Annotated in this window: 100 protein-coding genes (2 of these 100 cut by a window edge); 45 read left to right on the top strand and 55 right to left on the bottom strand. The window is 63.6% G+C overall.

Features of this window, described 5'->3' with window-relative positions; genetic code table 11:
* From AC07VU_RS06715 to betI, 8 genes are all read right to left on the bottom strand, one after another.
* On the bottom strand, positions 1-98 hold the 5' portion of the coding sequence (locus AC07VU_RS06715) for a BaiN/RdsA family NAD(P)/FAD-dependent oxidoreductase (RefSeq protein WP_007922295.1). It extends 1,081 nt beyond the left edge of the window; only the first 98 of its 1,179 coding nucleotides appear in the window; it begins with the start codon at positions 96-98; the stop codon falls past the left edge of the window.
* 161 nt (positions 99-259) lie between these two features.
* Complete coding sequence (gene dbpA / locus AC07VU_RS06720; protein WP_238437657.1) at positions 260-1,597, bottom strand: ATP-dependent RNA helicase DbpA; 1,338 nt, start codon at positions 1,595-1,597, stop codon at positions 260-262.
* A gap of 188 nt (positions 1,598-1,785) precedes the next feature.
* The gene (gene mdtD, locus AC07VU_RS06725; RefSeq protein ID WP_277590045.1) at positions 1,786-3,306 is read right to left on the bottom strand and encodes a multidrug transporter subunit MdtD; all 1,521 of its coding nucleotides are present in this window, start codon (positions 3,304-3,306) and stop codon (positions 1,786-1,788) included.
* Positions 3,307-3,322: 16 nt separating this feature from the next.
* Positions 3,323-4,660: a TldD/PmbA family protein gene (locus AC07VU_RS06730; RefSeq protein WP_277589758.1), complete on the bottom strand. Its 1,338-nt coding sequence runs from the start codon at positions 4,658-4,660 to the stop codon at positions 3,323-3,325.
* Entirely contained in the window at positions 4,660-6,102 is a 1,443-nt protein-coding gene (locus AC07VU_RS06735) for a TldD/PmbA family protein (RefSeq protein ID WP_277589757.1), read from the bottom strand. Before AC07VU_RS06735 ends, AC07VU_RS06730 begins: the two co-directional genes overlap by 1 nt.
* 397 nt (positions 6,103-6,499) lie before the next feature.
* Entirely contained in the window at positions 6,500-8,203 is a 1,704-nt protein-coding gene (betA, locus tag AC07VU_RS06740) for a choline dehydrogenase (RefSeq protein ID WP_053262939.1), read from the bottom strand.
* A gap of 179 nt (positions 8,204-8,382) precedes the next feature.
* Complete coding sequence (gene betB, locus AC07VU_RS06745; RefSeq protein ID WP_016704222.1) at positions 8,383-9,855, bottom strand: betaine-aldehyde dehydrogenase; 1,473 nt, start codon at positions 9,853-9,855, stop codon at positions 8,383-8,385.
* 110 nt (positions 9,856-9,965) lie between these two features.
* Entirely contained in the window at positions 9,966-10,559 is a 594-nt protein-coding gene (gene betI, locus AC07VU_RS06750; protein WP_007925978.1) for a transcriptional regulator BetI, read from the bottom strand.
* Between the two features lie 424 nt (positions 10,560-10,983).
* Here betI and betT point away from each other — a divergent pair, with 424 nt between their 5' ends.
* Positions 10,984-12,981 carry a choline BCCT transporter BetT gene (gene betT / locus AC07VU_RS06755; protein WP_007925980.1) on the top strand — a complete coding sequence of 666 codons (1,998 nt, stop codon included), beginning with the start codon at positions 10,984-10,986 and terminating at the stop codon, positions 12,979-12,981.
* Between the two features lie 230 nt (positions 12,982-13,211).
* On the opposite strand, the gene choV is transcribed toward betT, so the two are convergent.
* The 3 genes from choV to AC07VU_RS06770 all read right to left on the bottom strand — a co-directional run bounded on the left by choV (position 13,212) and on the right by AC07VU_RS06770 (position 16,246).
* On the bottom strand, positions 13,212-14,390 hold the full coding sequence (choV, locus tag AC07VU_RS06760) for a choline ABC transporter ATP-binding protein (RefSeq protein WP_007925983.1): 1,179 nt from the start codon (positions 14,388-14,390) through the stop codon (positions 13,212-13,214).
* A complete protein-coding gene (choW, locus tag AC07VU_RS06765) occupies positions 14,387-15,232 on the bottom strand; it encodes a choline ABC transporter permease subunit (RefSeq protein WP_007925985.1) in 846 nt (281 codons plus the stop codon). Before choW ends, choV begins: the two co-directional genes overlap by 4 nt.
* 66 nt (positions 15,233-15,298) lie before the next feature.
* Positions 15,299-16,246, bottom strand: a complete 948-nt coding sequence (locus tag AC07VU_RS06770; protein ID WP_053262938.1) for a choline ABC transporter substrate-binding protein — start codon at positions 16,244-16,246, stop codon at positions 15,299-15,301.
* Between the two features lie 426 nt (positions 16,247-16,672).
* Between AC07VU_RS06770 and AC07VU_RS06775 the strand changes: the two genes are divergently transcribed.
* Positions 16,673-18,049: an L-serine ammonia-lyase gene (locus AC07VU_RS06775; RefSeq protein WP_274304889.1), complete on the top strand. Its 1,377-nt coding sequence runs from the start codon at positions 16,673-16,675 to the stop codon at positions 18,047-18,049.
* A 466-nt stretch (positions 18,050-18,515) separates the two neighbouring features.
* The gene (gbdR, locus tag AC07VU_RS06780) at positions 18,516-19,610 is read left to right on the top strand and encodes a choline metabolism transcriptional regulator GbdR (RefSeq protein WP_007925992.1); all 1,095 of its coding nucleotides are present in this window, start codon (positions 18,516-18,518) and stop codon (positions 19,608-19,610) included.
* Here the strand turns inward: gbdR and aac(6') are convergent, their stop codons facing one another.
* The 7 genes from aac(6') to AC07VU_RS06815 all read right to left on the bottom strand — a co-directional run bounded on the left by aac(6') (position 19,611) and on the right by AC07VU_RS06815 (position 25,644).
* Entirely contained in the window at positions 19,611-20,057 is a 447-nt protein-coding gene (aac(6'), locus tag AC07VU_RS06785; RefSeq protein WP_495029635.1) for an aminoglycoside 6'-N-acetyltransferase, read from the bottom strand. It lies immediately after the preceding gene.
* 62 nt (positions 20,058-20,119) lie between these two features.
* Entirely contained in the window at positions 20,120-20,380 is a 261-nt protein-coding gene (locus AC07VU_RS06790; RefSeq protein WP_007925996.1) for a hypothetical protein, read from the bottom strand.
* Between the two features lie 383 nt (positions 20,381-20,763).
* Positions 20,764-21,927: a gamma-butyrobetaine dioxygenase gene (locus tag AC07VU_RS06795; RefSeq protein WP_277589755.1), complete on the bottom strand. Its 1,164-nt coding sequence runs from the start codon at positions 21,925-21,927 to the stop codon at positions 20,764-20,766.
* Between the two features lie 23 nt (positions 21,928-21,950).
* Positions 21,951-22,427 (bottom strand): thioesterase family protein, encoded by a 477-nt coding sequence (locus AC07VU_RS06800; RefSeq protein ID WP_495029636.1) that lies wholly within the window; start codon positions 22,425-22,427, stop codon positions 21,951-21,953.
* A 147-nt stretch (positions 22,428-22,574) separates the two neighbouring features.
* Positions 22,575-23,540, bottom strand: coding sequence for an L-carnitine dehydrogenase (locus tag AC07VU_RS06805; RefSeq protein ID WP_007926344.1), 966 nt, complete (start codon positions 23,538-23,540; stop codon positions 22,575-22,577).
* A gap of 198 nt (positions 23,541-23,738) precedes the next feature.
* On the bottom strand, positions 23,739-24,626 hold the full coding sequence (gene cdhC, locus AC07VU_RS06810) for a 3-dehydrocarnitine:acetyl-CoA trimethylamine transferase CdhC (protein WP_053262932.1): 888 nt from the start codon (positions 24,624-24,626) through the stop codon (positions 23,739-23,741).
* Between the two features lie 73 nt (positions 24,627-24,699).
* Positions 24,700-25,644 carry a choline ABC transporter substrate-binding protein gene (locus AC07VU_RS06815; RefSeq protein ID WP_495029637.1) on the bottom strand — a complete coding sequence of 315 codons (945 nt, stop codon included), beginning with the start codon at positions 25,642-25,644 and terminating at the stop codon, positions 24,700-24,702.
* Positions 25,645-25,837: 193 nt separating this feature from the next.
* On the opposite strand from AC07VU_RS06815, the gene AC07VU_RS06820 reads away from it, so the two are divergent.
* Positions 25,838-26,785 (top strand): GlxA family transcriptional regulator, encoded by a 948-nt coding sequence (locus tag AC07VU_RS06820; protein ID WP_007926347.1) that lies wholly within the window; start codon positions 25,838-25,840, stop codon positions 26,783-26,785.
* A 102-nt stretch (positions 26,786-26,887) separates the two neighbouring features.
* Here the strand turns inward: AC07VU_RS06820 and AC07VU_RS06825 are convergent, their stop codons facing one another.
* The 4 genes from AC07VU_RS06825 to AC07VU_RS06840 all read right to left on the bottom strand — a co-directional run bounded on the left by AC07VU_RS06825 (position 26,888) and on the right by AC07VU_RS06840 (position 28,473).
* Positions 26,888-27,304 carry a DUF3010 family protein gene (locus AC07VU_RS06825; RefSeq protein WP_274304884.1) on the bottom strand — a complete coding sequence of 139 codons (417 nt, stop codon included), beginning with the start codon at positions 27,302-27,304 and terminating at the stop codon, positions 26,888-26,890.
* Between the two features lie 33 nt (positions 27,305-27,337).
* Positions 27,338-27,706, bottom strand: coding sequence for a helix-turn-helix domain-containing protein (locus AC07VU_RS06830; protein ID WP_087089476.1), 369 nt, complete (start codon positions 27,704-27,706; stop codon positions 27,338-27,340).
* Complete coding sequence (locus AC07VU_RS06835; RefSeq protein WP_457275117.1) at positions 27,645-27,899, bottom strand: type II toxin-antitoxin system RelE family toxin; 255 nt, start codon at positions 27,897-27,899, stop codon at positions 27,645-27,647. Before AC07VU_RS06835 ends, AC07VU_RS06830 begins: the two co-directional genes overlap by 62 nt.
* 172 nt (positions 27,900-28,071) lie before the next feature.
* The gene (locus AC07VU_RS06840; RefSeq protein ID WP_009045953.1) at positions 28,072-28,473 is read right to left on the bottom strand and encodes a lysozyme inhibitor LprI family protein; all 402 of its coding nucleotides are present in this window, start codon (positions 28,471-28,473) and stop codon (positions 28,072-28,074) included.
* 228 nt (positions 28,474-28,701) lie between these two features.
* Between AC07VU_RS06840 and AC07VU_RS06845 the strand changes: the two genes are divergently transcribed.
* From AC07VU_RS06845 to etfB, 6 genes are all read left to right on the top strand, one after another.
* Positions 28,702-29,679 (top strand): dipeptidase, encoded by a 978-nt coding sequence (locus AC07VU_RS06845; protein WP_007926352.1) that lies wholly within the window; start codon positions 28,702-28,704, stop codon positions 29,677-29,679.
* A gap of 144 nt (positions 29,680-29,823) precedes the next feature.
* Complete coding sequence (locus AC07VU_RS06850) at positions 29,824-30,354, top strand: DUF5943 domain-containing protein (RefSeq protein WP_007926354.1); 531 nt, start codon at positions 29,824-29,826, stop codon at positions 30,352-30,354.
* A 15-nt stretch (positions 30,355-30,369) separates the two neighbouring features.
* Entirely contained in the window at positions 30,370-32,430 is a 2,061-nt protein-coding gene (gene dgcA / locus AC07VU_RS06855; protein ID WP_009045952.1) for a dimethylglycine demethylation protein DgcA, read from the top strand.
* 140 nt (positions 32,431-32,570) lie between these two features.
* Positions 32,571-34,520, top strand: a complete 1,950-nt coding sequence (gene dgcB, locus AC07VU_RS06860) for a dimethylglycine demethylation protein DgcB (RefSeq protein ID WP_101339321.1) — start codon at positions 32,571-32,573, stop codon at positions 34,518-34,520.
* Entirely contained in the window at positions 34,520-35,740 is a 1,221-nt protein-coding gene (etfA, locus tag AC07VU_RS06865) for an electron transfer flavoprotein subunit alpha (RefSeq protein WP_495029638.1), read from the top strand. Before dgcB ends, etfA begins: the two co-directional genes overlap by 1 nt.
* 16 nt (positions 35,741-35,756) lie before the next feature.
* A complete protein-coding gene (gene etfB / locus AC07VU_RS06870) occupies positions 35,757-36,527 on the top strand; it encodes an electron transfer flavoprotein subunit beta (protein ID WP_009051233.1) in 771 nt (256 codons plus the stop codon).
* Between the two features lie 324 nt (positions 36,528-36,851).
* On the opposite strand, the gene AC07VU_RS06875 is transcribed toward etfB, so the two are convergent.
* Positions 36,852-37,034 (bottom strand): hypothetical protein, encoded by a 183-nt coding sequence (locus AC07VU_RS06875; RefSeq protein ID WP_274304881.1) that lies wholly within the window; start codon positions 37,032-37,034, stop codon positions 36,852-36,854.
* Positions 37,035-37,737: 703 nt separating this feature from the next.
* Here AC07VU_RS06875 and AC07VU_RS06880 point away from each other — a divergent pair.
* Positions 37,738-38,358: a hypothetical protein gene (locus AC07VU_RS06880; protein WP_274304880.1), complete on the top strand. Its 621-nt coding sequence runs from the start codon at positions 37,738-37,740 to the stop codon at positions 38,356-38,358.
* 23 nt (positions 38,359-38,381) lie between these two features.
* Entirely contained in the window at positions 38,382-38,660 is a 279-nt protein-coding gene (locus AC07VU_RS06885; protein ID WP_495029639.1) for a hypothetical protein, read from the top strand.
* Between the two features lie 65 nt (positions 38,661-38,725).
* Here the strand turns inward: AC07VU_RS06885 and gbca are convergent, their stop codons facing one another.
* On the bottom strand, positions 38,726-40,021 hold the full coding sequence (gene gbca / locus AC07VU_RS06890) for a glycine betaine monooxygenase oxygenase subunit (protein WP_007926366.1): 1,296 nt from the start codon (positions 40,019-40,021) through the stop codon (positions 38,726-38,728).
* A 330-nt stretch (positions 40,022-40,351) separates the two neighbouring features.
* On the opposite strand from gbca, the gene gbcB reads away from it, so the two are divergent.
* The gene (gene gbcB, locus AC07VU_RS06895; RefSeq protein WP_007926368.1) at positions 40,352-41,452 is read left to right on the top strand and encodes a glycine betaine monooxygenase reductase subunit; all 1,101 of its coding nucleotides are present in this window, start codon (positions 40,352-40,354) and stop codon (positions 41,450-41,452) included.
* A 176-nt stretch (positions 41,453-41,628) separates the two neighbouring features.
* On the opposite strand, the gene AC07VU_RS06900 is transcribed toward gbcB, so the two are convergent.
* The 4 genes from AC07VU_RS06900 to AC07VU_RS06915 all read right to left on the bottom strand — a co-directional run bounded on the left by AC07VU_RS06900 (position 41,629) and on the right by AC07VU_RS06915 (position 46,065).
* Positions 41,629-42,453 (bottom strand): SDR family oxidoreductase, encoded by an 825-nt coding sequence (locus tag AC07VU_RS06900; RefSeq protein ID WP_495029640.1) that lies wholly within the window; start codon positions 42,451-42,453, stop codon positions 41,629-41,631.
* 137 nt (positions 42,454-42,590) lie between these two features.
* Complete coding sequence (locus AC07VU_RS06905) at positions 42,591-43,415, bottom strand: nitrilase-related carbon-nitrogen hydrolase (RefSeq protein ID WP_457275112.1); 825 nt, start codon at positions 43,413-43,415, stop codon at positions 42,591-42,593.
* Positions 43,412-44,857: a purine-cytosine permease family protein gene (locus AC07VU_RS06910; RefSeq protein ID WP_457275111.1), complete on the bottom strand. Its 1,446-nt coding sequence runs from the start codon at positions 44,855-44,857 to the stop codon at positions 43,412-43,414. Before AC07VU_RS06910 ends, AC07VU_RS06905 begins: the two co-directional genes overlap by 4 nt.
* A gap of 167 nt (positions 44,858-45,024) precedes the next feature.
* Positions 45,025-46,065, bottom strand: coding sequence for a threonine aldolase family protein (locus AC07VU_RS06915; protein WP_495029641.1), 1,041 nt, complete (start codon positions 46,063-46,065; stop codon positions 45,025-45,027).
* Between the two features lie 224 nt (positions 46,066-46,289).
* On the opposite strand from AC07VU_RS06915, the gene AC07VU_RS06920 reads away from it, so the two are divergent.
* The 8 genes from AC07VU_RS06920 to fdhA all read left to right on the top strand — a co-directional run bounded on the left by AC07VU_RS06920 (position 46,290) and on the right by fdhA (position 56,581).
* Positions 46,290-47,033 carry a TraX family protein gene (locus AC07VU_RS06920; RefSeq protein WP_492570647.1) on the top strand — a complete coding sequence of 248 codons (744 nt, stop codon included), beginning with the start codon at positions 46,290-46,292 and terminating at the stop codon, positions 47,031-47,033.
* 447 nt (positions 47,034-47,480) lie between these two features.
* Positions 47,481-48,734, top strand: coding sequence for a serine hydroxymethyltransferase (gene glyA / locus AC07VU_RS06925; RefSeq protein WP_007926375.1), 1,254 nt, complete (start codon positions 47,481-47,483; stop codon positions 48,732-48,734).
* 23 nt (positions 48,735-48,757) lie between these two features.
* Entirely contained in the window at positions 48,758-50,008 is a 1,251-nt protein-coding gene (locus AC07VU_RS06930) for a sarcosine oxidase subunit beta family protein (RefSeq protein ID WP_007926378.1), read from the top strand.
* Between the two features lie 14 nt (positions 50,009-50,022).
* On the top strand, positions 50,023-50,352 hold the full coding sequence (locus AC07VU_RS06935; RefSeq protein WP_007926380.1) for a sarcosine oxidase subunit delta: 330 nt from the start codon (positions 50,023-50,025) through the stop codon (positions 50,350-50,352).
* A complete protein-coding gene (locus tag AC07VU_RS06940; protein ID WP_101339315.1) occupies positions 50,349-53,366 on the top strand; it encodes a sarcosine oxidase subunit alpha in 3,018 nt (1,005 codons plus the stop codon). The genes AC07VU_RS06935 and AC07VU_RS06940 overlap by 4 nt, the downstream gene beginning before the upstream one ends.
* Before the next feature lie 156 nt (positions 53,367-53,522).
* Positions 53,523-54,155 (top strand): sarcosine oxidase subunit gamma, encoded by a 633-nt coding sequence (locus AC07VU_RS06945; RefSeq protein WP_062824389.1) that lies wholly within the window; start codon positions 53,523-53,525, stop codon positions 54,153-54,155.
* Between the two features lie 157 nt (positions 54,156-54,312).
* Complete coding sequence (purU, locus tag AC07VU_RS06950) at positions 54,313-55,170, top strand: formyltetrahydrofolate deformylase (RefSeq protein ID WP_007926386.1); 858 nt, start codon at positions 54,313-54,315, stop codon at positions 55,168-55,170.
* A gap of 211 nt (positions 55,171-55,381) precedes the next feature.
* The gene (fdhA, locus tag AC07VU_RS06955; protein WP_009045939.1) at positions 55,382-56,581 is read left to right on the top strand and encodes a formaldehyde dehydrogenase, glutathione-independent; all 1,200 of its coding nucleotides are present in this window, start codon (positions 55,382-55,384) and stop codon (positions 56,579-56,581) included.
* A gap of 62 nt (positions 56,582-56,643) precedes the next feature.
* Here the strand turns inward: fdhA and AC07VU_RS06960 are convergent, their stop codons facing one another.
* The gene (locus AC07VU_RS06960; RefSeq protein ID WP_274304872.1) at positions 56,644-57,210 is read right to left on the bottom strand and encodes a hypothetical protein; all 567 of its coding nucleotides are present in this window, start codon (positions 57,208-57,210) and stop codon (positions 56,644-56,646) included.
* A gap of 344 nt (positions 57,211-57,554) precedes the next feature.
* Between AC07VU_RS06960 and AC07VU_RS06965 the strand changes: the two genes are divergently transcribed.
* Positions 57,555-58,127, top strand: coding sequence for a DUF2780 domain-containing protein (locus tag AC07VU_RS06965; RefSeq protein ID WP_097135183.1), 573 nt, complete (start codon positions 57,555-57,557; stop codon positions 58,125-58,127).
* Here the strand turns inward: AC07VU_RS06965 and yihG are convergent, their stop codons facing one another.
* Positions 58,128-59,015: a 1-acylglycerol-3-phosphate O-acyltransferase, YihG family gene (gene yihG, locus AC07VU_RS06970; RefSeq protein ID WP_495029642.1), complete on the bottom strand. Its 888-nt coding sequence runs from the start codon at positions 59,013-59,015 to the stop codon at positions 58,128-58,130. It lies immediately after the preceding gene.
* A 212-nt stretch (positions 59,016-59,227) separates the two neighbouring features.
* Here yihG and rloA2 point away from each other — a divergent pair, with 212 nt between their 5' ends.
* The 4 genes from rloA2 (at position 59,228) to creD (ending at position 63,550) form a co-directional block, all read left to right on the top strand.
* Positions 59,228-59,728, top strand: a complete 501-nt coding sequence (gene rloA2 / locus AC07VU_RS06975; RefSeq protein ID WP_007926027.1) for a retropepsin-like aspartic peptidase RloA2 — start codon at positions 59,228-59,230, stop codon at positions 59,726-59,728.
* 69 nt (positions 59,729-59,797) lie between these two features.
* On the top strand, positions 59,798-60,478 hold the full coding sequence (gene creB / locus AC07VU_RS06980) for a two-component system response regulator CreB (protein WP_009045935.1): 681 nt from the start codon (positions 59,798-59,800) through the stop codon (positions 60,476-60,478).
* Positions 60,478-61,899 (top strand): two-component system sensor histidine kinase CreC, encoded by a 1,422-nt coding sequence (gene creC, locus AC07VU_RS06985; protein WP_087089451.1) that lies wholly within the window; start codon positions 60,478-60,480, stop codon positions 61,897-61,899. Before creB ends, creC begins: the two co-directional genes overlap by 1 nt.
* Positions 61,900-62,173: 274 nt before the next feature.
* Positions 62,174-63,550 carry a cell envelope integrity protein CreD gene (creD, locus tag AC07VU_RS06990; RefSeq protein ID WP_053262913.1) on the top strand — a complete coding sequence of 459 codons (1,377 nt, stop codon included), beginning with the start codon at positions 62,174-62,176 and terminating at the stop codon, positions 63,548-63,550.
* A gap of 206 nt (positions 63,551-63,756) precedes the next feature.
* On the opposite strand, the gene AC07VU_RS06995 is transcribed toward creD, so the two are convergent.
* A complete protein-coding gene (locus AC07VU_RS06995; RefSeq protein ID WP_495029643.1) occupies positions 63,757-64,386 on the bottom strand; it encodes a glutathione S-transferase in 630 nt (209 codons plus the stop codon).
* Between the two features lie 111 nt (positions 64,387-64,497).
* Between AC07VU_RS06995 and AC07VU_RS07000 the strand changes: the two genes are divergently transcribed.
* Positions 64,498-64,920, top strand: coding sequence for a hypothetical protein (locus tag AC07VU_RS07000; protein ID WP_053262912.1), 423 nt, complete (start codon positions 64,498-64,500; stop codon positions 64,918-64,920).
* Here AC07VU_RS07000 and AC07VU_RS07005 read toward each other — a convergent pair.
* From AC07VU_RS07005 to AC07VU_RS07035, 7 genes are all read right to left on the bottom strand, one after another.
* Positions 64,898-65,086 (bottom strand): hypothetical protein, encoded by a 189-nt coding sequence (locus tag AC07VU_RS07005; protein WP_495029644.1) that lies wholly within the window; start codon positions 65,084-65,086, stop codon positions 64,898-64,900. The two genes, AC07VU_RS07000 and AC07VU_RS07005, sit on opposite strands and share 23 nt — an antisense overlap.
* Positions 65,083-66,216 (bottom strand): PepSY-associated TM helix domain-containing protein, encoded by a 1,134-nt coding sequence (locus tag AC07VU_RS07010; protein ID WP_495029645.1) that lies wholly within the window; start codon positions 66,214-66,216, stop codon positions 65,083-65,085. Before AC07VU_RS07010 ends, AC07VU_RS07005 begins: the two co-directional genes overlap by 4 nt.
* A 63-nt stretch (positions 66,217-66,279) precedes the next feature.
* The gene (locus AC07VU_RS07015) at positions 66,280-68,709 is read right to left on the bottom strand and encodes a TonB-dependent siderophore receptor (RefSeq protein WP_495029646.1); all 2,430 of its coding nucleotides are present in this window, start codon (positions 68,707-68,709) and stop codon (positions 66,280-66,282) included.
* 178 nt (positions 68,710-68,887) lie between these two features.
* Complete coding sequence (locus tag AC07VU_RS07020; protein ID WP_495029647.1) at positions 68,888-69,874, bottom strand: FecR domain-containing protein; 987 nt, start codon at positions 69,872-69,874, stop codon at positions 68,888-68,890.
* Positions 69,871-70,389, bottom strand: coding sequence for an RNA polymerase sigma factor (locus AC07VU_RS07025; protein ID WP_007926037.1), 519 nt, complete (start codon positions 70,387-70,389; stop codon positions 69,871-69,873). The genes AC07VU_RS07020 and AC07VU_RS07025 overlap by 4 nt, the downstream gene beginning before the upstream one ends.
* A 275-nt stretch (positions 70,390-70,664) precedes the next feature.
* On the bottom strand, positions 70,665-71,372 hold the full coding sequence (locus AC07VU_RS07030; protein WP_495029648.1) for a 3'-5' exonuclease: 708 nt from the start codon (positions 71,370-71,372) through the stop codon (positions 70,665-70,667).
* Positions 71,369-73,309: a putative nucleotidyltransferase substrate binding domain-containing protein gene (locus AC07VU_RS07035; RefSeq protein WP_495029649.1), complete on the bottom strand. Its 1,941-nt coding sequence runs from the start codon at positions 73,307-73,309 to the stop codon at positions 71,369-71,371. The genes AC07VU_RS07030 and AC07VU_RS07035 overlap by 4 nt, the downstream gene beginning before the upstream one ends.
* Before the next feature lie 253 nt (positions 73,310-73,562).
* Here AC07VU_RS07035 and AC07VU_RS07040 point away from each other — a divergent pair, with 253 nt between their 5' ends.
* The gene (locus AC07VU_RS07040) at positions 73,563-74,009 is read left to right on the top strand and encodes a response regulator (RefSeq protein ID WP_274304862.1); all 447 of its coding nucleotides are present in this window, start codon (positions 73,563-73,565) and stop codon (positions 74,007-74,009) included.
* 112 nt (positions 74,010-74,121) lie between these two features.
* Here AC07VU_RS07040 and AC07VU_RS07045 read toward each other — a convergent pair whose 3' ends face one another.
* Positions 74,122-76,299 (bottom strand): malate synthase G, encoded by a 2,178-nt coding sequence (locus AC07VU_RS07045; RefSeq protein ID WP_495029650.1) that lies wholly within the window; start codon positions 76,297-76,299, stop codon positions 74,122-74,124.
* A 550-nt stretch (positions 76,300-76,849) separates the two neighbouring features.
* On the opposite strand from AC07VU_RS07045, the gene AC07VU_RS07050 reads away from it, so the two are divergent.
* Entirely contained in the window at positions 76,850-77,368 is a 519-nt protein-coding gene (locus tag AC07VU_RS07050) for a glycine cleavage system transcriptional repressor (RefSeq protein ID WP_007926052.1), read from the top strand.
* A gap of 225 nt (positions 77,369-77,593) precedes the next feature.
* Here AC07VU_RS07050 and rarD read toward each other — a convergent pair whose 3' ends face one another.
* The 5 genes from rarD to AC07VU_RS07075 all read right to left on the bottom strand — a co-directional run bounded on the left by rarD (position 77,594) and on the right by AC07VU_RS07075 (position 83,409).
* Entirely contained in the window at positions 77,594-78,481 is an 888-nt protein-coding gene (gene rarD / locus AC07VU_RS07055; protein ID WP_025807310.1) for an EamA family transporter RarD, read from the bottom strand.
* A 131-nt stretch (positions 78,482-78,612) separates the two neighbouring features.
* On the bottom strand, positions 78,613-79,587 hold the full coding sequence (locus tag AC07VU_RS07060) for a serine/threonine protein kinase (protein WP_007926057.1): 975 nt from the start codon (positions 79,585-79,587) through the stop codon (positions 78,613-78,615).
* Between the two features lie 147 nt (positions 79,588-79,734).
* On the bottom strand, positions 79,735-81,636 hold the full coding sequence (locus tag AC07VU_RS07065) for a PhoX family protein (protein WP_085533098.1): 1,902 nt from the start codon (positions 81,634-81,636) through the stop codon (positions 79,735-79,737).
* A 203-nt stretch (positions 81,637-81,839) separates the two neighbouring features.
* Entirely contained in the window at positions 81,840-82,604 is a 765-nt protein-coding gene (locus AC07VU_RS07070; protein ID WP_277589734.1) for a TOBE domain-containing protein, read from the bottom strand.
* A 64-nt stretch (positions 82,605-82,668) separates the two neighbouring features.
* Entirely contained in the window at positions 82,669-83,409 is a 741-nt protein-coding gene (locus AC07VU_RS07075; protein ID WP_274304857.1) for a ComFC family protein, read from the bottom strand.
* Between the two features lie 91 nt (positions 83,410-83,500).
* Between AC07VU_RS07075 and bioB the strand changes: the two genes are divergently transcribed.
* From bioB to AC07VU_RS07125, 10 genes are all read left to right on the top strand, one after another.
* Positions 83,501-84,556 (top strand): biotin synthase BioB, encoded by a 1,056-nt coding sequence (bioB, locus tag AC07VU_RS07080; RefSeq protein ID WP_007926062.1) that lies wholly within the window; start codon positions 83,501-83,503, stop codon positions 84,554-84,556.
* A gap of 134 nt (positions 84,557-84,690) precedes the next feature.
* Positions 84,691-85,869, top strand: a complete 1,179-nt coding sequence (bioF, locus tag AC07VU_RS07085) for an 8-amino-7-oxononanoate synthase (RefSeq protein WP_495029651.1) — start codon at positions 84,691-84,693, stop codon at positions 85,867-85,869.
* Positions 85,862-86,593, top strand: coding sequence for an alpha/beta fold hydrolase (locus AC07VU_RS07090; RefSeq protein ID WP_493185981.1), 732 nt, complete (start codon positions 85,862-85,864; stop codon positions 86,591-86,593). The genes bioF and AC07VU_RS07090 overlap by 8 nt, the downstream gene beginning before the upstream one ends.
* A complete protein-coding gene (gene bioC, locus AC07VU_RS07095) occupies positions 86,586-87,398 on the top strand; it encodes a malonyl-ACP O-methyltransferase BioC (RefSeq protein WP_087089422.1) in 813 nt (270 codons plus the stop codon). Before AC07VU_RS07090 ends, bioC begins: the two co-directional genes overlap by 8 nt.
* On the top strand, positions 87,395-88,075 hold the full coding sequence (bioD, locus tag AC07VU_RS07100) for a dethiobiotin synthase (protein ID WP_493185982.1): 681 nt from the start codon (positions 87,395-87,397) through the stop codon (positions 88,073-88,075). The genes bioC and bioD overlap by 4 nt, the downstream gene beginning before the upstream one ends.
* Before the next feature lie 107 nt (positions 88,076-88,182).
* A complete protein-coding gene (locus AC07VU_RS07105) occupies positions 88,183-88,479 on the top strand; it encodes a hypothetical protein (RefSeq protein ID WP_007926068.1) in 297 nt (98 codons plus the stop codon).
* 302 nt (positions 88,480-88,781) lie between these two features.
* On the top strand, positions 88,782-90,587 hold the full coding sequence (locus AC07VU_RS07110) for a phenylacyl-CoA dehydrogenase (protein ID WP_053262896.1): 1,806 nt from the start codon (positions 88,782-88,784) through the stop codon (positions 90,585-90,587).
* A gap of 218 nt (positions 90,588-90,805) precedes the next feature.
* Positions 90,806-92,098: a GGDEF domain-containing protein gene (locus AC07VU_RS07115; RefSeq protein ID WP_009045908.1), complete on the top strand. Its 1,293-nt coding sequence runs from the start codon at positions 90,806-90,808 to the stop codon at positions 92,096-92,098.
* A 90-nt stretch (positions 92,099-92,188) separates the two neighbouring features.
* Positions 92,189-93,985, top strand: a complete 1,797-nt coding sequence (locus AC07VU_RS07120; protein WP_495029652.1) for an acyl-CoA dehydrogenase C-terminal domain-containing protein — start codon at positions 92,189-92,191, stop codon at positions 93,983-93,985.
* Positions 93,986-94,186: 201 nt separating this feature from the next.
* Positions 94,187-95,965, top strand: coding sequence for an acyl-CoA dehydrogenase C-terminal domain-containing protein (locus AC07VU_RS07125; RefSeq protein WP_274304852.1), 1,779 nt, complete (start codon positions 94,187-94,189; stop codon positions 95,963-95,965).
* A 237-nt stretch (positions 95,966-96,202) separates the two neighbouring features.
* On the opposite strand, the gene AC07VU_RS07130 is transcribed toward AC07VU_RS07125, so the two are convergent.
* Complete coding sequence (locus AC07VU_RS07130; protein ID WP_274304851.1) at positions 96,203-97,132, bottom strand: LysR family transcriptional regulator; 930 nt, start codon at positions 97,130-97,132, stop codon at positions 96,203-96,205.
* A 102-nt stretch (positions 97,133-97,234) separates the two neighbouring features.
* Between AC07VU_RS07130 and AC07VU_RS07135 the strand changes: the two genes are divergently transcribed.
* From AC07VU_RS07135 to AC07VU_RS07155, 5 genes are all read left to right on the top strand, one after another.
* A complete protein-coding gene (locus AC07VU_RS07135) occupies positions 97,235-97,933 on the top strand; it encodes an MOSC domain-containing protein (protein ID WP_277589728.1) in 699 nt (232 codons plus the stop codon).
* The gene (locus AC07VU_RS07140) at positions 97,930-99,213 is read left to right on the top strand and encodes an aspartate aminotransferase family protein (RefSeq protein WP_101339292.1); all 1,284 of its coding nucleotides are present in this window, start codon (positions 97,930-97,932) and stop codon (positions 99,211-99,213) included. The genes AC07VU_RS07135 and AC07VU_RS07140 overlap by 4 nt, the downstream gene beginning before the upstream one ends.
* Before the next feature lie 278 nt (positions 99,214-99,491).
* A complete protein-coding gene (locus AC07VU_RS07145) occupies positions 99,492-99,863 on the top strand; it encodes a type II toxin-antitoxin system RelE/ParE family toxin (RefSeq protein ID WP_053262890.1) in 372 nt (123 codons plus the stop codon).
* Positions 99,841-100,161, top strand: coding sequence for a helix-turn-helix domain-containing protein (locus AC07VU_RS07150; RefSeq protein WP_016704074.1), 321 nt, complete (start codon positions 99,841-99,843; stop codon positions 100,159-100,161). Before AC07VU_RS07145 ends, AC07VU_RS07150 begins: the two co-directional genes overlap by 23 nt.
* A gap of 132 nt (positions 100,162-100,293) precedes the next feature.
* Positions 100,294-100,452, top strand: a complete 159-nt coding sequence (locus AC07VU_RS07155) for a YqaE/Pmp3 family membrane protein (protein WP_003228885.1) — start codon at positions 100,294-100,296, stop codon at positions 100,450-100,452.
* Positions 100,453-100,502: 50 nt separating this feature from the next.
* On the opposite strand, the gene AC07VU_RS07160 is transcribed toward AC07VU_RS07155, so the two are convergent.
* From AC07VU_RS07160 to AC07VU_RS07205, 10 genes are all read right to left on the bottom strand, one after another.
* Positions 100,503-102,344 (bottom strand): S9 family peptidase, encoded by a 1,842-nt coding sequence (locus tag AC07VU_RS07160; RefSeq protein ID WP_277589726.1) that lies wholly within the window; start codon positions 102,342-102,344, stop codon positions 100,503-100,505.
* Positions 102,310-103,482, bottom strand: a complete 1,173-nt coding sequence (gene pqqE, locus AC07VU_RS07165) for a pyrroloquinoline quinone biosynthesis protein PqqE (RefSeq protein WP_009045901.1) — start codon at positions 103,480-103,482, stop codon at positions 102,310-102,312. The genes AC07VU_RS07160 and pqqE overlap by 35 nt, the downstream gene beginning before the upstream one ends.
* Positions 103,454-103,729: a pyrroloquinoline quinone biosynthesis peptide chaperone PqqD gene (gene pqqD / locus AC07VU_RS07170; RefSeq protein ID WP_274304847.1), complete on the bottom strand. Its 276-nt coding sequence runs from the start codon at positions 103,727-103,729 to the stop codon at positions 103,454-103,456. The genes pqqE and pqqD overlap by 29 nt, the downstream gene beginning before the upstream one ends.
* Positions 103,726-104,478 carry a pyrroloquinoline-quinone synthase PqqC gene (gene pqqC / locus AC07VU_RS07175; RefSeq protein WP_495029653.1) on the bottom strand — a complete coding sequence of 251 codons (753 nt, stop codon included), beginning with the start codon at positions 104,476-104,478 and terminating at the stop codon, positions 103,726-103,728. The genes pqqD and pqqC overlap by 4 nt, the downstream gene beginning before the upstream one ends.
* 132 nt (positions 104,479-104,610) lie before the next feature.
* The gene (gene pqqB, locus AC07VU_RS07180) at positions 104,611-105,522 is read right to left on the bottom strand and encodes a pyrroloquinoline quinone biosynthesis protein PqqB (RefSeq protein ID WP_277589725.1); all 912 of its coding nucleotides are present in this window, start codon (positions 105,520-105,522) and stop codon (positions 104,611-104,613) included.
* Between the two features lie 71 nt (positions 105,523-105,593).
* Positions 105,594-105,668 (bottom strand): pyrroloquinoline quinone precursor peptide PqqA, encoded by a 75-nt coding sequence (gene pqqA, locus AC07VU_RS07185; RefSeq protein WP_009045898.1) that lies wholly within the window; start codon positions 105,666-105,668, stop codon positions 105,594-105,596.
* 156 nt (positions 105,669-105,824) lie between these two features.
* Positions 105,825-108,287, bottom strand: coding sequence for a pyrroloquinoline quinone biosynthesis protein PqqF (gene pqqF, locus AC07VU_RS07190; RefSeq protein WP_495029654.1), 2,463 nt, complete (start codon positions 108,285-108,287; stop codon positions 105,825-105,827).
* A gap of 48 nt (positions 108,288-108,335) precedes the next feature.
* Entirely contained in the window at positions 108,336-109,130 is a 795-nt protein-coding gene (locus tag AC07VU_RS07195) for a carbon-nitrogen hydrolase family protein (RefSeq protein WP_274304845.1), read from the bottom strand.
* Positions 109,131-109,237: 107 nt separating this feature from the next.
* Entirely contained in the window at positions 109,238-110,920 is a 1,683-nt protein-coding gene (locus tag AC07VU_RS07200; protein WP_277589723.1) for a flavin monoamine oxidase family protein, read from the bottom strand.
* Positions 110,921-111,156: 236 nt separating this feature from the next.
* Positions 111,157-111,618 (bottom strand): Lrp/AsnC family transcriptional regulator, encoded by a 462-nt coding sequence (locus tag AC07VU_RS07205; protein WP_007926099.1) that lies wholly within the window; start codon positions 111,616-111,618, stop codon positions 111,157-111,159.
* 221 nt (positions 111,619-111,839) lie between these two features.
* On the opposite strand from AC07VU_RS07205, the gene AC07VU_RS07210 reads away from it, so the two are divergent.
* A protein-coding gene (locus AC07VU_RS07210; protein ID WP_277589722.1) for a glucose/quinate/shikimate family membrane-bound PQQ-dependent dehydrogenase crosses the window boundary here: on the top strand, positions 111,840-113,928 show its 5' portion. 278 nt of this gene lie beyond the right edge of the window; the window shows 2,089 of its 2,367 coding nt (coding positions 1-2,089); its start codon is at positions 111,840-111,842; its stop codon lies beyond the right edge, outside the window.

Genomic DNA, 113,928 nt, shown 5'->3' on the forward strand with positions numbered 1-113,928 from the left:
TCCAGCAGCAGCACCTGGCGGCCACGACCGGCCGCGGTCAGCGCGCACATCAACCCTGCGGCGCCAGCGCCAATGATCACGACTTCGGTAGAGCGCAAAACGGTGTCCTCAATAGGGGGCAAACAACCCTGTAGCCGCTGCCGCAGGCTGCGATAAGGCCGAAGGCCTTCAGCGATCTCAAGATCCCGCGCCCCTTCGTACGGAGTGCCGCCCAGATCGATCGCAGCCTATGGCAGTGGCTACAGGTCAAGCGGTGGTATTACAGGATGCGCACGCGCAGCGAGCGGCCCTTGATCTTGCCGCTGTTCAGGCGTTGCAGGGCCTGCTTGGCGATGCCGCGGTCCACGGCGACATAGGCCTGGAAGTCGAAAATCGCAATCTTGCCAACCTGGGTGCCGGGGATGCCGGCTTCACCGGTCAGGGCGCCGAGGATGTCGCCCGGACGCACTTTGTCCTTGCGCCCGGCGCCGATGCACAGGGTGCTCATGGCCGGCAGCAGCGGGCCGCCGCCCTGGGATTTCAGGCTGTCGATCTGTTCCCAGTTCAAGGGCGACTTCTGCAATTGCTCGATGGCCTGGGCACGGTGCGCCTCGGACGGCGCCACCAGGCTGACGGCAAGCCCCTTTTCGCCGGCGCGACCGGTGCGGCCGACGCGGTGGATGTGGATCTCCGAATCCCGCGCCAGCTCGACGTTGATCACCATGTCCAGGGCATCGATGTCCAGGCCGCGGGCGGCCACGTCGGTGGCCACCAGCACCGAGGTGCTGCGGTTGGCGAACATCGCCAATACCTGGTCGCGGTCGCGCTGTTCCAGGTCGCCGTGCAGGCCCACTGCGGACATGCCCTTGGCGGTCAGGTGGTCGACGGTTTCCTGGACCTGCTGCTTGGTGAAGCAGAAGGCCACGCAGGACTCTGGACGGAAGTGGTTCAGCACCTTGACCACCGCGTCGATGCGTTCTTCCGGCGAGATCTCGTAGAAACGCTGTTCGATCTGGCTGTCGGCGTGCAGGGCTTCGGCCTTCACCTGCTGCGGGTCGCGCATGAACTTCGAGGCCAACTGCTTGATGCCCACCGGGTAGGTGGCGGAGAACAGCAGGGTCTGCCGGCGCTCGGGGGTGTAGGCGATGATTTCTTCGATCGGGTCGTAGAAGCCCATGTCCAGCATGCGGTCGGCTTCGTCGAGGACCAGGGTGTTGAGGCCGTCGAGTTTCAGCGAGCCCTTGCGCAGGTGCTGGGACAGGCGGCCCGGGGTGCCGACGATGATGTGCGCGCCGTGTTCCAGCGAGGCGATCTGCGGGCCGAAGGACACGCCGCCGCACAGGGTCAGGACCTTGATGTTGTCTTCGGCGCGGGCCAGGCGGCGGATTTCCTTGGCCACCTGGTCGGCCAGCTCGCGGGTCGGGCAGATCACCAGGGCCTGGCAACCGAAGTAGCGCGGATTGATCGGGTTCAGCAGGCCGATGCCGAACGCGGCGGTCTTGCCGCTGCCGGTCTTGGCCTGGGCGATCAGGTCCATCCCCTTGAGGATCACCGGCAAGCTTTGCGCCTGGACCGGCGTCATCTGGGCATAACCGAGTGAGTCGAGGTTAGCCAGCATGGCGGCGGACAGCGGCAAAGTATTAAAAGCGGTGGCAATGGTGGTCACGGGACGGGCCTGCAAAACAAAATGTCGCGCAGTGTATCAGTCCCGCTCCCTTTACCTGCAATTTCTGGACGAGCGAGCCATCGCTCGCTCCTGTAGCCGCAGCCGACGTCAATCGAGCTGCATGTTTTATCCGATGCGCCTCAGTGCTCGATATGCTCCTGGACCTTCTTCGCCCGCCGGCCGTCCCTGGGCGACAGCTGCAGGAAGATCGCCGCCGCCAGCATCGCCATGATCCCCACCGTGAGGAAGGTCAGCTGGAAGGCGCCGAGCACGGTGTTCACGCCATCGTTGCCGACTTCGGCGGTGAAGCCGCCGAGCAGCGCGCCGGCGCAGGCCACCCCCAGGCTCAGGGACAGTTGCGCCACCACCGACAGCAGGCTGTTGCCGCTGCTGGCGGAAGCGTCGTCGAGGTCGATCAGGGTCACGGTGTTCATCGCCGTGAACTGCAGCGAGTTGATCGCCCCCAGCACCGCCAGCATGCCCAGCAGCAGCGGGTAGGGCGTCTGTTCCGTCACTAGACCCATGCTGGCGAGCATGATCCCCAGCGCCAGGGTATTGCCGGTGAGGACGATGCGGTAGCCCAGGCGTTCGATCAGCGGACGGGCGATGGACTTGGCGAGCATCGCCGCGGCGGCCAGCGGCAGCATGCTCATCCCGGCCTGTGACGGTGAATAACCGAGGGCCACTTGCAGCAGCAGCGGCACCAGGAACGGCAGGGCGCCGCTGCCGAGGCGGGCGAACAGGTTGCCGAGGATGCCTACGGCAAAGGTCCGCACCTTGAACAGCGAAGGCGCGAACAGCGGGTTGTCGATATGCCCGGCCCGCAGCCAGTAGGCCGCGAGGCAGGCCAGGCCGCCGAACAGCAGCAACATCACCCGCAGGTGCGGCAGGTGCAGTTCGCCCAAGCCCTCCATGGCGATGGTGATCAGCACCATCGCCGCGCCGAACAGCAAAAAGCCCAGACCGTCGAAACGCGTGCGCTCGCTGCCGCGCAGGTCGGGAATGAAGCGCCAGACGGCATAACAGCCGATCGCGCCCACCGGCAGGTTGATCAGGAAGATCCAGTGCCAGGTCAGGTACTGCACCATCCAGCCGCCCATGGTCGGGCCGATCAGCGGGCCGAGCAGCCCGGGAATGGTGATGAAACCCATGATCCGTACCAGTTCCGAGCGCGGGTAGGCGCGCAGCACCACCAGTCGGCCGACGGGCAGCATCAGGGCGCCGCCCAGGCCCTGGATCACCCGGGCGCCGACCAGCATGCTCAGGGAGTTGGACAGGGCACAGAGCAACGAGCCGATGCTGAACAGCAGGATGGCGCCGAAGAAGATCTTCTTGGTGCCGAAACGGTCGGCGATCCAGCCCGAGGCCGGGATCAGCAGCGCCACTGTGAGCATGTAGGCGATGACCACGCCCTGCATGCGCAACGGATCTTCCGCCAGGTCGCGGGCCATGGCCGGCAGGGCGGTATTGAGGATGGTCCCGTCGAGGGATTGCATGAAAAAGGCGATGGCCACCACCCACGGCAGCCAGCGGGCGGTGGTGGCGTCAAGTTCGGCACGGTTGGGCATGGGACCTCTTTCTTGTGGTGAACACCTATCCCCCCTGCAACCGCATCGCGGGCAAGCCTCGCTCCTACAGACGCCATCCCGTAGGAGCGAGATTTGCGTGCGACAGCGGTTACAAGGTCAACGTCAGCCGGCTCACCAGCGCGCCCGGCAATTGCGCCGAGGCAGTCTGGCGCTGGCTGTAGGTACTGGCCGACAGCAGCAGCTCGCGCTCCCGGGTCAGGCCTTCCAGGTGCGAACCCAGCAGGCTGTAGACGCTGTCATCGAAACGCATGGTGCTGACCGGAGCCTGGATCTCGCCGTTCTCCACCCAGAAGGTAGCGAAGCGGGTCATGCCGGTCAGGCGCGCCGCCGGCTGGTCCGAGTAGTTCAGGTACCACAGGTTGCTGATGTACAGGCCGGTGCCCAGTTGCTTGAGAATCTCCTGCTGCGACAACTGCCCGGGCGCCATGTTCAGTGCGCTGGGGTATTCGCCGCTGCTGGCGCCATTGGCGGCCAGGCGGTATTCGGCGGCGCTGCGCGAGTTGATCAGTTGCCCTTGGGCGAGGCCGTCGGCGATCAGCGACAGGTCGCTGCGCGGGTAGCCTTCATCGGAAAACGCCGGGCTCAACGAGCCGGTCACCCGCTCGTCCAGCGACACCAGGGGGCTCAGGCTGGCATCGCCGGCATAGAGCTTCTGCAGCGGGCTGTGCTTGCTGGCGATGGACTGCGCGGAAAACCCGCCCCAGCACAGCATGCCCATGATTTCCTCTAGGGCCGCCGGTGCCAGGTAGGCGCGATACTGCCCGGGCGCCAGGGTGCGCAGCGGCCGCCCGAGAAATTCCAGTTGTTCCCGGGCCTGCTGGAAGCGCTGGGCGAAGCCTTGGCTGCTCCATTCGTGCCCGGCGTAGCTGGCTTTGACGGCCTGGCCGTTTTCGTGGAACAGGCTGAAGTCGAAGTTGAAGCTGTTGGCCTGGTGCCAGCCAAAGGCCCCCGAGGAACTGGCAAAACCACGGCTGATGGGACCTGCCGCATAGAACCCCACCAGGTCCAGCCCGGCGGCGGCCTGGCCGATTTCGGCCACCACCTGCTCGCTGCTGGGCAGCGGCTGCTGCTGCACGTTGTGGGTGTTCCAGGCGTCGGGGTTGAGCAGCAGATACGGGTCCCGGGGCAGCAGCGGCAGGGTTTCGCGCAACTGTTGCAGGCCTTCGGCCAGGCGCTGGATGTCGACCTGCGGATCGCCGGCAAGGGTGATGTCGAGGTCGGCGTGGCGCCCGTTGTCGATCAGCTTGAAGCCGAGGCTGGCCTGCTGCACTTGCCCGGCCTGGCGCACCTTGGCGTGGTTGAAACGGATGAACTGCGAAGACTCGGCGGCGTAGCTCAGGGTGAACTGCTCGGGCCCGCGCACGGCATCGCGCAGCCATTGCACCAACGCCTGGAACTGCTCGGCCTGGTTCAGGGACGTACTCATCAGGCGTCTCCTCCAAATACATCGACATTGCTGAACACGCAGGCCGGCGAGGCATGGCCGACGCGGATCACCTGGTTCGGTTCGCCCTTGCCACAGTTCGGCGTGCCCAGGACCTTGAAGGTGCTGGCGTCGCCGACGGCGCTGAGGTTTTTCCAGAAGTGCGCGGAAATCGCCCGGTAGTTGGGGTTTTTCACCACGCCCTTGAGTTCGCCGTTCTCGATCAACTGGCCCCATTCACAGCCGAACTGGAACTTGTTGCGCGCATCGTCGATGGACCAGGAGCGGTTGGTAGCCATCAGGATGCCGTTTTCGATGCCGCCGATCAGTTGTTCCAGCGGCTGGTCGCCGGGCTCGATATTGAGGTTGGCCATGCGGTCGATGGGCGGGCGGTTCCAGCTGCAGGCGCGGCTGTTGGCGACGCCGTCGAGGCCGGCGCGAAACTGCGAGAGCGCGCCGCCCAGCGGGCGCAGCAGCAAGCCTTGCTTGATCAGGAACTGCTTGCTGGCGGCTGTGCCGTCGTCGTCATGGCCATAGCTGGCCAGTTGCTCGGGAATCTCCGGGTCGAAGGTCACGTTGAGCAGGCTGGAGCCATATTGCAGGCTGCCGAAGTCGCTGGCTTTCACAAAACTGGTGCCGGCGTAGTTGCGCTCGTCGCCGAGGATACGGTCCAGTTCCAGCGGGTGGCCGATGGATTCGTGGATCTGCAGGATCATCTGGTCCGGCATCAGCAACAGGTCGCGCGGGCCCTGTGGCGTATTGGGCGCCAGCAGCAGTTGCAGCGCCTGGTCGGCGACCTTGGGCCCGGCGCCGATCAGCCCGCAGCGGCCGATCACGTCGGTGCCGCCCTGCTGGCCGAAGTTCTCGCGGCCCAGGCTGCGGGTCTGGCTGTCATGGCCGTCGTAGGCGGTGACATCCATGCCCGGGTAGACGAAGCGCTGGGCCTGGCGCAGTTCGGCGCCGGCGCTGTTGAGGTAGATCTGCTCGACCTGGGTGATGCCCAGGCTGACCTGCCAGTTCACCAGGCGTTCGTCCCTGGGCACGGCCGCGGACTCGTCGCCCAGCAGTTGGTAGCAGTCGCTCAGCGAGGCAAAGGGCTGGTCGAGGTCTGGCGAGAAGTAATCGGCGCGGTCGCTGGATACCGCGTGCTCGCGCAGATCGAGCAGGGCGTGGGCGGCGATCAGCCGGGCTTGCTGTTCGGCGCGTTGCAGCGCGGCCTGCAAGCCGTTTTGCGACAGGTCGTTGGTGGCGGCGTAAGCCTCGACGCCATTGACCCGCACGGTGAGCATCGCGCCTTCATCGCGGCTCAGGCTCGGCGGCTCCGCGACGTTCTTGCGCACCGACAGGTACTGGCCGGATTCGCGCACGTAGCGCAGGGAAAAGAATTCGGCGCCCGTGCGCAAGGCAGCGAAGCGCTGCTTGAGCTGGGGGTGGAAATCGAACATCTGAGGAACCTCCATGTGAACAGTCTGGCTGTTGCAGGCCTTATCGAGAGCAAGCGGGCGTTGGGCCAGGGTTTTTCTGTAAGGAGCAGCCGGTCGACGCTCGATTGCTCGCGATAAAGCCCGAAGGGCTTTGAAGCCAGGTCGGAAAAGGTGCTGGGGAATGCTGCGAGCGCCTAGATTAGGCCCGTGCGGTGGGCGGTATCAAGCAGGGAGGCGCAGGGAAATGTTGGAGAACTGTAGTTGTGGCCAAGGGCTGTGATTCGGCAATCGGGTTCTTGCCTGGTGAATCGTGGTGGCTGGTTTACGTCGGCTGCGCCGCCGATCGCAGCCTGCGGCAGCGGCTACAGGCCGGATACAGCAAAAGGGCGCCGATCGTTGCGATCGGCGCCGTTCGAAGTTACTGCGCGGTAGCGCTCACTTCACGTACCGGCTTGCCACGTACCGGGGCATCGCCCGCCACGTAGTAGGCGGCCTTGCTGCGTGGCAGAGGCTGACGGCCACGGATCTTGTCGGCGATTTTCTCGGCCATCATGATCGTCGGCGCGTTCAGGTTGCCGGTGGTGATGATCGGCATGATCGAGGCATCGACCACGCGCAGACCCTGCATGCCATGTACGCGACCCTGGCCATCGACCACGGCCATTTCGTCGGTGCCCATCTTGCACGAGCAGGATGGGTGGAACGCGGTTTCGGCGTGCTCGCGGATGAATTTATCCAGCTGCTCGTCGGTCTGCACCTCGATGCCCGGGCTGATTTCGCGGCCGCGGAAGGCGTCCAGCGCCGGCTGTTGCATGATTTCCCGGGTCAGGCGGATGCCGTCGCGGAATTCCTGCCAGTCCTGCTCGGTGGCCATGTAGTTGAAGAGAATGCTCGGGTAATCGCGCGGGTTCTTCGACTTGAGCTGGATCCGGCCGCGGCTTGGCGAACGCATGGAGCCCATGTGCGCCTGGAAACCGTGCTCCTGCACACCGTTGCTGCCGTTGTAGTTAATCGCCACCGGCAGGAAGTGGTACTGGATGTTCGGCCATTCGAACTCTTCGCGAGTGCGGATGAAGCCGCCGGCTTCGAACTGGTTGCTGGCGCCGATACCGGTGCCGTTGAACAGCCATTCGGCACCGATGGCCGGCTGGTTGTACCAGAGCAGCGACGGGTACAGCGAGACCGGCTGGGTGCAGGCGTACTGCAGGTACAGTTCCAGGTGGTCTTGCAGGTTCTCGCCGACGCCCGGCAGGTCGTGGACCACCGGGATGTCCAGGCTTTCCAGGAGCTTGGCCGGGCCGACGCCGGAACGTTGCAGGATCTGTGGCGAGGCGATGGCGCCGGAGCACAGCAGCACTTCCTTGCGGGCACGGGCTTCGACGCGCTCTTCGGCGGAGCCGACCAGGTAACGCACGCCAACGGCACGCTTGCCTTCGAACAGGATCTTGTCGGTCAGGGCGTGGGTGACGATGCTCAGGGTCGAACGCTTTTTCGCCACGTCGAGGTAACCGCGGGCGGTACTGGCGCGACGGCCTTTAGGCGTCACGGTACGGTCCATCGGGCCGAAACCTTCCTGCTGGTAGCCGTTGAGGTCTTCGGTGCGCGGGTAACCGGCCTGCACGCCGGCTTCGACCATGGCGTGGAACAGCGGGTTGTTGCCGGCTTTCGGCGTGGTCACGCTGACCGGGCCTTCGCCGCCGTGGTAGTCGTTCGGGCCGATGTCGCGGGTTTCGGCTTTACGGAAGTACGGCAGGCAGTCCAGGTAGGTCCAGTCTTCCAGGCCTGGCAGTTTTGCCCAGCCGTCGTAGTCCATGGCGTTGCCGCGGATGTAGCACATGCCGTTGATCAGCGACGAGCCGCCCAGGCCCTTGCCGCGGCCGCACTCCATCCGGCGACCGTTCATGTGTGGCTCTGGATCGGTCTCGTAGGCCCAGTTGTAGCGACGGCCTTGCAGCGGGAACGCCAGCGCGGCCGGCATCTGCGTGCGGAAGTCGAAACGGTAGTCCGGGCCGCCGGCTTCGAGCAGCAGCACGGTGACGCCTTCGTCTTCGGTCAGACGGGTCGCCAGGGTGTTACCGGCGGAGCCGGCACCGATGATGATGTAATCGTATTCTTGGGACATTGAATGCACCCTCTTTGAGATGGGGTCAGATCGGACGAGCAATAGGCCTGTAGCCGTTGCCGAAGGCTGCGATCGGCCCGGAACGGGACGCGCTCTTGAGGCCCTCGAAGGCCCTGCGGGCCTTGTCGCAGCCTCGCAAGCTCGGCAGCGGCTACAGGTTGTCGTTCAGGCTGGGTGTCTTAGAACACCGAGGCGTAGTCGCCCAGCTCGACCTGTACCGATTTGATGCGGGTGAAGTTGTTCAGCGAGCTGATCCCGTTCTCACGGCCAACACCCGACTGCTTGTAGCCGCCGACCGGCATCTTGGCGTCGGATTCGCCCCAGGCGTTGATCCAGCAGATACCGGCTTCGAGCTGATGAATCACGCGGTGCGCGCGGTTCAGGTCACGGGTTACCACACCGGCGGCCAGGCCGAAGTCGGTGTCGTTGGCGCGACGGATCACTTCTTCTTCGGTTTCGTAGGTCAGGATGCTCATCACCGGGCCGAAGATTTCTTCGCGAACGATGGTCATCTCGTCGGTGCAGTCGGTGAACACGGTCGGCGCCACGAATGCGCCTTTGGCGAATGCGCCGTCGGTCAGGCGTTCGCCGCCGCACAGCAGGCGGGCGCCTTCTTCCTTGCCCTTGGCGATGTAGCCCAGCACGCTTTCCATGTGGGCGAAGCTGACCAGCGGGCCGAAGTTGGTGTTTTCGTCTTCCGGGTTGCCAACGCGAATGCGTGCGACGCGCTCGACGATCTTGGCTTCGAAAGCGGCTTTCAGGTGGCTCGGTACGAAGACGCGGGTACCGTTGGTGCAGACCTGGCCGGAGCTGTAGAAGTTGGCCATCATCGCGGTGTCGGCGGCGCGATCCAGGTCGGCGTCGTCGAAGATGATCAGCGGCGACTTGCCGCCCAGTTCCATGGTCACGTCTTTCAGCGAGGAGCTGGAAGCGCTGGCCATGACCTTCTTGCCGGTGTCGGTGCCGCCGGTGAAGGAGACTTTCTCGATGCGCGGGTGTTCGGTCAGCCAGGTGCCGACTTCGCGGCCGCTACCGGTCAGGACGTTGAACACGCCAGCCGGAACGCCGGCTTCGGTGTAGATCTCGGCCAGTTTCAGGGTGGTCAGCGAAGTGACTTCGCTTGGCTTGAAGATCATCGCGTTACCGGCCGCCAGGGCTGGCGCGGATTTCCACAGGGCGATCTGGATCGGGTAGTTCCATGCGCCGATACCGGCCACGACGCCCAGCGGCTCGCGACGGGTGTAGACGAACGAAGTGGTGCGCAGCGGGATCTGCTCGCCTTCGATGGCCGGTACCAGGCCCGCGTAGTATTCCAGCACGTCGGCGCCGGTGACGATGTCGACATACTTGGTTTCGGAGTAGGCCTTGCCGGTGTCCAGGGTTTCCAGGGCGGCCAGTTCATCGTTGCGCTCGCGCAGGATGTCCACGGCGCGACGCAGGATGCGTGAACGCTCCATGGCGGTCATCGCGGCCCAGATCTTCTGGCCTTTTTCGGCGCTGACTACTGCACGCTCGACGTCATCAAAGGTCGCACGTTGCACTTGAGCGAGAACTTCACCGTTGGCCGGGTTGATGGCGTCGAAGGTGGCGTCGCTGCCGGCGTCGGTGTAGCCGCCGTCAATGTAGAGTTTTTGCAGTTCGAAACGGGCCATGATAGTCCTCGCAAGTGCATGAGTGGTTGGCGTTGACCACTGGGCGCGCCGTGTAGCCTGGGCGCGCTGGTCAGTGGCGGTTCAGGGGGCCGAGCGTCTTGTAATGTGCTCTAGCGCTCCTGCTTAGCCAGTTGGAAATCCATGTATTCGTAAGCGATCCGGTGCGCCTGCTCGGTGTCGAAAGCGTCTCCCGACAGCGCGCCGCGCAACCACAAACCGTCGATCAGGGCTGCCAGGCCTCGCGCCGCGCTGCGTGCATCATCCAGCGGCAGGACGCGGCGGAACTGACAGCACAGGTTGGAATACAGGCGGTGATCGTTGATCCGCTGCAACCTGTGCAAAGACGGGTGGTGCATGCTGGTGGCCCAGAAGGCCAGCCAGGTTTTCATTGCCGGGCCATTGACCTGGCTGGCGTCGAAGTTGCCTTCGATGATCACCTGGAGGTGCGCCCGCGGGCTGCTGTCCTCCAGCGCCTGACGGCGCGCGGTGACGTTCTCGCTGAGGACACTCATCAGATACTGCGCCGTGGCGGCGATCAGGCCGTTCTTGTCCTGAAAGTAGTGACTGATGATGCCGTTCGAGACACCGGCCAAACGGGCGATCAGCGCAATGCTGGCGTCCCCCATCCCGACCTGATCGACCGCCAGCAACGTGGCTTCGATCAACTGCTGGCGGCGTATGGGTTGCATACCGACCTTGGGCATCTTGCACATCTCCTTAGGCCTGCTGGCAGTCGTGAAACGGCTACCGGCGTGAGGGCCAGTCTATTTTGTTTTGATTGAACGTTCAATCAACAAAGAATAAGATCTGCGACAAATCGTCGCTGCCTCCAGGTCCTTCCTGCGTGTAGATGGCGGAAAAGTGACCTCCGAAAAAGTCTGAAACCCAAGCAGGGCACAGCGTGAGCCAGCGAGGACGGATGTGTTGAATGGGCAAGACGCTTAAGGCCAGGTGACGAACTGCACGTTTGCACAAGGCCTTCGACGCTGGTTCTCAACGCAACCCCTGCGGGTTCGGCTTTTTTCGGGGTGTCTTTATATCACCCGTCGGTCGGCTGCCAACTAACCGATTGGTCGGGTGCCGTGTTGCCTTGTGTTCTTCTCTCGCACTGCCTGGAGCATCTGTGCCATGAGTTCTGCCTCTCTTATAAAGACCCCACCGGAAAAGGTGCGGGTCAACGGTTGGGTGTTCTACACCTCCACCGCGCTGATCCTGCTGCTGACCGCCATTCTGATCATCGCCCCGCAAGAGGCCGGCAGACTGCTCGGCATTGCCCAGGCCTGGTTGTCCCGCAGCTTCGGCTGGTACTACATGGTGGTGATCGCCGCCTACCTGGTCTTCGTCGTCGGCCTGGCGTTTTCCTCCTACGGCAAGCTCAAGCTGGGGACCAAGCAAGACACCCCGGATTTCAGCTATGGCGCCTGGGCCGGCATGCTGTTCTCGTCCGGTATCGGCATTTCGCTGCTGTACTTCGGCGCTTCCGAACCGCTGGACCACTACTTCAACCCGCCTGAAGGCGTACCGGGCAGCAACCAGGCCGCGCGTTCGGCGCTGCAACTGACGTTCCTGCACTGGGGCCTGCACGGCTGGGCGATCTACGCCCTGGTCGGCCTGGCCGTGGCCTACTTCGCCTACCGCCACAACCAGCCGCTGGCGCTGCGTTCGGCGTTGTACCCGCTGGTGGGCGAGCGCTGGGTCAAGGGCGCGGCCGGCCATGCGGTGGACGGTTTCGGCATGTTCGTGACCCTGCTGGGCCTGGTGACCAACCTGGGCATCGGCTCGATGCAGGTGTCTTCCGGCCTGGAAAACCTGTTCGGCATGGAACACAGCAACACCAACCTGCTGATCGTGATCATCGTCATGAGCACTGTGGCCACCATCGCTGCGGTATCCGGTGTGGAAAACGGCATCCGCCGCCTGTCCAACCTGAACATCGTGCTGTTCAGCGGCCTGCTGATCTTCGTGCTGCTGTTTGGTCCGACCCTGCACCTGCTCAACGGTTTCGTGCAAAACGTCGGCGATTACCTCAACGGTGTGGTGCTCAAGACCTTCGACCTCTATGTGTACGAAGGCGACAGTGCCAAGTCCGACCGCTGGCTGGGCCTGTGGACCCTGTTCTACTGGGCCTGGTGGATTTCCTGGGCGCCATTCGTCGGTATGTTCATCGCGCGTATTTCCCGCGGCCGTACCGTGCGCGAACTGGTGGCGGGCGTGCTGCTGATTCCGCTGGGCTTCACCCTGGCCTGGCTGTCGGTGTTCGGTAACTCGGCCCTGGACCTGGTGATGAACCATGGCGCGGTGGAGCTCGGCAAGACGGCGCTGGAACAGCCGTCCATGGCGATCTACCAGCTGCTGGATCATTACCCGGCGTCGAAGATTGTCATCGGCGTGTCGATTTTCGTCGGCTTCGTGCTGTTCCTGACCCCGGCCGACTCCGGCGCGGTGATGATGGCCAACCTGTCCTGCAAGGGCGGCAACGTCGACGAAGACGCCCCGCACTGGCTGCGGATCTTCTGGTCGGTGGTGATCACCCTGGTGACCGTCGGCCTGCTGTTCGCCGGTAACTTCGAAGCCATGCAGACCATGGTGGTGCTGGCCGGCCTGCCGTTCTCGGTGGTGCTGGTGTGCTTCATGTTCGGCCTGCACAAGGCCATGCGCCAGGACACGCAGATCGAACAGGAACAGGCGGAATTGGCGGCCCGTGGCCGTCGTGGTTTCAGCGAGCGCCTGACCCAGCTGGACCTGCAGCCGACCCAGGCGGTGGTCCAGCGTTTCATGGACAAGCACGTGACGCCGGCACTGGAAGAAGCCGCGACCCAGCTGCGCAACCAGGGCCTGGATGTGCAAACCCTGCTGGGCAAGTCCAAGCGTTGCATGGGCGTGCGGATCGAGATGGAAGAGGGCAACCCTTTTGTCTATGAAGTGAGCCTGGACGGCTATCTGGCGGCGCCGAGCGAATCGGCCGATGCGCCCGAAGAGCGTGCGCGCTACTACCGCGCCGAGGTCTACCTGCACAACGGCAGTCAGGAATACGACTTGATGGGCTTCACGCAGGAGCAGATCACCCGTGACGTGCTCGATCAGTTCGAAAGCCATCGGCAGCTCCTTGGCCGGGTCTACAGCTAAGACGTGAGAGGCGCGGTGTAGCCCTGTTACACCGCGCCGCCTGTATCGCGAGCAAGCTCGCTCCTACAAGGATTGCATTTGACCTGTAGGAGCGAGCTTGCTCGCGAAGCGCCATCCCTGATCCAGCGCAACACCCGCTCCCGCAACAGGGAGCAAACCTGCACCCTTTATTTCCGATAAAACAAATACGCCGCGATCGATGTCGCGGCGTTTTTGTTTGCGTGTCGCTATTACCCCAGGTTCTTGCCGAGCAGCGCGTGGTAGAGCTCGCTGTCGCCGAGGATCCCCACCACCTTGTTGTTGTCATGCAGCACCAGCTTGTTGCCGGTCTGGTAGCGGATCTGCAGGGCGTCGCGCATGCCGATGTTGGAGTCCACCAGGGTCGGCTTGCGGCCCAGGCCTTCCACCGCCTGGCCCGGGATCCAGTTCTGCAGGTCGAGGCTGGCGCCGTTCTGGCGTGCGCCCTTGATGGTGTTGCCCTCGGCCAGGTCGAGCCAGGAGTCGCCACCCGGGTCCAGGCACACCGAGCCGTTGATGCGCTTGCAGTTGTCCAGGGTGCGCATCAGGCTGCGGCCGCAGAGCACGTTGAGCGGGTTGGTATGGGCGACGAAGGTACGCACATAGTCGTCCGCCGGGTTCAGCACGATTTCTTCCGGCTTGCTGTACTGGATGATCCGCCCGTCTTTCATGATGGCGATGCGGCTGCCCAGTTTCAGGGCCTCGTCGAGGTCATGGCTGACGAACACGATGGTCTTGCTCAGCTTGCGTTGCAGTTCCAGCAGTTCGTCCTGCAGGCCCTGGCGGATCAGCGGGTCGAGGGCGGAGAAGGGTTCGTCCATCAGCAGGATGTCGGCGTCCATCGCCAGGGCGCGGGCCAGGCCGACACGTTGCTGCATACCGCCGGACAGCTCGTCGGGCTTCTTGTTGCGCCACTGGGTCAGGCCCACCAGCTCGAGTTTCTCGTCCACCAGCTTGCGCCGTTCCTTTTCCGGCCGGCCCTGCATTTCCAGGCCGAAGCTGATGTTCTCGCGAACGGTCAGCCAGGGCATCAGGGCGAACTTCTGGAACACCATGGCGATGCGCTTGGTGCGCATCATCTTCAGTTCCGCCGGGGTACAGGAAGCGATGTCGATCTGCTTGCCCTCATGCTCGACGAACAGCTTGCCGCGGCTGACGGTGTTGAGGCCGTTGATGCAGCGCAGCAGGCTCGACTTGCCGGAACCGGAGAGGCCCATCAGCACGCAGATTTCGCCTTTCTCGATGTCCAGGCTGGCCTTTTCCACACCGACGATCAGGCCGGTCTTTTTCAGGATCTCGTTGCGGGTCATGCCCTGATCCAGGAGCTTGAGCGCCTCGCGTGGATCCTTGGAGAAGATAACGTCGACGTTATCGAAGCGGATTATGCTCATGCGTCACCCCCTACTTTGGCTTCGGGTTGTTTGCAGATACGGTCGAGCATGATCGCCAGCAGTACGATTGCCAGGCCTGCTTCGAAGCCCAGGGCGATATCGGCGGTGTTCAGTGCGTTGACCACGGGTTTGCCCAGGCCGTCGGCGCCCACCAGGGCCGCGATCACCACCATCGACAACGACAGCATGATGCACTGGGTGATGCCGGCGGCGATGCTCGGCATGGCATGGGGCAGCTCGATACGCGACAACAGTTGACGGCGGGAGCAGCCAAAGGCCTTGCCGGCGTCCATCAACTCTTGTGGTACATCGCGGATGCCCAGGTAGGTCAGGCGGATCGGCGCGGCAATGGCGAACACCACCGTGGAAATCAGGCCTGGTACCACGCCCAGACCGAACAGGGTCAGGGTAGGAATGAGGTAAACGAAGGTCGGTACGGTCTGCATCAGATCGAGCACCGGACGCATCATGGTGTAGAACATCGGCTTATGCGCGGCGACGATGCCCAACGGCACGCCAATGAGCACGCAGACCAGGGTGGCGAACAGCACCTGGGCCAGGGTTTCCATGGTTTCCTGCCAGTAACCCAGATTGAGGATCAGCAGGAAGGACAGCACGACGAAGGCGGTCAGGCCCCATTTGCGTTGAATGATGTGCGCCAGCAAGGCAATCAGGCCGATCAAGGCCAGTGGGTTGAACCAGGTCAGCGCAAACGTCACGCCGTGGATCATCGTTTCCAGGGTCGATGCGATCGCATCGAATGTGTTGGCGCCGTGTTGCGTCAACCATTCGACGAAGGCAGCGATGTACTGGCCTAAAGGGATTTTCTGATCAATGAGCATGGTATTGAACGTCCGCATGCAAGGAATAAACAGCCCGGGCGGGCGACCCCGCCCGGCATAAGCGACTTACTGTGCAAGCTTGGCTTTCACGGCCTCCAGGCCAGGTTTTCCGTCAATGGTGGTCACGCCAGCGAGCCAGGTATCGAGTACCTCGGGGTTTTTCTTCAGCCAGGCCTTGGCGGCCGCCTCGGGCTTCATCTTGTCGTCCAGGACGTTACCCATCAGGGTGCTTTCCATGTTCAGGGTGAACGACAGATTCTTCAGCAACTGACCGACGTTGCTGCATTCCTCGGCGTAGCCCTTGCGGGTGTTGGTGTAGATGGTCGCCTGGCCGTAGTTGGGGCCGAAGAAGTCGTCGCCGCCGGTCAGGTACTTCATCTTGAAACGGGTGTTCATCGGATGCGGTTCCCAGCCCAGGAACACCACCGCGGTGCTGCGCCGTTGCGCGCGCTCGACCTGGGACAGCATGCCCGCCTCGCTGGACTCGACCACCTTGAAGCCAGCGTCCTTGAGGCCAAAGGCGTTCTTGTCGATCATGCTCTGGATCATGCGGTTGCCGTCGTTGCCCGGCTCGATGCCGTAGATCTTGCCGTCCAGTTCTTTCTTGAACTTGGCGATGTCGGCGAAATCCTTCAGGCCCTTGTTGTACAGCTCTTCCGGGACCGCCAGGGTGTACTTGGCGTTCTCCAGGTTGGCGCGGATGGTTTCCACGGTGCCGGCATCGCGGTAGGGCTTGATGTCGTTTTCCATGGTCGGCATCCAGTTGCCGAGGAACACGTCCATGTTCTTGCCGTCGGCCAGGGACTTGTAGGTCACCGGTACGGAAATCATCGTGGTCTTGGTCTTGTAGCCAAGGGCATCGAGCACGACGCTGGTGGTCGCGGTGGTGACGGTGATGTCGGTCCAGCCGACATCGGAGAAGTTTACGGTGCTGCATTGCGCCGGTTCTGCGGCGTGCGCCAGAAGCGGCAGACTCAGCATGGCGGCCAACAACAACGACGGGGAACCTTTCATAGGGTGGACTCCTGGGTGTTTTCTGGCGGTGTGTCTGACCGCACTTATAAGTGTTGCGGTTGGGGCGAGTGGGACAGCTCTACCACAGTGCCTTGCAATCGAGTCGAGACTGATCATGTACCAGTGAAAATCTGACGCCTACAGGGTGCGTCGTATCCAGTACAGGGAGGGTCGCATCCAGTGTCGGTGAGGTCGCTTACAGCTTTTTTCAGCACTTTTTGCCCATCTGAACCGCAAAAAAACGGCCAGAACCGCAGGTCCGCGGGCCACGGCGTTGGTGAGCATGAGTGAGTCGGTGTGAGACGTCGAACGACACTGCAAAAGCCTGATGATGCGCGTATCTCGGCGGATTACTGCTTGAGCGTAGCAGCTTCGCCACCGGGCGTTTTGGCGCCCGGCGTGTGCTCATCGAGGAGTTTCGCAGTCATGGCTATCAGTGTTTTCGACCTGTTCAAAATCGGCATCGGCCCCTCCAGTTCCCACACCGTCGGACCCATGCGCGCCGCGGCGCTGTTCGTCCAGGCCCTGCGCGAGAAAGACCTGCTGGGCCAGGTGCGCCGCATCGAGGTACGGCTCTACGGTTCGCTGTCGGCCACCGGCATCGGCCATGGCAGCGACAACGCGGTGATCATGGGGCTGATGGGCGAATGGCCGGATGCGATCGATCCGTCGCAGATCGGCTGTCGCATCGAGACCCTGCGCGAAACCAATACCCTGCTGCTCGACAACCGCCTGCCGATTCCCTTCGTCTGGGCGCGCGACATGCTGCTGCTCGACGAAAACCTGCCGTTCCATCCCAACGCCATGACCCTGGTGGCCGAAGGCGACTCCGGGGAGCTGCACCGCGATACCTATTATTCCGTGGGCGGCGGTTTTGTCGTCGACCAGGCCCAGGCCAGCAGCGGCGTGGTGGACCTGGATCGCACCGAATTGCCTTATGACTTCTCCAGCGCCGTGGAGCTGCTGAGCCTGTGCCAGAAGCACAACCTGCGGGTGGCCGAACTGATGATGGCCAACGAGAAGGTCTGGCGTTCGGAGGAGGAGATCCGCGCGGGCCTGATGAAGCTCTGGCAGGCCATGCAGGATTGCGTCGAGCAGGGTCTGAAACACGAAGGCATCCTGCCTGGCGGGCTCAATGTGCGGCGCCGCGCGGCCAAGCTGCATCGCAGCCTGCAGGAATTGAACAAACCCAATGTGATCGGCTCGACCCTGAGCGCCATGGAGTGGGTCAACCTGTTCGCCCTGGCGGTGAACGAGGAAAACGCCGCCGGCGGACGCATGGTGACGGCGCCGACCAACGGCGCGGCGGGGATCATCCCGGCGGTGCTGCATTACTTCATGCGCTTCAGCGAGGACGTCACCGACGCCAACGTGGTGGACTTTTTCCTCGGTGCGGCGGCGGTGGGCATCCTCTGCAAGAAAAACGCCTCGATCTCCGGCGCCGAAGTCGGCTGCCAGGGCGAGGTGGGCTCGGCCTGCGCCATGGCCGCCGCCGGCCTGGCGGAGATTCTCGGGGCGTCGCCGGAGCAGCTGTGCAACGCCGCGGAAATCGGCCTGGAGCATAACCTCGGCCTGACCTGCGACCCGGTCGGCGGCCTGGTACAGGTGCCGTGCATCGAGCGCAACGCGATTGCCGCGGTGAAGGCCATCAACGCCGCGCAAATGGCCCTGCGCGGCGACGGCCAGCACTTCATTTCCCTGGACCGGGTGATCCGCACCATGCGCGATACCGGCGCCGACATGCACGACAAATACAAGGAGACATCCCGCGGCGGGCTGGCGGTCAGCGCTGTGGAGTGTTGATGCTTTAACAGCGGGACTGTTGCGCAGTCCACCGCCTGTTTCCAATCCATTGCTCATAAATTGAACACCCCGCGACGCCCTCGCCACCTTTTGGAGCGTCGCAAACAGGTAAGTCCAAGGGCTCATCGGTCAGGTTTTTCACTGACCTCGGCTGAGCGCCCACCTGTGCTTGCGGTGACACTCTTTTCCCGGGACGTTTCTCGCCGTTCCCACAAGTGCTACCGATTTGCTCACAGCCACCGGGCCAGGGCCCTTCCAGGCCGATTCGACACTGATAACCCGCACATTGCGCACGGCTTATATAGACGCATCGCGACGTCGTTTTCAGGAGTTATTGAATGGCCATTCAATTTTAGGCATGGCAATTGCTCTGTCCTCACAAAGCCCGTCTCCCACGTGAGAACGATGGCAATAACAAGAGCCTCCGCCTGAGGCCATCACCTGCTTTGTGTGAGGAGATACCGCGATGACGTCGTTCAACTCCGGGGCTCAACCCCAGAACCGTGCGCCTCAATCCATCGGCTTTTTGCTGCTGGACAATTTCACGCTGATTTCCCTGGCGTCCGCGGTCGAGCCGCTGCGCATGGCCAACCAGTTGTCCGGCCGCGAGCTGTATCGCTGGACCACCCTCAGCGTCGACGGCGGCCAGGTCTGGGCCAGTGATGGCCTGCAGATCACCCCCGACGCCTCCATGCACAAAGCCCCCGCCCTGGACACCGTGATCGTCTGCGGCGGCATCGGCATCCAGCGCACCGTGACCCGCGAACATGTGTCGTGGCTGCAAAGCCAGGCGCGCCAGTCCCGTCGCCTCGGCGCGGTCTGCACCGGCAGTTGGGCCCTGGCCTGCGCCGGCCTGCTCGACGGTTTCGATTGCAGCGTGCACTGGGAATGCCTGGCCTCGATGCAGGAAGCCTTCCCGCGGGTGGCCATGAGCACCCGCCTGTTCACCCTCGACCGCAACCGCTTCACCAGTTCTGGCGGCACCGCGCCGCTGGACATGATGCTGCACCTGATCAGCCGCGATCACGGCCGTGAACTGTCGGCGGCGATCTCGGAAATGTTCGTCTACGAACGTATCCGCAACGAGCAGGATCACCAGCGCGTGCCGCTCAAGCACATGCTCGGCACCAACCAGCCGAAACTGCAGGAAATCGTTGCGCTGATGGAAGCCAACCTGGAAGAGCCGATCGACCTCGACGAGCTGGCGGTCTACGTTTCGGTATCCCGTCGCCAGCTGGAGCGGCTGTTCCAGAAGTACCTGCACTGCTCGCCATCGCGCTACTACCTGAAGCTGCGGCTGATCCGCGCCCGGCAACTGCTCAAGCAGACGCCGATGTCGATCATCGAAGTGGCTTCGGTCTGCGGTTTTGTCTCCACGCCGCACTTCTCCAAGTGCTACCGCGAGTACTTCGGCATTCCTCCGCGTGACGAACGCGTGGGCTCCAACACCGCCCAACAGGTGGCGATGATGCCAATTCCGCAGGCGCTGGTGCTGGCTGGCCCGATGTCCTCGCTGAGCCAGGCACGCAACGAGTCGACCTTCGCCAGCGTCAGGCTGTAATCACAGGCTTTTCCTGAAGTACACGACGCGCTCGGTTTCCTCGAAACCGAGCGCCTTGTGCACGGTCTGGCTCACCAGGTTTTCCAGGCCGGTATCCGCAGCCATTTCCACGCAGCCCTGATCCCGTCCCCATTGGGCGACGGCATCGATCAGTCGTTCGGCAATGCCCTGGCGCCGCTGTTCGGCGCTGACATACAAACCCTCCAGAAACACCACCGGCGAATGCTCGGTGCCGTTCACGTAGTCGTGGCGCAACGAAGCCTCGGCCAACCCTACTGGCCGCCCATCGGCGGTATAAGCGAGCAGGTTGATATAGCGCCGCGGGTCGTCCAGCAAGCTGGTGATTTCGTCCCGGTGTTCCTCGGCCGGACAGTCGGGCCACAGCGCCTGGCGCAACGGCAGCCAGTCCGCTTGATGGGCTGACTGGCAGGGTTCGATTCGAATCATGGGGGCGGCTCCTTGGTGTGCAGGCACCGCACTCTACTCCGCGACCCGCTCCCGGCGAAGGCTCAGGCGCGGCTGTTCTGGAATTGGGCCAGAGCCGGCAACAGTTGTTTGTCGATGGCCTGGCGCACGGCCGGCAGGATGGTGGCATTGCCGGTGAGCATCTGCTCGACCATGCCCTTGAGGGCCTTGGCCCGGGCATCGCTCAAACCGCGCACCGCACACTCGCAGGCCTGGTCGGCCGTGGCGCCGGCCGGCATTTCAAAACCCAGGGCCCTCAGTTGGCCGAGCAGGTCGTCCTGGTCAATCAGATCCGCGTGCATCATGACTCTTATCCTTGTTCAGGGAGCGTGGTCGTGAGCCGATTCTGGTAGCCACCCGGACAGTCGGCAAGGGCGAATTGTCGCAATGGCCGGGATGCCTATGAACAGGTCGTTTTCGGCTAACTTGGCTTGAAGGCGACTGGGCACACTGGATTCCAGCTCGGTCATCGAAGGTTTGGTCACCCTCGTGTCGGCTCCTCAGAAAACCTCCTCTGCCCCGATCCTGTCACGGCTTGATCGGGGTCTTTTTTTGTCTGGGAAAAAGGTGCTGCCTGGGAGATTTTTTCGCGAGCAAGCTCGCTCCTACAGGTTCGCGTCGTAGCACGATGCTGGGTACGACATCGCCTCTGTAGGAGCGAGCTTGCTCGCGATTGACGCGACGCGGTCTAGCGCTGCAACACCAGGATCCGCGACAGCAACTCGTCGCGGTCGATGTAGCAACCCTGGAAATGCCGCGCGCCGGTGGCGGGGTCGAAGGCGTTGCGGGCGTGCAGGGTGCGGCGGTTGTCGAAGCACCACAGCTCGCCCGGGTTGAGGCGCTGGATCAGGCGAAAGCGCGGCTCGCGGGTCATGGCGATAAAACGTCGATAAGCGCGGTAGAGCCGGGGCATGTCGTCCACCGAGGCCTCGAATGGCCCGCGCAGGAAGTTGGCCATGCGGATCTCCGTGACCTCACCCAGCGCATCCAGGGCGATCACCGGCGCCAGGCAGCGGTAGTCGCTGTGGCGGTCCTTGTTGCGAAACTCCACGGGGATCTCGCACAGCGCGCGAAACGCCTCGGGGTCTTCGCGGCGCAAGGCGTCGGCGATGGCAAAACCGTCGACAAAGATGCTTTCGCCGCCTTCGGCGTCGTTCACCAGGCAATGCAGGAACTGCAGGCCCGGTTGCAGCTCGCGGGTTGGCAGGTCGGTGTGCAGCGGCAGGTTGAAAGCGGTGTAGGCGTTGCTGTCGGCGTCGGCCTTGGATTGCACGTTGAACAACACGCCGAAATTGCTCTCGCGGATAAAGGCGATGCGCTTGGCGACCTGGGCCAGCGACCCCGGTTCGGTGGGCACGCCGCGGACCTGCGTCAGGCCGATATCGCGCACCGCCAGCAGCCATTGCAACAGCGCCTGCGGGTCCTCCATCAGCACCTGGTACTCGAACACCGGCAGTTGCAGCCGGCTGTCCCACAACTGGCTGTGCGGGCGACGCGCGCGACGCTCGGCGCGGCTTTCATCGTCGTAGGCGTGGGCCCGCAGCCAGCCCGGATCGAAGCGGCTGAGGTGGCCGTCCTGCCAGTCGATGCTCAGGCAGCCCTGGGCGTCGATCCGGCTGACGGTCGGGGCCAGGTCTTCGGCGACGTCGACGATCTCCAGCACCTGCTCGCGGGTCACGCTGTAGACGCAGTGCGCGCAGGGGCAGTTGTCGCGCAGCCACTGATGATGAAAGGGGCTCGAGCGACCGTCGGCCCACTGCACCTGAACACGGTCCGCCTGGGCTTGTACGGCGGTCAACGCGCTGATCAACGGGTAACTGCGGAAGTCGGCAAAAGCGGTGGAGGTATTCACGGTGCGCTCCTGTTTATGGGCGGTTACTTTTCCGGAGGCAGGGCAATCACCCGACCGATCCAGGCGGGGGCGGGCAGGTCGGCCTGCTCGGCGGCGATGGCTCGCAGCCTGTTCAGCACCGGCTCGCTGAACGGCGCCGAGCGCGGGCCGGCGAGGTCGACGTGGAGCAGCATCTGCTCGTTGCCGGCCAGTTCCAGGTCGTCACCGACCTTGTGCAGGCTGTGGTACAGGTGCAGGCGCTTGCGGTCGTGGCCGATGATTTGGGTGTGTACTTCGACCTCGGTATCGAGCTTCACTTCATGCAGGTAATTGAGGTGCAGCTCCAGGGTGAACAGCGAGTTGCCGCTGGCTTCGCGGTGGTTGCTGTCCATGCCCAGCTGGTCCATCAGGGCGTCGGTGGCGTAGCTGAAAATCAGCAGGTAGAAAGCGTCCCGCAGGTGGCCGTTGTAATCGACCCAGTCGGGGCTGATGCGGGTGGTGTAGGTGGTGAGTGCTGGCATGTCATGGGCTCACGAAAATGGCGGGCTGAACCTGTAGCCGCTGCCGCAGGCTGCGATCGGCTCCGCAGGAGACGCGCTCTTGCGGCCCCTGGAAGGCTCTTCGAGCCTTATCGCAGCCTGCGGCAGCGGCTACAGGGGGCGTCAGGGTTACTCGCTGAAGCTCATGCCGTGTTTGGCCTTGGTGGTTTTAACCGCTTCGAGCACGGCGAGCAGGCAGTCATCACGATAGCGTTCCAGCGCCGAAATGCTGTGGGTGCCGAGCTGCTCGGCGGTGCCTTCGACGACGTCGTCGATCAGCTTGTCGGTCAGTTCCGGGGCTGGCAGGTAGGTCCACGGCAGCTGCAGGGCCGGGCCGAACTGGGCCATGAAGTGGCGCATGCCGGCATCGCCCCCGGCCAGGGTGTAGGTTAGGAAAGTGCCCATGAACGACCAGCGCAGGCCGGCGCCGAAACGGATCGCGTCGTCGATTTCGCCGGTGGTGGCGACGCCGTCGTTGACCAGGTGCAGGGCCTCGCGCCACAGCGCCTCCAAAAGACGGTCGGCGATAAAGCCCGGGACTTCCTTGCGTACATGCAGCGGGCGCATGCCGAGGGATTCATAGACCTTGATCGCGGCCTGCACGGCTTCTGGCGCGGTGTTCTTGCCGCCTACCACTTCCACCAGCGGCAGCAGGTACACCGGGTTGAACGGGTGGCCGACCACGCAGCGCTCCGGGTGGGTGGAACTCTCGTAGAACTCGCTCGGCAGCAGGCCGGAGGTGCTGGAGCCGATCAGCGCATTGGGCTTGGCCGCGGCGCTGATCCTGGCGTGCAGCTCGAGCTTCAGCTCCAGGCGTTCCGGGGCGCTTTCCTGGATGAAGTCGGCGTCTTTCACGCACTCCTCGATGGTCGCGACAAAGCGCAGGCGATCCTGGGACGCGCCCGGTGCCAGGCCCTGTTTCTCCAGGGCGCCCCAGGCATTGGCCACGCGCTTGCGCAGGGCCGCCTCGGCGCCGGGCGCCGGGTCCCAGGCCACCACGTCCAGGCCGTGGGCGAGGGCGCGCGATACCCAGCCGCTGCCGATGACACCGCTGCCCAGGGCGGCGAAGGTTTTGATTTCGGTGATAAAGCTCATGGTCATTTCCTGAAAGTCAAAAGTGAACATATCTGTAGCCGCTGCCGGGCAACGCGAGGCTGCGTGCGGCTGCGCAGCAGTCGTAAGGCCAGACGGCGCGGTAAATCAGGTCATTCGTGGTGGCCCTTGTGGCGGCTGTGTTGCAACCGTGCGCAGCCTCGCGGGCTCGGCAGCGGCTACAGGCAACCGCCTTCGGGGTCAGCCGCGCTTGCGCAGGCCCATCTTGGCCCGGCCCTCGGCCGGGGTCAGGACGCGGGCGCCGAGGCGGCTGAGGATCTCGCCGGCGCGCTCCACCAACTGGCCGTTGGTCGCCAGTACGCCCTTGTCCAGCCACAGGTTGTCCTCCAGGCCGACCCGCACGTTGCCGCCCAGCAGCACCGCCTGCGCGGCCATCGGCATCTGCATGCGGCCGATACCGAAGCCGGCCCAGACCGCGCCGGCCGGCAGGTTGTCGACCATGGCCTTCATGGTGGTGGTGTCGGCCGGCGCGCCCCAGGGAATGCCCAGGCACAGCTGGAACAGCGGGTCGTCCAGCAGGCCTTCCTTGATCATCTGTTTGGCGAACCACAGGTGGCCGGTGTCGAAGATTTCCAGCTCGGCCTTCACCCCCAGCTCCTGGATGCGCTTGGCGCCGGCGCGCAGTTGCGCCGGGGTGGACACGTAAATGGTGTCGCCGTCGCCGAAGTTCAGGGTGCCGCAGTCCAGGGTGCAGATTTCCGGCAGCAGTTCCTCGACGTGGGCCAGGCGGGTCAACGGGCCGACCAGGTCGGTATTGGGGCCGAACTCCATCGGGTTTTCGCCGCCGCCGATCTCCAGGTCGCCGCCCATCCCGGCGGTGAGGTTGACGATGATGTCGACGTCCGCCTCGCGGATACGCTCCATCACTTCGCGGTACAGCGCGACATCGCGGCTGAACTTGCCGGTGTCCGGGTTGCGCACGTGGCAGTGGACCACGGTGGCGCCGGCCTTGGCCGCTTCCACCGCGGCGGCGGCAATCTGTTTCGGGGTGACCGGCACGTGGGGGCTCTTGGCGGTCGTGTCGCCAGCACCGGTGAGTGCGCAGGTGATGATGACGTCGTGGTTCATGGTGCGGGTTCCTTACAGGCGTGGTGGGTCGCTGCGCAGGCGTTTGGCGCTGCGCAGAGGGAGTTCGGGGTGGTTATTGGCTGGTCAGTTTCAGGTTGTCGGCGGCCGGCTTGCCGTCGAAGGTGGTGACTCCTTGGAGCCAGCGCGCCTTGTCCTGCGGATGCTCGGCCAGCCATTGCCTGGCCGATTCCAGGGCGTCCTTGTGGTCGAGCAGCGGTTGCATCATGCGGCTCTCGTCCTCGGCGCTGAAGGTCAGGTTGCTCAGCAGCCGGCTGACATTCGGGCACTGCTCGGCGTAGGTCGGCGCGGTGACGGTCCACACCGTGGCCATGCCTTCGTTCGGGCCCAGGGCGTCGTCGCTGCCAGTGAGGTAGGTCATCTGCACATTGACGTTCATCGGGTGCGGCGCCCAGCCGAAGAACACCACGGCTTCCTTGCGTCGCACCGCGCGATCCACCGCCGCCAGCATGCCGGCCTCGCTGGATTCGACCAGCTGGAATTTGCCCAGGCCGAACTGGTTCTTGGTGATCATCGCCTTGATCTGGGTATTGGCGCCCGAGCCGGGCTCGATGCCGTAGATCTTGCCGCCCAGTTCCTTCTCGAATTTGGCGATGTCGGCGAAGGTTTTCAGGCCCTTGTCCGCCAGGTAGGTGGGCACGGCGAGGGTCGCGCGGGCGTCCTTGAGGCTGGGCTCGGCCAGCACCTTGACCTGCTTGGCGTCGACGAAGGGGGTGATGGTCTGGGTCATCAGCGGGTTCCAGTAGCCGAGGAACAGGTCCAGGCGCTGGTCGCGGATGCCGGCGAAAATGATCTGCTGCGAGGCGCTGGTCTGCTTGGTCTTGTAGCCGAGGCCGTCGAGCAGCACCTGGGCCATGGCGCTGGTGGCGATCACGTCGGTCCAGTTGACCACGCCGAGGCGCACGTTCTGGCAGCTGGCGGCGTCGGCGGCCATGGCGCCGGAGCTGAGAAAGAGGGTACCGCTGAGTGCAAGGACGCAACTGCTGATCAGTCGTTTCATGAAGGTTTCCTCGGCAGGTCGTTATTGTCGGTTCCGGCGTCTATGTGCGCCGGTGATGCCACGTTACGCAGCCGGCGGGCGCTGAAAACGCACAGCGGCGACCGGCTCTTGCACTGCAGCGACCTTCGTCTTGAACCCGGCGTGGAAACGGCGTATCACAGTGGCCACGCTGCCCGTCATCCGAGTGCGTTCCATGTCCCAGGATTTCTATTTCTTGCTGATGCCGGGCTTCTCGGCCATCGGGTTCATCTCGGCCATCGAACCGCTGCGCGTGGCCAATCGCTTTCGCGGCGAGCTGTATCGCTGGCATGTTCTGAGCGCCGATGGCGGCGCGGTATTGGCGAGCAACGGCATGTCGGTCAACGCCGACGCGGCGCTGGAGCCATTGAAGAAGGGCGCGACCCTGCTGGTGGTGGCCGGCTTCGAACCATTGAAGTTCGTCACCCCGGCGCTGGTGCACTGGTTGCGCCGCCTGGATGTGGAAGGCGTGACCCTGGGTGGCATCGACACCGGCAGCGTGGTCCTGGCGCAGGCCGGGCTGCTCGAAGGCCACCGCGTGACCCTGCACTGGGAAGCGATCGAGGCGTTCAAGGAGTCCTACCCCCAGCTCAGCGTGACCCAGGAGCTGTTCGAGATCGACCGGCGGCGCATCACCTCGGCCGGCGGCACCGCGTCCATCGACATGATGCTCGACCTGATCGGCCAGGCCCACGGCCCGGAGCTGGCGATCCAGGTCAGCGAACAGTTCGTGCTCGGGCGCATCCGCCCGCGCAAGGACCACCAGCGCATGGAGGTCGCCACCCGCTACGGCATCCGCAACAAGAAGCTGGTGCAGGTGATCGGCGAGATGGAGCAGCACAGCGAGCCGCCCCTGAGCACCCTGCAACTGGCCGAGTCGATCAAGGTCACCCGACGCCAGCTCGAACGCCTGTTCCGCCTGCACCTGAACGACACCCCGAGCAACTTCTACCTGGGGCTGCGCCTGGAAAAGGCCCGGCAACTGCTGCGCCAGACCGACATGAGCGTGCTGGAAGTCAGCATCGCCTGCGGCTTCGAATCACCCTCGTATTTCACCCGCAGCTATCGCGCGCGGTTTGCCCAGTGTCCGCGGGAAGACCGGCGCCAAAGCCTGAAGGCCTGAGCTGCCCGATTCTGTAGGAGCGAGGCTTGCCCGCGATGGCGGTCTGCCTGACCCAGCGCGTTGCCTGCATCGCGAGCAAGGACTGCTCCTACAGAGACAGGATTACTTTTTCAGCAACGCCGCACAGGCGGTCTTGTACGCCTCATGCTGATACTTGTTCAGCGTCGCCGGCAGGTCGAAGTTGTGCTTTTTGTTCTGCGCATTGATGGTCTGCGGCGACAGCAGGGTCACCTCGCAGTTGTCCAGCAGCTGGAACACGCCTTCGATCTTGAAGGTGGTCGGGCCGCCGGCGAATTCGCCTTTTTTGCTGCGCTTCTTGATGGCGATGCGGCTGATGCCGTTGTCGCGGACGAAGGCTGCCACCTGGACCGCGAAGGCTTTGACGTTGGCGGCTTCGTCATCGTCGTCCAGGGCGATTTTCTTGCAGGTGTTGGCCAGGTGTTGCGCCGTGCCGTCTTGCAGGGTGGCCAGGGCGAAGATGGCTTCGCTGCCTTTGATTTCGATGCCGCAGATGCTCATGGGAAAACCTTTTCTCGATGAATGGCGTGCAGCTTACAGTTCCAACTGGTCGGCGCGAATGCCGAAGGCCGCGGCGATCTTCTCGCGGGTGGCGCGGCGGGGCTTGGCGACGCTTTCTTGCTGGGCGAAGGCCGGCTGGGAAATGCCCAGGCGCCTGGCGACCTCGTCCTGGGTCAGGTGCAGGTGCTCGCGCCAGGCGCGGATTGGCGTGGCGCCGTCAACGATGCGGCTGACCACGTCATGGGGGATCAGGTCCGGCTCTTGGCGTTGCGCCACATAGTCCGCATAAGGGATCACCACGAACGCCGGCTTGCCGTCCGTGCCGTTGATGATCTGGATGTCAGTAGGTGCGTTCGTCACGTTTCTTGACCTCTTGAATACTGACCACTCTGATAGCGCCATCCCAGTCGAACAGGATTCGATAGTTGCCCACTCGCAGGCGGTAGGCATAGGCGTGAGCGCTGAGCGTCTTGACGTTGCCGGTGTCGGGCATGTCGCCGAGCAAGGTCACCGCGTCACGGATCTGTACCTGATGGGCGCTGTGCAATCGCAGCAGTTGTTTGACGGCCTTACGGGTCCACAGGATGCTGTTCATGAACGAATATAAGTCTTTTATAAGATTAATCAATCTTTGCTTATATTCGCTCGCGGGCCAAGGCGAGAACCTTGTCCGGGTATTGCTCATGCTTCTGTAGGAGCAGGGGGGACGCCCAGTCCTTGCCCGCGATTGCGGTATTCCTGTTGTAGAAAAACTTGCGGCCGACTCGTTACTCCTGCCCGATCGACTCAAGAAATTCCGACCGTTCATCGCTCATGCGCGCCAGGCAATCGGCCTGGGCAATGGCGTAGGCCTTGCTGCCGGGTTTGGCGGGGAAAGTGTCGACGGCGCAGTCGGCGTCGCGCTGTTTCTGCCACAGCTGCTGGGCGTTCTGCACCTTGGCGGTGATGTCGGCCAGCTGCGCCTTGTCGCTGCCGTATTGCGTGCCCAGGCGTTCGAGCAGGCCCTGCAGGTTGTCGCTCAGCAGTTGCTCGGCGGTGGTTTTGTTGAAGGTGGCGCATTCCAGAGTCTGTTGATCCTGTTCGACGCTGTCGCACGGGGAGTTGTCGGCTTCTTCAGCCGCCTGTGCGCCCGTCGCCAGCAGTGCCAAAGCCAGGAAGATCGATTTCATTGCGTCGCAGCCCCCTCTAAATCCAGTGATGCGGCGGATTCTGGCCCATGCGCATGACAAAGAACAGATGGGGCAAGGGACGCCCGGCAGACCCTTTGTCGCGGATTGACGCTTTCGGCAATTCCCCTGTCGTTTTTGCACCCGGCTGCCCGGGCACCGAGGCATATGCTGACCCCAAAGCGCCGGCAGACGATTCGGCGCATGAATTGCCAATAAGGGGACTGCCTGATGAGCCCAGCCGAATTGCACGCCGACAGCATCGTTATCGACGGGCTGATCATTGCCAAGTGGAACCGTGAGCTGTTCGAAGACATGCGCAAGGGCGGCCTGACCGCGGCCAACTGCACCGTGTCGGTGTGGGAGGGCTTCCAGGCCACGGTCAACAATATCGCCTCCAGCCAGAAGCTGATCCGCGAGAACAGCGACCTGGTGATGCCGGTGCGCACCACCGCCGACATCCGCAAGGCCAAGGAACTGGGCAAGACCGGCATCCTGTTCGGCTTCCAGAATGCCCACGCCTACGAGGACCAGATCGGCTACGTCGAGGTGTTCAAGCAGCTGGGCGTGGGGATCGTGCAGATGTGCTACAACACCCAGAACCTGGTGGGTACCGGCTGCTACGAGCGCGATGGCGGCCTGTCGGGCTTCGGTCGCGAGATCGTCGCCGAGATGAACCGCGTCGGCGTCATGTGCGACCTGTCCCACGTCGGTTCCAAGACCTCCGAGGAAGTCATCCTCGAATCGAAAAAGCCGGTCTGCTACTCCCACTGCCTGCCGTCTGGCCTCAAGGAACACCCGCGCAACAAGTCCGATGAAGAGCTGAAGTTCATCGCCGACCACGGCGGTTTCGTCGGCGTGACCATGTTCGCGCCGTTCCTGGCCAAGGGCATCGATTCGACCATCGACGACTACGCCGAGGCCATCGAATACACCATGAACATCGTCGGCGAAGACGCCATCGGCATCGGTACCGACTTCACCCAGGGCCATGGCCAGGACTTCTTCGAATACCTGACCCACGACAAGGGCTACGCCCGTCGCCTGACCAACTTCGGCAAGATCATCAACCCGCTGGGCATCCGCACCGTGGGCGAGTTCCCCAACCTCACCGAGACCCTGCTCAAGCGCGGTCACTCCGAGCGTGTGGTGCGCAAGATCATGGGCGAGAACTGGGTGAACGTCCTCAAGGACGTCTGGGGCGAATAACGCCAACCCTCCACAGCACACACCTGTAGCCGCTGCCGAAGGAGACGCGCTCCTGCGGCCCTCGGAAGGCTCTTCGAGCCTTATCGCAGCCTGCGGCAGCGGCTACGGATGCACCAATCCAAAAGAATTCCGGAGTTTTGAAACATGGCCAAGATCGCCCCGCAACTGCCCATCGAAGTCGACAGCGAAACCGGTGTCTGGACCTCCGACGCCCTGCCGATGCTGTACGTGCCGCGTCACTTCTTCGTCAACAACCACATGGGCATCGAGGAAGTGCTGGGCGCCGACGCCTACGCCGAGATCCTCTACAAGGCCGGCTACAAGTCCGCCTGGCACTGGTGTGAAAAAGAAGCCGAATGCCATGGCCTGGAAGGCGTCGCGGTGTTCGAGCACTACATGAAGCGCCTGTCGCAGCGCGGCTGGGGCCTGTTCAAGATCCAGGACATCGACCTCGACAAGGGCACCGCCAGCGTCAAGCTCGAACACTCGGCCTTCGTCTATGTGTACGGCAAGGTCGGGCGCAAGGTCGACTACATGTTCACCGGCTGGTTCGCCGGCGCCATGGACCAGATCCTGGCGGCCCGCGGCAGCAAGATCCGCACCGTCGCCGAACAGGTCTACGGCGGTTCCGAAGAAGGCCACGACGATGGCCTGTTCACCGTCAAGCCGTTGTAAGCGGAGTTAAGAAAAATGGCTTTCGAAGCGATGTTCCAGCCGATCCAGATCGGCAAACTGACCATCCGCAACCGGGTGCTCAGCACCGCGCACGCCGAGGTCTACGCCACCGATGGCGGCATGACCACCGACCGCTACGTGAAGTATTACGAAGAGAAAGCCAAGGGCGGTATCGGCCTGGCGATCTGTGGCGGCTCGTCCGTGGTGGCCATCGACAGCCCGCAGGAATGGTGGAGCTCGGTGAACCTGTCCACCGACCGCATCATTCCGCACTTCCAGAATCTGGCCGACGCCATGCACAAGCACGGCGCCAAGATCATGATCCAGATTACCCACATGGGCCGCCGCTCGCGCTGGGACGGTTTCAACTGGCCGACCCTGATGTCGCCGTCGGGCATCCGCGAACCGGTGCACCGCGCCACCTGCAAGACCATCGAGGTGGAAGAGATCTGGCGGGTGATCGGCAACTACGCGCAAGCTGCCCGTCGCGCAAAGGCCGGTGGCCTGGACGGCGTCGAGCTGTCCGCCGTGCACCAGCACATGATTGACCAGTTCTGGAGCCCGCGGGTCAACAAGCGGACCGACGAATGGGGCGGCAGCTTCGAAGGCCGGATGAAGTTCGGCCTGGAAGTGCTCAAGGCGGTGCGCGCCGAAGTCGGCGACGATTTCTGCGTGGGCATGCGTATCTGTGGTGACGAGTTCCACCCGGACGGCCTGTCCCACGAGGACATGAAGCAGATCGCCAAGTATTACGACGATACCGGCATGCTCGATTTCATCGGCGTCGTGGGTTCGGGTTGCGACACCCACAACACCCTGGCCAACGTGATTCCGAACATGAGTTATCCACCGGAGCCGTTCCTGCACCTGGCTGCCGGGATCAAGGAAGTGGTCAAGGTTCCGGTACTGCATGCGCAGAACATCAAGGACCCGAACCAGGCCACCCGCATCCTCGAGGGTGGTTACGTCGACATGGTCGGCATGACCCGTGCGCACATCGCCGACCCGCACCTGATCGCCAAGATCAAGATGGGCCAGGTCGACCAGATCAAGCAGTGCGTGGGCGCCAACTATTGCATCGACCGCCAGTACCAGGGCCTGGATGTGCTGTGCATCCAGAACGCCGCGACCTCCCGTGAATACATGGGCGTGCCGCACATCATCGAGAAGTCCACCGGGCCGAAACGCAAGGTGGTGGTGGTCGGTGCCGGCCCGGCCGGTATGGAATCGGCGCGGGTGGCGGCCGAACGTGGCCACGACGTGACCCTGTTCGAGAAGAAAGAGGCCATCGGCGGGCAGATCACCACTGCGTCGAAAGCGCCGCAGCGCGACCAGATCGCCGGTATCACCCGCTGGTATCAGCTGGAGCTGGCACGCCTGAAGGTCGACCTGCGCCTGGGCACCGCGGCCGATGCCGAGACCATCCTCGACCTGCGTCCGGACATCGTGGTGCTGGCCGTCGGCGGGCATCCGTTCCTTGAGCAGAACGAACACTGGGGCGCCGCCGAAGGGCTGGTGGTCAGCAGCTGGGACGTGCTCGACGGCAAGGTTGCGCCGGGCAAGAACGTGCTGGTCTACGACACCATCTGCGAGTTCACCGGCATGTCTGTGGCCGACTTCCTCGCCGACAAGGGCAGCCAGGTCGAGATCGTCACCGACGACATCAAGCCGGGCGTGGCCATCGGCGGTACGTCGTTCCCGACCTACTACCGCAGCATGTACCCCAAGGAAGTGATCATGACCGGCGACATGATGCTGGAAAAGGTCTACCGCGAAGGCGACAAGCTGGTGGCGGTGCTGGAGAACGAATACACCGGCGCCAAGGAGGAGCGGGTGGTCGACCAGGTGGTGGTGGAGAACGGTGTGCGGCCCGACGAAGCGATCTACTACGCGCTCAAGGAAGGCTCGCGCAACAAGGGCCAGGTTGACGTCGAAGCGCTGTTCGCGATCAAGCCGCAGCCTTCGTTGAGCCAGGCGGGCGACGGTTATCTGCTGTTCCGCATCGGTGACTGCGTGGCGCAGCGCAACACCCACGCGGCCATCTATGACGCCCTGCGGATCTGCAAGGATTTCTAAGCCATACCTGTAGCCGCTGCCGAAGGCTGCGATCGACTGCGAAGCAGTCGTGCTCTTGAGTTCGCAGGGAAGTCCTGCGGACTTCATCGCAGCCTGCGGCAGCGGCTACAACGACCGAGCTGGTCTTTGGGAGCTCCACCATGTTGAACACCCTTCTTCCCATCCTGCTGTTCGCAGCCATCGGCCTGGCTGTCCTGGGCGCGTTGCGGCGGGTGGCCATGTGGCGCCGGGGCCGTGCGTCCAAGGTCGACCTGATCGGCGGCCTGCTGGCCATGCCCAAGCGCTACATGGTCGACCTGCACCATGTGGTGGCGCGGGACAAATACATCGCCAACACCCACGTGGCCACGGCCGGTGGCGCCGTGGCGTCCATCGTGCTGGCGATCCTGGTGCACGGTTTCGGCCTGCATAACCGCATCCTCGGCTACGCCTTGCTGCTGATGTCGGCGGTGATGTTCGTCGGTGCGATCTTCGTTTACCTGCGCCGTCGCAACCCGCCGGCGCGCCTGTCGAAAGGCCCGTGGATGCGCCTGCCGAAAAGCCTGCTGGCGTTCTCGGCGTCGTTCTTCCTGGTGACCCTGCCGGTGGCCGGGATCCTCCCGGAAAACTTCGGCGGCTGGGTACTGGCCGCGATCCTCGGCATCGGTGTGTTGTGGGGCGTGTCCGAGCTGTTCTTCGGCATGACCTGGGGCGGCCCGATGAAACACGCCTTCGCCGGTGCCCTGCACCTGGCCTGGCACCGCCGCGCCGAACGCTTCGGTGGCGGCCGCTCCACCGGCCTCAAGCCGCTGGACCTGGAAGACCCGAACGCCCCGCTGGGGGTGGAAAAACCCAAGGATTTCACCTGGAACCAGCTGCTGGGCTTCGACGCCTGCGTGCAGTGCGGTAAATGCGAAGCCGCGTGCCCGGCCTTTGCCGCCGGCCAGCCGCTGAACCCGAAAAAGCTGATCCAGGACATGGTCGTTGGCCTGGCTGGCGGTACCGATGCCAAGTTCGCTGGCAGCCCGTATCCCGGCAAAGCCATTGGCGAACACAGCGGCAATCCGCACCAGCCGATCGTCAACGGCCTGGTGGACGCCGAGACCCTGTGGTCCTGCACCACCTGCCGCGCCTGCGTCGAGGAATGCCCGATGATGATCGAGCACGTCGATGCCATCGTCGACATGCGCCGTCACCTGACCCTGGAAAAGGGCGCTACCCCGAACAAGGGCGCCGAAGTCCTGGAAAACCTGATCGCCACCGACAACCCGGGCGGTTTCGCCCCGGGTGGGCGGATGAACTGGGCGGCGGACCTCAACCTGGCGCTGCTCGGCGAGAAGAAAACCACCGACGTGCTGTTCTGGGTGGGCGACGGTGCCTTCGACATGCGCAACCAGCGCACCCTGCGCGCCTTCGTCAAAGTGCTGAAAGCGGCCAAGGTCGACTTCGCGGTGCTGGGCCTGGAAGAACGTGACAGCGGCGACGTGGCCCGGCGCCTGGGCGACGAGGCGACCTTCCAGCTGCTGGCCAAGCGCAATATCCAAACCCTGGCCAAGTACAGCTTCAAGCGCATCGTCACCTGCGATCCCCACAGTTTCCATGTGCTGAAAAACGAATACGGCGCCCTCGGCGGCGAGTACGTGGTGCAGCACCACAGCACCTACATGGCCGAGCTGATCGCCGGCGGCGCCCTGAATCTGGGCCAGCACAAAGGCAACAGCGTGACCTATCACGACCCGTGCTACCTGGGCCGCTACAACGGCGAGTACGAGGCGCCGCGCGAGGTCCTGCGCGCCCTGGGGATCGAGGTCAAGGAAATGCAACGCTCCGGTTTCCGCTCGCGCTGCTGCGGCGGTGGCGGCGGCGCGCCGATCACCGACATCCCGGGCAAGCAGCGGATCCCCGACATGCGCATGGACGACATCCGCGAAACCGGCGCCGAGCTGGTGGCCGTGGGTTGTCCACAGTGCACCGCGATGCTCGAAGGCGTGGTCGAGCCGCGGCCGCTGATCAAGGACATCGCCGAACTGGTGGCCGACGCCTTGCTCGAAGACGCCGCGCCTGGCAAGCCGGTGACCCCGGCCAAACGTGAACCTGCGGAGGCCCACTGATGAGCGACATTATCCGCCGCGACCCGCGGGCCGAATGGATCGCCCGTAACCGCCTGCACCCGCTGCACGCGGCCATGCAGCCGGCGCAGCACAGCTGGATGGGGCCCAACGGCATCCTCCGCAAGAACCCCCACGGGATCGGTTTCATCGGCCCCAACGGCATCAAGCGTATCGACCGCAGCGGCGCCCAGCAGGGCGGGGCGGTCAAGCGCAGCGCCGCGGTCGAAGTCCTGCTGCCGCTGCATCAGGTGGCGCAGCCGGCGTTCTACATCAGCGTGGTGCCGGACATGGTCGGCGGCCGCCTGAGCAGTCACGACCGCGACCTGCTGGGCCTGGCCCATCAGCTGGCCGGCAAGGACGGCGCGGTGCTGGCGGTGGTGTTTGGCGAGCACAAGGAAAACGCCTTCGCCACGGCCGGCGTCGACCGCCTGCTGGTGCTCGAAGGCAACGAATTCAGCGGTTATGCACCGGAACAGCGAGTCCAGGGCCTGCGGGCTGTGGATAACCAGTTCAGCCCACGTCACTGGTTGCTGCCCGACAGCCGCACCGGTGGCGGCGAACTGGGCCGGCGTTTTGCCGCGGCCCTGGGCGAACGCCCGGCTACGCGGGTCTGGCAGGTCAAGGACGAGCAATGCATCGGCCGCGCCGGTGCCGGCTTGCAGGACCTGGCTCGACCGCTGGCGCGCTTGATCCTGGCCGCTGCCGAATGCGCGGAACCGGTCAGTGAAACCCGCCACGAAGCCCTGCCGGTGGAGTTATCCACAACGGTGGCGCGCAGCCTGGCGCGAATCGAGGACCTGGGCGCGGTGGCGGTGGACCCGGCGGCGATTCCCATGGCCGAGGCCGAATTCATTTTCTCCGGCGGCAACGGGGTCAAGGACTGGGAGCTGTTCCACAAAACCGCCGCGGCCCTGGGCGCCACCGAAGGCGCGTCGCGGGTGGCGGTGGACGACGGTTTCATGGCCCGCGACCGTCAGGTCGGCGCCTCGGGCACTTGGGTCACCGCCCGGGTGTACGTGGCGGTGGGGATTTCCGGGGCGATCCAGCACCTGCAGGGCATCGGTGCCTGCGACAAGGTGGTGGCGATCAACCTCGATCCGGGCTGCGACATGATCAAACGCGCCGACCTGTCGGTGATTGGCGAAAGCGCCGAGCTGCTTCAAGCCTTGATCGCGGCGGTAGAGGCCTACCGTAACGGCGCCAAGCGCGATGCGGCTTAAGGGAAGGACAGAGCTTATGAGTACCAATGTGATCAGCCTGGTGTCCATCGGCGCCCACCCGACTTCCGGCCGGCCACGGCGCGCCGAGCAGGATGCGCGGGCGGTCGAGCTGGGGCTGCAACTGGCCGGGGACAGGCTGCAGGTGCTGCACGCCGGCGATATCGCCGAGCCGGCCCTGCGCGCCTACCTGGGCATGGGCCTGGAACAGATGCATGTGCTGGAGCAATCGGCCGGTGCCGATGCGCTGCCGGCGCTGACCGATTATCTGCGCGATGCCGGGGCGCAAGTGGTGCTCACCGGCAGCCAGGCGGAAACTGGCGAAGGCTCGGGCATGCTGCCGTTCCTGCTGGCGGAAAACCTCGGCTGGCCGCTGGTGGTGGGCCTGGCCCAGGTGGAATCCATCGACAGTGGCGTGGCCCTGGTGCTGCAAGCCCTGCCGCGCGGCCAGCGCCGTCGGCTGAAGGTGCGCCTGCCGTTCCTCGCCACTGTGGATAACGCCGCGCCCAAGCCACGGCAGAGCGCCTACGGCCCGGCCCGGCGTGGGGTGCTGCAGGCGCGGCAGGTGGAAGTGCTCGACGATGAGTTATTCACCAGCGCCACCCTGCAACCGGCCAAACCGCGGCCCAAGCGCCTGAAAGTGATCAAGGCCAAGAGCGGCGCCGACCGCATGAAAGCCGCGACCGCCAAGGCCAGCGGCGGTGGCGGCCAGGTGCTCAAGGGCGTCAGCGCCGAAGCCGGGGCCGAGGCCATCCTCAAGCTGTTGATCGAAGAAGGCGTGGTCCGTTAGGGCTTGGCTTGTCGCACTATCGTTATTGCGAGCAAGCTTCGCTCCTACAGGGGCGCGGCTTGCCAGCGACTGATTTCCCTCCTGTATCCACGGTTACCCACAATCCCTGTGCGCGCCTCTGTGGATAAGATGTTCGTCCCTTTCTACAAGCCTCGCCAATCAAGCGCTACAGCGCGTTGTACGAAAAACGATCAAGCTAAGTCGAGGTTTTTCCTAAGGTTTTTCTGTGGATAAGGAACTCCCTCGGTCCTCTGCCGCTGCCGAGTTGCCCCCAAAGTCTGTTGGCCTCTTTGTGGATAAGATGTTCGCTCTCCGCTGAGAGCCTTATAAATAGTGGTCTGCAGAGGTCTGATCAAAAAACAGGCAAATCCGAAGTTTTGCCCCGCCGGCGGCACTGAAGCCTCGATATTTCGCGCTATTGGCGGTTTTCCACAGCTCGCGGCCCTTGGCCGCAAAGTTGCCCCCAAAGTCTGTTGGCGCTTCTGTGGATAAGGTGTTCGCCTTCATCTGCGGGCCTTTAAATACGTGGCTTATAGAGCGCTGTTCAAAAAATGATCAAAGCCTTGTGGAAAAGGCCTTTCCGGATAAGTCACGGATTTTCTTCAGGTTCTGCCAGTGAATCCGCCGGCTGAAAGCCGAGTTGCCCACATTTGCTGTGGGTGGAGGTGTGGATAACTTGTTCGCGGTCTTCTGTAAGCCTTGGCGGGTGGTATCTCGACGGGGGCGATCATTTTTTATACAGCTTGGGGGTTACCCTCTCGTTTGTTTCGGGCTCGGATAAAACCTGAGTGAGGTTTGGTTTATATATTCAGCCTGCATAAATGCAGTTTCCTATGGGTATAAGTGGCTGTTTGACGCCTGATGGGCACGCGGCTTTACTCTTTCAAACACAAGGAGTGGGGCGGATTTTCAAGGGCAATAGTCGAGTTCTCCGGCTGCACTTCAAGATAATCCATGACAGGAGTCAAACATGAAAAGCATGTTTTTGTTTCTGCACTTCCCTAATAGCTGATACCGAGTCTGGTTGATCGGTGAAAGTGCTATCTCCAACGTCCTTCCGGTTGATGAAGTCCACGATTGATTTTTGGAATTAATAAAGGCTGATTCTGAGTGATGGACTCGGGAGAATTGCGGGCGTTATGAACGTTACCGTTCCCGCGAGTGAAAGGCACAAGAGTGCCGGTTGTTTAAATTACAAGGAGTTATTGAAATGTCCGAAGCATCCAAAGCAAAAACCAAGGCCAAGCCTGTTGCTGCACAAGGCAAGGAAGCCTATGTCGAGTTACTCAACGAAATGCGTGTGCATGCGAAAAGACGATTGTCGGGCGAGGCCAGGGGCCTGCTGATGGCTTCGCCTCACCTGCAGCAGATTCATTTGCGCAGTCTCTATGTCACCAAGAGTTCCAATGATCCTGCGGTGCGGAACCTCGAGCCTCAGGCCCGGGAAGTGGGGGAAGGCCAAGCTGATCAGTCGGAGTCCGAGCTGGTCAAGGCTACGGAAAGTTTCCAGAACTCGGGTTCGACCGACACCACGGACTACAAGAAAAAGCTCGAAGAGTTGCGTAAGCGGGACAAGGAATCAGCAGATAAACGCATCGACAAGATGTATGACGCGGCGATCGAGCAGTTGGACCAATACCCCCAAAGCGCTGATGCGGTGGTTGGGTTCATGGAAACTTTCGGTGGCCTGTTCAATACCGTGCTGGACAAGGTCAGCGAGTTTTTCACCGAGATTGGCAAGAATATCCTCAATTGGTTGAAGAACGTCTGGGAGAAAATCACTAATACATTCAACTCGATCGTCAGTTGGGTCACTGGCTGGTTCTCTTGACCAGCTGAAATAGTGGGGTGGCTATGAGCAAACCTGTCGGTCCACCGCCTTTTATTGATAATCACCAGCCTGAGTGGGACAGGGCTTTTTATATCGAGGAAGGTAGAGCGCTGGCTGCTAACAAGGCCCGGCTCGATGTACTTCGGCAGCACGATAAAAAGAAAACCCAGGAAAGAATTGACGGCTTGTATGACGATTTGCAACGACGTATCGATCCGAATTACAAGCGTGCGCCCAATATCGAAGACTTGGGAAATATCTTTGATACAGCGCAGGACATCATTCACGCCTGGAACTGGTAGTAGCCACTTCACGTCATAAAAAACCGCGAGCATGCTCGCGGTTTTTTATGGTCGGGACAGCGCGTTTAGCCGTGAACCGGCACGCCCTTGAGGTACGGAGCCGGTTCGGCGCCGAGGTTGCTCAGCATGCGTTCGCTGTACCAGTCCACGAAGTTGACCACGCCGAACTCGTAGGTCTTGGAGTACGGGCCTGGCTGGTAGGCGGTGGAGTTGATGCCGCGCTGGTTCTCCTCGGCCAGGCGACGGTCCTGGTCGTTGGTGGCGTCCCACACCTGGCGCATGCGCGCGACGTCATAGTCCACGCCTTCGACCGCGTCCTTGTGCACCAGCCACTTGGTGGTGACCATGGTTTCCTGGGCGCTGATCGGCCACACGGTGAACACGATGATGTGGTCGCCCATGCAGTGGTTCCACGAGTGCGGCAGGTGCAGGATGCGCATCGAGCCCAGGTCGGGGTTCTTGATCCGGCCCATCAGCTTGGCGCAGCCCTGCTTGCCGTCCATGGTCATGGACACGGTGCCCTTGAGCAGCGGCATGCGCACGATGCGGTTGCGCAAGCCGAAGCTGGCGTGGGCATAAGGGATCTTCTCGGCTTCCCAGGCGGCGGCGGAGGCGGCCACGTGGTCCTTGAACGCCTGGTCGGCGCGCGGGTCGGTGACGTCGTCCCACTCCAGCAGGGTCTTCAGCAGCTCCGGGTGCGAACCGCCACAGTGGTAGCACTCGCGGTTGTTTTCCAGCACCAGCTTCCAGTTGGCCTTTTCCATCAAGGTGGTCTGCACCGCCACCTTGGTGTTCTCCATGTCGTAGGGTTCCATGTAGTGCGTCAGGGTCGCCAGGAAGTCATCGATGGCCGGCGGGTTCTCGGCCAGCGAGATGAAGATGTAGCCACCGGCGGTCTTCACGTTCACTGGCTTGAGGCCGTATTGCTTCATGTCGAAGTCGGCGCCCATCTCGGTGCCGGCGAACAGCAGGCGACCGTCCAGCTCGTAGGTCCACTGGTGGTAGTGGCAGACCAGCTTGGCAACCTTGCCCTTGTCGCTGGTGCACAGGCGCGAACCGCGGTGGCGGCAGACGTTGTGGAAAGCATGGACCACGCCGTCGGCGCCACGGATCACGATGATCGGGTTCTTGCCGACCTGCAGGGTCATGTAGTTGCCCTTGGTCGGAATCTCGCAGGTCATGCCGGCGATCAGCCATTCCTTCTGGAAGATCTCCTGCATGTCGATATCGAACAGGCGCTCGTCGCAGTAGAACGGCTGCGGCAGGGAAAAGGTCCGCTCGCGTTCTTGGAGCATTTGTGCGGTGGCCTTGCGTGCGGGTTCCAGCGGATCGCCCAGGCTCAGGGTTGCGGTGACGTCCATCGTTTTGGTCCTCATGGCCATCTGTGTGGCCGGCGAAAGTGGCTGTGTGGCCGGTGTAACGGGCTTGCTCCGCACAAGCCCGTCACACCGGCCACGGTTACGACGCAAGGCTGAAAAATCAGCGGTTATCAGTTGAGGCGAGTGTGGGGCCGGCGCGGCCCGGAACCTTATCCATGGGCGACATGGCCCAATCTGTTCCCGACGCGCAAGCCCCGGTGGTTGGGGGCTGGTCGCGATAAGTATGTGAATGTCGCAGATAGGTAAATGGGTGTTTATGGGCCTGCGCACAATCGCCACCATAAAGGCCGGCAGTCGGCCGTGGAGATCAGCATGTCCAACAACTTCCTGAACCCGGTAACCACCCAGACCTGGGCCAATGGCCGACACATCGTCCGTTGCGTCAAAGTCATCCAGGAAACCTGGGACGTGCGCACCTTCTGTTTCATGGCCGACCAGCCGATCATGTTCTTCTTCAAGCCGGGGCAGTTCGTCACCCTGGAGCTGGAGATCGAAGGCCAGCCGATCATGCGTTCCTACACCATTTCCAGCTCGCCCTCGGTGCCGTACAGCTTCTCGGTGACCATCAAGCGCGTCCCGGGCGGCAAGGTCTCCAACTGGCTGCACGACACCTTGCACGAAGGCCAGGAGCTGGCGGTGCACGGGCCGGTGGGGCTGTTCAACGCCATCGACTTCCCGAGCCCGAAAGTCCTGTACCTCAGCGGCGGCGTCGGCATCACGCCGGTGATGTCCATGGCGCGCTGGTTCTACGACACCAACGGCAATGTCGACATGGTGTTTATCCACAGCGCCCGTTCGCCGAAGGACATCATCTATCACCGCGAGCTGGAGCACATGGCGTCGCGGATCGACAACTTCAGCCTGCACCTGATCTGCGAGAAACATGGTCTGGGCGAGCCCTGGGCCGGTTATCGCGGCTACCTGAACCACAAGATGCTGGAGCTGATGGCGCCGGACTTCCTCGAGCGCGAGGTGTTCTGCTGCGGCCCGACGCCGTACATGAACGCGGTCAAGCGCCTGCTCGAAGCCAGCGGCTTCGACATGTCGCGCTACCACGAGGAATCCTTCGGCGCGACGCCGGCGGAAGCCCGGGCCGATGCGGTGGAACAGGCCGAGCAGGCCGCCGAGGCGCCGGAAATCGACGTCGCCGACCTGCACCAGGTGGAGTTCACCGCGTCCGGCAAGAGCATCCGCGTGGCGCCGGGCGAGACCGTCCACGCCGCCGCGGCCAAGCTCGGCCTGATGATCCCCAAGGCCTGCGGTATGGGCATCTGCGGCACCTGCAAGGTGCTCAAGCTGGGCGGTGAAGTGGAGATGGACCACAACGGTGGGATCACCGAGGAAGACGAAGCCGAAGGCTACATCCTGTCCTGCTGCAGCGTGCCGAAGGGGGATGTGCGGGTCGAGTATTGAGCGGCGGACCCGTAACCCGTAGCCGCTGCCGAGGCACGAGGCTGCGATCGGTTGCGTAGCAACCGTGAACCCGGAGCTCTCGGTGCTTCTGACCTATCGAGGGGCTGGGTTTGCGACTGCTTTGCAGTCGATCGCAACCTTGTACCTCGGCAGCGGCTACAGATTGATCCGCTCGCTCAATCGATAAACAGATCCGTCAGCAGCGTTTCACTGCTGTCGGGATCGAAGCGGTAATGGGCGAAGTCGCTTACCCCCTGTTCGCGCAGTATTTCTTCGTCGATCAGCAAGCGCCCGGTGATGCGGCGCTGGCTGCTGGAAAGGATCGCGTGGGCCGCATCGGCCATGATTGCCGGCGTGCGCGCATGCTTGAACGACTCGCGCGAACCCAATTGGAACTCGATGGCAGCCGTGGCGATCATGGTCTGCGGCCACAGCGAGTTGACGCTGATGCCGTAGTTCTTGAATTCCTCGCTCATGCCCAGGGTCAGCATGCTCATGCCGTACTTGGTCACGGTGTAGGGGCTGTACTGGGCGAACCATTTGCTCGCCAGGTTCAGCGGCGGCGACAGGTTGAGGATGTGCCCACCGCTGGTTTTCAGGTAGGGCAGGGCCGCCTGGCTGCACAGCAGCACGGCGCGGGTGTTGATCTGGTGCATCAGGTCGAAGCGCTTGAGCTCGATGTGCTGCACCCCGGTCAGCTTGATCGCCCCGGCATTGTTGACCAGCGCATCGATGCCGCCGAACTGCTCGGCGGCCTTGGCCAGGGCCTGGCGCACCGTCTCTTCGTCACGCACGTCCACCTGCAAGGCCAGGGCCTGGCCGCCGGCCGCCTCGACCTCGCGGGCCACGCTGAAGATGGTGCCGGGCAGCTTGGGATGGGGGTCGGCGCTTTTCGCCGCGATCACGATATTGGCCCCGTCCCGCGCCGCCCGCAGGGCGATTTCACGGCCGATGCCACGACTGGCGCCGGTGATGAACAGGGTCTTGCCTTGTAAGGACATGGATGCGCTCCTGATTATTGTCGTTATCCGAGCGGGTACAGCGGCTCGCCAGACAATCTAGTTCATGTCTGGCGGCGCGCGTGGATCAGGGGCGAAAAGGCGAAGGGCCGCGAGTGTTGCCCGCGGCCGGGGAGGGCTCAGTACAGCGCCGGGCGGCGGTCCAGGTGTACGTGGTTATGGGCGCTGATGTGCTTGTGCCGGGCGTCCGCCAGGGGCAGCTCCGCCAGCAGCAGTTGCTGCTGGGGCTGACGGGCGCTGCCGGCCAGCGGATATCCGTCGGCGTCGACGATCAGCGAGCCGCCGACCCAGGCCACGCCACGCTCGTCGCCGCAGCGGTCGCAAGCGGCGATGAACATGCGGTTGACCGCGGCGTTGGCCTGGACCCGGACCATTTCCGCCGGGCGTTCGCCCGCCGGACGCGGCCCGTCCGGCCAGTTGACCGGGGCGCAGAGCAGGGCGGCGCCGGCCAGCGCGGGCAGGCGCACCCACTCCGGGAACTCCAGGTCGTAGCAGATCAGCATCGCGATCGCGCCAAAACGGGTTTCGATCACCGGCGGCGGCTGCTCGCCCACGGTGAAGACCCGCTTTTCCCGGTCCCACAGATGGGCCTTGCGATACACCGTCACCCGCCCCTCGGGCTCGACCAGCGCGGCGCTGTTGGCCACTTGCCCGGCATTCAGGCGCTCGCAGAAACCGCCAACGATCACCACCTGCAGCTCTGCGGCCAGGGCCTTCCACAGGGTCAGCGTCGGCCCATCGAGGGCCTCGGACAGCGTCAGCGCCTCCTGCCGATCGGTGAACACATAACCGCTCTGCACCAGTTCTGGCAGCACCACCACCTGGGCGCCCTGGGCTGCGGCCTCGCGGATGGCCCGCTGGCCCAGCTCGCGGTTGTAGTCGAGCTCGCCCACCCGTGGGGCGATCTGCTGGCAGGCGACTTTCAGGGTGGGCAATCCAGTCATTGGCCGGCTCCTTCCAGTTGGCGTTCGCTGGCCTGGATCGCCAGGCGCTCGGCGTCCAGGTCCAGGCCCCGGGTCAGCGCCCAGTAGGCCACGCCGGCCACGGCCAGGCCGATGACAAAGGCAATGTCCGCGCCCTCCAGCGCCTGGGCCACAGGGCCCTGGTAGAAGCTCAGGGACATGAACGGAATCATCGCGACCAGGCCGAGGAAATAGGCGATGAGCCCGGGCATGGCCCAACGGCCATAGATGCCGGCCGGGTTGAAGATGTCGCTGATGGCGTAGTGACCTTTGCGCACCACGTAGAAGTCCGCCAGGTTGACCGCGGTCCAGGGCACCAGGAAATACAGCATCAGCAGCACGAAGGTATTGAAGCTCGCCAGGTAGCTGTCGGGAATGTTCATGGCGATCAGGAAAATCACCACCGCCACCAGGGCGATGCCCACCACCCGGCTCTTGAGGTTCGGCTGGATCTGCAGGAAGCCGTCGATGGCGCTGATGCCGGTGAGCATCGCGCCGTAGCAGTTGACCGCCATGATGCCGACCAGGGCGGGCACGGCGATCAGCACGGTAAAGGTGCCGAAGCCCGGGATCATCTGATTGCCGACTTCGCGGACGCTGCCGATGGCGTCCGGGGACGGCAGGGCGGAGGCGAGGAAGGCACCCAGGGACATCAGCCACAGCGCCGAGCCCGCGGCGCCCAGGTAGGTCCAGAAAATCACCTGGCGCGACGAGGTCTTGTGCGGCAGGTAGCGCGAATAGTCCGAGACATACACCGAGTAGCTGATCTGGTAGCCGGCGGCCGCCGACAGCTGGATCAGGAACGCCGACCAGGAGAAGTGCGCGTCGGCCACGGCGGCGTCGGCCTGCAGGGTCATCAGCGCGCTGATGGTCAGCACGGTGAACACGCTGATCATGATGTAGGTCAGCCAGCGCTGCACGGCGTGCAGCAGGTCATGCCCGACCACGGCGATAATCACCGCGAGGATGATCATCAGGCTGTACCAGGGCGCCCGCGCGCCGGGGACCACGGTGTTGATGGCGTCGGTGGCGAGGATCACGTTGAACACGTTGAAGCCGATGTAGACGAAGACCACCGCGGTGAAGGGCACGATGGCCCCGCGCAGGCCGAATTGCGCCCGCGACTGGATCATCTGCGGCAGGCCCATGCGTGGTCCCTGGTTGGCGTGGAAGGCCATGCAGAAGGTGCCCAGGCACACGCCGATGACGATGGCCAGGATCGAGTAGTGCAGGCTCAGGCCGAGGGCGGCGCCGGTGAAGCCGGTGACCATGGTGGTCAGGACGAAGTTGCCGGTGAACCAGAACGGACCCTGGTGCCAGACCTTGCCGTGGCGCTCGTGGCGCGGCACGTAGTCGATGGAGCGGGTTTCGATCTTGAGGCTGGGGGACGGGGCTTTTTCCGTTGCCGCGGGCAGGCTGGTCATGGGGCAGTGCCTTGTTTTTATAAATTGACCCCGGAGTCTCGGATATACGCCTGTGATGTTGAATCAGTGGAGGGAAATAATCAGTTCAGGAATTTGTGAACTGATGTCACGCAGCGCCGGCCCACCGCTCCCGATCTCGACAGGAGGCGGCAGGCCGGCGAGGGCATTCAGCCGGCCATGACCTGGCGAATGTCCGCGGCCAGTTCGCGGACCCGCGCTTCTTCGGTGTCCCACGAGCACATGAAGCGCGCGCCGCCTTTACCGATGAAGGTGTAGAAGCGCCAGCCCTTGGCGGTCAGCGCGGCGATGGCCGGTTCCGAGAGTTGCAGGAACACGCCGTTGGCCTGCACCGGGAACATCAGCTCCACCCCTGGAATGTCCGCCACCAGTTCGGCCAGCAATTGCGCGCAATGGTTGGCGTGGCGGGCGTACTTGAGCCAGGCGTCGTTTTCCAGCAGGCCGACCCAGGGCGCCGACAGGAAGCGCATCTTCGAGGCCAGCTGGCCGGCCTGCTTGCAGCGGTAGTCGAAGTCTTCGGCCAGCTTGTGGTTGAAGAACAGAATCGCCTCGCCCACCGCCATGCCGTTTTTTGTGCCGCCGAAGCACAGCACGTCGACCCCGGCTTTCCAGGTCAGGTCGGCGGGCGAGCAGCCAAGGAAGGCGCAGGCGTTGGAGAAGCGCGCGCCGTCCATGTGCAGGTTCAGCCCCAGCTCTTTGCAGGTGGCGCTGATGGCGCGGATTTCTTCCGGGGTATAGACGCTGCCGACCTCGGTGGCCTGGGTCAGGGTCACCACCCGTGGCTTGGGGTAGTGGATGTCCTGGCGCTTGAGGGCGATGTCGCAGATCGAGTCCGGGGTCAGCTTGCCGTTCTCGGTGCCGGCGATCAGCAGCTTGGAGCCGTTGGAGAAGAATTCCGGCGCGCCGCATTCGTCGGTTTCGACGTGGGCGGTTTCCGAGCAGATGACGCTGTGGTAACTCTGGCACAACGACGACAGGGCCAGGGAGTTGGCGGCGGTGCCGTTGAAGGCGAAGAACACCTCGCAGTCGGTCTCGAACAGCTTGCGGAAATAATCGGCGGCGCGCGCGGTCCACTGGTCGTCGCCATAGGCGCGTTCGTGGCCGCGGTTGGCCTGGTCCATGGCCGCCCAGGCCTCGGGGCAAATGCCGGAATAGTTGTCGCTGGCGAATTGTTGGCTCTTGTCGGTCATGGCCGTCTTCCGTGCTAAGGGTCCGAGAGGGGAGTCCTTCGATAAAGGGCTCCGGATAAGGCGCTCCTGGGTAAGGAGCCCTTGGGTAAAGCGTCCGCAACGAGGTCTGGGCCGGCAGGACAGCGCAGGCCCCGCAGAGATCGGTGGAGCGCCACTTTACCCAAGATTGAGGGGGGAGCACACGCTCTGTTTATGGGTGAAAAATGCACAGGCCATGAGGATATATGCCAGACCCGCTGCTGACCCCGCTGGCCGCCCGACGCGATGGCGCCCTGGACCTGCTCAAGTGGCTGGCGCTGCTTTGCATGGTGCTCGATCACCTGCGCTACGTCGGCTGGAGCCTCGATCTGCTGTATGTGCCCGGGCGCCTGGCGTTTCCCTGGTTCTGCCTGGCGCTGGCGGCCAATGTGGCGCGGGCCGGCGCGGTGGGTCGCGAGGGCGCGGGGCAATGGCGTTACCTGGGCTGGCTGCTGTTGTTCAGCCTGCTCAGCGAGGTGCCGTACCGGCTGTACATTCCCGACCCCGACACCCTGAATGTGCTGCCGACCCTGGCCCTGGGCCTGTTGGTGGCCCGCGCCTGGCAGCGTCGCGGCGGGCTGGCGCTGTGGCTGGGGATCGGCGCGGCCTTGCTCGGCGGGCTGTTCGACCGGTACCTGATGTTCGGCCTGTTCGGCGTCTTGCTGCCGCTGGCGATGTTGCTGGTGCTGCTGCGCCGCTGGTACTGGGCGCTGCTGCCGGGGCTGCTGTGCCTGGCGGCCAACCAGTGGCAAAGCCTGCTGCCGGCGGCGCGCCTGGGCAGTCAGGTGGCCGCCTGGGCGCTGCTCGCCTGCGTGCTGGCGCCGTGGCTGGGGCTGGCGATCCTGCGCCGGATGCGCGGTTTTTCGCCGCCACCGATGCGGCGCTGGGCCTATCTGCTGTATCCCGGGCATTTCCTCCTGCTGCTGATGCTGCGCAACCTGCTGGCCTGACGGCGAACCGTTGTCGCTACGAACGCCCTGTAGCCGCTGCCGAGCTGGCGAGGCTGCGCTCGGCCGCGAAGCGGTCGTAAAACCAGGCAACCTGTTCTTCCAGGCATATCGCGTGCTCAGGTTTTGCGAGGACTGCGTCCTCGAGCGCAGCCTCGCAGGCTCGGCAGCGGCTACAGAGGCGACACGCCAACCCGAAACCCGTCGCGCCACTGGTCGGTGGCGGGTGCTGGCGGTCGCGGGCAAGCCACCGACATAGAGCCTTCGGCGCGTGGCGCCCGCAAGCATTTGTCTCTCTGCGCCAGGCCATGTCGTAAACGCACCTTTGCGTGGCGTCCATAGGCATTTGGCCGGTCAGCGCCGGTCATACCATCGCATCCAAAGGGCACTACCGCAGGGTACGTGCCTCACCGAGACGAAAGGCGCACCGCCGCCGCTGGGAGAGACGCGATGTTCAGCAAGCAAGACCAAATCCAGGGTTATGACGATGCACTGCTGGCGGCCATGAATGCCGAGGAGCAACGTCAGGAAGATCACATCGAGCTGATCGCGTCGGAGAACTACACCAGCAAGCGCGTGATGCAAGCGCAAGGCAGCGGCCTGACCAACAAGTACGCCGAAGGTTATCCGGGCAAGCGCTACTACGGCGGCTGCGAGCACGTGGACAAGGTCGAGGCCCTGGCCATCGAACGCGCCAAGCAACTGTTCGGCGCCGACTACGCCAACGTCCAGCCGCACTCCGGTTCCTCGGCCAACAGCGCCGTGTACCTGGCCCTGCTGCAAGCCGGCGACACCATCCTGGGCATGAGCCTGGCCCACGGTGGCCACCTGACCCACGGCGCCAAGGTGTCGTCCTCGGGCAAGCTGTACAACGCCGTGCAGTACGGCATCGACACCAACACCGGGCTGATCGACTACGACGAAGTCGAGCGCCTGGCCGTCGAGTGCAAGCCGAAGATGATCGTCGCCGGCTTCTCGGCCTACTCCAAGACCCTCGACTTCCCACGCTTCCGCCAGATCGCCGATAAGGTCGGCGCGCTGCTGTTCGTCGACATGGCCCACGTCGCCGGCCTGGTCGCCGCTGGCCTGTACCCGAACCCGCTGCCTTACGCCGACGTGGTCACCACCACCACCCACAAGACCCTGCGCGGTCCGCGTGGCGGCCTGATCCTGGCCAAGGCCAACGAAGAAATCGAGAAGAAGCTCAACGCCGCGGTCTTCCCGGGCGCCCAGGGCGGCCCGCTGATGCACGTGATCGCCGGCAAGGCGGTGTGCTTCAAGGAAGCGCTGGAGCCTGGCTTCAAGGCCTACCAGCAGCAAGTGATCGACAACGCCCAGGCCATGGCCGGCGTCTTTATCAAACGCGGCTACGATGTAGTGTCCGGCGGCACCGACAACCACCTGTTCCTGGTCAGCCTGATCCGTCAGGGCCTCACCGGCAAGGAGGCGGACGCCGCCCTGGGTCGCGCGCACATCACCGTGAACAAGAACGCCGTGCCGAACGATCCACAGTCGCCGTTCGTGACCTCCGGCCTGCGTATCGGCACCCCGGCGGTGACCACCCGCGGCTTCAAGGTTACCCAGTGCGTGGAGCTGGCCGGCTGGATCTGCGACATCCTCGATCACCTCGGCGATGCCGATGTCGAGGCCAATGTCGCTCGTCAGGTATCGGCCCTGTGCGCGGACTTCCCGGTTTATCGCTGAGTGCGGTTTTGGAGTAAATGACTATGCAACGCTACTCGGGCTTCGGCCTCTTCAAGCACTCCCTCAGCCACCATGAAAACTGGCAGCGCATGTGGCGCACGCCGACCCCGAAAAAGGTCTACGACGTGGTCATCGTCGGCGGTGGCGGGCATGGCCTGGCGACCGCCTACTACCTGGCCAAGGAGCACGGCATCACCAACGTCGCCGTGGTCGAGAAAGGCTGGCTGGGCGGCGGTAACACCGCGCGCAACACCACCATCGTGCGTTCCAACTACCTGTGGGACGAGTCGGCGCACCTGTACGAACACGCGATGAAACTGTGGGAAGGCCTGTCCCAGGACCTCAACTACAACGTGATGTTCTCCCAGCGCGGCGTCTACAACCTGTGCCACACCCTGCAGGACATCCGTGATTCCGAGCGTCGGGTCAGCGCCAACCGCCTCAACGGCGTGGACGGCGAGCTGCTCAACGCCAAGCAGGTGGCGGACGAGATTCCGTACCTGGACTGCTCGAAAAACACTCGCTACCCGGTGCTGGGCGCTACCGTCCAGCGCCGTGGCGGCGTGGCCCGTCACGACGCCGTGGCCTGGGGCTTCGCCCGTGCCGCCGACGCCCTGGGCGTGGACCTGATCCAGCAGACCGAAGTGATCGGCTTCCGCAAGGAAAACGGTGTGTGCATCGGCGTGGAAACCAACAAGGGCTTCATCGGCGCCAAGCGCGTCGGCGTGGTCACCGCCGGTAACTCCGGGCACATGGCCAAGCTCGCCGGCTTTCGCCTGCCGATCGAATCGCACCCGCTGCAAGCGCTGGTGTCCGAGCCGATCAAGCCGATCATCGACAGCGTGATCATGTCCAACGCGGTGCACGGTTACATCAGCCAGTCCGACAAGGGCGACCTGGTGATCGGCGCCGGTATCGACGGCTGGGTCGGCTACGGCCAGCGCGGTTCGTACCCGGTGATCGAGCACACCATCCAGGCCATCGTCGAGATGTTCCCGATCCTTTCGCGGGTGCGCATGAACCGCCAGTGGGGCGGCATCGTCGACACCACCCCGGACGCCTGCCCGATCATCTCCAAGACCCCGGTGCCGAACATGTTCTTCAACTGCGGTTGGGGCACCGGCGGCTTCAAGGCAACACCTGGCTCGGGCAACGTATTCGCCGCGAGCCTGGCCAAGGGTGAAATGCACCCGCTGGCCGCACCTTTCTCCATCGACCGTTTCCACAACGGTGCGCTGATCGACGAACACGGCGCTGCAGCTGTCGCCCACTAACAGGAGAAATCCCTATGTTGCACATCTTCTGTCCTCACTGCGGCGAACTGCGCTCCGAAGAGGAATTCCATTCGTCCGGCCAGGCGCATATCCCGCGTCCACTGGACCCGAACAACTGCACCGACGAGGAGTGGGGCGACTACATGTTCTTCCGCGACAACCCTCGCGGCCTGCATCACGAGCTGTGGATCCATGCCGCCGGCTGCCGTCAGTACTTCAACGCCACCCGCGACACCGTGACCTACGAGATTCTCGAAACCTACAAGATCGGTACCAAGCCGCAATTCACCGACAAGACCGATAGCCCGAAAGCGGCCACGCAGGCTCTGGGAGAGAAGGTATGAGCCAGTCCAATCGCCTGTCCAACGGCGGACGCATCGACCGCAACAAAGTCCTCAGCTTCACCTTCAACGGCCAGACCTACAAAGGCTTTGAAGGCGACACCCTGGCCGCCGCCCTGCTGGCCAACGGCGTGGACATCATCGGTCGCAGCTTCAAGTATTCCCGGCCGCGCGGCATTTTCGCCGCCGGTGCCGAAGAGCCGAACGCGGTGCTGCAGATCGGCGCCACCGAAGCCACCCAGATCCCCAACGTGCGCGCCACCCAACAGGCGCTGTACCAGGGCCTGGTCGCCACCAGCACCAACGGCTGGCCAAGCGTCAACAACGACATGATGGGGATTCTCGGCAAGGTCGGTGGCAAGCTGATGCCGCCGGGCTTCTACTACAAAACCTTCATGTACCCGCAATCGTTCTGGATGACCTACGAGAAGTACATCCGCAAGGCCGCGGGCCTGGGTCGCTCGCCGACCGAGAACGATCCGGACACCTACGACTACATGAACCAGCACTGCGACGTACTGATCGTCGGTGCCGGCCCCGCCGGCCTGGCCGCGGCCCTGGCGGCTGCGCGCAGCGGTGCGCGGGTGATCCTCGCCGACGAGCAGGAAGAATTCGGCGGCAGCCTGCTGGACAGCCGCGAAAGCCTGGACGGCAAGCCGGCGGCCGAGTGGATCGCCACCGTGGTCGCCGAGCTGAAGTCGCTGCCAGACGTGACCCTGCTGCCACGGGCTACCGTGAACGGCTACCACGACCATAACTTCCTGACCATTCACGAGCGCCTGACCGACCACCTCGGCGACCGCGCACCAATCGGCCAGGTGCGCCAGCGCATCCACCGGGTGCGCGCCAAGCGCGTGGTACTGGCCACCGGCGCCTGCGAGCGTCCGCTGGTCTACGGCAACAACGACGTGCCGGGCAACATGCTGGCCGGCGCGGTCTCGGTCTACGTGCGCCGCTACGGCGTGGCACCGGGCAAGAAGCTGGTGCTGAGCACCAACAACGACCACGCCTACCGTGTGGCCCTGGACTGGCTCGACGCCAGCCTGCAAGTGGTGGCCATCGCCGATGCCCGTCACAACCCACGCGGCGCGCTGGTGGAAGAAGCCCGCGCCAAGGGCATTCGCATCCTCACTTCCAGTGCGGTGATCGAAGCCCGTGGCAGCAAGCATGTGACCGGCGCCCGCGTCGCGGCGATCGACGTCAAGGCTCACAAGGTCACAAGCCCGGGCGAGTGGCTGGACTGCGACCTGATTGCCAGCTCCGGCGGCTACAGCCCGGTGGTGCACCTGGCGTCGCACCTGGGCGGCAAGCCGATCTGGCGTGAAGACATCCTCGGTTTCGTACCGGGCGAAGCACCGCAGAAACGCGTGTGTGTCGGCGGCATCAACGGCGTCTATGGCCTCGGCGATTCCCTGGCCGACGGTTTCGAAGGTGGCGTGCGTGCCGCCAGCGAAGCGGGTTTCAAGGCCGTGGAAGCGATACTGCCCAAGGCCCTCAGCCGTGTGGAAGAACCGACCCTGGCGCTGTTCCAGGTGCCCCATGAGAAAGGCACCGCGCGGGCACCCAAGCAGTTCGTCGACCTGCAGAACGACGTCACCGCCGCCGCCATCGAACTGGCGACCCGCGAGGGCTTCGAGTCGGTCGAGCACGTCAAACGCTACACCGCCCTGGGCTTCGGTACCGACCAGGGCAAGCTCGGCAACGTCAACGGCCTGGCTATTGCGGCCCGTTCGCTGAACGTGAGCATCCCGCAGATGGGCACCACCATGTTCCGTCCGAACTACACGCCGGTGACTTTCGGCGCCGTGGCCGGTCGTCACTGCGGGCACATCTTCGAGCCGGTGCGTTTCACCGCGCTGCATGCGTGGCACGTGAAGAACGGCGCCGAGTTCGAGGACGTCGGCCAGTGGAAGCGCCCCTGGTACTTCCCGAAGAATGGCGAAGACCTGCACGCCGCGGTCAAGCGCGAGTGCAAGGCGGTGCGCGACAGCGTCGGCCTGCTCGACGCCTCGACCCTGGGCAAGATCGATATCCAGGGTCCGGACGCTCGTGAGTTCCTCAACCGCATCTACACCAACGCCTGGACCAAGCTCGACGTGGGCAAGGCGCGCTACGGCCTGATGTGCAAGGAAGACGGTATGGTCTTCGATGACGGCGTGACCGCCTGTGTCGGCGAAAACCACTTCATCATGACCACCACCACGGGCGGCGCCGCGCGCGTCCTGCAATGGCTGGAGATCTATCAGCAGACCGAATGGCCGGACCTCAAGGTGTACTTCACCTCGGTCACCGACCACTGGGCGACCATGACCCTGTCCGGGCCGAACAGCCGCAAGCTGCTCAGCGAAGTCACCGATATCGATCTGGACAAGGACGGCTTCCCGTTCATGACCTGGAAAGAAGGCCTGGTGGGCGGCGTGCCGGCGCGGGTGTTCCGCATTTCCTTCACCGGCGAGCTGTCGTACGAAGTCAACGTCCAGGCCGATTACGCCATGGGCGTGCTGGAGCAGATCGTCGAGGCCGGCAAGAAGTACAACCTGACCCCGTACGGCACCGAAACCATGCACGTATTGCGGGCTGAGAAGGGCTTCATCATCGTCGGCCAGGACACTGACGGCTCGATGACTCCGGATGACTTGAACATGGGCTGGTGTGTCGGTCGCACCAAACCGTTCTCGTGGATCGGCTGGCGTGGCATGAACCGCGAAGACTGCGTGCGCGACCAGCGCAAGCAACTGGTGGGCCTGAAGCCGATCGACCCGAACCAGTGGCTGCCGGAAGGCGCGCAACTGGTGTTCAACACCAAGCAGGCGATCCCGATGAGCATGGTTGGTCACGTGACCTCCAGCTATGCCCATAACTCCCTGGGTTATTCGTTTGCCATGGGTGTGGTCAAGGGCGGCCTGAAGCGGATGGGCGAGCGGGTGTTCGCGCCATTGGCCGACGGCACGGTGATCGAGGCGGAAATCGTTTCTTCGGTGTTCTTCGATCCGAAAGGCGATCGCCAGAACGTTTAACAAAGGTCCTGTAGCCGCTGCCGAAGGCTGCGATAAGGTTCGAAGAACCTTCCGGCGCCATCAAGAGCGGCGCCTGCTTCGCAGTCGTTCGCAGCCTGCGGCAGCGGCTACAGGATCGGTGGTTTTCGCACAACAGAATTTCAAGACAGGTGCTCTATGACCGCAGTCAACGTTTACCAACAGCGCCCGACCACTGGCGCCAAAGCCGAGTCGTCGCTGCACCATGCCGACCTCGCCAGCCTGGTGGGCAAGGGCCGCAAGAACGCAGGCGTGACCCTGCGCGAGAAGAAACTCCTCGGCCACCTGACCATCCGTGGCGATGCTCATGACCCGGCCTTCGCTGCCGGCGTGCACAAGGCCCTGGGCCTGGAGCTGCCGGTGGCCCTGACCGTGGTCGCCAAGGGCGAAACCAGCCTGCAGTGGATGGGGCCGGACGAGTGGTTGCTGGTGGTGCCGAGCGGCGAAGAATTCGCCGCCGAGAAAAAACTGCGCGAAGCGCTGGGCGACCTGCACATCCAGATCGTCAACGTCAGTGGCGGCCAGCAGATTCTCGAACTGTCCGGCCCGAACGTGCGCCAGGTGCTGATGAAGTCCACCAGCTACGACGTGCACCCCAACAACTTCCCGGTGGGCAAGGCCGTTGGCACTGTGTTCGCCAAGTCGCAACTGGTGATCCGCCGCATGGGCGAAGACACCTGGGAACTGGTGATCCGCCGCAGCTTCTCCGATTACTGGTGGTTGTGGCTGCAGGATGCCGCCGCCGAATACGGCCTCAGCGTCCAGGCCTGACGCGAATCCCTGTAGCCGCTGCCGCAGGCTGCGATCGACCCCGCAGGGGGCGTCGCTCTTGAGGGCGCTGGAAGGTCCTTCGACCAACGTGGCCCGGACTTATCGCAGCCTGCGGCAGCGGCTACAGAAGTGTACTTACGAACAGGAGTCACCCCGCATGAGTCGCGCACCCGATACCTGGATTCTCACTGCCGACTGCCCCAGCGTGCTCGGCACGGTGGACGCGGTGACCCGCTTTCTGTTCGAGCAGGGCTGCTACGTCACCGAGCACCACTCCTTCGATGACCGGCTTTCGGCGCGTTTTTTCATTCGCGTGGAATTCCGCCAGCCCGAGAACTTCAACGAGCAGGGCCTGCGCGACGGTCTGGCCGAGCGCGCCCGGGCTTTCGACATGAACGTCGAGCTGACCCCGCCGCAGCATCGGCCGAAAGTGGTGATCATGGTCTCCAAGGCCGATCACTGCCTCAACGACCTGCTCTACCGCCAGCGCATCGGCCAACTGGCGATGGACGTGGTGGCGGTGGTGTCCAACCATCCGGACCTCAAGCCCCTGGCCGACTGGCACCAGATCCCGTACTACCACTTCCCCCTGGACCCCAACGACAAGCCGTCCCAGGAGCGCCAGGTGTGGCAGGTGATCGAGGACTCCGGCGCCGAACTGGTGATCCTTGCGCGCTACATGCAAGTGCTGTCGCCGGAGCTGTGCCGCAAGCTCGATGGCAAGGCGATCAACATCCACCACTCCCTGCTGCCCGGTTTCAAGGGCGCCAAGCCTTATCACCAGGCCTACAACAAGGGCGTGAAACTGGTGGGCGCCACCGCGCACTACATCAACAACGACCTGGACGAGGGCCCGATCATCGCCCAGGGCGTGGAAGTGGTGGACCACAGTCATTACCCCGAGGACCTGATCGCCAAGGGGCGCGATATCGAAGGCCTGACCCTGGCGCGGGCTGTGGGTTATCACATCGAACGGCGGGTGTTTCTGAACGCCAACCGGACGGTGGTTCTATGACCTGTAGCCGCTGCCGCAGGCTGCGATCGACCCCGTAGGGGGCGCCGCCCTTGAGGGCCCTTCGACCAACGTGGCCCGGACTTATCGCAGCCTGCGGCAGCGGCTACAGCGAAGCGATTTTGAAGAACGAAACAGCATCTGTACCCGAGCACTCTACGCGCTGCCTTTTTCCGGCAACGCGGTTTCATAAAAACAACAGCGAGGTGAAAGCATGTCTGGTAATCGTGGTGTCGTGTATCTCGGCAACGGCAAGGTCGAAGTACAGAAAATCGACTATCCAAAAATGCAGGACCCGCGTGGCAGGAAGATTGAGCACGGCGTCATCCTGCGCGTGGTATCCACCAATATCTGCGGCTCGGACCAGCACATGGTGCGCGGCCGTACCACTGCCCAGGTCGGCCTGGTCCTGGGTCACGAAATCACTGGCGAGGTGGTGGAGAAGGGCAGCGACGTCGAGAACCTGAAGCTCGGCGACCTGGTCTCGGTGCCGTTCAACGTGGCTTGCGGGCGCTGCCGTTCCTGCAAGGAGCAACACACCGGGGTCTGCCTGACCGTCAACCCGGCCCGCGCCGGCGGTGCCTACGGCTACGTCGACATGGGCGACTGGACCGGTGGCCAGGCCGAGTACGTGCTGGTGCCGTACGCCGACTTCAACCTGCTGAAGCTGCCGGACCGCGACAAGGCCATGGAGAAGATCCGCGACCTGACCTGCCTGTCCGACATCCTGCCGACCGGCTATCACGGCGCGGTAACGGCCGGCGTTGGCCCGGGCAGCACCGTCTACATCGCCGGTGCCGGCCCGGTAGGCCTGGCCGCGGCTGCGTCCGCCCGTCTGCTGGGCGCGGCGGTGGTGATCGTTGGCGACGTCAACCCGGTGCGCCTGGCCCACGCCAAGGCCCAGGGTTTTGAAATCGCCGACCTGTCCAAGGACACCCCGCTGCACGAACAGATCGCCGCGCTGCTCGGCGAGCCGGAAGTGGATTGCGCGGTCGACGCGGTGGGCTTCGAAGCCCGCGGCCATGGTCATTCCGGTGCCCAGCACGAAGCGCCGGCCACGGTGCTCAACTCGTTGATGGGCGTGGTGCGGGTCGCCGGCAAGATCGGTATTCCGGGCCTCTACGTCACCGAAGACCCGGGCGCGGTGGATGCCGCGGCCAAGATGGGCAGCCTGAGCATCCGCTTCGGCCTCGGCTGGGCCAAGTCCCACAGCTTCCACACCGGCCAGACCCCGGTGATGAAGTACAACCGCCAACTGATGCAAGCCATCATGTGGGACCGCATCAACATCGCCGAAGTGGTCGGCGTGCAGGTCATCAGCCTGGACGACGCACCGCGTGGCTACGGCGAGTTCGATGCCGGCGTGCCGAAGAAATTCGTCATCGACCCGCACAAGCTGTTCAGTGCGGCCTAAGGCTTTGGCGCAGTAAAAAGGGCGACCCTCGGGTTGCCCTTTTTTATGCCTGTTTTCGATGTTCAGAAACCTGCGCCTGGATAGTGGAGCCAGTATTTCCCGGACAGTATTTCTGCAATGTCGGGTGGCGGGAACACAGACGGCGCATCTCGGTTGAAGCGGGAGCGCCACTGCGGAAGCCACCAATAGTTGAGCGCGGTTCCTCTGGGCTTAAGGACAAAGCCCAGCACTGTGTCATCGATCCGCCCCTCTTTATAAAACCTGTGGCTGTGATCCATGAGGCTCAGGTAATGGTTGATGGGCAGCTTCAGCATCAGGATCGAGGTATAGACCTTCTCCGACTGTGTGCGTGTCGGGCTTTCAAGCAGACCGAGCGCTTCGCAGTAATACGCTTGCGGCTGCTGGGTGATGCTGCTGGCCGTGGGTTCGGCGAGGATATCGAAGACGTTGGTGTCTTCTTGCCAGGCTCTTTCATTACCTTGCTTGAAGTAGTCGGTAACGAAACGGCTCAGCGGGCCGTTGGCTGCGGTTTGGCCCGCACATGCCAAATCATCGACCGGCGACCAGACGCGCCAGGCCACGATGGAGATGAGTGCAATGGCCAAGAGTGGATACAGGATTTTTTTCATTGTGGTTTGCTATGGCTGCTTTGACGAAAACAGCGAAATCATAGACCCGGTTGCATGGGGACCATGCTGAGACTTTTCAGAAACGTCTTTGCCAGGTTATCGGTCAGGGGCCGCTTCTGCGCTGTAGAAGCGAGCCTGCCCGCAATAAAACCTGCTCGACATTGATTCAGGTTTTGTCGTGCGGGGCTAAAGGTCGATCTTCGGAAAACCTGGTTTCGCGCTGGGGAGGTAACCTTGTGGTGATCTGTGATCGGCGACCGGGAACATTCCTATTGGCCACCAGTCAAATGGCTGCTTTTTCCCACCCAATATCGGGTGGTTTTCATGCTCAAGAGGTTGTCTCGATGAAAATTTCCCGCAGTGTTGCACTGGCTACGTTGCTGACCCTGGGAGCCAGCCCGGTTTTTGCCGCAGGCTTCAGCCTGAGCGATGCCGCCAATGCGGTGTCCAGCATGCAGGGTGGCGACAAGGCCGCCGCTGCCGCTCCAACCTCGCAGACCGCCAATCTGCTCAGTGCCCTTTCGCAGCTGGATGTCACGCCGGAGCAGGCCATCGGCGGTACCGGCGCGATGCTGGGCCTGGCGAAGAACCAGCTGAGCAGCACCGATTACTCGCAACTGAGCAAAAGCGTTCCGGGGCTGGACAAGCTCTCGGGCGGCAACGCGCTGGGCAGCCTGGGCGCCTTGAGTGGCCTGCTGGGGCAGAGCGGTGGCAACAAGACCGCCGGCCTGGAGAGTGCGTTGGGTAACGTGCAGAACACCAATGACCTGAACAGCGCATTCAGCGCCCTGGGCATGGACAGCGGCATGATCGGCCAGTTCGCCCCGGTGCTCCTGCAATACCTGGGTCAGCAGGGCGTGGGCGGTTCGCTGCTCAACAGCCTGGGCGGGATCTGGGGCGTCGGCAGCGGCAGTTGATCAACGGCGCTCGGCGCGCAAGGCGTCGATGCGCTGGTCCTTTTCGGTCCAGAGCTGGTTGACCCAGTTCTGGACGGTCTGGCGAAACGCCGGATCGTTTTCGTAATCCCCCTGCCACAACGCCGGGTCCAGCTCACGGGTCTGGATATCGACGATCACCCGCGGCACGTTGCCGCTGATCAGGTCCCAGAAACCGGGAATCTTCTGCTGCGGATAGACCACCGTCACATCGAGGATGGCGTCGAGCTGTTCGCCCATGGCCGCCAGTACGAAGGCCACGCCGCCGGCCTTCGGCTTGAGCAACTGCTTGAAAGGGGATTGCTGCTGCTCACGCTTGGCCGGCGTGAAGCGGGTGCCTTCCAGGTAGTTGACCACCGTGACCGGCTGGCGCTTGAACAGCTCGCAGGCGGCCTTGGTGATTTCCAGGTCCTTGCCTTGCAGCTCCGGGTTCCTGGCCAGGAACGCCTTGCTGTAGCGCTTCATGAAGGGATAATCCAGGGCCCACCAGGCGAGGCCGAGGAAGGGCACCCAGATCAGCTCTTTTTTCAGGAAGAACTTGAAGAAGGGGGTACGGCGGTTGAGGGTCTGGATCAGCGCCGGGATGTCGACCCAGGACTGGTGGTTGCTGATCACCAGGTAAGAAGTGTCGCCCCGCAGCTCGTCACCGCCGCGGATATCCCACTGGGTGGGAATGCACAGGGCGAAGATCAGTTTGTCGATTTCGGCCCAGGTTTCGGCAATCCACATCACCGCCTTCGACGCATAGTCGCGCAGGCGCCCTGGCAGGACCAGCTTGAGCAGGGCGAACACCATCAGCGGCCCGAACAGGACCAGGGTGTTGAGCAACAGCAGCAGGGTGACGAAACAGCCGGTGAGCAGGCGGCGCATAAGGAACTCTTGAAAACCTTTGGGCGCGCCATGATAAGCACCTTGGCCGGGCTGGCCAAATCCTGATGTGCTGACGAATGTTTCACGTATACCGGGATATGCTGGCGGTCAATTTCGCCGACCGTGGCGGCTGCGGGTTTTCTCGCGGGCCGAACCAATTGCCCGGCCACGGTCTAAAATCCTGCTGCCCACTTTCCAAGGAACCTGCTCACGTGAAATCCGTCCTTGCACTCCTGTCCCTGCTGGCGCTGCCGGTCATGGCCGCCGAGCCGACCCTCTACGGGCGCTACGAATACATTCAACTGCCGGAAATCGGCGAAACCCTCAAGGCCAAGATGGACACCGGCGCCCTGACCGCCTCGCTGTCGGCCAAGGACATCGAGACCTTCACCCGCGATGGCGAGGAGTGGGTACGTTTCCGCCTGGCGACCAAGGATGCCGACGGCAAGGTCTACGAACACAAGGTGGCGCGGATCAGCAAGATCAAGAACCGCGCCGATGAAGACGAAGACAAGGAAGAGGCCCAGGTGGCCAAGCGTCCGGTGGTCGACCTGGAAATGTGCCTGGGTAACGTCAAGCGCACTGTCGAGGTCAACCTGACCGACCGCAGCAGCTTCAACTACCCACTGCTGATCGGCGCCAAGGCCCTGCGCGAGTTCGGCGCCGCCGTGAACCCGGCCCGGCGTTACACCGCGGACAAGCCCGACTGCTGATCAGACCTGATTGACGGCGCATGAGGCATCCGGCACCGTTCTGGCACTTACCTCCCGTGCTTGGATGCCATGCCTCATATCCTGATTGTCGAAGACGAAGCGGCGATTGCCGATACGCTGATTTTTGCCCTGCAGGGTGAAGGTTTCAGCACCACCTGGCTGAATCTCGGGCAGGCGGCGCTGGACTATCAGCGCCATACACCGGCGGACCTGCTGATTCTCGACATTGGCCTGCCGGACATCAGCGGCTTCGAAACCTGCAAGCAACTGCGGCGCTTCAGCGAGGTGCCAGTGATGTTCCTCAGTGCCCGGGACGGTGAAATCGACCGGGTGGTGGGCCTGGAAATCGGCGCCGACGATTACGTGGTCAAGCCCTTCAGCCCGCGCGAGGTCGCCGCGAGGGTCAAGGCCATCCTCAAGCGCATGGCGCCGCGGGCGGTGGTCGAGGCGCCGGCTTCGCCGTTTCAGGTCGATACCGACAAGTTCCAGATCAGCTATCGCGGCCAGTTGCTGAGCCTGACCCGCCATGAGTTCCGCCTGCTGCATTGCCTGCTGGAGCAACCCGAGCGGGTGTTCAGCCGCGAGCAGTTGCTCGACGCCCTGGGGGTGGCGGCGGATGCCGGCTACGAGCGCAGCATCGACAGCCATATCAAGAGCCTGCGGGCCAAGCTGCGCCTGGTGGCGGCCGATGCCGAGCCGATCCAGACCCATCGCGGCCTGGGCTACAGCTACAGCCCGGGGCACAGCTGATGCCGTTGGGAATCCGGATTTTCCTGGTCTACGTCCTGTTCGTCGGCCTGACCGGTTATTTCGTGCTCAGCACGGTGATGGAGGAGATCCGCCCGGGCGTGCGCCAGTCCACCGAAGAAACCCTGGTGGACACCGCCAACCTGCTGGCGGAAATCCTGCGCGATGACTTCAAGGCCGGCACCCTCAGCGAGAACCGCTGGCCGCAGTTGCTCAAGGCCTATGGCGAGCGGCAGCCGGCGGCGACCATCTGGGGCCTGCCGAAGAACCAGGTCAACCACCGCATCTACGTCACCGACGCCCAGGGCAAAGTGGTGCTGGACTCCAGCGGCCTGGCGGTCGGCCAGGACTATTCGCGCTGGAACGACGTGTACCTGACCCTGCGCGGCCAATACGGCGCGCGCTCCTCGCGCAGCGTGGCCGATGACCCGAACTCCTCGGTGATGCATGTCGGCGCGCCGATTCGCGACAACGGCCGGATCATCGGCGTGGTCACCGTGGCCAAGCCCAACAGTTCCCTGCAACCCTACGTCGACCGCACCGAGCGCCGCCTGCTGTGGTACGGCGCCGGCCTGATCGGCCTGGGCCTGCTGTTCGGTGCCTTGCTGTCCTGGTGGCTGAGCGCTGCCCTGCGCCGCCTGACCGGTTATGCCCAGGCGGTCAGCGAAGGCCGTCGCGCCGAGCTGCCGCACTATCGCGGCGGCGAACTGGAACAGCTGGCCACGGCGGTGGAGGACATGCGCACCCAGCTGGAGGGCAAGGCCTATGTCGAGCGTTATGTGCACACCCTGACCCACGAACTGAAAAGCCCGCTGGCGGCGATTCGCGGGGCGGCGGAGCTGTTGCAGAGCGATATGCCCGGCGAACAGCGCGCACGTTTCGTCAGCAACATCGACAGCGAAAGCGCGCGCATGCAGCACTTGATCGAGCGTTTGCTGAACCTGGCGCTGGTCGAGCAGCGTCATGGCCTGGAAGAGCGGGAGGCGGTGCCGCTGGCGGACCTGGCGAACCAGGTGCTGGACAGCCAGAAGGCACGGATCGAGGGCAAGGGCCTGCAGGTCGAGCAGCGTATCGACCCGGGGCTGAAGCTGTCGGGAGAAGCGTTCCTGTTGCGCCAGGCCCTGGGCAACCTGCTGGAAAACGCCCTGGATTTCACCCCCGCCGGTGGTGTGCTGCGCCTGAGCGCCAGCAGAACGGGCGACCAGCTGCGGTTGAGCCTGTTCAACCAGGCCGAGCCCATCCCGGACTACGCCCTGGCGCGCCTGACCGAACGTTTCTACTCCCTGCCACGGCCTGACAGCGGGCGCAAAAGCACCGGCCTGGGGCTGAACTTCGTCGAAGAGGTGGTGCAGCTGCATGGCGGCCAGATGCGGATCGGCAATGTGGAAGGCGGCGTTGAAGTGACCTTGCAGTTCCCGGCCTGATTCCCTGCGTGTACCGTTTTGCGGCTGCTTCGCAGACCGATCGCAGGCTGCGCCAGCGGCTGCAAGATGCACGGAATCTGTGTAGCCGCTGGCGCAGCCTGCGATCGGGCGCGAAGCAGCCGCCAGATCTGCCAGCCACCCCATCTCTATGGGGCCACCGATAGACGCTCCTGCAAAGGGCGAGGGGCAATCTCCACACAGTCTCCACACAGCCCCCATAAAACCCCCACATGGGCTGCCCAGACTCTCCCTCATTCGAACAGGGAGAGAACCCATGAATCGCAATCTGACCATAAAGCTGGGGGCTATCGCCCTTTTGATCCTGGGGCTGCTGGTCCCGCTGTTGATGATCGACGGGCTGATCCAGGAGCGCCAGGAACTGCGCGACGGTGTGCTGACCGATATCGCCCGCAGCTCCAGCTACAGCCAGCAACTGAGCGGCCCGCTGCTGGTGGTGCCTTATCGCAAGGTGGTGCGCACCTGGAAAACCAACGAGAAGACCAACAAGCGTTACCAGGAGCTGGGAGAAGAGCGCGGGCAGCTGTATTTCCTGCCGGAGCACTTCGAACTCGATGGCCAGGTACGGACCGAATTGCGTGCCCGGGGCATCTACCAGGCCCGGCTGTTCCATGCCAACAACCGCATCAGCGGCCAGTTTGCGCTGCCCGAGCAATTGGGGATCAAGGAAGACTTCGTCGACTACAAATTCGAGCAGCCGTTTCTCGCCGTGGGCATCAGCGACATTCGCGGTATCGAACAAGCGCTGGCCCTCGAACTGAACGGACAGAACCTGCCGTTCGCTCCCGGCAGCCGGATTGACTGGCTCGGGGAGGGCGTACACGTCAACCTGCCGCTGCTGGACGGCAAGCGCAGCACCGACCTGGACTTCGCCTTCGATCTGCAACTGCAAGGCACCGGTCAGTTGCAGGTGCTGCCGGTGGGCAAGACCAGCAAGGTGCGCCTGCGTGCCGACTGGCCTCATCCGAGCTTTATCGGCAACTACCTGCCGGCCCAGCGTGAGATTTCCGACCTGGGCTTCGCCGCCAACTGGCAGACCTCGTTCTTCTCCACCAACCTGGAAAGCGCGTTGATCAATTGCCTGGCCAGCGGGCAGTGCAAGGAGTTCAAGAACCGCTCCTTCGGCGTGAGTTTCATCGACCCGGTGGACCAGTACCTCAAGAGCGACCGGGCGATCAAATACGCGCTGCTGTTCATCGCCCTGACCTTTGCCGGCTTCTTCCTCTTCGAGGTGCTCAAGAGCCTGGCGGTGCACCCGGTGCAATACGCCCTGGTGGGCGTGGCCCTGGCGTTCTTCTATCTGTTGCTGCTGTCGCTGTCGGAGCACATCGGCTTCGCCCTGGCCTACCTGCTGTCGGCCGGGGCCTGTGTGGCGCTGATCGGCTTCTACGTCAGCCATGTGTTGCGCAGCCTGGGCCACGGCCTGAGTTTCGCCGCCGGCCTGGCCGCTTTGTATGGCCTGTTGTACGGCTTGCTCAGCGCCGAGGATTACGCGCTGCTGATGGGCTCGCTGCTGCTGTTCGGCCTGCTGGGTGTGTTCATGGTGCTGACCCGCAAACTCGACTGGTACGGCGTAGGCCAGGCCAAACCGGCCCAGCCGCTGACGTTCGAGGCGCAGGTGGCCCATGAGTAGGTCGTTGGGGTTGCGCGAGGACCAGCAGGCAGCGGAAGCCTTGCTGGCATGGATAGTCGGGTTGCTGCCTGAAGCTCCGTGGGGCGGCCATCGCGAGCAAGCTCGCTCCTACAGGTACTGCGCTGTTCCATGTAGGAGCGAGCTTGCTCGCGATAGGGCCGGACCGGCCGCCACCATGCTTCAGGTGATGACCGCGCCCGGGGCCTTCAAACCGGCGGCTGGGTCGCCAGCATCGAAGGGCGTCGACTGACCTCGGCGTACCAGGCCGCCAGTTGGGGCTGGGCGTCGCGCCACCGCAGGTCGGGGTGGCGGAAATCGAGGTAACCCAGGGCACAGGCGACGCCGATGGAAGCGACGTCGAAGTGGCTGGCCAGTTCGGCGATCGCATCGGCCTCGAGCACGGCCAGGGCGCGGCGGATCTTGTCGCGCTGGCCGTCGAGCCACTGCTCCCAGTGTTTCTCGGGGGCGCGCAGGGCCAGTTCGTAACGGATCAGCACCGAGGCATCGAGGATCCCGTCGGCCAGCGCCGCCAGGGTCAGGCGCCGCCAGCGGGCCGAGCCTTCGCGGGGGATCAGCGGGTTGCCGACATGCTGCTGGTCGAGGTAGTCGAGGATCACCCGGCTGTCGTACAGCACGTTGCCGTCGGCCAGGCGCAGGGCGGGAATCTTGCCCAGCGGGTTGTCCTGGTTGAGGGCGGTGTCCGGGTTCACCGGGGTCAACTGGCTGGCTTGCAGGACCACGCGGTCCAGCTGGCCGGTCTCGTGCAGCAGCACCATGACTTTGCGCACATAAGGTGATGCCGGGTTGTGGAACAGCGTCATGCTGGGGGTGGACATGAATATTCCTCGAAGGTGGAAGTGGAGCGCAGGCTCGCCGCCCCGGGGATCTTAACGCAGCCTCTGGCCCCGGCCACAGGGGCGGCATGCAGGACAGACAAGGAGTGATGAATGCGCAGGTGTTATTTTCGGCACGGGTTGTACAGCCTGGTCCTGACGCTGTCGGGCGCGCTGGCGGTGTACCTGGCCTTGCAGTATGAGTTTCGCCGCCACGGCGAGGGTGAGCCGGAACTGATCATGGCGTTCGCCTACATGGCCTGGTACTGGGCGCTGCCGGCGCTGGCCTTGCCGGCTTTGGGCTGTGCCCTGCTGAGTCTGCGGGGCCCCGGCCCGGTGACCCGGCCCTGGCGCTGGGGCCTGGCGGCGAGCTACGTACCGCTGCTGGGGCTGGCGCTGTTCTGCGTACTGGTGGCCGCCGAGGCGCAGCAGGAAAACCGCGTATTCATCCCGGTGCTGCCGATCGGCCTGGGGCTGGCGCTGTACCTGTGGCGCGGTTTCCCCGCCGCCGGGGTCAGGCCGGTGGCGGGCGGTTGAACAGACCCCGCAGGGCGATCAGGGCCGGAGCGCCCAGGCCGAGCCAGCTCAGGGCGTCCCAGATGCCGTCGCCGAGCAGCGCGGAGAACAGCCCCGCGGCACAGAGCACGGCAATGAACAACGGCGCGCCGAAGACCTTCCAGAAATTCGATTGCCGCGGCTTCATGGCGCCACCGCGGCGGGTTCGCCTAATGCCGGCCGGGCCGCGCGGCGCCGCACCAGCCACAGGTACACCCCGCTGCCCAGGACAATGATGGTCAGCACATCCAGGGTCGCCCAGAGGATCTTCATCGGCAGGCCGCCGTAGTCGCCGAAGTGCAGCGGTTGCGACATGCCCATGGCGTCCATGTACCAGGGACGTTCGGCCACCGCGGTGACCTCCAGGGTGCTGGCGTCGATCAGCACCGGGGTCAGCAGGTGCGAGGTCAGGTGGGTGCTGCCTTTCATGAACACCGCGTAGTGATGCTCGCTGGAAAAACGTGTGCCGGGGAAGGCGATGAAGTCCGGCTGCATGCCCGGCGCCACTTCCTTGGCGATCTCCAGCAGGCGGCTGGCCGGGGCCAGTCGGGTCAGTGGCGGGGCCTCGCGGTAAGGCTCGATCATCGCGCTGAGGCTGTCGTTGCGCCAGGCCGCGATCAGCAAGTCGGCGCAGGCGCTGATCACCCCGGTGACGCCGACCACGAGGGCCCAGGTCAGGGTCACCACGCCGATCAGGTTATGCAGGTCCAGCCAGCGCAGGCGGGTGGACTTGTCCTGGCGCACCGTGGCGAACTCCAGCCGGCGCATGAACGGCAGGTACAGCACCACGCCGGAGACGATCGCCAGCACGAACAGCAGCCCCATGAACGCCAGCAGCAGCTTGCCCGGCAGGCCGGCGAACAGGTCCACGTGCAGGCGCAGCATGAACATCATCAGCCCGCCATTGGCCGAGGGTGTTTCCACGGCTTCGCCGGTGCGCGCGTCGAGCATGAAGGTGTGGGACGAGTTGGGCTCGGTGCCGGCGGTCCTGGCCATGATGGTGAGCACGCCGTTGGGGTCTTCCTCGTCCCAGCCGAAGTACTGCATGACCTCGCCCGGCCGATGGGCCTCGGCGGCGCGCACCAGCTGCTGCAGATCCAGCTGCGGGGTGTCGGCGGGCATTTCCCGCAGCTGCGGTGCGTCGCCCAGCAGTTGATCGATCTCGTGGTGAAAGATCAGCGGCAGGCCGGTCAGGGCCAGCATCAGCAGGAACACCGTGCAGATCAGGCTGGTCCAGGTGTGGATAAAGGACCAGCGGCGAATGGTTTTGCTTTTCATTTCTTAGCCTTCAGACACAGCAAAGCCGTCCTTGCAGGACGGCCTGGTTGTTAACTCAGCCGATTACCACTGATAGGTGGCACTGGCGACCACGCTACGCTGATCGCCGAAATAGCAGTAGGAACCATCGCAGGTGGACAGGTAATCCTTGTCGAACAGGTTGGTGGCGTTGAGTTTCAGCGACGCGCCTTTGAGGCTGCTGTCCAGGCGGCCCAGGTCGTAATGCACGGCGGCATCGAACACTGTGTAGGCATTGGCCTTGCCCAGCCAGGTATTGGCCTGGTCGCCGTAGGTGTTGCCGGTATAGCGGGCACCGGCGCCAATGCCGAAACCGTCGAGCACACCGCTGTGCCAGGTGTAGTCGGTCCACAGGGAGGCTTGCTGGTTGGGCATCAGTTGCAGGCGGTTGCCTTTGTAGATGCCTTTTTGCACCTCGGACTTGGCCAGGGTGTAGGCGGCGATGACCTTGAGGTTGTCGGTCACGTCGGACACGGCTTCCAGTTCCAGGCCTTTGACCTTCACTTCGCCGGTCTGGTTGGTGACCGACTCGCCACCGGCACCGATGCTGGTCACCAGCACGTTTTTCTGGGTCAAGTCGTAGACCGCCGCACTCAGCAAGGTGTTGGAGCCCGGCGGCTGGTACTTGATGCCCAGCTCCCATTGCTTGCCTTCCGTGGGTTTATACGACTCGGTGGGGGAGACGCTGGCGTTGCTGGCGGGCTGGAAGGATTCGGCGTAGGACAGGTACGGCACCAGGCCCGAGTCGAACACATAGCTCAGTGCCGCGTTGCCACTGAAGTTCTTGCTGCGGTCGGTGTTGGTCACGTCGTTCTTGTTGAAGTACGTGGTGCCCTGGTGCACCCAGTCTTCACGACCGCCCAGGGTCAGGCGCCATTTGTCCAGGGCCATCTGGTCCTGCACGTAGAGGCCGGTCTGCACGGTTTTCTGGTTGTAGTCGTAGTAAGCGCTGGAGCGCGCCGGGCGCACGATCGGCTGGCCATAAACCGGATTGAAGATGTTGGTGGTCCCGCCGTCGCCGTAAATCGACAGGTAGGAAGTGTCGGTCCGTTGGTGATCCAGGCCGATCAGCACGGTGTGGGTGATGTCGCCGGTGGCGAAGTCGGCCTGGAAGTTGTTGTCGACCGCGAACTGGCTGATGTCCTCGTCGACGTTGGTCGAGGTACGGCTGATATTGCCTGCCGCGTCAGCCGGGGAGTAGGCGTAGGAACCCACGGTCAGTTGCTGGAAGGACAGCTCCGATTTGGTGTAGCGCAGGTTCTGGCGGAACTGCCAGACATCGTTGAAACGGTGCTCGAAGGCATAGCCCAGGGCGTAGTAGGTACGGTCGTAGAACTCGTAGTCCGGGTCGCCGAGGTTCTTGTGATGGGAGACATCGCCCAGTGGCGACTTGATCTTGGTGCCCTGGATCGGCATGAACTGGCTGGTCGCCCCGGTGTCGTCGCGGGTGAACTGCGAAAGCAGGGTCAGCCTGGTATCGGTGTCGATGTTCCAGGTCAGGCTGGGGGCGATGTTGTAGCGCTTGTTGTCGATGTGATCGACCTGCGTTCCGGCATCCCGCACCACGCCGCTGAGGCCGTAGAGGAACTGGCCTTCATCGTCGATCTTGCCGGTGCTGGCGAAGTTGATCTGGCGGTAGTTGTCGCTGCCGTACTGCAGCTGGATGGCATTGCTCGATTGAGCGCTGGGGCGCCGGCTGACCATGTCCAGCAGGCCGCCCGGCGGGGTCTGGCCGTAGACGGAGGAAGCCGGGCCGCGCAGCAGGGCCAGGCGGTCGAGGTTCCAGGTCTCCGCTTTCGGGTTGGCATACACACCGCGGGGCAGCGGCAGGCCGTCGAGGAATTGGGTGGGCTCGAAGCCGCGCACGCGCATCCAGTCATAACGGGTGTCGCTGCCGTAGCTGGCGGAAACGATACCGGGCATGTAACGCACGGCATCGTCCAGATTCTGCACGTTGCGGTCTTCCATCTGCTGGCGGGTCGCGACGGAAATCGAACGCGGCGCTTCGACCAGCGAGGTGTCGGTCTTGGTGCCGGCGGCGGTGCGCGTGGCGAGGTAACCGTCCACCGGCCCCCAGGCACTCTCATAAGCCTGCTGGCCGGTAATGCTGGTTTCCGGCAGGGCCACCACACCGTCGGGAATCGCCACCAGGCTGTAGGTGCCGGCACTGCTTTGTTCCAGTTGCAGGCCGGTGCCGCGTAGGGCCTCGCGCAGGGCGCCGGCGGCGTCGAACTGGCCTTTGACCGGGGCCGAAGTCTTGCCGGCGGCCAGGCTCGGGTTGAGGCTCAGGGCCAGGCCCGACTGGCTGGCGATCTGGTTCAGGGTGCGGGCCAGGGGCGCGGCCGGCAGGTTGTAGGCGCGCACGCTGGACGCCTGTTCGGCGGCGATCAGCGGGGTGCTGGCCAGCGGGGCGCAAAGGGCAATCGCCACGGCCAACAGGCTGGGGCGCAACAGGGTGTCTAGCGAGCGGGACATACGGCGGCTCCTGGATGGAAACATTTCTCAATTGCCTATGTGCCGGACGAGACTCCAAAAGTGATAGGGCGGACTGAAAATAATTTCGATTCACGAAAATAAGAGGGACATTTCAGGTTGGGGCAGGCGGCGTCAGTTGGAATTTTCGCGAGCTTGCTCGCGATAAAAATCGTGCTGCCTAGGGCTTGGCCTTGCTCTCGGTCCGCGCCACCAACGTCACCCACCAGGGCGTATGCCGCTCGATGGCCACGGGCAGCGTCGGCAGCAGCGCGCTCAGGGCCAGGTCGGTGTCGTGCAGCGGGAAGCTGCCGGTGATGCGCAGGTCGGCCACCTCGTCGGCCACCCCCAGATGGCCGCGGCGGTAGCGCCCCAGTTCGCTGACCAGATCCGCCAGGCGTGCGTTGTCCACCACCAACATGCCGCGGGTCCAGGCGTCGGCGCCGGGGTTCAGGGCCAGCAGCGGGCCGAGGCCGTCGCGGCGCATCAGCACCTGCTGGCCTTCCTTGAGGATCTGCTCGTCCTGGCTGGATTCAGGCCGCGCGGCCACGGCCGATTGCAGCACGCTCAGGCGCGTGCCCTGTTCCTCGCGCTTGACCAGGAAGCGCGTGCCCAGCGCGCGCATATGGCCTTCGCGGGTTTCGACGATAAAGGGGCGGGCGTCGTTGTGGCCGGTCTCGACCAGGATCTCGCCTTCCTGCAACACGATGCGTCGCTGCTTTTCGTCGAAACGCATATCCACGGCGCTGTGGGTATTGAGGTTGATCACGGTGCCGTCGGCCAGGCGCAGGGTGCGCTGCTCGCCGGTGGCGGTGCGCTGGTCGGCGAGCCAGTAATCCAGCTGGCCGTAACGGTCGCCGGCGAACAGGGCCAGGCCCAGCAGCAGGGCGACGCTGGCCAGCCCGCTGCCGAGCTTGCGCACGCGCCGCCGGATGCCGTCCCGCGATTGCAGCAGGGCGCTGCGGGCCGGGCCGCTGGCGACGCTGAAACGCTGGTCGAGCATGCCCAGCTGGCGCCAGGCGCGGGCGTGTTCTTCATCGGCGGCGTGCCATTTGGCGAATTCTTCGCGGGCCATTGGGTTGCCTTCGCCGGAATCCAGCGACAACTGCCAGGCAATCGCCGCGTCCAGCACCCGGGCGGACACCGGTTTGGCGTTGAGCGGGCTCATGCCGGCTCACCGTACAGGGCGACGTAGCACTGGCGAATGCCCTGGGCCAGGTACTGCCTGACCCGCGGCACGGACACCCCGAGGCGTTCGGCGATTTCGGCGTGGCCGAGGCCGTCGAGGCGGTTATAGAGGAAGGCGGCGCGGGCCTTGCTCGACAGCTTGCCCAGCAGGCGGTCGATGGCCTTGAGGTCTTCGAGGATCGATTGCTGTTCTTCCGGGGAGGGGTGTTCCTCTTCCGGGATCAGCATCAGTTCGGTGAGGTAGGCCTGCTCCAGCGCGGCGCGGCGGAAGTAGTCGAACAGCAGGCCCTTGGCGATGGCCACCAGGAACGCCCGCGGCTCGCGCGGGGCTTTCAGTTCGTCGCGGCCCAGCAGGCGGACGAAGGTGTCCTGGCTCAGGTCCTCGGCCCGTTGCGGGCAGGCCACGTTGCGCCGCAGCCAGGCCAGCAGCCAGCCGCGATGGTCGCGATACAACGCACCAACGAGGTCACTGTGGGGGCTTTGGGCTGACGGCACCTGGGTATCCCAATCGAGAAGTTGAAACTAACGAGAATTATTCGCGATTGTGGCAGGGCGCAAAGAGCCGCGCAATGGGCGCCGGTCGGCGGGGTGGATAGCCAATGTTTCGGGCCGATACCTGTAGCCGCTGCCGAGCAACGCGAGGCTGCGACCGGCAACGCAGTTACCGCAAAGCCTGGGCTTGCAGTGTGCCAGGCAGAACGCGCTGCCCCCGGCCGCCGACCGCTATGCGCTCGATCGCAGCCTCGCAGGGCTCGGCAGCGGCTACAGGGTCAGAAGGAGTGGCTCTGCTGTCGGCGTTTCCATTGGCTGAGCCGCTGTTGCAGGTTCAGCGGGCTGTGGATCTGCTGCTGGCGGGCGCGGCTGAACAGGATCAGCGCCAGCTCGGCGGTGGCCAGGGCGTCGGCGGCGGCATGGTGGCGTTCGCCGGCGTGCAGCTTGAAGTAGCCCATCCAGTCATCCAGCCCGGCTTCGCGGATATGCGCCTGGGGGCAGAGCAGCGGGGCCATTTCGGCGACGTCGAGGAACGGATGCTGCAGGCGATAACCCAGGCTGTCCTTCAGCGCCCGGCCGAGCATGTGCTGGTCGAATGGCGCATGGAAGGCCAGCAGCGGGCTGTCGCCGACGAACGCCATGAAATCCAGCAAGGCTTCCACCGGGTCGCTGCCGGCGGCGATCGCGCTAGGGCCGAGACCGTGAATCAGCACGCTGGGGCTGAGCTTGTGATCGGTACGTTGCAAGGTGCGCTCGAACTGCTGGCCCAAATCGATGGCGCCGTCTTCTATCACCACCGCGCCAATGGACAGCACCTGGTCGCGATTGAGGTTGAGCCCGCTGGTTTCCAGGTCCAGCACCACCCAGCGCTGTTCGCGCAGGCTGCATTCGCCCAGCGCCGGGGCGACGGGCAGGCGCTCGCGGCGTTGTTGCTGTTCGGCGCTGAGTACCGCGCTGGCCGGGCGCAACCAGGCGAACAGGCTCATAGCTGATACCTCAGCGCCAGGCTGCTTTGCAGGCGCTGGGCCTGGCGCATCGACTCGCGCAGGATCCGCCGGTCCAGGTGGTTGAGGCTGTCCGGGTCGACTCGGTTGGAGTAGGGCAGGTTCTGCCGGGTCTGCAATTGGTGCTGTTGCATGCGGGTCTGCTGGATGAAGTGATAAGCCTCTTCATACGCGGCGCCGTCGAGGGTTTCGATGACTTCCCTGGCCACCAGCTGGCGCAGGCGCTCCAGGGTGTTGCTGGCATCGATGCCATTGGCCAGGGCCAGCAGGCGCGCACCGTCGACGAAAGGGGTGAGGCCCTGGACCTTGAGGTCGAGGGTGGCTTTTTCGCCATTTTTCCTGGCCAGGACGAACTCGCGAAAACGCCCCACCGGCGGGCGCTGGCGCAGCGCGTTCTCGGCCATCATGCGCTGGAACAGGCGGTTGTCGCCGACCTGGTCGAGGATGCCGCGGCGCAGTTGCGCGCAGCCCTGCTCGTCGCCCCAGACCACCCGCAGGTCGAAATAGATGCTCGAACCCAGCAGGTTCTCCGGCGTGGCCTCACGGATGAAGGCGGCGAAGCGCCGTGCCCATTCGGCGCGGGACAGGCACAGCTCGGGGTTGCCGGCCATGATGTTGCCCTTGCACAGGGAGAAGCCGCACAGCGCCAGGCTCTGGTTGATCTGCTGCGCCAGGGGCAGCAGCTTGCCGCGAATCTCTGCCGCATGAGCGGCGTCGCGCGCTTCGAACAGGATGCCGTTGTCCTGGTCGGTGTGCAGGGTTTGCTCGCGCCGGCCTTCGCTGCCGAAACACAGCCAGCTGAACGGCACGCCCGGGTCGCCCTTGTCGGCCAGGGTCAGTTCGATGACCCGGCACACGGTGTGGTCGTTGAGCAGGGTGATGATGTGGGTGATCTGGGTCGAGGACGCGCCGTGGGCCAGCATGCGCTCCACCAACTGGCCGATCTCGCCGCGAATCGCCACCAGGTTGTCGATCCGTGGCGCGTTGCGGATGGTCCGCGCCAGGTGCACCAGGTCGACCCGCTGCAGGGAAAACAGGTCGCGCTCGGAAACCACGCCGCACAGGCGCTGTTCTTTGACCAGGCAGACGTGGGCGATGTGCCGTTCGGTCATGGCGATGGCGGCGTCGAATGCGCTGTGGTCCGGCGAGAGGGCGAACGGCGCCTGGGTCATGTGCCGTTCGATGCCCTGGTTGAAGTCGCTGGTGCCGTCGGCCACCACCTGGCGCAGGTCGCGCAGGGTAAAGATGCCGAGCGGCGCCTTGTGTTCATCCACCACCACGATGCTGCCGACTTGCTGTTCGTGCATCAGGCTCACGGCTTCGCGCAGTGGGGTGGACGGGCAGCAGGTCACTGGGTGGCGCATCGCCAGTTCGCCCAGCCGGGTGTTGAGGGAGTATTGGGTGCCGAGGGTTTCCACGGCTTTTTGCTGGACCTGCTGGTTGACCTGGTCCAGCAGGCTGCTGACGCCGCGCAGGGCGAAATCGCGAAACACCGCGCAAAGGGCGAACAGCTTGATGAAGGCCGGCTTGTTCAGTTGCAGGCAGAAGGTGTCCTCGGCCGCCAGGTGTTCGGTGCGGGTGGCGCGCTCGCCCAGCAGCGCGGCGAGGGGGAAACATTCGCCTGCGGTGATCTCGAAGGTGGTTTCGGTGCCGCCCTTGAGGGCGTGCTGACGCTCGCCGACCACCCGGCCCTGCTTGACGATATAGAAGTGTTCGACCGGTCCGTCGGCGGGTTTGATGATGCTTTCGCCGGGGCCGTAGAAACGCAGTTGGCATTGCTCGACCAGGTACGCCAGGTGAGCGTTTTCCATCTGATTGAAGGGGGGGAACCGCTGGAGAAACTGCATCGTGCCGTGGATGTTCTGCAACACCGCGGTTTTCCCTGCCTGGGTGAAGGCATCCGCTTTACTCATAACCATTACCGCAGTCTTTTTGGATTTGTCGTGGTCGGGTCTTGGGTCATGGTCGGTCCCACGCTGCCAGGTGCCCATTGGACGTAAGTCTAGGTAGCGGCTCTGCACCTGTTAATTCGCTTCAAGCAGGTGTCAAAACTGTGAAAAAAGTACTTATCCGGCCTCTTGGAAAAAAATCCGACGAAGTGCACATTGGAGGCCTGCTTAGCGATGTCTGACCACTGTGCTAGGGGATCGATTTGAATATGTAGAGAAAGCCATGTCCGACCACGATATTTTGAGTGATGCCGAGCGCGAGGCGTTGAACGCCGTGATGCTCGAGCCCGATCTGCCGCCCCAGCGCGTGTTGATCGCCGATGATGACAAGGATGCCCGTGAGTTGCTGTCGGAGATTCTCGGACTGGATGGCATTCGCTGCATGACCGCAGCCAGTGGCAAGGCAGCACTGGAACTGTTGAACTCGAACAAATCGATCGGACTGCTGATCACCGACCTGCGCATGGCCCCCTGCAACGGCCTGGATCTGATACGCCAGGTGCGCGAATCGGAGCGGGCGGCGTTGCCGATCATTATCATTTCCGGGGATGCCGATGTGCGTGACGCCATCGCGGCCATGCACCTGAGCGTGGTGGACTTCCTGCTCAAGCCGATCGACACCGGCAAGTTGCTGGCGCTGGTCAAGCATGAGCTGGGGGTGGTGCACTAGGAGCAGGGTGTCCCCTGTAGGAGCGAGCGTGCTCGCGATAAGATTCCCCGGCAGAAACACAAAAGCCCTGGTCTCGCGACCAGGGCTTTTTCTTTACCGCGTCAACGCAGGATCACAGGCCGTTGCGGGCCTTGAACTCGCGACGACGACGGTGCAGCACCGGCTCGGTGTAGCCATTGGGCTGCTTGGTGCCTTCGATCACCAGTTCGACCGCCGCCTGGAAGGCGATGTTGCTGTCGAAGTTCGGTGCCAGCGGACGGTACAGAGTGTCGCCGGCGTTCTGCCGGTCCACCACGGGCGCCATGCGCTTGAGACTTTCCATGACCTGGGCTTGGGTGACGACGCCATGGCGCAGCCAGTTGGCGATGTGCTGGCTGGAAATACGCAGGGTGGCGCGGTCTTCCATCAGGCCGACATCGTTGATGTCCGGCACCTTGGAACAGCCGACGCCCTGGTCGATCCAGCGCACCACGTAACCGAGAATGCCCTGGGCGTTGTTGTCCAGTTCGTTCTTGATCTCTTCGGCCGACCAGTTGGTGTTGCTGGCCAGCGGGATGGTCAGGATGTCGTCCACCGAGGCGCGGGCGCGCTTGGCCAGCTCGGCCTGGCGGGCGAACACATCGACCTTGTGGTAGTGCAGGGCGTGCAGGGCCGCGGCGGTGGGCGAGGGTACCCAGGCGGTGTTGGCGCCGGCCAGCGGGTGGGCGATTTTCTGTTCGAGCATGGCGGCCATCAGGTCCGGCATGGCCCACATGCCTTTACCGATCTGCGCACGACCTTGCAGACCGGTGCTCAGGCCGATATCGACGTTCCAGTTCTCGTAGGCGCCGATCCACTTGGCGGCCTTCATCTCGGCCTTGCGCACCACGGCGCCGGCTTCCATGGAGGTGTGGATTTCGTCGCCGGTACGGTCGAGGAAGCCGGTGTTGATGAACACTACGCGCTCGCTGGCGGCCTTGATGCAGGCCTTGAGGTTGACCGTGGTGCGGCGCTCCTCGTCCATGATCCCGACTTTCAGGGTGTTGCGCGGCAGTTCCAGCACGTCTTCGATGCGCCCGAACAACTCGTTGGTGAAAGCGGCTTCTTTCGGGCCGTGCATCTTCGGCTTCACGATATACACCGAGCCGGTGCGGCTGTTGGTGCGCGAGGTGTTGCCGTTGAGGTTGTGGATCGCCGCGAGGCTGGTGACCAGGCCATCGAGGATGCCTTCCGGCACTTCGTTGCCTTGGCTGTCGAGGATCGCGTCGATGGTCATCAGGTGACCCACGTTGCGCACGAACAGCAGCGAACGGCCGTGCAGCTTCACACTGCCGCCGTTGGGCGCGGTGTATTCGCGGTCGGCGTTCATGGTGCGGGTGAAGGTCTTGCCGCCCTTGGCCACTTCTTCGGCCAGGTCGCCCTTCATCAGGCCGAGCCAGTTGCGGTAGATCACCACCTTGTCGTCGGCGTCGACGGCGGCGACCGAGTCTTCGCAGTCCATGATGGTGGTCAGGGCGGCTTCCATCAGCACGTCCTTGACGCCGGCGGCGTCGGTCTGGCCAACCGGACTGCTGGCGTCGATCTGGATCTCGAAATGCAGGCCGTTGTGTTTCAGCAGCACCGCGGTCGGTGCCGCGGCATCGCCGTGGTAGCCGATCAGTTGAGCGTCGTCGCGCAGGCCGCTGTTGCTGCCACCCTTGAGGGCGACCACCAGCTTGCCGTCGACGATCTTGTAGCCGGTGGAGTCGACATGGGAGCCGGCAGCCAATGGCGCGGCCTCGTCGAGGAAGGCGCGGGCGAAGGCGATGACTTTGTCGCCACGCACCTTGTTGTAGCCTTTGCCTTTTTCCGCGCCGCCGGCTTCGCTGATGGCGTCGGTGCCATAGAGCGCGTCGTACAGCGAGCCCCAGCGGGCGTTGGAGGCGTTGAGGGCGAAGCGGGCATTCATCACCGGGACCACCAGCTGCGGACCGGCCATGCGGGCGATCTCGTCATCGACGTTTTGCGTCGTGGCCTGGAAGTCCGCCGCTTCTGGCAGCAGGTAACCGATGTCTTGCAGGAAGGCTTTGTAGGCCACGGCATCGTGGGCTTGTCCGGCACGGGCTTGGTGCCAGGCATCGATACGCGCCTGGAAATCGTCGCGTTTGGCGAGTAGGGCTTTGTTCTTCGGTGCCAGGTCGTGGATGACCTTGTCGGCGCCGGCCCAGAACGTGTCGGCGGTGAGGCCGGTACCGGGAATGGCTTCGTTGTTCACGAAGTCGAACAGGACTTTGGCGACCTGCAGGCCACCGACTTGAACGTGTTCAGTCATTGCTTGCCTCACTCTGCTCAGCTATTTCGCTTTTCAGCTCTTCAAATTGACAATGAAGCCTCTGGCCATTTAAACCACAAACCCCTCTACCAGTACATGCCATCGCGGGCGGCTGGGATGGTTCCAATCAACGGCTCGGAGCCTTGCTGACAGGGCTTTCAGGGTTGCGACTGCGCCTTGGCAGACATCGATCCAACGTTATGTAGTGCGCGCTGCGGCATACTACATGATGAATTGCGGTTGTGAAAATTAGACTAAATACGTCGTTCCGCGACTCAAGTTCGCGGCACGGTCACGCTGGGGAACAGGATGTTCTCAAAAAACTTGCAGATTGTTCCATAGAATTCTAAAAACATGTACACGATTTGTCTCAAGCCCCTTTTTTCCTTGTAGGAGCGAAGCTTGCTCGCGATGGCATCCTGACAGTCCCAACGATGCCGGCCGGGTGATTCTTGTCGCAAGCAGGCGTCGCTCCTGCCGGGCCGCGGCGACCCTGTGGCTTGCCTATACTTGACCTTCTACAACAAAAGTCCTGACAGAGGGTTGCGCCATGGACCACCTCGTACTCACCGTATTCGCCCCGGACAAGCCCGGACAGGTCGAGCGCATCGCCCAATGCATCGCCGCACACGGCGGCAATTGGCTGGAGAGTCGCATGTCGCGGATGGCCGGGCAGTTCGCCGGTATCCTGCGGGTCGGCGTGCCGGCCGAAGCCTATGACGAGCTGGTGGACGCCTTGCAAGGCTTGGCGGCCCAGGGCATTCGGGTGCTGATCGCCGAAAGCGGCATCGAACAATCCTGCACCTGGAAGCCGATCGCCATGGAACTGGTGGGCAACGACCGGCCGGGCATTGTGCGCGACATCACCCGCCTGTTGAGCGAGCAGGGGGTGAACCTGGAGCGACTGGTGACCGAAGTGCGCCCGGCCCCCATGAGCAGCGAGCCGCTGTTCCACGCCGAAGCGATCCTGGCGGTGCCGCTGACCTTGTCCCTCGACGTTTTGCAGTCGCGCCTGGAAACCCTGGCGGATGACCTGATGGTGGAGTTGGTGCTGCGTAGCGAGGTGTGAACCTGAAAGGGCGGGTTATCCAGTTTTAGCGTGCATGCGCCTGTGGATAACCTGTAGAGACCTGGCACCAGCCCAAGTCGGCCAAGGCTTTGCGGAATCTGATCAAAAAACCAGCAGTTTCAAGGGCTTGTGCACAAACGGCGGGGATCACGCTGTGGATAACCTTGGGAAGGATAGATGCAGGCCACGCCAACCGTGGCCTGCAGAACTTTGTACGTTTATTGATCAGCTGCGTTTGCGCAGGCTCAACCAGGCATCCACGCTGTACACCGCCAGGCCGGCCCAGATAAACATGAACGCCACCAGGGTGCTCGACGACAGGTGTTCGCCGAACAGCAGTACCGCCTGCAGCAGCACCAGGGTCGGCGCCAGGTACTGCAAGAAGCCCAGGGTGGTGTAGGGCAGGTGACGGGCGGCGGCGTTGAAGCACACCAGCGGCACCAGGGTGACGGGACCGGCCGCCACCAGCCACCAGGCCTCGGAGCTGGTCCAGAAGGCCGCCTGGGCACTGGTGGCGGTGGGGTTGAACAAGAGCCAGGCGAGGGCGATCGGCACCAGCATCCAGGTTTCCACCACCAGCCCCGGTAGCGCCTTGACCGGTGCCTGCTTGCGGATCAGTCCGTAGAAACCGAAGGTCAACGCCAGCACCAGGGAAACCCAGGGCAGGCTGCCGACCTGCCACACCTGCTGCGCCACGCCCACCGCCGCCAGGCCCACTGCGAGCCACTGCATGCGCCGCAGCCGCTCACCGAGGATCAGCATGCCCAGCAGCACGTTCACCAGCGGGTTGATGTAGTAACCCAGGCTGGCTTCGAGCATGCGCCCGTTGTTCACCGACCAGACATAGGTCAGCCAGTTAGCCGCGATCAGGGTGCCGCTCAGGGCCAGGATCGCCAGGCGCCTGGGGTTATCCCGCAGCTCGCGCCACCAGCCGGGATGCTTCCAGACCATCAGCAGCAGCGCGCCGAACAGCGCGGACCAGAGCACCCGGTGGATGATGATTTCCACGGCGGGCACGTTGGCGATGGCTTTGAAGTAGATCGGGAACAGGCCCCAGATGATGTAGGCACTCAGGCCCAGGATGTACCCGCGGCGCGGGTTGGCGGCTTGCATGCAGAATCCTTGCTTAGGCAGCTAACAAAGAGGGGGATTGTAAGGAGGTTTGTCAGGCCCTGTCTTTGTCGGTGTCATTCTGGTTGCCGGCTTTTGTGATCAATCCGGTTCTGTAGGAGCGAGGCTTGGGGTCAGAACAGCTTCAGCGGTTCTTCATTGAGCGCCGAGAGTTGCTCGCGCAACGCCAGCACCTGGTCGCCCCAATAACGCTCGCTGCCGAACCAGGGGAAGCTGCGTGGGAACGCCGGGTCGTCCCAGCGCCGGGCCAGCCAGGCGCTGTAGTGCATCAGGCGCAGGGCGCGCAGTGGTTCGATCAATGCCAGTTCGCGCGGGTCGAAGTCGTGGAACTCGCTGTAGCCATCCATCAGTTCCGACAGTTGCCCCAGGCATTCCTGGCGATCGCCGGCGAGCATCATCCACAGGTCCTGCACCGCCGGGCCCATGCGGCAGTCGTCGAGGTCGACGATATGGAACACCTCGTCGCGGCACATCATGTTGCCGGGGTGGCAGTCGCCGTGCATGCGGATGTTCTGGTGCGGCGTGGCCTGGTAGACCTCTTCCACCCGCTTGAGCAGGTCGCGGGCCACCGACTCGTAGGCCGGCAGCAGGCTCTTGGGCACGAAGTCGCCTTCCAGCAGAGTGGTCAGCGAATCGTGGCCGAAGTTCTTCACCCCCAGCGCTTCGCGATGCTCGAACGGGCGCGTGGCGCCGACCGCATGCAGGCGGCCGAGCAATTGCCCCAGGCGATACAGCTGGTCGAGGTTGCCGGGTTCCGGCGCCCGGCCGCCACGGCGTGGGAACAGGGTAAAGCGGAAGCCTTCATGCTCGAACAGGCTTTCGCCCTGGTGAATCAGCGGCGCCACCACCGGCACTTCGCACTCGGCGAGTTCGAAGGTGAAGCGGTGTTCTTCGAGGATCGCCTCGTTGGTCCAGCGCTGCGGGCGGTAGAACTTGGCGATCAGCGGCTCGCTGTCTTCGATGCCGACCTGGTAGACACGGTTTTCGTAACTGTTGAGTGCCAGGACACGGGCGTCGCTGAGAAAACCGATGCTTTCGACGGCATCGAGGACTAGATCAGGGGTAAGGGTTTCGAACGGGTGAGACATGCTGACTCCTGCGCGCAGCAGGCTGCTGCGTCCGGCCAAGCATGGTAGCGCACGAAGGATGACAGGTGGTGACTGTGAGGGCGCTATCGCGGGCAAGCTCGCCCCTACACGGATCTGTAGGAGCGAGCTTGCCCGCGAAGCGGTCTATCAGGCGCCGACGATACCGCCGTCTTCCCGGGTGATCACCATCACCGAGGAACGCGGCTTGCCGTTGGGCAGGTGCTCGGGGAAGGTCGAACCGCCGTTCTCGCCCGGGTGCTGGATGCCCACGAACAGGCTCCGCTGATCCGGCGAGAAGGTGATGCCAGTGACTTCGCAGCCCACCGGCCCGACCATGAAACGACGGATTTCACCGGTGTCCGGGTCGGCGCAGAGCATCTGGTTGTTGCCCATGCCGGCGAAGTCGCCGGTGTTGCTGGAGTCGCCGTCGGTGAGGATCCACAACCGGCCGGCCTTGTCGAAACCCAGGCCGTCGGGGCTGTTGAACATGTTCTGCGGCGTGATGTTCGACGAACCGCCTTTGGGCTGGCCGGCATGCACGGCCGGGTTGCCGGCGACCACGAACAGGTCCCAGGTGAAGTCCATCGAGCCGTGGTCGCCACGGGCGGTCTGCCAGCGCAGGATCTGCCCGTAGACGTTTTTCTCCCGCGGGTTCGGGCCGCCCACTGGCTGGCCGTCTTCGCCACGTTTGGAGTTGTTGGTCAGGGTGCAGTAGACCTGGCCGTCCTTCGGGCTGACCACGATCCATTCCGGGCGGTCCATGCGGGTGGCCTTGACCACGCTGGCCGCGAGGCGAGCGTGGATCAGCACCTCGGCCTGGTCGGCGAAACCGCTGCTGGCGTCGATGCCGTTCTTGCCATGGCTCAGCTCGACCCATTTGCCCTTGCCTTTCGGGTGGTCCGGGTTGCCGTCGCCATTGTCGAAGATCGCCACGTACAGGGTGCCGTGATCCAGCAGGTCGCGGTTGGCCTTGGGGTTGCGGTGGTTGATGCGGTCGCGGCTGACGAACTTGTAGATGAACTCGCCACGCTCGTCGTCGCCCATGTAGACCACGGCGCGTCCGTCGCGGGTTTCGGCCAGGGCGGCGTTTTCATGCTTGAAGCGGCCCAGGGCGGTGCGCTTGATCGGCTTGGACTGCGGGTCGAATGGGTCGATCTCCACGACCCAGCCGTGACGGTTGAGTTCGTTGGGGTTTTTCGCCAGGTCGAAGCGCGGGTCGAACTGATGCCAGTTGATGTCGCGGCTGCTCGCCGAGGCGCCATAGCGTTTCTGCGCGGCATCGAAGGTCTGCTGGGCGTTGCTGCTGCCGAAGCAGTCGGTGAAGTTCTCTTCACAGGTCAGGTAGGTGCCCCATGGCGTCTTGCCGTTGGCGCAGTTCTGGAAGGTGCCGAGGACTTTGCGGCCGCTCTTGTCGGCGCTGGTTTTCATCAGCGCGTGGCCGGCGGCCGGGCCGCTCAGGCGAATCGGCGCGTTGCCGTGGATGCGCCGGTTGTAGCGCGAGCCCTGGACGAACTGCCATTGGCCGCTGCGGCGCTGCACTTCGATCACCGACACGCCTTCGCTGGCCAGGGCCTTGCGCACGTCTTCCGCCGACTGCGGCATGCCGCCGTGGGGGTAGAGGTAGCGGTAGTTGGTGTATTCGTTGTTGATCGCCATCAATGCGCGATTCTTGTCGTCCGGGAAGGCGAACAGGCTCATGCCGTCGTTGTTGTCACCGAACTGGACCTCCTGGGCCGCGGCGGTGCCATTGCCACTCGGGTCGAACGCCGGGCCGTTCTTCTGCAGGGGCTGGCCCCAGCTGATCAGCACCGAAGACTTGTAGCCCGGCGGCAGGGTGATGGTGTCGCTGGTGGCGGCGGCAATGCCTTCAAAGCCCAGCAGCTTGCTGGAACCGGCGCTGACGCTGGCAGCCAGTACGCTGCGGCTCAGCAGGTTGCCACCGAGGAACATGGCCGCGCCGCACAGGGCTCCGGCGCTGATGAAACCACGGCGGCTGAGGCCGACCATCTTTTCGAGGTCGGTAGGTTGGTCTTCTTCTAATAGGCTCATCACAGGCTTCCTGCAGGGTTTTGCAGCCACCTTAATCAGCGTCGATGACGAACATATTGCAGTGACGAAAGCATTCCGCCGCTTGTGTAGCCGCTGCCGAAGGCTGCGATCGAGCCGAAGGCTCGCAGAGAGCTTGAGTCAATCAAGGTCCTGCGACCTTATCGCAGCCTGCGGCAGCGGCTACAGAGCCGTGATAAGTCTGGTTACAGCGGCGTGCCGAGCAGCACGTTGGATGGCGAGAACTGCACCCGTACCGGCTGGCCGGCGCTCAAGCCAAGGTGTCGCAGGTGCAGCGGTTCGGCCAGGGCACAGAGCGTCTGGCCGCTGGGCAGGGCGATTCTGATTTCGCTGGGGCCGTCTTCGGCGTCGAGGATCGCTTCCAGGGTGCCCTGCAGACAATTGTGTCCGGGTGTTGCGGGTTGATCGATGGCCAGCAATTCCAGCCAGCCGGCCTTGATCAACGCCACGACGCTTGTGCCGGGCTCCAGTTCCAGGTGCAGGGTACTGTCATGGGTGATCTGCGCCTGGATCGCCAGGTCTTCTGCGAGCGCCAGTCGTATCAGATCGTTGCGCCCCTGCGCTTCGATCGCCAGCACCGTGCCATGCAGCTGGTTGCGGGCGCTGGTGCGGAGCATCAGGCGCCCCAGCAGATCGAGGTCGGCGGCGTCTTCGGCGGCTTCCAGCACCTGGGCCTGCAAGGCCTGCAAGCGCTGGTAGAGGCACAGCACCCGTTCGCCTTCGACGGAGAGCCTGGCGCCACCGCCGCCTTTGCCGCCGACACTGCGTTCGACCAGGGGCTTTTGCGCCAGGTTGTTCAACTCGTCGATGGCGTCCCAGGCCGCCTTGTAACTCAGGCCGGCGCTTTTCGCGGCACGGGTGATCGAGCCCTGTTCGGCGATGTGCTGCAGCAGGGCAATGCGCTGCGGGCGACGGGCGATGTGCTGGGTCAACAAGGTGGGCAAGGGCATGGCTGAACGCTTTGAACGCTGGGAATGGAAAGGGAGTTTGCGGCTTGAGGGGCGAGAGTCAAGTTCAGTCGGACTCGCCGGGTTTTGGCGTGCGTGCCAGGCAATAGACATCGACCCGCCGGGCCCCGGCCTTGAGCAGCAGCCGCGCCAGGGCGTGGGCGGTCGCGCCGGTGGTGAGCACGTCGTCCACCAGCGCAAGGTGCCGGCCATGGACCGCCGCCTTGGGCATCAGGGCAAAGGCATGGTGCAGGTTGCGGTGCCGCGCCCTGGCATCCAGGCCCTGCTGCGATGGCGTGTCCTGGGTGCGCTGCAACAAGGTTTCGTCACAGGGGATTTGCAGGATCTCGCCGAGCCAGCGCGCGAGCATCGCCGCCTGGTTATAGCCGCGCTGGCGCAGGCGCTTGCGGGCCAGGGGCACCGGCAGCAGGGCGTCGGGTTGCGCCAGGTCCTCGGCAAAGCGATGTTGCAGCGATTGCGCGAGAAGTTCGGCTAAAAGACGGCCAAAGGGCCATTTGCCGTTGTGCTTGAAACGGCTGACCAGGCTGTCGACGGGAAAGCTGTAACGCCAGGGCGCCACCACCTGGGCGAAGGCGGGCGGTCGCTTGAGGCACTGGCCGCAGGTCAGGCCGGCCGCGGGCAGGGGCAGGGCGCAGACCTGGCAATGATCGCCGAGCCACGGCAGTTCGGTTTCGCAGGCGGTACAAATGGCTTGGGGCGTGTCGGTCGGCTCGTCGCAGAGCAAGCAGGTTTGTTTGTTTTTTAACCAGATGTAAACCGGTCCTTGGTAATGTGGTTGACACTGCATGGCGCTTCCTTAAATATGCCCAACATCCGTGTCGCGGCTGTGGGTATTGCCTTTCCGCAGCCGCTTGCCAAGCATAATCAAGGAATCGCCCATGAGCGCCAGCACCACCGCCAATCTGCGTCATGACTGGACTTTGGCTGAAGTCAAAGCCCTCTTCGTCCAGCCGTTCAATGACTTGCTGTTCCAGGCGCAGACGGTGCACCGTGCGCATTTCGACGCCAACCGCGTCCAGGTTTCCACCCTGTTGTCGATCAAGACCGGCGCCTGCCCGGAAGATTGCAAATATTGTCCGCAGTCCGGTCACTACAACACCGGCCTGGAAAAAGAAAAACTGATGGAAGTGCAGAAGGTCCTCGAAGAGGCCGCGCGCGCCAAGGCCATAGGTTCGACCCGTTTCTGCATGGGCGCGGCCTGGAAACACCCGTCGGCCAAAGACATGCCGTACGTGCTGGAAATGGTCAAGGGCGTGAAGGCCATGGGCCTGGAAACCTGCATGACCCTCGGTCGCCTGGACCAGGACCAGACCGAAGCGCTGGCCAAGGCCGGCCTGGACTACTACAACCACAACCTCGATACCTCGCCGGAGTTCTACGGCAGCATCATCACCACCCGCACCTACAGCGAGCGCCTGCAGACCCTGGCCTACGTGCGCGATGCCGGGATGAAGATCTGCTCCGGCGGCATCCTCGGCATGGGCGAATCCCTCGATGACCGCGCCGGCCTGCTGATCCAGTTGGCCAACCTGCCGGAGCACCCGGAGTCGGTACCGATCAACATGCTGGTGAAAGTGGCTGGCACGCCTCTGGAAAACTCCGAGGACGTCGATCCGTTCGACTTCATCCGCATGCTCGCCGTGGCTCGTATCCTGATGCCGAAATCCCATGTGCGCCTGTCCGCCGGCCGCGAAGCGATGAACGAGCAGATGCAGGCCCTGGCGTTCTTCGCCGGCGCCAACTCGATTTTCTACGGCGAGAAACTGCTGACCACCGCCAACCCGCAGGCCGACAAGGACATGCAACTGTTCGCGCGCCTGGGCATCCAGCCGGAAGCCCGCGAAGAGCATGCCGACGAGGTGCACCAGGCCGCCATCGAGCAGGCGCTGGTGGAGCAGAAGAGCAGCGAGCAGTTCTACAACGCCGCCGTCTGATCTGCTGCCTCTGTAGGAGCGAGGCTTGCCCGCGAATGGTTCACCGCGTGAGCCAGGGACACAGAGGTGTCTGGATCGCGGGCAAGCACCGCTCCTACAAGGATGATGTTTCTTTTCTTGCCTGCGAGGCCTGCATGTCTTTCGATCTCCGCGCGCGTCTCGCTGCCCGTCGTGCCGAAAATCTCTATCGTCAGCGCCCACTGCTGGAAAGCCCGCAAGGGCCGCAAGTGGTGGTCGACGGCCAGCCGTTGCTGGCGTTCTGCAACAACGATTACCTGGGCCTGGCCAATCACCCGCAAGTGATCGAAGCCTGGCGCGCCGGTGCGTCCCGCTGGGGCGTGGGCGGTGGCGCCTCGCACCTGGTGATTGGCCACAGCACGCCCCACCATCAGTTGGAGGAAGCCCTGGCCGAGTTCACCGGTCGCCCGCGGGCATTGCTGTTCACCACCGGTTACATGGCCAATCTCGGCGCGGTCACCGCGCTGGTGGGGCAGGGCGACACGGTGCTGGAAGACCGCCTCAACCACGCGTCATTGCTGGATGCCGGCCTGCTCTCCGGCGCGCGCTTCAACCGTTACCTGCACAACGATGCCGAGAGCCTGGCCAAGCGCCTGGAGAAGGCCACCGGCAATACCCTGGTGGTCACCGATGGTGTGTTCAGCATGGACGGCGACCTGGCCGACCTGCCGGCGCTGGCTCGCGAAACCCGGGCCAAGGGCGCCTGGCTGATGGTCGACGACGCCCATGGCTTCGGGCCGCTGGGGGCCAACGGCGCAGGGATCGTCGAGCACTTCGGCTTGAGCCAGGAAGAGGTGCCGGTCCTGGTGGGCACCCTCGGCAAGGCGTTCGGCACCGCCGGTGCCTTTGTCGCCGGTAGCGAGGAAATGATCGAAAGCCTGATCCAGTTCGCCCGTCCCTACATCTATACCACCAGCCAGCCGCCGGCCCTGGCCTGCGCCACCCTGAAAAGCCTGGAGTTGCTGCGCAGCGAACACTGGCGACGTGAGCACCTGAATACCCTGATCCGCCAGTTCCGCCAGGGCGCCGAGCAGATCGGGCTGACCCTGATGGACAGCTTTACGCCGATCCAGCCGATCCTGATCGGCGACAGCGCGCGGGCGATTCGCCTGTCGCAGATGCTGCGCGAGCGCGGCCTGATGGTCACCGCGATTCGTCCGCCTACCGTGCCCGCGGGGAGCGCCCGCTTGCGGGTGACCCTGTCCGCCGCCCATAGTGAGACTCAGGTCCAGCTATTGTTGAATGCACTGGCGGATTGTTTTAGCGAACCGGGACCGGAGCCAAGCCATGCGTGATCGACTGATTCTGCTGCCCGGTTGGGGGCTCGGTGTATCGCCGCTCGAACCCTTGGCGGCGGCTCTGCAGGGGCTGGACGAACACCTGCGGGTCGAGATCGAGCCATTGCCGGAGCTGGAGTCCAGCGACCTGAATGAGTGGCTCGACGAACTGGACGCCAGCGTCCCGGACAACGCCTGGCTCGGTGGCTGGTCACTGGGCGGCATGCTGGCTTCCGAGCTGGCGGCGCGTCGTGGTGAACGCTGCTGCGGTCTGCTGACGTTGGCCAGCAACCCCAGTTTCGTGGCGCATGCCGAGTGGGCAAGCGCAATGCCGGGGGAGGCCTTCGACGGGTTTCTGGCCGGCTGTAACGCCGACCCACGCACCACCCTCAAGCGCTTCAGCCTGTTGTGTGCCCAGGGCGCCGAAGATCCGCGCGGCCTGTCGCGCCTGCTGTCGGGCGGCGCGCCGCATACTTCGGGTGCTGTGTTGATGGCTGGCCTGGAGTTGCTGGCGCAGCTGGATACCCGCCATGCCTTGCAGGCGTTTCGTGGACCGCAGTTGCATCTGTTCGCCGGGCTCGACGGCCTGGTGCCGGCCGAAGCCGCGGGCGAACTGCTGGCGTTGTTGCCCGATGTTGAAGTTGGCCTGATTGAGCAGGCCAGCCACGCGTTTCTTCTGGAGGATCCCCACGGTGTGGCGGGGGCGATCCAGGCTTTTTTGCATGAGTCCGGTGATGACTGATCTGTCCCTTCCCAAGCCCCCCGGCAGCTTGCCCGACAAGCGCCAGGTGGCGGCTTCCTTTTCTCGCGCGGCGTCCAGTTACGACAGCGTGGCGCAACTGCAGCGCGACGTCGGTAACGAGTTGCTGGGCCGCCTGCCGCAAGACCGCGAGCCCGGCCGCTGGCTGGACATGGGCTGTGGCACGGGTTATTTCAGCCGCCTGTTGGGCGAGCGTTTCCAGGCCAGCGAAGGGCTGGCGCTGGACATCGCCGAAGGCATGCTCGAGCACGCCCGGCCGTTGGGCGGGGCGCGGTATTTCATTGCCGGCGATGCCGAGCGTTTGCCGTTGCAGGGGCAGAGTTGCGAACTGATTTTCTCCAGCCTGGCGGTGCAGTGGTGCGCGGATTTCCGTTCGGTTCTCAGCGAGGCGCATCGGGTGCTGAAGCCGGGCGGCGTGCTGGCCTTTGCCAGCCTGTGCGTCGGTACGCTGTACGAATTGCGCGACAGTTGGCGTCAGGTCGACGGCATGGTGCATGTCAATCGCTTTCGTGAGTTCAGTACATATCAACAGCTGTGTGCGGCGAGCGGCTTGCAGGTGCTGAGCCTGGAGACCCGTCCTCATGTGCTGCACTACCCGGATGTGCGCAGTCTGACCCATGAGTTGAAGGCCCTGGGGGCGCACAACCTCAACCCTGGACGGCCCGGCGGGCTGACAGGGCGGGCGCGGATCAAGGGCCTGATCGACGCCTACGAACAGTTCCGTCAAGCGCAGGGATTGCCCGCGACCTACCAGGTGGTCTACGCCGTATTGGAGAAGCCGCTATGAGCCAAGCCTATTTCGTTACCGGAACAGACACCGATGTTGGCAAGACCACCGTCGCCGCCGGCTTGCTGCATGCCGCGCGGCTCTCGGGATTGAGCACCGCGGCCGGGAAACCTGTGGCTTCGGGCTGCGAGCTGACCCCCGCGGGGTTGCGTAACGCCGATGCCTTGGCCCTGTTGGCTGAATGTTCATTGCCGCTGACCTATGACGAGGTCAATCCGCTGGCTTTCGAGCCAGCCATCGCTCCCCATCTGGCGGCCCGCGAGGCTGGCGTGGCGTTGACTGTTCAGGCCTTGCTGGCGCCCATGCGTCAGGTGCTGGCCAAGGGCGCGGATTTCACCCTGATCGAAGGGGCCGGTGGCTGGCGTGTGCCGCTGGCCGATCAGGACAACCTGTCCGACCTGGCCATGGCCCTGGGCCTGCCGGTGATCCTGGTGGTGGGCGTGCGCCTGGGCTGTATCAACCATGCCCTGCTGACGGCCGAGGCGATTGCACAGGACGGATTGCAGCTGGCCGGCTGGGTGGCCAATATCATCGAGCCGAAGACTTCGCGGCTCGAGGAGAACCTCGCCACGCTGGCGGAGCGCCTGCCCGCACCTTGTCTGGGGCGGGTCCCGAGATTGAAGGCGGTCAGCGCCGAAGCGGTGGCCGAGTATCTGCAACTGGACCTGCTTGACTAGATTTTGCCTATGGTGAGGCACTGTGCCATTAGTGTTTTTGACGGGTCTTTTTCTGACGCGTCTGGTTCAATAGCCGCTGTTCATTCCTTGCAGGGTCGAATTCTCCCATGGAAATTTCCGGGAATACCGCTTTCTACGCCGGCCTGAGTACCGTGCAGACCGGGCAGAATCGTGTCGATCAGGCGGCCAGCCAGATCGCCAATACGACCATCGAACGTTCTGTCGCCAGCCAATCCTCTGAGGTACAAGTCGAGCGCCTGCGATCCGTCGATCGCAGCCAGCAATCGGACTTGGCCAGCAACATGGTCGAGATGGCCATGGGCAAAGTTCAGGCGGAGCTGGGTGTGAAAGTCGCCAAGGCCGCCGATGAAGTGCTCGGTACGCTGATCGACACCTACGCTTGACCCTCCTTCGGTAGCCCTGCCCATTTTTGCGGGCAGGGTGACCCGCGCAAGAACTCTCTGCAAAGCCCCATCTTCCGTCTTGCTGGCCTGCCAGCTCCTACACTCTATTCAGCTCCCGAATATTTCACGGCATTCGCTGTGGGCCTTTGCGTGCAAGGCCTGCAGAGGATCGATGACGAACGGTGTTTGCGTGGCGCTTGACAAGGTTTGGGCGTAAACGTATGTTTCAAACAACTGTTTGACCGCCACAATAAATCAACGCGGTCGTTCATTCCCGGTTACATCAGCAGAGGTTTATCGCTATGCCTGACTACAAGGCCCCCTTGCGTGATATTCGCTTCGTTCGTGACGAGCTGCTCGGCTATGAAGCGCACTATCAGAGCCTGCCGGCTTGCCAGGACGCTACTCCAGACATGGTTGACGCCATCCTCGAGGAAGGCGCGAAGTTTTGTGAGCAGGTACTGGCCCCTCTGAACCGTGTGGGTGACCAGGAAGGCTGCACCTGGAGCGAGTCCGGCGTTAAGACCCCGACTGGCTTCAAAGAGGCCTACAAGCAATTTGTCGAAGGCGGCTGGCCAAGCCTGGCTCACGATGTCGAGCATGGTGGTCAAGGCCTGCCGGAGTCCCTGGGCCTGGCTGTCAGCGAAATGGTCGGCGAAGCCAACTGGTCTTGGGGCATGTACCCAGGCCTGTCCCATGGCGCGATGAACACCATCTCCGAACATGGCACGCCTGAGCAGCAAGAGGCTTACCTGACCAAGCTGGTATCCGGTGAGTGGACCGGCACTATGTGCCTGACCGAACCGCACTGCGGCACCGACCTGGGCATGCTGCGCACCAAGGCCGAACCTCAGGCCGACGGTTCCTACAAAGTTACCGGCACCAAGATCTTCATCTCGGCCGGTGAACACGACATGGCCGACAACATCGTCCATATCGTTCTGGCCCGCCTGCCGGATGCACCGGCTGGCACCAAAGGCATCTCGCTGTTCATCGTGCCGAAGTTCCTACCGAACGCCGATGGCACTGTCGGCCAGCGCAACGCCGTGAGCTGCGGTTCCCTGGAACACAAGATGGGTATCCACGGTAACGCCACCTGCGTGATGAACTTCGACGCGGCCACCGGTTTCCTGATCGGCCCGGCGAACAAAGGCCTGAACTGCATGTTCACCTTCATGAACACCGCTCGCCTGGGTACCGCGCTGCAAGGCCTGGCCCACGCCGAGATCGGTTTCCAGGGCGGCCTGAAATACGCTCGCGATCGTCTGCAAATGCGTTCCCTGACTGGCCCGAAAGCGCCGGACAAGGCCGCCGACCCGATCATCGTGCACCCTGACGTACGTCGCATGCTGTTGACCATGAAGGCTTTCGCCGAAGGCAACCGGGCCATGGTCTACTTCACCGCCAAGCAGGTCGACATCGTCAAGTACGGCGTGGACGAAGAAGAGAAGAAGAAAGCCGACGCACTGCTGGCCTTCATGACTCCGATCGCCAAGGCCTTCATGACCGAAGTCGGTTTCGAATCCGCCAACCACGGCGTGCAGATCTACGGTGGCCACGGTTTCATCGCCGAGTGGGGCATGGAGCAGAACGTTCGCGACAGCCGCATTTCCATGCTGTACGAAGGCACCACCGGTATCCAGGCGCTGGACTTGCTGGGCCGTAAAGTGCTGATGACTCAAGGCGAGGCTCTGAAAGGCTTCACCAAGATCGTCCACAAGTTCTGCCAGAGCAACGAAGGCAACGAGTCGGTCAAAGAGTTCGTCGCACCGCTGGCTGCACTGAACAAGGAATGGGGCGAGCTGACCATGAAGGTCGGTATGGCGGCCATGAAAGACCGTGAAGAAGTCGGTGCTGCGTCCGTGGATTACCTGATGTATTCCGGTTATGCCTGCCTGGCTTACTTCTGGGCCGACATGGCACGCCTGGCTGCCGAGAAGCTGGCTGCCGGCACCACCGAAGAGGCGTTCTACACCGCCAAGCTGCAGACCGCGCGCTTCTACTTCCAGCGCATCCTGCCGCGTACCCGCACTCACGTTGCGGCGATGCTGTCGGGTGCCAACAACCTGATGGACATGAAAGAGGAAGATTTCGGCCTGGCTTACTAAGCCCTACCGGCATCTCTTCAGAGGCCGCTTCTCCTTCGGGAGAAGCGGCTTTTTTGTGCGCGGGATGAATCTGAAAATAATCCGACTAAAACGTTAAGAAGAAGCCGGTCCCTGCCGTTACAGAAGTGGCAATGTGACATACATCACATTTGTGCTGTTTAACCATGCCAGGTGAAGGCATAGTGCCATCTACTGTTTAACCGCGTCGGAGCTTTACCTTGCCGCGTTCTTCTGCTGTACGTTTCAGCCATTTTCTACCGTCATTGTTACTTTTGCTTGCGGGGCTCGCGGCTGCCTACGTCAAGGATCTCAACGTTTTCTTCACCTCGCTGTTCAACGTCTTGCCGACCCTGGTGCTGTTGCTCGGCGGCGCTTATTGCGCGGTGTACCGGCGCCAGCGTGAACTGTTCCTGATGGTCACGGTGTACATCGCCTATTTCCTGCTCGATACCCAGACCGACTATTACCGTGACAACGGCAAGGTCCGCGAGGATGCGGCCGTGGTGTTCCACTTGGTCTGCTTGCTGCTGCCGCTGCTGTTCGGCCTGTTTGCGGCCTGGCAGGAGCGTACCCACCTGTTCCAGGACATGGTGGCGCGGTTTGCCGTATTGCTCGCCTTTGGCAGCGTGGCGCTGGGCCTGGAGCAGAGTTATCCCCAGGCGCTGCTGGCCTGGCTGGCGGAAATCCGTTGGCCGGCCCTGCACGGCGCCTGGATGAGCCTGATCCAGTTGTCGTACCCGGTGTTTATCGCCGCCTTCCTGTTGCTGGCGATCCAGTACTGGCGCAATCCACGTCCGCTGCATGCGGCGCAGTTGGTGGGGCTGCTGGGGCTGTTCTGGATGCTGCCCAAGACCTTCATCCTGCCGTTCACTCTGAACATCATGTGCAGCCAGGTGATGCTGATGATCGCCGCGGCCGTTGCCCATGAGGCGTACCAGATGGCTTTCCGCGACGAGCTGACCGGATTGCCGGGGCGCCGCGCCTTGAACGAGCGCATGCAGCGCCTGGGGCGCAACTATGTGCTGGCGATGAGTGACGTCGACCACTTCAAGAAATTCAACGACACCCACGGCCACGATGTGGGCGACCAGGTGCTGCGCCTGGTGGCCAGCAAACTGTCGAAAGTCAGTGGCGGCGGTCGTGCCTACCGTTATGGCGGCGAGGAGTTTGCGGTGGTGTTCGCCGGCAAGACCCTCGAGGAATGCATGCCGCACCTGGAGGTCATTCGCGAGACCATCGCCAACTACAACATCCAGTTGCGCAATCAGGAGAACCGGCCCCAGGACGACCAGCAGGGTCGTCAGCGCCGGGGTGCGGCCGCGGCGTCCAGCGTATCGGTGACCGTCAGTATCGGCGTCGCCGAGCGGCAGATGGAGCACCGCTCGCCTGAGGAGGTGCTCAAGTCTGCCGACCAGGCGCTGTACAGCGCCAAGGGCGCGGGGCGTAACTGCGTCATGGCCTTCGGTCAGAACCGCCGTGGCGCGGTGCGCATGGACACCGCTGCGGGTTGAGTGATAGCGGCGCATTCAGCGTCTGGACTGTGATTGGCAGGTCGGATGAGCGGCAGTAGGTTGGATTGATCTGCTGCCGGAGAAACGACCATGCCCGAGTACAAAGCTCCCCTGCGCGACATGCGCTTTTTGATCGACCACGTCTTCGACTTTCACGCCAGCTACGCCGCCCTGGGGGCCAGCGATGCCAGCCCGGACATGGTGGCCGCGATCCTCGAAGAAGGGGCAAAGTTCTGTGAAAACGTGCTGGCGCCGTTGAACCGCCCGGGCGATGAAGAGGGCTGCCATTTCGACAATGGCGTGGTCACCACGCCAAAAGGCTTCAAGCAGGCTTTCGCCCAGTATGTAGAAGGCGGCTGGCACGGCCTGGCGGCGGACCCGAACTATGGTGGCCAGGGCCTGCCGCATTCGCTGGGGCTGGTGATCAGCGAAATGGTCGGCTCCAGCAACACTTCCTGGGGCATGTACCCGGGCCTGACCCACGGCGCCATGTCGGCGATTCACGCCCACGGCAGCGAAGAGCAGAAGCAGACCTACCTGAGCAAGCTCACCGCTGGCCAATGGACTGGCACCATGTGCCTGACCGAAGCCCATTGCGGCACCGACCTGGGCATCATCAAGACCCGCGCCGTGCCCCAGGCCGACGGCAGCTATGCGGTCTCCGGCAGCAAGATCTTCATTTCTGCCGGCGAGCACGACATGAGTGAAAACATCATCCACCTGGTGCTGGCCAAGCTGCCGGATGCGCCGGCCGGTACCAAGGGCATTTCGCTGTTTATCGTGCCCAAGTTTTTGCCCAACGCCGATGGCGAGGCGGGTGAGCGCAATGGTGTGAGCTGCGGTTCCATCGAACACAAGATGGGCATCAAGGCTTCGGCCACCTGCGTGCTCAACTTCGATGGCGCCAAGGGATTCCTGATCGGTGAGGCCAACAAGGGCCTGAATTGCATGTTCACCATGATGAACCACGCGCGCCTCGGTACCGGGATGCAGGGGCTGTGCCTGGGCGAGGCAAGCTTCCAGGGCGCAATCAAGTACGCCAACGACCGTCTGCAGATGCGCTCCCTGACCGGGCCGAAGGCGCCGGACAAGGCCGCCGACCCGATCATTGTCCACCCCGATGTGCGGCGCATGCTGCTGACCATGAAGGCCTTCAACGAAGGTAATCGCGCCCTGGCCTATTTCACCGCGCAGTTGCTGGATGTGGCGCACCTGGCCGCCGACGAGACCCAGCGCCAGGATGCCGAGAACCTGCTGGCTTTCCTGACACCGATCTGCAAGGCCTTCATGACTGAAACCGGGCTGGAGGTGACCAACCACGGTATGCAGGTGTTTGGCGGGCATGGCTTCATTCGCGAATGGGGCATGGAGCAACTGGTGCGCGACTGCCGCATCGCCCCGATCTATGAAGGCACCAACGGCATCCAGGCCCTGGACCTGCTGGGACGCAAGGTGCTTGGCAGTCAGGGCAAGTTGCTGACGGGTTTCACCAAGATCGTCCACAAATTCTGCGCGGCCAATGCCGAGCATCCACAACTCAAGGGTTATGTGACGCAACTCGACGGGCTCAACCGGCAGTGGGGCGCGCTGACCACCAAGGTCGGGATGGCGGCGATGAAGAACCCCGACGAAGTCGGCGCCGCGGCGCTGGATTACCTGATGTACAGCGGTTACATCATCCTCGCCTACCTGTGGCTGCGCATGGCGCTGGTGGCCCAGGCCCGGCTCGACGCCGGTAAAGAGGATGCCGATTATTGCCAGGCCAAGCTGGCGACCTGCGAGTTCTACTTCAAGCGCTTGCTGCCGCGTACCGCGGCCCATCTGGCGGTGATCGAGGCGGGCAGTGACTGCCTGATGAAGTTGCCGGCGGAGCTGTTTGCGCTCTAGGTTTTCATGTAATCGTCCATTGCGGGCAAGCCTGCTCCTGCAGATATTTGCGGGAGTGAGTTTGCTCGTGATTTTTGGTGACTAAAAATTACATTAAAGTCATGAGTTGACCCTATGTGTCGCAAAAGTTGTTCGGGTACACTCGAGCTTTCGTAACTGGGGCCGTTCGGGTCCACTTGTTTAGATCTTGCGAGGTTTGCCATGGCTGACTACAAAGCGCCCCTGCGCGATATGCGCTTCGTCCTCAATGAAGTTTTCGAGGTCGCCAAACTCTGGGCCGAACTGCCTGCTCTGGCCGACACCGTCGACGCTGAAACCGTCGAAGCGATTCTTGAGGAAGCCGGCAAAGTCACCGGCAAAAGTATCGCCCCGCTGAGCCGCGGCGCCGACGAAGAGGGTTGTCACTGGAGCGACGGCGCGGTGACCACGCCAGCAGGTTTTCCACAGGCCTATCAGACTTACGCCGAAGGCGGCTGGGTTGGCGTCGGCGGCGATCCAGCCTACGGCGGCATGGGCATGCCCAAGGCGGTATCGGCCCAGGTCGAGGAAATGGTCAACTCGGCCAGCCTGTCGTTTGGTCTGTACCCGATGCTGACCGCGGGCGCCTGCCTGTCGATCAATGCCCACGCCAGCGAAGAATTGAAGGCGGCCTACCTGCCGAACATGTATGCAGGCGTCTGGGCCGGTTCCATGTGCCTCACCGAGCCGCATGCCGGCACCGACCTGGGCATCATTCGCACCAAGGCGGAGCCGCAGGCCGACGGCTCCTACAAGGTCAGCGGTACCAAGATCTTCATTACCGGCGGTGAGCACGACCTGACCGAGAACATCATCCACCTGGTGCTGGCCAAGCTGCCGGACGCACCGGCGGGGCCGAAGGGCATTTCGTTGTTCCTGGTGCCGAAGTTCCTGGTCAACGCCGACGGCAGCCTGGGGGCGCGCAACCCGGCCAACTGTGGTTCGATCGAACACAAGATGGGCATCCAGGCCTCGGCCACCTGTGTGATGAACTTCGACGAAGCCGTCGGTTACATCGTCGGCGAGCCGAACAAGGGCCTGGCGGCAATGTTCACCATGATGAACTACGAGCGTCTGGGCGTCGGTATCCAAGGCCTGGCCTCGGGCGAGCGTTCCTATCAGAACGCTGTGGAATACGCCCGCGATCGCCTGCAAAGCCGTTCGCCGACCGGCCCGCAAGCCAAGGACAAGGTCGCTGACCCGATCATCGTGCACCCCGACGTGCGCCGCATGTTGCTGACCATGAAAGCCGCGAACGAAGGCGGCCGCGCGTTCTCCACCTATGTGGCGATGCAACTGGATACCGCCAAGTTCAGCGAAGATGCGCTGGTGCGTAAGCGTGCGGAAGATCTGGTGGCGCTGTTGACGCCGGTGGCCAAGGCCTTCCTCACCGACCTGGGGTTGGAAACCACGGTTCACGGCCAGCAGGTTTTCGGCGGCCACGGCTACATCCGTGAATGGGGCCAGGAGCAGCTGGTGCGCGATGTGCGCATTACCCAGATCTATGAAGGCACCAACGGCATCCAGGCGCTGGACCTGGTCGGGCGCAAGATCGTCGGCAGCGGCGGGGCGTTCTACAAGCTGTTCGCTGACGAGATTCGCCATTTCACCGCGACCGCCAGCGCCGATCTGGCCGAGTTCACCAAGCCGTTGAACGACGCACTGGATAACCTGGACGAACTGACTGCCTGGCTGCTGGATCGGGCCAAGACCAATCCGAACGAAATCGGCGCGGCCTCGGTCGAATACCTGCAAGCATTCGGATACACGGCGTACGCCTACATGTGGGCGTTGATGGCAAAAGCGGCCCTGGGCAAGGAGTCGCAAGACGATTTCTACGCCAGCAAGCTGGGTACCGCGCGCTTCTACTTCGCCCGTCTGCTGCCGCGTATCCACTCGCTGAGCGCATCGGTGAAGGCGGGTAGTGAGTCACTGTTCCTGCTGGATGCGGCGCAGTTCTGAGCATGGCTACGTCATGTAAGCATTCTCTTACATGACGTACTGCTAATCACCCATATCGGCAGATTGGATCCAGAGCTAATCTACTTCACATGGACGTCGCGCAGGAAGCGCAAAGCAATAACACGGACACGTAGGATTCCGCCAGGATGGTGGAGTGAAAAGGATGTCAGGGAAACAGTCTGCAAAGCCCCGCTTCGGCGGGGTTTTCTTTTGTCCGCGTTTTTTACCTGCGCTGCTTCAACCCAGCCCTTCCAGCGTCGCCGGGCCTGTCATCCGCCCATCCGGGCCGCTCATCTCTTCTTCCAGCAAGGTTCGCAGCAATTCCAGGGTTGCCTGCTGACGCTGCACATCACGACATACCAGCCCCACTTTCAACGGCACCCTTGGTTCGCTCAGCGGTTTCCATAGCAGGTCCGTATGGCTGTGGGTCTGCCGCGAACGTCCCGGCAAGACCGTCGCCAGGCGGGTGTTGGGCAAGCTGTCGAGAATCCCCGCCATATTGTTCAGCTCCGCCTGCACTTGCGGCCGGCGTCCGAGGTTGGCCAGTTGCGCCTGCCAGATCTGGCGTATCTGGAACTCCTCGCCCAGCAACAGCATGGGCAGCTCCGCGGCCTGGCTCATGGAGACCTTCTTGAATTCGCGCAGGGGATGTTCGGCAGGAATCACCAGGGTCAACTCGTCTTCGTAGAGCTGCACACCGTGCAACCCTGGCTGGCGCGGCGGCAGATAACTGATGCCGATATCCAATGAGCCATTGAGCAGGCGCCGTTCGATTTCCAGGCCGGTCAGTTCGTAGATCTGCACAACCAGATGTGGCTGGGCCTTGCGCACCCGCTCAAGCATTTGCGGCACCAGGCTGCTGTGCACGGTTTGCAGTACGCCAATCGCCAGCGTGCGCAGGGCGTGGCCCTTGAAGTTGCCCAGGGCTTCACGAGCCCGTTGCATGCCGTCGAGCAAGGGCAGGGCATGGTTGTACAGGGTATGGGCCGCCAGCGTCGGCAACAGGCGCTTGCTGCTGCGCTCGAACAGGCTGACATCGAGGTTCTGTTCCAGCTGACGGATCTGTTGCGAGAGCGCGGGTTGGGAGATCGACAGGCGCTCGGCAGCTCGTCCCACATGACCTTCTTCATACACCGCGACGAAATAACGCAGTTGTTTAAAATCCATAAGTTCTGCTTATCGAAAAAGCTGGAAAATCGAAATGGCCCGATAGGCCGCAGAAGCCTAGTCTAACTCCTATTCACAGGGCTTACAGGGCCAGAAGGCGAGATGAATACCGTTTACGTGGATGGTGTTTACATAGGCAAGGCAAAAAACCTCGGACAGGGTTTGGTCAGTGATACGGACAAACGTCCGGTTGCAAGCCGACTCTGGTTATGGCCGCAGGGCCTGGGCAGCGACGAACACGGCGACCCGCGCTTTCATACCGGCCCGGAGCGGGCGCTGCACCATTACCCCGCCGAACACTACAGCTACTGGCGCAAGCGTTATCCACAGATCGACTGGTGTGCCCCGGCCTTTGGCGAAAACCTGTCTACCCACGGCCTGACCGAGGAACAGGTCTGCCTCGGCGATATGTTCCGCTGGGGCGGCGCGCTGCTGCAGGTCAGCCAGCCGCGTTCGCCCTGTTATCGCCTGAGCCACCGCTGGGGCATCCCCGACCTGCCGCAACAGGCGCAAAGCAATGGTCGCTGCGGCTGGTTCTACCGGGTGCTCAAACCCGGTTTCGTCAGTGCCGATCAGCCCTTCGAGCTGATCCAGCGCAGTTACCCGGGGTTGACTGTGGCCTGGGCCCTGCGTTGTTTTTATCGAGAACCTCTGGAGCATGCGGGCTTGAAGAAACTGGTGGACTGTCCGGCACTGGCGTCGCGTTGGCGCGACATCGCGATCAAGCGCATGCGCACCGGCCTGATCGAGGATTGGTCCGCGCGCCTGCTGGGCCTGCCGCTGCAGGGGTTGAGCGCATGAACCTGTTCAGCCTGCGCCGCCCTCAGCCGAGCCTTGATGATCTGGCGGTCGAGCCCTGCCTGTCGCCGATGAGCCACAACCTTTCCAGTGAGTGCCTGATGCCCAGCGTCCAGCGACCCCACCCAGTGTTTGTACGTGGCCAGGGCTCATGGCTGTGGGACAGCGATGACCGCGCCTACCTCGACTTCGTCCAGGGCAACGCCGCCAACAGCCTTGGCCATAGCCCCTCGGCGCTGGTCAAGGCACTGACGGCCCAAGCCCAGTCACTGATCAACCCCGGCTCGGGCTTTTACAACCGCGGCATGCTCAACCTCAGCGAGCGCTTGTGCCGCAGCACCGGCAGCGACCAGGCCTATCTGCTGAGCAGTGGCAGCGAAGCCTGCGAGGCGGCGATCAAGCTGGCCCGCAAATGGGGCCAGCTGCACCGCGGTGGGGCCGCGAAGATCATCACTGCCAGCGGCAGCTGTCATGGTCGCAGCTTCGCGGCAATGTCGGCGTCGGCAAGCACCCATATCGCCAATCGCTTCGAGCCACAGCTGTCGGGTTTCAGTCATGTTCCCTTCAATGACCTGCCAGCCTTGCATGCCGCGGTGGATGCGCAGACCGTGGCGATCATGCTCGAGCCGATCCAGGGCGAGGCCGGGGTGATTCCGGCGACCGAGCATTACCTCAAGGGGGTCGAACGCCTGTGCCGCGAGCTGGGCATCCTGCTGATCCTGGATGAAGTGCAAACCGGCATCGGCCGCTGCGGCACCTTGCTGGCCGAACAAGTCTATGGCGTGCGCGCCGACATCGTGGCCCTGGGCAAAGGCCTCGGTGGTGGCGTGCCCTTGGCTGCCTTGCTGGCGCGTGGCAAGGCCTGTTGCTTCGAGGTGGGTGAGCTGAACGGCACCCATCACGGTAATGCGCTGATGACCGCCGCGGGCCTGACGGTGCTCGATAGCGTACTGGACAACAGCTTTCTCGAGCATGTGCGGGACAACGGTCAGTACTTGCGCGAAGGGCTGGCCCGCCTGGCGAATCGTTATGCCCAGGGAGAACTGCGTGGGCAGGGATTGTTCTGGGGGCTGAGCCTGGCCGACGACTCGGCCGAGGCCGTGGTTAAGGCGGCCCGCTACGAAGGTCTGTTGCTGGCCGCAACCCAACCGGACTGCCTGCGCTTTACCCCGGCGTTGACGGTGAGCAAGGCCAACATCGATGAAATGCTGCTGCGCCTGGCGCGGGCCTTTTCGCGAGTACGCACCGCGCAGTTGCAATGCCGCAAGGGGCTGGTGGTTTGAGGCCTGGCCTGGTCCCGCCACACCCGATCTTGCACTGACAGAAATTCCCGAACCGTCTCGCGGTATAACGCATCGCCCCGTGTCCGATCTTTCGCACGGGGCGTTTTTTTGTCTCGGGCTTTTGCAAAACCGCCATCGGGCCTTGAAGGCCATCATCCAGGCAAGGTTCCTTAGGCTCATCCACCAGGACGGTGGAGGGCTGCTGGGGCGCAAGACCACCGGGCAGCCTGGGTTGAATAAATATACCACTGAGTGGTATGTTTTTGGGAAGGGAAGCCATGACCATCAGGTTGTTCAAAACCAAAGGTTTTGCTGTTGCGGCTAAAAAAGCCTTGATCCATGACGACCAGTTGCTGGCCGCATTCAGCGAGTTATGCAAAGGCCAGGCTGATGACCTGGGTGGCGGGGTCTGGAAAAAACGCCTGAACGCCAACCGCCATCGTTCGATCGTCCTGGCCAGGGGCCGGCGTTACTGGGTGTTCCAGTTCCTGTTCGCCAAGCAGGACCAGAGCAATATCAGCCACCAGGAACTGCAGGCATTCCGCGCGCTGGCCAAGGCCTACGAAGGGCTGGATGGCTGGCAGGTCCAGCAGCTACTCGAGATGAAAGCGTTTGTGGAGATCAGACATGAGCAAGCCATTCAAGACTGAAGCCCTTGAATCGATACACGAGTCGGCCAGTGCCCTGCACGCCATCGGCGCCATCGGCAAAACCACCATGCGCCAGTTCGATGAGGCGTGTATTGCGCCAGTACCGGCGAGTATTCCCGCGGAGCAGATCAAGCTGCTGCGCGAGCGTAGTAACGTCAGCCAGCCGGTCTTTGCCCGCTACCTGAACACCAGCGCGTCCACGGTGAAGCAGTGGGAGTCTGGCGAGAAGCACCCGAGCGGCATGGCGTTGAAACTGCTGAGCATCGTGCAGAAGCACGGCCTTGAAATACTGGCGTGAGCCGGCACTGAAACACCGGCCAGCCTGGGGATAAAAACTGGCCCTTGGCCAGAATCGATTGAACCCTGCCGAACGCCATGGGTCGATTAGCGGTGAGGCTCGTACGAGTCGATTGCTATCAGGAGCTGCCCCATGGACTTTATCCGCATCATCATCGCCATTCTGTTACCGCCATTGGGCGTGTTTCTGCAAGTGGGGTTCGGCGGCGCGTTCTGGCTGAATATCCTGCTGACCCTGTGCGGCTACATCCCGGGCATCGTGCATGCGGTGTACATCATCGCCAAGCGCTGAGCCTGGCGCCCGCTCCGCAGAGGAGCGGGCTGGTTCCCCTTGGACGCCGATTATTCCGGTGCGTCCGTCTGTTCCATTACCTGCCGATAAAACAGCCATTCCTGTTCCAGGGCGTGCGCCTGATTGGCGGCCTTGCGAAAACCGTGGCGCTCGTCCGGGTAATAGTGCGCTTGGGCCGTAATGCCGTTGTCCTGTAACGCCTTGAGCATGTCCCGGGTCTGCTGGGGCACTACCACGGCGTCGAGTTCACCCTGGAAGAAAACCACCGGTACGCGGATATTGCCGGCATGCAGCAGTGGGGTGCGGGCCTTGTAGCGTTCGGCATCCTGGTCGGGGTCGCCGATCAGCCAGTCAAGGTAGTCGCCTTCGAACTTGTGGGTGTCTCGCGCCAGGGCCACGGGGTCGCTGACGCCGTACAGGCTGGCGCCGGCACGGAACACATCGGCGAAGGCCAGGGCGCAAAGGGTGGTGTAGCCGCCGGCACTGCCACCGCGGATGAACGTCCGGTCGCCATCGATCAGGCCTTGTCGGGCCAGATACGCGACCACTGCGCAGGCGTCCTCCACATCCACTTCGCCCCAGCTCAGGTGCAGGGCTTGCCGGTACTCGCGGCCATAGCCGGTGCTGCCGCGATAGTTCAGGTCGGCCACGGCGAACCCCCGTTGCGCCCAGTACTGGATACGCGGGTCGAGTATCGGATAACAGGCCGAGGTGGGGCCGCCGTGGATGAACACCACCAGCGGCGGCCGGTCGTCATCGCTCATGGCCGGGTAGAAAAAGCCGTGGGCCTCGCCCTGGCCGCTGGGGTAACGCAGGGTTTGCGGGTGGCTGATCTGCTCGGGCAGCAGAGGCGCTACGCCGCCAGCCAGGACCTTGACCTGCTGTGATTGGCGGTCAATGGCGATCACCGCGGACGGACTCACAGGCGACGCCGCGATGCAGTAGATAAACCGTTCATCCAGCGCCAGGTTGCGGAAGCGGCTGTAGTCGCCGCTGAAGTCCCGTTGCTCACCCTCGGCCAGGCGCAGCCCCAAGCGGCCAAAACCGGCTTGCGTCCAGGTACCCAGCCAGCTGTCGCCGCCCAGCGGCAGCCAGGTGCAGCCGCCCAATTGCCAGGGCGCCGGGGCGTGATCGGCGGCGGCGCAGGGCAGCGCCTGCAGGCCGTTGGGCGTTTCACCCCAGGGTTGCCAGAAGCCGGCGCGGTCGGTCAGGCAATACAGCCGCCCGGCTTCATCAAAACATGGTTGTTGCAGCGACTCTTCCTCGCCATCGCCGGCCAGGCACCGAGGGTCATCCCAGCGGCCGTTGGCCAAGCGCTCGGCGACCATCAGGCGGGTCGAGGTCCAGGGCTGATGCGGTCGATCCCATTCGATCCACGCCAGGCGCTGGCCGTCCGGGCTCAAGGTGGGCGCCGCGTAGAAGTCCGCCCCTTCGGCCAGCAGCTGGCGTTTTCCGCTACCGGAGTCGATGGCCACCAGGCAATGCCGGTTGTTGTGCTCTTCCACTGCCAGCACCTGGCCGGCGGCGAACTGCAGGTCGCCATAACGGCACTCGCCGCAGGTCAGGGCTACCGGCGCTTCGCCTTGCAGGGATTGTCGGTAGAGCTGCTGGTCCGCCTCGTTGACGAACACCAGCCCATCATCGCTCAGGCAAAAGGCGCCGCCGCCGTATTCATAAACCCGGCTGCGCACGCTGAAACCTTGCGGCGTCAGGCAGCGGGCCTGGTTGTCGCGCCAGTGCCAGATCCGGCAGGCGGCGTCTTCGGGGCGGTATTCGTTCCAGAACAGGCCGTTGGCGCCGAGCCGCAGCTCGGCGAAATCGATGCCGGCGGCGACGGCTTGGGCGGCGCTGAAGGATTCAGCCCTTGGCGATGAGGCGCGAGTTTCGTTCATTACGGAAGGCCAGTTGTTCGATGGTCTGAGTGGCGTGCTCGGCTTCTTCGCGGGCCTTGAGGATCACGCCGTGATGGTGCGACTTGCTGCACACCGGGTCGGCATTGCTGGCATCGCCCGTGAGCATGAAGGCCTGGCAGCGGCAGCCGCCGAAGTCCTTTTCCTTTTCATCGCAGGAGCGGCAGGGCTCGGGCATCCAGTCATAACCACGGAAGCGGTTGAAGCCGAAGGAGTCATACCAGATGTGCTGCATGCTGTGGTCACGCACATTGGGGAACTGCACGGGCAACTGCCGGGCACCGTGGCAGGGCAGGGCGGTGCCGTCCGGCGTGACCGTGAGGAAGATGCTGCCCCAGCCGTTCATGCAGGCTTTCGGGCGTTCCTCGTAGTAATCCGGGGTAACGAAAATCAGTTTGCACGGATGCCCTTCGGCTTCCAGCCTGGCGCGGTATTCGTTGGTGATGCGTTCGGCGCGTACCAGTTGTTCCTTGGTCGGCAGCAGGCCGACGCGGTTGAGCTGGGCCCAGCCGTAGAACTGGCAGGTGGCGAGCTCGACAAAGTCGGCTTCCAGGGCGATGCACAGTTCGATGATGCGGTCGATTCGATCGATGTTGTGCCGATGGGTGACGAAGTTCAGCACCATCGGGTAGCCGTGGGCTTTCACCGCCCGGGCCATTTCCAGCTTCTGGGCGAAGGCTTTCTTCGAGCCGGCCAACAGGTTGTTCACCTGCTCGTCGCTGGCCTGGAAACTGATCTGGATATGATCGAGCCCGGCCTTCTTGAAGTCGCTGATCTTCTGCTCGGTCAGGCCGATGCCGGAGGTGATCAGGTTGGTGTAGAAACCCAGCTTGCGCGCCTCGCCGATCAGCTCGGCAAGGTCCTGGCGCACCAGCGGTTCGCCACCGGAAAAGCCCAGCTGCGCGGCGCCCATCTCCCGGGCTTCGCGAAATACCTTGAGCCACTGCTCGGTGCTCAGCTCCTTGCCTTGCTCGGCGAAATCCAGCGGGTTGGAGCAGTACGGGCATTGCAGCGGGCAGCGGTAGGTCAGCTCGGCCAGCAGCCACAGCGGCAGGCCGACTTCCGGCTTGGGCGGTATCGGCGCTGGCGAATCAGCCAAGTTCGATCCAGTGCTGTGCACGGGCGACCTCCATGAATTGCTCGATGTCGTCACCGAGTTCGGGCACGCCGGGGAACTGGACTTCCAGCGTCTGGATGATCGCCGCGACATCCCGTTCGCCGTCGATCAACCCGCCGATCAGCGCGGCGCTCTCGTTGAGCTTGATCATGCCTTCAGGGTAGAGCAGTACATGGCCCTTCTGCGCCGGTTCGTACTGGAAGCGGTAGCCGGGGCGCCAGGTCGGGGTCTTGCTGCGATCGAAGCTCATAGGGTGATTCCTTTATGCCAGACCCGTTCTGTGGTGACGCTGTGATACGGCGGGCGATTGAGTTCATAGGCCATGCTCATGGCGTCGAGCATGCTCCAAAGGATGTCCAGTTTGAACTGGAGAATTTCCAGCATGCGCTCCTGGCCGGCGCGAGTGGTGTAGTGCTGCAGGGTGATCGCCAGCCCGTGCTCGACATCGCGCCGCGCCTGGCCCAGGCGGGTGCGGAAGTATTCATAGCCGGCCGGGTCGATCCATGGGTAATGCTGGGGCCAGCTGTCGAGACGCGACTGGTGGATCTGCGGCGCGAACAGCTCGGTCAGCGAGCTGCTGGCGGCTTCCTGCCAGCTGGCGCGGCGGGCAAAATTGACGTAGGCATCGACGGCGAAACGCACGCCCGGCAGCACCAGCTCTTGCGAGTGCAGCTGGTCCGGGTCGAGACCGACCGCTTGCCCCAGGCGCAACCAGGCCTCGATGCCACCGTCTTCGCCGGGGGCGCCATCGTGGTCCAGCAGGCGCTGAATCCACTCGCGACGAATTTCCCGATCCGGACAGTTGGCGAGAATCGCCGCGTCCTTGAGCGGGATGTTCACCTGGTAGTAGAAGCGGTTGGCAACCCAGCCCTGGATCTGCTCGCGGGTCGCCCGGCCCTGGTACATCGCCACATGATATGGGTGGTGGATGTGGTAATAGGCGCCCTTGGCCCGCAGGGCTTGCTCGAATTCGGCGGGGGACATTGCTGTGTCAGTCATTGCGGTTCTCCGGGGAACAACCGTGGATAGTGTTGCCTCATCGGGCCTCATCGGGCCTCATCGCGGGCAAGCCTCGCTCCTACAGGTAGCGCTGTCCGTAGGAGCGAGGCTTGCCCGCGATAGCTCCTGTGGTTACAGCTCGATACTCATGCCGTCGTAAGCCACTTCAACGTTACGCCGCGCCAGCTCCGCGCGTTCGACGGAATCCTCGTCGAGGATCGGGTTGGTGTTGTTGATGTGGATAAGAATCTTGCGCTGCTCTGGCAACTGCTCCAGCACTTCCAGCATGCCGCCAGGGCCGTTCTGCGCCAGGTGGCCCATTTCCCGCCCGGTCCGGGTGCCGACGCCGCGACGCTGCATCTCGTCGTCTTCCCACAGGGTGCCGTCCACCAGCAGGCAGTCGCTGCCGCTCATGATTTCCAGCAGCGCTGTATCGACCTTGCCCAGCCCCGGGGCGTAGAACAGCTTGCCGCCGGTGCGCAGGTCTTCGACGATCAGGCCGATGTTATCGCCCGGGTGCGGATCGAAGCGATGGGGCGAATAGGGCGGCGCGGCGCTGCGCAGCGGCAGCGGGCTGAAGCGCAGGTTCGGGCAGGCCGGGATGGTGAAGCTCCGGTCGAGTTCGATGCGGTTCCAGTCCAGTCCACCGTTCCAGTGGGTGAGCATGGCGAACAGCGGGAAACCGCTACTGAGGTCTTCATGGACCATGTCGGTGCACCAGACCTGATGCGGGCAGCCTTCGCGCAGGCTGAGCAGGCCGGTGGTGTGGTCGATCTGGCTGTCCATCAGGATGATTGCGCTGATCCCGGTGTCGCGCAGGGCGCGGCCCGGTTGCATCGGGGCGAAGCCCTGGAGCTGGGCGCGGATGTCCGGCGAGGCGTTGCACAGGACCCAGTTCATGCCGTCATCGGAAATGGCGATCGACGATTGGGTGCGAGCCTTTGCCCGCAGGCTGCCGTCGCGAAAGCCCGCGCAGTTCGCGCAGTTGCAGTTCCACTGCGGAAAACCGCCACCGGCGGCGGAACCTAGAATCTGGACAAACATGGCCGCTCCATCAGGTTAAGGCTGAAAATAAAAACGCCCCGGCGAGCCGAGGCGTTGCACTGCGCGAGCAATCAACGGCTGGCGAAGTACATGGTGACTTCAAAGCCGATACGCAGGTCGGTGTAAGCCGGTTTGGACCAGGACATAGAGGTGCTCCTTCAGGTGGGTGGGACGGTTGAGATCTATACATATAGTCCACCTCCAACCGGAGATGTTCAGATGCTTAGGGGGCTATCTTACTAAATTCCCCCCGGGGAATGACTGCAATTGTTGAAGAAAGCTCGTTGCAGCCAGGGTAACGATCATTTTCCCGCTTGCCAGGGGACGCCCGGGCAGGCACCGCTGGCCAGGCAGAGCCAGCCGCCTTGCGCCTGTTGTAACTGTTCGGCCGCGAGCAACAGCTGTGGCCGGGGCGCCGCCATGATTTCCTGTTGCAATTGCTCCAGGTAATCCGACGGATGGCCGGCCAGTCGACCCTGCCAGAGCAGCTCGGCCAGGTGTGCCACGGGCAATGCACGGGCATCGAACTGGGCGGCCAGGTTAGCTTTCAAGTCGTCCAGGGAGGTGTCATCCAGTGCCTCGATCAACTCGGGCAACTGCGCCAGGAACGCCCGGATATGCTCGAGGATCTCGCTCAGAGGGGCGCTGGGCGACTGCACGCCGAACAGCAGGCCGGTCTGGCCGTTGATCTGTCGCACACCGCTGAACACCGCATAGCCCAGTTGCAGCTCGACCCGCAGGCGCTGATAGAACGGCATCTGGCCAAGCTGCCCCAGCAGCCGCCAGCTGGCTTCCTGCTGAAGGGGGGGGTCCGGTGCCGGGCAAAACAGCAGCAGGGCCTGCTCGCCGGAGCCGGTTGCGACCTTATGCCAGTGCTGCTGCGCGGCTATCGAGGGTGGCGCTGACAGCTGGCTGTCGGCGGTGCCCGGGGCTTTGCTCAATGCCGCGCCGATTGCGCTTTGGGCATGGGCCAGGCCGATGGCCAGGCCATCCCAGTGGGCGCCCTCCCACAGTGTTTGCCAGCCTTGTTCATCCAGTGGATGCGGCTCCTCGCTGGCGGGTATGTCCAGGCAGCGCTCGGGCAGCTCCTGAAGCAATTGGCGGATCGGCAACAGCGGCGCGGGAGCAGTTGGGGGTATCTGCCAGAACGCCGCACCGGGTTCGCTCAGTTCCAGCAGAGCCTGCTGGAGCATGGCCGGCATCGGTTCGGGAAGCCCCTTCAGCGTCAACAGACACTGGTTACCCGAGACACCGAGGGACAGCTCGACGCCCGCCTGAAGTCCGTCGTCCCGCAGGTTGCGCAGGTGGTTTTGCAAGCGGCTGCGCAGTTCCTGCGGCAACACGCTTTGCAGGCGCCAGCGCAAGTACAGGGCTGCCTCGCCAGCGTCGTCGGCGATGGCTTGGCTGAAGGTCATCGCCGAGGATTCGCGACGCTGTCGCAAGCGGTCCTGGGCGAAGGTGCGCAAGCCGCGGTGGGCGCTGGTTTGCCCGCGAATCAGGCCGGCCCGGGCGGCTGGCGCCGAGCTGCGCAGGAACGGATTGGGCGCAGGCAGTTGCCAGCCGATGCCGCTGGCTGCCGACCGGGCTTGAAGTTGCGACAGCAGGGCCTTGAGGGCCGTGACACCGCGGTCGGACAGCTGCGGTTCCAACTGCTCGTTATTCAGTCTTGCCAACGCCAGTGCGCTGGCGACCTGGCGTTGGCGCTGTTGCAGCAGGGCGTATTCGTCGCGCAATGCCGGCCAGTCGTCCTGGCTGCTGAAAAAGGCCAGCCAATCGAAGAACAACTCACTCACCTGCTCCGGCTGTTGGGCGCCTTGCTCGGTCAAGTCGAACTGGATATGCAGCAGCGCCTGGCCGGCAAACTGATACAGCGGCGCGGCCTTCAACCCTTCGACCAGCTTGCGCTCCTTGAGCATGGCCAACAGCCCGCCGGATTTGCCGCAGGCCAGCCAGGTGCAGAGAAAGTCCAGCGCTTCGCGGGCGGCTGTGGGCAGTTGCTCGCAGGCGAACAGCAGGTTCAGGTGGCGCCCGTCGAGCTGCTGATAATGTTGCTGTGCCGATGTCAGCAAGGGCATCGGGGCTGCTTGCGGTTGCGCTTTACCGACGGCGAGGACGGCGCCAAAACCCTGGGCCAGGGCTTTCAGCTCTTCCAGGGATTGGGGCCCGGCCAGGCTCAGGGACATTTGCCCGCTGTGGTAGTGAGCCTGATAGAAGGCCCGCAGCGCCTGTTGAAACGCCGGGCGCGGCACGTTGAGGCTGTAGCGATTGCCGGCGTGGAACGCCCGCAGGGGATGCTCCGCGGACAGGCCGTCGAGCAAGGCCAATTGCCGTTGCGCCGCGGCATCCCGCGACCAGGCGATGAACTCCGCGTGCAGCACCTCGCGCTCGCGCAACTGGTCTTCCTGGTTCATGCGCGGGTGGGCGAGCATGTCGGCCAGGCGCTCCAGCCCGGCGGCGAAATCCGCGGGGGGCAGTTCGAAGAAGAAGTCGGTGTGGCGTTCGCCGGTGCTGGCGTTCACCTGGCCGCCGTGGCGTTGCACATAGGCCATCAGGCCCTGTTGCGCGGGAAAACGCTCGGTGCCGAGAAACAGCAGGTGTTCGAGAAAGTGCGCCAGCCCGGGCCAGGCCAGCGGTACGTCGTGACTGCCGGCCGAGACCCGCAGGGTCGCCGCGCAGCGTTTCAATCGAGGGACGTGGTGCAGTGAAACCCGCAGGCCGTTGGCCAGGGTTTCCCGATGAGGCAGAGGGTGGTTCAGCGCGGGCATGAGCACTTCCAGAACAGTGAAGCGCCCATGCTAGCGGATAACCCCGGATCAGCGCTTGTTCAGGTCGTCGTAAAGCTCCGGGCGACGGTCATGGAAGTAGCGGTTGGCAGCGCGGGAATCGAGCATCAACTGACGGTCCAGCGTGCCGGTTATCAGGGCTTCATCCAGCCCGGCGAGGGCAATCCGCTGGCCGTCGGGGGCGGCGATGCTGCTCTGGCCACAGTAGTGGATCTCGTCTTCGTGGCCGCAGTAGTTGGCGTAGGCCACATAACATTGGTTTTCGAAGGCGCGCGAACGCACGGTGACATCGGCGATGAAGTCGTAGGGCAGCATGTTGGCGGTGGGCACCAGAATCAGCTCGGCCCCGGCCAGCGCCAGGCGCCTGGCGTTCTCCGGGAACTCGATGTCGTAGCAGATCAGGAAACCGAGCTTCCAGCCGTTGAGTTCCACCAGGGGGAAATCGTCTGGACCTGCGCTGAACATCGAGCGGTCGAGATCACCGAACAGGTGGGTTTTGCGGTAGTTGCACAGGCGTTGGCCGTTGCGGTCGATCAGTTGCACGGCGTTGTAGATCTGGCCGTCGTCGGCGCGCTCCGGGTAGCCATACAGGATCGCGATGCCCACCGACTGGGCGACATTGGCGATGTATTGTGCCGACGGGCCATCCTGGGCCTCGGCCAGGGCGCCCACCGCTTCTACGCCGATGTTGTAGCCGCTCAAGAACATCTCCGGCAGCACCAGCAGGTCGGCGCCGGAAGCTTCCACGGCGACTTTCTGCAGGCGTTGCAGGTTGCCGGCGACATCCAGCGGTTGTGGGGCACATTGATAAAGCGCTACACGCATGGTGATGACTCCTCTGTGCGCTGGACTGTCACTGTAGCCGTTGCCGCGGGCTGCTCAAAGGCCACGGGCGTTGCGCTCGATCGCAGCCTGCGGCAGCAGCTACAGGTTCAGTCGGCCAGGGCGATGGGGCCGATTTCGTGGAACACGTCGCCCGGTCCCGGGTTCTCGGCGTGGGTCTGCCCGCCGAAGTGCTTCATGATGCCCCAGACCGCGTTGAGCGAGGTCTGTACCGCGCCCTCGACCCAGGCCGGAGTCCAGGACACATCGTCGCCGGCGATGAAGATACCGCGTTGCTCGGCGGGCAGGTCGTCCTGCATGAAGTGCGCGTACATGCGCTGGTTATAGCGGTAGTGGCCGGGTAGAGCGCCCTTGAACGCGCCGAGGAAGTGCGGATCGGCTTCCCAGGACACGGTGATCGGGTCGCCGATGATGCGCCCGGCGATATCGACTTTCGGGTAGATCTTCTTCAGGGCGTCGAGGGCCAGCTTGACCCGTTTTTCCACCGGGTGCGGCAGCATCTTCAGGGCGTCGCTCATCCACGAATAGGACAGGCAGATGACCCCCGGCTTGTCGTCGCCGTTATCGAACAGGTAGGTGCCGCGAGTCAGGCGATCGGTGAGGGTCATGCTCATCAGGTCACGACCGGTTTCCGGGTCTTTGTCTTTCCAGAACGGCCGGTCGACCATGACGAAGGTCTTCGACGATTGCATGTAGCGGGTGCGGTCCAGGGCCATCCACATCTTCTGCGAGAACAGCGACTCTTCGCATTCGATCTGGGTGGTCAGCAGCCAGCTCTGGCAGGTGGTCAGCACCGCCGCGTATTCGCGGGTATCGCCCCAGTTGTCGGTGACGCTGAAGCGGCCATCGGCGGCCCGGGCGATACGTTTCACCCCGGGACGCGGTGCGCCATGGTGCAGCGAGCTGAGGCTGGTGCCTTGCGGCCAGTGGGCGCAGCGCTCCGGCACATGGCGCCAGATGCCCAGTGGCACCTGCTCGACACCGCCGACCACCAGGTGCTGGTGATCGTCGCAGTTGGTCATCACCACACGGAAGATTTCCAGCATCGAATTGGGGAAGTCCGAATCCCAGCCGCCGGTGCCGAAACCGACCTGGCCGAATACTTCGCGGTGATGGAACGACAGCTTGGCGAAGGCCTTCGAGGTGGCGACGAAGTCATAGAAGGTGCGGTCGTCCCACAGCGGCACCAGGGTGTTCCACAGTTCCTTGAGGCGCGGCACGTCGCGATCGCGAATGGCCTGCTGGATTTCGCCGAAGCGCGAACCGTCTTCCAGGGCATCGGCCCAGGCGTCGGCCACTTCCTGGAACAGCGCCGGCAGGTCGGCAAGTTTCTGCGCGTAGTGAGTCTGGCCTTCGAGGTCGATCACCGTGCTGCCGGAAGCCGGGGTCAGCGGGTTGGGAAAGGGCTTGGTCTCCAGACCCAGCTTGTCGACGTAGTGATAGAAGGCCGTGGAGGACACCGGAAAGCGCATGCCACCCAGTTCGGCGATGATCCCTTCGGCGCCTTCGAACGCTTGGGAGCGCAGCCGGCCGCCCATTTTCGAGGCTTCGTACACCACGGGCTTGAGGCCCAGCTTCATCAGCTCGTAGGCCGCCACCAGCCCGGCGATACCGGCACCGACAATCGCCACTTCGGCGCCATGGTTGGTTTCGGGGATGCTGCCCAGGCCGGCGGGGTGCTCGATCCAGTCGTCGAAGGCGAACGGGAAGTCCGGGCCGAAAATGGTGATGGGTTTCTTACCGTCTGCAGGATGGCGATTGTTCTTGTTCATGGCTGACCTTGCTGGCGACTCGAGCAGAGCGCTGAGTATAGGAAAAGATGGCAGCCATTCTAGGGAGCGTTGCGCACGTTAATAAGACGCAAAGTGTCGTCGTTTTGGATGATCTTATTTCAATCTGACGATGTTTTTTGACTAACTGACGAAAGATTCTCTGTAGCCGCTGCCGAAGGCTGCGATCGAGCGCGAATCGCTCGCAAAACAGCGGGATACCGTGCCTGGAAAAACCTTCAGACGGGCTGCCCACGGTCGATCTTGCTGCTGAGAATGATCGAGGTGGTGGTCTTTTCCACACCGTCGACGCTGCCGATCTGGTCAAGCAACTGGTCCAGCTGTTCCGGCGAATCGGTGCGCAGCCAGGCGACATAGTCGAATTCCCCACTGACCGCGCAGAGCTGCTGGACCTGGGCCATGGCGCTCAGGCGCCGCAGGACCTCCTTGCCGGAACGCGGCTGCACCTTGATCCCGACGTAGGCCTGCAAGCCGCCATCGATGACCCGCTGACCCAGGCGCACGCCATAACCGGTAATCACCCGCGCCTTTTCCAGCCGCGCCAGGCGCGAGGTCACGGTGGTACGGGCGATCCCCAACTGGCGGGCGAGCATGGCCACGCTTTCGCGGGCATTGATCTGCAGGGCCGCGATCAGTTGGCGGTCGATTTCGTCGAGGACGGGAGGGCGGCTGTCAGACAAGGTGAACTCCGGCGCGGGCAACGGTGGCCGAGCATGTTACAGGCTCGCTCCAGGCGATGCTTGCGGCATGGCGTCAGTTGTATTGGCTGCCGGCCCTGTAGTGACGGCCAGGCTCAACAGCGCGGATGACATTTTTTGCCACGAATTGCCTGCGACAAGTTGTCATAAGTAACTGGTTAGTACATTCTTGCGCCACGTAAAGAATGGGAGAAATTTCCGACATGAATAATTCTGGGGCTGCCACCGGCAGCAAATGGCTGCTGGGGGCGCTGGGTTTGCTGATCACATTGATCGGCCTGGGGCTGGCCGGCGGGGGCGGGTACCTGGTCAGTCTGGGCGGCAGCTGGTTCTTCCTGCTGATGGGCCTGGCGATGATCGTTTCCGGGCTGCTGATCGCCCGGCGTAACCCGCTTGGCGCCTGGCTGTATGGGGGGGCGCTGGTGCTCACGGCGATCTGGGCGGTCTGGGATGCCGGGCTGGAGTACTGGCCGCTGGTTTCGCGGGTGCTGACCTTCGCCGTTATCGGCCTGGTGGTGGCGCTGATCTACCCGACCCTGGTGCGTGCTTCGGGCGCGACCGCCGGGCGTGGCGCTTATGGCCTGGCCGGCGTGCTGGGCATTGGTGTCGTGGCGACCCTGGCCTACATGTTTGTGCCGACCCATGTGGTCAAGGCCAGCAGCGAGCCGGCGATCAAGCCTGTGGCTCCAGGTACCGAGCAGAAAGACTGGGCCCATTGGGGCAACACCACCGCCGGCAATCGTTTTGCCGCGCTGGACCAGATCAACAAGGGCAACATCGACCAGTTGCAGGTGGCCTGGACTTTCCGCACCGGCGATATTCCGCAAAGCACCGGCGCGGGCGCCGAAGACCAGAACACACCGCTGCAGATCGGTGACACGGTCTATACCTGCACCGCCTACGGCAAGGTGTTCGCCCTGGACGCCGACACCGGCGCCGAACGCTGGAAGTTCGATCCGCAAGGCTCGGCGCCTAACTGGCAGCGGTGCCGCGGCCTGGGTTATTTCGATGCTTCCGTCGAGCCTGCTGCTGAACCCTCGGTCGCTCCGGCCGCCTGCACCAAGCGTTTGTTCCTGCCGACCGGCGATGCGCGCCTGATCGCGATCAACGCGCAAACCGGCAAGCCGTGCGAAGACTTTGGCGACAAAGGCACGGTCGACCTGAAAACCGACATGGGCGAAGTGAAGCCTGGCTACTACCAGCAGACTTCGACCCCGCTGGTGGCCGGCAATGTGGTCATCGTCGGCGGCCGGGTGGCGGACAACTATTCCATCGGCGAGCCGCCGGGCGTGGTCCGCGCCTTCGACGTGCGTAGCGGCGAGCTGGTGTGGGCCTGGGATCCGGGCAACCCGAACACCACCAAGCGTCCGCCGGCAGGCGAGACCTACACCCGCGGTACGCCGAACGTCTGGTCGGCCATGTCCTACGACGCCAAGCTCGGTCTGGTCTACCTGCCGACCGGCAACGCCACGCCAGACTTCTTCGCCGGCCAGCGCACGGAGTTCGACGACAAGTGGAGTTCGTCCATCGTCGCCCTGGACGTGAAGACCGGTCAGGTGCGCTGGCACTTCCAGACCACTCACCACGACCTGTGGGACTTCGACCTGCCGGCGCAGCCGCTGCTGTACGACGTGCCGGACGACAAGGGCGGGGTGCAGCCGGCGCTGGCGCAGGTCACCAAGCAGGGTGAGATCTTCCTGCTCAACCGCGAAACCGGCGTGCCTATCGCCCGGGTGGAAGAACGTCCGGTGCCGCAGGGCAATATGCCGGGCGAACGCTACTCGCCAACCCAGCCGTTCTCGGTGGAGATGCCGTCGATCGGCAACCAGACCCTGACCGAGTCGGACATGTGGGGTGCCACGCCATTTGACCAGTTGATGTGCCGTATCCAGTTCAAGGGCATGCGCCATGAAGGTGTCTACACCCCGCCGGGCCTGGATCATGCCTTGCAGTTCCCCGGCTCCCTGGGCGGCATGAACTGGGGCAGCGTGTCGGTGGACCCGAACAGCAACTATATGTTTGTCAACGACATGCGCCTGGGCCTGGCCAACTACATGATCCCGCGGGCGCAGATCGCGGCCGGGGCCAGCGGTATCGAAATGGGCGTAGTACCCCAGGACGGCACGCCGTTTGGGGCGATGCGCCAGCGTTTCCTCTCGCCTGCCGGTATTCCGTGCCAGAAGCCACCGTTCGGCACCCTGTCGGCCATCGACCTGAAAACCAGGAAGCTGGTGTGGCAGGTGCCGGTCGGTACCGTGCAGGACACCGGTCCCCTGGGCATTCGCATGCACA

Source organism: Pseudomonas sp. GW821-FHT02B10, from assembly GCF_059421865.1.

Bases quoted from the DNA above. Each gene is read 5' to 3' on its own strand.
- yihG (WP_495029642.1), bottom strand. From the start codon at position 59,015: ATGCGCCGCCTGCTCACCGGCTGTTTCGTCACCCTGCTGCTGTTGCTC.
- AC07VU_RS06805 (WP_007926344.1), bottom strand. From the start codon at position 23,540: ATGAGCTTTATCACCGAAATCAAAACCTTCGCCGCCCTGGGCAGCGGT.
- AC07VU_RS07065 (WP_085533098.1), bottom strand. From the start codon at position 81,636: ATGAGCCTATTAGAAGAAGACCAACCTACCGACCTCGAAAAGATGGTC.
- pqqF (WP_495029654.1), bottom strand. From the start codon at position 108,287: ATGCCCGCGCTGAACCACCCTCTGCCTCATCGGGAAACCCTGGCCAAC.
- AC07VU_RS06850 (WP_007926354.1), top strand. From the start codon at position 29,824: ATGGCCAAGATCGCCCCGCAACTGCCCATCGAAGTCGACAGCGAAACC.
- AC07VU_RS06945 (WP_062824389.1), top strand. From the start codon at position 53,523: ATGACCGCAGTCAACGTTTACCAACAGCGCCCGACCACTGGCGCCAAA.
- AC07VU_RS07110 (WP_053262896.1), top strand. From the start codon at position 88,782: ATGCCTGACTACAAGGCCCCCTTGCGTGATATTCGCTTCGTTCGTGAC.
- bioC (WP_087089422.1), top strand. From the start codon at position 86,586: ATGACTGATCTGTCCCTTCCCAAGCCCCCCGGCAGCTTGCCCGACAAG.
- betB (WP_016704222.1), bottom strand. From the start codon at position 9,855: ATGGCCCGTTTCGAACTGCAAAAACTCTACATTGACGGCGGCTACACC.
- pqqB (WP_277589725.1), bottom strand. From the start codon at position 105,522: ATGTTTGTCCAGATTCTAGGTTCCGCCGCCGGTGGCGGTTTTCCGCAG.
- AC07VU_RS06915 (WP_495029641.1), bottom strand. From the start codon at position 46,065: ATGACCGACAAGAGCCAACAATTCGCCAGCGACAACTATTCCGGCATT.
- AC07VU_RS06845 (WP_007926352.1), top strand. From the start codon at position 28,702: ATGAGCCCAGCCGAATTGCACGCCGACAGCATCGTTATCGACGGGCTG.
- pqqD (WP_274304847.1), bottom strand. From the start codon at position 103,729: ATGAGCTTCGATCGCAGCAAGACCCCGACCTGGCGCCCCGGCTACCGC.
- AC07VU_RS07150 (WP_016704074.1), top strand. From the start codon at position 99,841: ATGAGCAAGCCATTCAAGACTGAAGCCCTTGAATCGATACACGAGTCG.
- AC07VU_RS06735 (WP_277589757.1), bottom strand. From the start codon at position 6,102: ATGTTCGATTTCCACCCCCAGCTCAAGCAGCGCTTCGCTGCCTTGCGC.
- creB (WP_009045935.1), top strand. From the start codon at position 59,798: ATGCCTCATATCCTGATTGTCGAAGACGAAGCGGCGATTGCCGATACG.
- AC07VU_RS06730 (WP_277589758.1), bottom strand. From the start codon at position 4,660: ATGAGTACGTCCCTGAACCAGGCCGAGCAGTTCCAGGCGTTGGTGCAA.
- cdhC (WP_053262932.1), bottom strand. From the start codon at position 24,626: ATGAACCACGACGTCATCATCACCTGCGCACTCACCGGTGCTGGCGAC.
- AC07VU_RS06820 (WP_007926347.1), top strand. From the start codon at position 25,838: ATGTCCCAGGATTTCTATTTCTTGCTGATGCCGGGCTTCTCGGCCATC.
- creC (WP_087089451.1), top strand. From the start codon at position 60,478: ATGCCGTTGGGAATCCGGATTTTCCTGGTCTACGTCCTGTTCGTCGGC.
- AC07VU_RS07040 (WP_274304862.1), top strand. From the start codon at position 73,563: ATGTCCGACCACGATATTTTGAGTGATGCCGAGCGCGAGGCGTTGAAC.
- betA (WP_053262939.1), bottom strand. From the start codon at position 8,203: ATGTCCCAAGAATACGATTACATCATCATCGGTGCCGGCTCCGCCGGT.
- betI (WP_007925978.1), bottom strand. From the start codon at position 10,559: ATGCCCAAGGTCGGTATGCAACCCATACGCCGCCAGCAGTTGATCGAA.
- AC07VU_RS06885 (WP_495029639.1), top strand. From the start codon at position 38,382: ATGAGCAAACCTGTCGGTCCACCGCCTTTTATTGATAATCACCAGCCT.
- AC07VU_RS06935 (WP_007926380.1), top strand. From the start codon at position 50,023: ATGTTGCACATCTTCTGTCCTCACTGCGGCGAACTGCGCTCCGAAGAG.
- AC07VU_RS06905 (WP_457275112.1), bottom strand. From the start codon at position 43,415: ATGACTGGATTGCCCACCCTGAAAGTCGCCTGCCAGCAGATCGCCCCA.
- pqqC (WP_495029653.1), bottom strand. From the start codon at position 104,478: ATGACTGACACAGCAATGTCCCCCGCCGAATTCGAGCAAGCCCTGCGG.
- etfA (WP_495029638.1), top strand. From the start codon at position 34,520: ATGAGCGACATTATCCGCCGCGACCCGCGGGCCGAATGGATCGCCCGT.
- AC07VU_RS07020 (WP_495029647.1), bottom strand. From the start codon at position 69,874: ATGAGCCCGCTCAACGCCAAACCGGTGTCCGCCCGGGTGCTGGACGCG.
- AC07VU_RS06910 (WP_457275111.1), bottom strand. From the start codon at position 44,857: ATGACCAGCCTGCCCGCGGCAACGGAAAAAGCCCCGTCCCCCAGCCTC.
- AC07VU_RS07130 (WP_274304851.1), bottom strand. From the start codon at position 97,132: ATGGATTTTAAACAACTGCGTTATTTCGTCGCGGTGTATGAAGAAGGT.
- etfB (WP_009051233.1), top strand. From the start codon at position 35,757: ATGAGTACCAATGTGATCAGCCTGGTGTCCATCGGCGCCCACCCGACT.
- AC07VU_RS06875 (WP_274304881.1), bottom strand. From the start codon at position 37,034: ATGAAGGCGAACACCTTATCCACAGAAGCGCCAACAGACTTTGGGGGC.
- AC07VU_RS07120 (WP_495029652.1), top strand. From the start codon at position 92,189: ATGCCCGAGTACAAAGCTCCCCTGCGCGACATGCGCTTTTTGATCGAC.
- AC07VU_RS07140 (WP_101339292.1), top strand. From the start codon at position 97,930: ATGAACCTGTTCAGCCTGCGCCGCCCTCAGCCGAGCCTTGATGATCTG.
- AC07VU_RS07050 (WP_007926052.1), top strand. From the start codon at position 76,850: ATGGACCACCTCGTACTCACCGTATTCGCCCCGGACAAGCCCGGACAG.
- AC07VU_RS06880 (WP_274304880.1), top strand. From the start codon at position 37,738: ATGTCCGAAGCATCCAAAGCAAAAACCAAGGCCAAGCCTGTTGCTGCA.
- AC07VU_RS07135 (WP_277589728.1), top strand. From the start codon at position 97,235: ATGAATACCGTTTACGTGGATGGTGTTTACATAGGCAAGGCAAAAAAC.
- betT (WP_007925980.1), top strand. From the start codon at position 10,984: ATGAGTTCTGCCTCTCTTATAAAGACCCCACCGGAAAAGGTGCGGGTC.
- AC07VU_RS06830 (WP_087089476.1), bottom strand. From the start codon at position 27,706: ATGGCGCTATCAGAGTGGTCAGTATTCAAGAGGTCAAGAAACGTGACG.
- bioB (WP_007926062.1), top strand. From the start codon at position 83,501: ATGAGCGCCAGCACCACCGCCAATCTGCGTCATGACTGGACTTTGGCT.
- AC07VU_RS07125 (WP_274304852.1), top strand. From the start codon at position 94,187: ATGGCTGACTACAAAGCGCCCCTGCGCGATATGCGCTTCGTCCTCAAT.
- AC07VU_RS07030 (WP_495029648.1), bottom strand. From the start codon at position 71,372: ATGAGCCTGTTCGCCTGGTTGCGCCCGGCCAGCGCGGTACTCAGCGCC.
- AC07VU_RS07005 (WP_495029644.1), bottom strand. From the start codon at position 65,086: ATGAAGCCGCGGCAATCGAATTTCTGGAAGGTCTTCGGCGCGCCGTTG.
- AC07VU_RS07045 (WP_495029650.1), bottom strand. From the start codon at position 76,299: ATGACTGAACACGTTCAAGTCGGTGGCCTGCAGGTCGCCAAAGTCCTG.
- AC07VU_RS06995 (WP_495029643.1), bottom strand. From the start codon at position 64,386: ATGTCCACCCCCAGCATGACGCTGTTCCACAACCCGGCATCACCTTAT.
- AC07VU_RS07060 (WP_007926057.1), bottom strand. From the start codon at position 79,587: ATGTCTCACCCGTTCGAAACCCTTACCCCTGATCTAGTCCTCGATGCC.
- bioD (WP_493185982.1), top strand. From the start codon at position 87,395: ATGAGCCAAGCCTATTTCGTTACCGGAACAGACACCGATGTTGGCAAG.
- AC07VU_RS07200 (WP_277589723.1), bottom strand. From the start codon at position 110,920: ATGAACAAGAACAATCGCCATCCTGCAGACGGTAAGAAACCCATCACC.
- AC07VU_RS06930 (WP_007926378.1), top strand. From the start codon at position 48,758: ATGCAACGCTACTCGGGCTTCGGCCTCTTCAAGCACTCCCTCAGCCAC.
- AC07VU_RS07000 (WP_053262912.1), top strand. From the start codon at position 64,498: ATGCGCAGGTGTTATTTTCGGCACGGGTTGTACAGCCTGGTCCTGACG.
- AC07VU_RS07010 (WP_495029645.1), bottom strand. From the start codon at position 66,216: ATGAAAAGCAAAACCATTCGCCGCTGGTCCTTTATCCACACCTGGACC.
- AC07VU_RS07075 (WP_274304857.1), bottom strand. From the start codon at position 83,409: ATGCAGTGTCAACCACATTACCAAGGACCGGTTTACATCTGGTTAAAA.
- AC07VU_RS06790 (WP_007925996.1), bottom strand. From the start codon at position 20,380: ATGATGCACGCGGATCTGATTGACCAGGACGACCTGCTCGGCCAACTG.
- AC07VU_RS06825 (WP_274304884.1), bottom strand. From the start codon at position 27,304: ATGAGCATCTGCGGCATCGAAATCAAAGGCAGCGAAGCCATCTTCGCC.
- dgcB (WP_101339321.1), top strand. From the start codon at position 32,571: ATGTTGAACACCCTTCTTCCCATCCTGCTGTTCGCAGCCATCGGCCTG.
- dbpA (WP_238437657.1), bottom strand. From the start codon at position 1,597: ATGCTGGCTAACCTCGACTCACTCGGTTATGCCCAGATGACGCCGGTC.
- gbdR (WP_007925992.1), top strand. From the start codon at position 18,516: ATGACGTCGTTCAACTCCGGGGCTCAACCCCAGAACCGTGCGCCTCAA.
- AC07VU_RS06940 (WP_101339315.1), top strand. From the start codon at position 50,349: ATGAGCCAGTCCAATCGCCTGTCCAACGGCGGACGCATCGACCGCAAC.
- AC07VU_RS07145 (WP_053262890.1), top strand. From the start codon at position 99,492: ATGACCATCAGGTTGTTCAAAACCAAAGGTTTTGCTGTTGCGGCTAAA.
- dgcA (WP_009045952.1), top strand. From the start codon at position 30,370: ATGGCTTTCGAAGCGATGTTCCAGCCGATCCAGATCGGCAAACTGACC.
- fdhA (WP_009045939.1), top strand. From the start codon at position 55,382: ATGTCTGGTAATCGTGGTGTCGTGTATCTCGGCAACGGCAAGGTCGAA.
- AC07VU_RS07160 (WP_277589726.1), bottom strand. From the start codon at position 102,344: ATGAACGAAACTCGCGCCTCATCGCCAAGGGCTGAATCCTTCAGCGCC.
- AC07VU_RS07195 (WP_274304845.1), bottom strand. From the start codon at position 109,130: ATGCGTGTAGCGCTTTATCAATGTGCCCCACAACCGCTGGATGTCGCC.
- AC07VU_RS07070 (WP_277589734.1), bottom strand. From the start codon at position 82,604: ATGCCCTTGCCCACCTTGTTGACCCAGCACATCGCCCGTCGCCCGCAG.
- AC07VU_RS06815 (WP_495029637.1), bottom strand. From the start codon at position 25,644: ATGAAACGACTGATCAGCAGTTGCGTCCTTGCACTCAGCGGTACCCTC.
- purU (WP_007926386.1), top strand. From the start codon at position 54,313: ATGAGTCGCGCACCCGATACCTGGATTCTCACTGCCGACTGCCCCAGC.
- creD (WP_053262913.1), top strand. From the start codon at position 62,174: ATGAATCGCAATCTGACCATAAAGCTGGGGGCTATCGCCCTTTTGATC.
- AC07VU_RS07015 (WP_495029646.1), bottom strand. From the start codon at position 68,709: ATGTCCCGCTCGCTAGACACCCTGTTGCGCCCCAGCCTGTTGGCCGTG.
- AC07VU_RS06800 (WP_495029636.1), bottom strand. From the start codon at position 22,427: ATGCCAGCACTCACCACCTACACCACCCGCATCAGCCCCGACTGGGTC.
- AC07VU_RS07105 (WP_007926068.1), top strand. From the start codon at position 88,183: ATGGAAATTTCCGGGAATACCGCTTTCTACGCCGGCCTGAGTACCGTG.
- choV (WP_007925983.1), bottom strand. From the start codon at position 14,390: ATGAGCATAATCCGCTTCGATAACGTCGACGTTATCTTCTCCAAGGAT.
- AC07VU_RS06960 (WP_274304872.1), bottom strand. From the start codon at position 57,210: ATGAAAAAAATCCTGTATCCACTCTTGGCCATTGCACTCATCTCCATC.
- AC07VU_RS06835 (WP_457275117.1), bottom strand. From the start codon at position 27,899: ATGAACAGCATCCTGTGGACCCGTAAGGCCGTCAAACAACTGCTGCGA.
- AC07VU_RS06900 (WP_495029640.1), bottom strand. From the start codon at position 42,453: ATGTCCTTACAAGGCAAGACCCTGTTCATCACCGGCGCCAGTCGTGGC.
- AC07VU_RS06770 (WP_053262938.1), bottom strand. From the start codon at position 16,246: ATGAAAGGTTCCCCGTCGTTGTTGTTGGCCGCCATGCTGAGTCTGCCG.
- gbcB (WP_007926368.1), top strand. From the start codon at position 40,352: ATGTCCAACAACTTCCTGAACCCGGTAACCACCCAGACCTGGGCCAAT.
- choW (WP_007925985.1), bottom strand. From the start codon at position 15,232: ATGCTCATTGATCAGAAAATCCCTTTAGGCCAGTACATCGCTGCCTTC.
- AC07VU_RS06920 (WP_492570647.1), top strand. From the start codon at position 46,290: ATGCCAGACCCGCTGCTGACCCCGCTGGCCGCCCGACGCGATGGCGCC.
- bioF (WP_495029651.1), top strand. From the start codon at position 84,691: ATGTCTTTCGATCTCCGCGCGCGTCTCGCTGCCCGTCGTGCCGAAAAT.
- AC07VU_RS06965 (WP_097135183.1), top strand. From the start codon at position 57,555: ATGAAAATTTCCCGCAGTGTTGCACTGGCTACGTTGCTGACCCTGGGA.
- AC07VU_RS07155 (WP_003228885.1), top strand. From the start codon at position 100,294: ATGGACTTTATCCGCATCATCATCGCCATTCTGTTACCGCCATTGGGC.
- AC07VU_RS06775 (WP_274304889.1), top strand. From the start codon at position 16,673: ATGGCTATCAGTGTTTTCGACCTGTTCAAAATCGGCATCGGCCCCTCC.
- gbca (WP_007926366.1), bottom strand. From the start codon at position 40,021: ATGGACGTCACCGCAACCCTGAGCCTGGGCGATCCGCTGGAACCCGCA.
- AC07VU_RS07035 (WP_495029649.1), bottom strand. From the start codon at position 73,309: ATGGTTATGAGTAAAGCGGATGCCTTCACCCAGGCAGGGAAAACCGCG.
- AC07VU_RS07090 (WP_493185981.1), top strand. From the start codon at position 85,862: ATGCGTGATCGACTGATTCTGCTGCCCGGTTGGGGGCTCGGTGTATCG.
- glyA (WP_007926375.1), top strand. From the start codon at position 47,481: ATGTTCAGCAAGCAAGACCAAATCCAGGGTTATGACGATGCACTGCTG.
- AC07VU_RS06840 (WP_009045953.1), bottom strand. From the start codon at position 28,473: ATGAAATCGATCTTCCTGGCTTTGGCACTGCTGGCGACGGGCGCACAG.
- rarD (WP_025807310.1), bottom strand. From the start codon at position 78,481: ATGCAAGCCGCCAACCCGCGCCGCGGGTACATCCTGGGCCTGAGTGCC.